Origin of the sequence: Kitasatospora viridis (assembly GCF_007829815.1) — a bacterium.
Taxonomy (GTDB): Bacteria; Actinomycetota; Actinomycetes; order Streptomycetales; family Streptomycetaceae; genus Kitasatospora; species Kitasatospora viridis.
The window spans coordinates 288358-402948 of the sequence record NZ_VIWT01000004.1; the positions used below are offsets into that span (position 1 = coordinate 288358).

Annotated in this window: 92 protein-coding genes and 2 pseudogenes (1 of these 94 only partly in view); 45 read left to right on the forward strand and 49 right to left on the reverse strand. The window is 74.2% G+C overall.

Going from position 1 to position 114591, the window contains the following annotated elements; translation table 11 throughout:
- From FHX73_RS34825 to FHX73_RS34855, 7 genes are all read right to left on the reverse strand, one after another.
- Window positions 1-453 carry the 5' portion of a mycothiol transferase gene (locus tag FHX73_RS34825; protein WP_145910000.1) on the reverse strand. 66 nt of this gene lie to the left of the window's left edge, so 453 of the gene's 519 nt are visible here — the first part of the coding sequence; the start codon lies at window positions 451-453; its stop codon lies off the left edge, out of view.
- A 46-nt stretch (window positions 454-499) separates the two neighbouring features.
- Window positions 500-664 carry a 50S ribosomal protein L32 gene (gene rpmF, locus FHX73_RS34830; protein WP_145910001.1) on the reverse strand — a complete coding sequence of 55 codons (165 nt, stop codon included), beginning with the start codon at window positions 662-664 and terminating at the stop codon, window positions 500-502.
- A gap of 37 nt (window positions 665-701) precedes the next feature.
- On the reverse strand, window positions 702-944 hold the full coding sequence (gene rpsR, locus FHX73_RS34835; protein ID WP_145910002.1) for a 30S ribosomal protein S18: 243 nt from the start codon (window positions 942-944) through the stop codon (window positions 702-704).
- 22 nt (window positions 945-966) lie between these two features.
- Window positions 967-2157 (reverse strand): CobW family GTP-binding protein, encoded by a 1191-nt coding sequence (locus FHX73_RS34840; RefSeq protein ID WP_145910003.1) that lies wholly within the window; start codon window positions 2155-2157, stop codon window positions 967-969.
- A gap of 10 nt (window positions 2158-2167) precedes the next feature.
- Entirely contained in the window at window positions 2168-2473 is a 306-nt protein-coding gene (rpsN, locus tag FHX73_RS34845; protein WP_145910004.1) for a 30S ribosomal protein S14, read from the reverse strand.
- Window positions 2473-2709 (reverse strand): 50S ribosomal protein L28, encoded by a 237-nt coding sequence (rpmB, locus tag FHX73_RS34850; RefSeq protein WP_145910005.1) that lies wholly within the window; start codon window positions 2707-2709, stop codon window positions 2473-2475. The genes rpsN and rpmB overlap by 1 nt, the downstream gene beginning before the upstream one ends.
- Window positions 2710-2824: 115 nt before the next feature.
- Window positions 2825-3667, reverse strand: coding sequence for a helix-turn-helix domain-containing protein (locus tag FHX73_RS34855; protein ID WP_145910006.1), 843 nt, complete (start codon window positions 3665-3667; stop codon window positions 2825-2827).
- 49 nt (window positions 3668-3716) lie between these two features.
- Between FHX73_RS34855 and FHX73_RS34860 the strand changes: the two genes are divergently transcribed.
- The gene (locus tag FHX73_RS34860) at window positions 3717-4190 is read left to right on the forward strand and encodes a DUF2000 domain-containing protein (RefSeq protein WP_246214075.1); all 474 of its coding nucleotides are present in this window, start codon (window positions 3717-3719) and stop codon (window positions 4188-4190) included.
- Between the two features lie 7 nt (window positions 4191-4197).
- Here the strand turns inward: FHX73_RS34860 and efeB are convergent, their stop codons facing one another.
- From efeB to FHX73_RS34885, 5 genes are all read right to left on the reverse strand, one after another.
- Window positions 4198-5499, reverse strand: a complete 1302-nt coding sequence (gene efeB, locus FHX73_RS34865; RefSeq protein WP_145910008.1) for an iron uptake transporter deferrochelatase/peroxidase subunit — start codon at window positions 5497-5499, stop codon at window positions 4198-4200.
- Window positions 5496-6719 (reverse strand): EfeM/EfeO family lipoprotein, encoded by a 1224-nt coding sequence (locus FHX73_RS34870; protein WP_145910009.1) that lies wholly within the window; start codon window positions 6717-6719, stop codon window positions 5496-5498. Before FHX73_RS34870 ends, efeB begins: the two co-directional genes overlap by 4 nt.
- Before the next feature lie 107 nt (window positions 6720-6826).
- Window positions 6827-7693, reverse strand: coding sequence for an alkaline phosphatase family protein (locus FHX73_RS34875; RefSeq protein ID WP_145910010.1), 867 nt, complete (start codon window positions 7691-7693; stop codon window positions 6827-6829).
- A 495-nt stretch (window positions 7694-8188) separates the two neighbouring features.
- The gene (locus FHX73_RS34880; RefSeq protein WP_145910011.1) at window positions 8189-9406 is read right to left on the reverse strand and encodes an RNA polymerase sigma factor; all 1218 of its coding nucleotides are present in this window, start codon (window positions 9404-9406) and stop codon (window positions 8189-8191) included.
- A gap of 44 nt (window positions 9407-9450) precedes the next feature.
- On the reverse strand, window positions 9451-9822 hold the full coding sequence (locus tag FHX73_RS34885) for a YciI family protein (protein WP_145910012.1): 372 nt from the start codon (window positions 9820-9822) through the stop codon (window positions 9451-9453).
- Between the two features lie 590 nt (window positions 9823-10412).
- Here FHX73_RS34885 and FHX73_RS34890 point away from each other — a divergent pair.
- From FHX73_RS34890 to FHX73_RS34920, 7 genes are all read left to right on the forward strand, one after another.
- Window positions 10413-11630, forward strand: coding sequence for a hypothetical protein (locus FHX73_RS34890; protein ID WP_145910013.1), 1218 nt, complete (start codon window positions 10413-10415; stop codon window positions 11628-11630).
- A 39-nt stretch (window positions 11631-11669) separates the two neighbouring features.
- Window positions 11670-13841, forward strand: a complete 2172-nt coding sequence (locus FHX73_RS34895; protein ID WP_145910014.1) for a tetratricopeptide repeat protein — start codon at window positions 11670-11672, stop codon at window positions 13839-13841.
- A gap of 60 nt (window positions 13842-13901) precedes the next feature.
- Complete coding sequence (locus tag FHX73_RS34900; RefSeq protein WP_145910015.1) at window positions 13902-19940, forward strand: tetratricopeptide repeat protein; 6039 nt, start codon at window positions 13902-13904, stop codon at window positions 19938-19940.
- Between the two features lie 6 nt (window positions 19941-19946).
- Window positions 19947-21242 (forward strand): CHAT domain-containing protein, encoded by a 1296-nt coding sequence (locus FHX73_RS34905; RefSeq protein WP_145910016.1) that lies wholly within the window; start codon window positions 19947-19949, stop codon window positions 21240-21242.
- Window positions 21243-21262: 20 nt separating this feature from the next.
- Window positions 21263-22306, forward strand: a complete 1044-nt coding sequence (locus tag FHX73_RS34910; RefSeq protein WP_211786426.1) for an alpha/beta hydrolase — start codon at window positions 21263-21265, stop codon at window positions 22304-22306.
- A gap of 76 nt (window positions 22307-22382) precedes the next feature.
- Entirely contained in the window at window positions 22383-22820 is a 438-nt protein-coding gene (locus FHX73_RS34915; protein WP_145910017.1) for a hypothetical protein, read from the forward strand.
- 113 nt (window positions 22821-22933) lie between these two features.
- Window positions 22934-23326 (forward strand): hypothetical protein, encoded by a 393-nt coding sequence (locus tag FHX73_RS34920; protein WP_145910018.1) that lies wholly within the window; start codon window positions 22934-22936, stop codon window positions 23324-23326.
- Here the strand turns inward: FHX73_RS34920 and FHX73_RS34925 are convergent.
- From FHX73_RS34925 to FHX73_RS34945, 5 genes are all read right to left on the reverse strand, one after another.
- Window positions 23316-24377: a polysaccharide deacetylase family protein gene (locus tag FHX73_RS34925; RefSeq protein WP_145910019.1), complete on the reverse strand. Its 1062-nt coding sequence runs from the start codon at window positions 24375-24377 to the stop codon at window positions 23316-23318. The genes FHX73_RS34920 and FHX73_RS34925 overlap by 11 nt on opposite strands.
- Before the next feature lie 12 nt (window positions 24378-24389).
- Window positions 24390-25190, reverse strand: a complete 801-nt coding sequence (locus FHX73_RS34930; RefSeq protein ID WP_246214076.1) for a TIGR03943 family putative permease subunit — start codon at window positions 25188-25190, stop codon at window positions 24390-24392.
- Window positions 25178-26212: a permease gene (locus FHX73_RS34935; protein ID WP_145910020.1), complete on the reverse strand. Its 1035-nt coding sequence runs from the start codon at window positions 26210-26212 to the stop codon at window positions 25178-25180. The genes FHX73_RS34930 and FHX73_RS34935 overlap by 13 nt, the downstream gene beginning before the upstream one ends.
- A gap of 100 nt (window positions 26213-26312) precedes the next feature.
- Entirely contained in the window at window positions 26313-26726 is a 414-nt protein-coding gene (locus FHX73_RS34940) for a hypothetical protein (protein ID WP_145910021.1), read from the reverse strand.
- 31 nt (window positions 26727-26757) lie between these two features.
- A complete protein-coding gene (locus FHX73_RS34945) occupies window positions 26758-27339 on the reverse strand; it encodes a DinB family protein (protein WP_145910022.1) in 582 nt (193 codons plus the stop codon).
- Between the two features lie 151 nt (window positions 27340-27490).
- On the opposite strand from FHX73_RS34945, the gene FHX73_RS34950 reads away from it, so the two are divergent.
- Window positions 27491-28273, forward strand: coding sequence for a DUF6215 domain-containing protein (locus FHX73_RS34950; RefSeq protein ID WP_145910023.1), 783 nt, complete (start codon window positions 27491-27493; stop codon window positions 28271-28273).
- On the opposite strand, the gene FHX73_RS34955 is transcribed toward FHX73_RS34950, so the two are convergent.
- Together FHX73_RS34955 and FHX73_RS34960 are read right to left on the reverse strand one after the other, a co-directional pair.
- Window positions 28245-28979, reverse strand: a complete 735-nt coding sequence (locus tag FHX73_RS34955) for a class I SAM-dependent methyltransferase (RefSeq protein WP_246214077.1) — start codon at window positions 28977-28979, stop codon at window positions 28245-28247. The genes FHX73_RS34950 and FHX73_RS34955 overlap by 29 nt on opposite strands.
- Before the next feature lie 127 nt (window positions 28980-29106).
- Entirely contained in the window at window positions 29107-29961 is an 855-nt protein-coding gene (locus tag FHX73_RS34960; RefSeq protein ID WP_211786427.1) for an AraC family transcriptional regulator, read from the reverse strand.
- 177 nt (window positions 29962-30138) lie between these two features.
- On the opposite strand from FHX73_RS34960, the gene FHX73_RS34965 reads away from it, so the two are divergent.
- Window positions 30139-31590, forward strand: coding sequence for an amidase (locus tag FHX73_RS34965; protein WP_145910025.1), 1452 nt, complete (start codon window positions 30139-30141; stop codon window positions 31588-31590).
- A gap of 72 nt (window positions 31591-31662) precedes the next feature.
- Here the strand turns inward: FHX73_RS34965 and FHX73_RS34970 are convergent, their stop codons facing one another.
- The gene (locus FHX73_RS34970; RefSeq protein ID WP_145910026.1) at window positions 31663-31917 is read right to left on the reverse strand and encodes a LapA family protein; all 255 of its coding nucleotides are present in this window, start codon (window positions 31915-31917) and stop codon (window positions 31663-31665) included.
- Between the two features lie 198 nt (window positions 31918-32115).
- Here FHX73_RS34970 and FHX73_RS34975 point away from each other — a divergent pair, with 198 nt between their 5' ends.
- From FHX73_RS34975 to FHX73_RS34985, 3 genes are read left to right on the forward strand one after another with little or no spacing between them, the layout of a single operon-like run.
- Window positions 32116-32889: a GNAT family N-acetyltransferase gene (locus tag FHX73_RS34975; protein ID WP_145910027.1), complete on the forward strand. Its 774-nt coding sequence runs from the start codon at window positions 32116-32118 to the stop codon at window positions 32887-32889.
- Window positions 32886-33797, forward strand: a complete 912-nt coding sequence (locus tag FHX73_RS34980; RefSeq protein WP_145910028.1) for a lysophospholipid acyltransferase family protein — start codon at window positions 32886-32888, stop codon at window positions 33795-33797. Before FHX73_RS34975 ends, FHX73_RS34980 begins: the two co-directional genes overlap by 4 nt.
- Before the next feature lie 25 nt (window positions 33798-33822).
- Window positions 33823-34791, forward strand: coding sequence for a D-2-hydroxyacid dehydrogenase family protein (locus FHX73_RS34985; RefSeq protein ID WP_145910029.1), 969 nt, complete (start codon window positions 33823-33825; stop codon window positions 34789-34791).
- Window positions 34792-34818: 27 nt separating this feature from the next.
- Here the strand turns inward: FHX73_RS34985 and FHX73_RS34990 are convergent, their stop codons facing one another.
- From FHX73_RS34990 to FHX73_RS35000, 3 genes are all read right to left on the reverse strand, one after another.
- Window positions 34819-35835 (reverse strand): ketopantoate reductase family protein, encoded by a 1017-nt coding sequence (locus FHX73_RS34990; protein WP_145910030.1) that lies wholly within the window; start codon window positions 35833-35835, stop codon window positions 34819-34821.
- A gap of 115 nt (window positions 35836-35950) precedes the next feature.
- Window positions 35951-36622, reverse strand: a complete 672-nt coding sequence (locus FHX73_RS34995; RefSeq protein ID WP_145910031.1) for a TetR/AcrR family transcriptional regulator — start codon at window positions 36620-36622, stop codon at window positions 35951-35953.
- A complete protein-coding gene (locus FHX73_RS35000) occupies window positions 36619-38091 on the reverse strand; it encodes an MFS transporter (RefSeq protein WP_145910032.1) in 1473 nt (490 codons plus the stop codon). Before FHX73_RS35000 ends, FHX73_RS34995 begins: the two co-directional genes overlap by 4 nt.
- 235 nt (window positions 38092-38326) lie before the next feature.
- Between FHX73_RS35000 and FHX73_RS35005 the strand changes: the two genes are divergently transcribed.
- Window positions 38327-40090, forward strand: a complete 1764-nt coding sequence (locus FHX73_RS35005; protein ID WP_145910033.1) for a glycoside hydrolase family 35 protein — start codon at window positions 38327-38329, stop codon at window positions 40088-40090.
- Window positions 40091-40113: 23 nt separating this feature from the next.
- Here the strand turns inward: FHX73_RS35005 and FHX73_RS46765 are convergent.
- A pseudogene (locus FHX73_RS46765) lies at window positions 40114-40500 on the reverse strand (cupin domain-containing protein); the annotation flags it as partial.
- A gap of 52 nt (window positions 40501-40552) precedes the next feature.
- On the opposite strand from FHX73_RS46765, the pseudogene FHX73_RS35015 reads away from it, so the two are divergent.
- From FHX73_RS35015 to FHX73_RS35035, 5 genes and pseudogenes are all read left to right on the forward strand, one after another.
- Window positions 40553-41535, forward strand: a pseudogene (locus FHX73_RS35015) (GlxA family transcriptional regulator).
- Between the two features lie 130 nt (window positions 41536-41665).
- Entirely contained in the window at window positions 41666-42265 is a 600-nt protein-coding gene (locus FHX73_RS35020) for a DUF4328 domain-containing protein (RefSeq protein ID WP_145910035.1), read from the forward strand.
- A gap of 56 nt (window positions 42266-42321) precedes the next feature.
- On the forward strand, window positions 42322-43401 hold the full coding sequence (locus FHX73_RS35025) for a LacI family DNA-binding transcriptional regulator (RefSeq protein WP_145910036.1): 1080 nt from the start codon (window positions 42322-42324) through the stop codon (window positions 43399-43401).
- Between the two features lie 101 nt (window positions 43402-43502).
- Window positions 43503-46457, forward strand: coding sequence for a polysaccharide lyase family 8 super-sandwich domain-containing protein (locus tag FHX73_RS35030; RefSeq protein ID WP_145910037.1), 2955 nt, complete (start codon window positions 43503-43505; stop codon window positions 46455-46457).
- Window positions 46458-46606: 149 nt separating this feature from the next.
- On the forward strand, window positions 46607-47662 hold the full coding sequence (locus tag FHX73_RS35035; protein WP_170305215.1) for an ABC transporter substrate-binding protein: 1056 nt from the start codon (window positions 46607-46609) through the stop codon (window positions 47660-47662).
- Between the two features lie 92 nt (window positions 47663-47754).
- On the opposite strand, the gene FHX73_RS45135 is transcribed toward FHX73_RS35035, so the two are convergent.
- A complete protein-coding gene (locus FHX73_RS45135) occupies window positions 47755-48768 on the reverse strand; it encodes a helix-turn-helix domain-containing protein (RefSeq protein WP_170305216.1) in 1014 nt (337 codons plus the stop codon).
- 314 nt (window positions 48769-49082) lie between these two features.
- Between FHX73_RS45135 and FHX73_RS45140 the strand changes: the two genes are divergently transcribed.
- The 4 genes from FHX73_RS45140 to FHX73_RS35055 all read left to right on the forward strand — a co-directional run bounded on the left by FHX73_RS45140 (window position 49083) and on the right by FHX73_RS35055 (window position 52345).
- Window positions 49083-49247 carry a hypothetical protein gene (locus FHX73_RS45140; RefSeq protein ID WP_170305217.1) on the forward strand — a complete coding sequence of 55 codons (165 nt, stop codon included), beginning with the start codon at window positions 49083-49085 and terminating at the stop codon, window positions 49245-49247.
- Between the two features lie 11 nt (window positions 49248-49258).
- Window positions 49259-49573 (forward strand): hypothetical protein, encoded by a 315-nt coding sequence (locus FHX73_RS35045; RefSeq protein ID WP_170305218.1) that lies wholly within the window; start codon window positions 49259-49261, stop codon window positions 49571-49573.
- Between the two features lie 75 nt (window positions 49574-49648).
- On the forward strand, window positions 49649-51133 hold the full coding sequence (locus FHX73_RS35050; RefSeq protein ID WP_145910041.1) for a CHAP domain-containing protein: 1485 nt from the start codon (window positions 49649-49651) through the stop codon (window positions 51131-51133).
- A gap of 156 nt (window positions 51134-51289) precedes the next feature.
- Entirely contained in the window at window positions 51290-52345 is a 1056-nt protein-coding gene (locus FHX73_RS35055; RefSeq protein ID WP_145910042.1) for a substrate-binding domain-containing protein, read from the forward strand.
- A 26-nt stretch (window positions 52346-52371) separates the two neighbouring features.
- Here FHX73_RS35055 and FHX73_RS35060 read toward each other — a convergent pair whose 3' ends face one another.
- Genes FHX73_RS35060 through FHX73_RS35075 form a run of 4 tightly spaced genes read right to left on the reverse strand, consistent with a single transcriptional unit; the run spans window position 52372 to window position 55707 of the window.
- The gene (locus tag FHX73_RS35060) at window positions 52372-52623 is read right to left on the reverse strand and encodes a hypothetical protein (RefSeq protein WP_145910043.1); all 252 of its coding nucleotides are present in this window, start codon (window positions 52621-52623) and stop codon (window positions 52372-52374) included.
- Complete coding sequence (locus FHX73_RS35065; RefSeq protein WP_145910044.1) at window positions 52620-52970, reverse strand: hypothetical protein; 351 nt, start codon at window positions 52968-52970, stop codon at window positions 52620-52622. The genes FHX73_RS35060 and FHX73_RS35065 overlap by 4 nt, the downstream gene beginning before the upstream one ends.
- 50 nt (window positions 52971-53020) lie before the next feature.
- A complete protein-coding gene (locus tag FHX73_RS35070; RefSeq protein ID WP_145910045.1) occupies window positions 53021-53797 on the reverse strand; it encodes a sugar phosphate isomerase/epimerase family protein in 777 nt (258 codons plus the stop codon).
- A 5-nt stretch (window positions 53798-53802) separates the two neighbouring features.
- Window positions 53803-55707, reverse strand: coding sequence for a DUF2264 domain-containing protein (locus FHX73_RS35075; RefSeq protein ID WP_211786428.1), 1905 nt, complete (start codon window positions 55705-55707; stop codon window positions 53803-53805).
- Between the two features lie 284 nt (window positions 55708-55991).
- Between FHX73_RS35075 and FHX73_RS35080 the strand changes: the two genes are divergently transcribed.
- The 8 genes from FHX73_RS35080 (at window position 55992) to FHX73_RS35115 (ending at window position 64500) form a co-directional block, all read left to right on the forward strand.
- Window positions 55992-57374, forward strand: a complete 1383-nt coding sequence (locus tag FHX73_RS35080) for an ABC transporter substrate-binding protein (protein WP_145910046.1) — start codon at window positions 55992-55994, stop codon at window positions 57372-57374.
- Window positions 57371-58291: a carbohydrate ABC transporter permease gene (locus FHX73_RS35085; protein ID WP_246214078.1), complete on the forward strand. Its 921-nt coding sequence runs from the start codon at window positions 57371-57373 to the stop codon at window positions 58289-58291. The genes FHX73_RS35080 and FHX73_RS35085 overlap by 4 nt, the downstream gene beginning before the upstream one ends.
- Window positions 58288-59193, forward strand: a complete 906-nt coding sequence (locus tag FHX73_RS35090; protein ID WP_145910047.1) for a carbohydrate ABC transporter permease — start codon at window positions 58288-58290, stop codon at window positions 59191-59193. Before FHX73_RS35085 ends, FHX73_RS35090 begins: the two co-directional genes overlap by 4 nt.
- Window positions 59194-59306: 113 nt before the next feature.
- Complete coding sequence (locus tag FHX73_RS35095; protein ID WP_145910348.1) at window positions 59307-60287, forward strand: hydroxyacid dehydrogenase; 981 nt, start codon at window positions 59307-59309, stop codon at window positions 60285-60287.
- Between the two features lie 49 nt (window positions 60288-60336).
- Window positions 60337-61488: a Gfo/Idh/MocA family protein gene (locus tag FHX73_RS35100; protein ID WP_145910048.1), complete on the forward strand. Its 1152-nt coding sequence runs from the start codon at window positions 60337-60339 to the stop codon at window positions 61486-61488.
- Window positions 61485-62570, forward strand: coding sequence for a dihydrodipicolinate synthase family protein (locus FHX73_RS35105; protein WP_145910049.1), 1086 nt, complete (start codon window positions 61485-61487; stop codon window positions 62568-62570). Before FHX73_RS35100 ends, FHX73_RS35105 begins: the two co-directional genes overlap by 4 nt.
- Window positions 62567-63388: a sugar phosphate isomerase/epimerase family protein gene (locus FHX73_RS35110; RefSeq protein ID WP_145910050.1), complete on the forward strand. Its 822-nt coding sequence runs from the start codon at window positions 62567-62569 to the stop codon at window positions 63386-63388. Before FHX73_RS35105 ends, FHX73_RS35110 begins: the two co-directional genes overlap by 4 nt.
- On the forward strand, window positions 63385-64500 hold the full coding sequence (locus FHX73_RS35115) for a glycerate kinase (RefSeq protein WP_145910051.1): 1116 nt from the start codon (window positions 63385-63387) through the stop codon (window positions 64498-64500). Before FHX73_RS35110 ends, FHX73_RS35115 begins: the two co-directional genes overlap by 4 nt.
- Window positions 64501-64654: 154 nt before the next feature.
- Here FHX73_RS35115 and FHX73_RS35120 read toward each other — a convergent pair whose 3' ends face one another.
- The 5 genes from FHX73_RS35120 to FHX73_RS35140 all read right to left on the reverse strand — a co-directional run bounded on the left by FHX73_RS35120 (window position 64655) and on the right by FHX73_RS35140 (window position 71548).
- Complete coding sequence (locus FHX73_RS35120) at window positions 64655-65743, reverse strand: hypothetical protein (RefSeq protein ID WP_145910052.1); 1089 nt, start codon at window positions 65741-65743, stop codon at window positions 64655-64657.
- Window positions 65744-66073: 330 nt separating this feature from the next.
- Window positions 66074-67063 carry an ABC transporter substrate-binding protein gene (locus tag FHX73_RS35125; protein ID WP_145910053.1) on the reverse strand — a complete coding sequence of 330 codons (990 nt, stop codon included), beginning with the start codon at window positions 67061-67063 and terminating at the stop codon, window positions 66074-66076.
- A 43-nt stretch (window positions 67064-67106) separates the two neighbouring features.
- Window positions 67107-68120: an ABC transporter permease gene (locus tag FHX73_RS35130; protein ID WP_145910054.1), complete on the reverse strand. Its 1014-nt coding sequence runs from the start codon at window positions 68118-68120 to the stop codon at window positions 67107-67109.
- Window positions 68117-68917 (reverse strand): ATP-binding cassette domain-containing protein, encoded by an 801-nt coding sequence (locus FHX73_RS35135; protein ID WP_425461465.1) that lies wholly within the window; start codon window positions 68915-68917, stop codon window positions 68117-68119. Before FHX73_RS35135 ends, FHX73_RS35130 begins: the two co-directional genes overlap by 4 nt.
- Window positions 68918-69022: 105 nt before the next feature.
- Complete coding sequence (locus FHX73_RS35140) at window positions 69023-71548, reverse strand: SpoIIE family protein phosphatase (RefSeq protein WP_246214079.1); 2526 nt, start codon at window positions 71546-71548, stop codon at window positions 69023-69025.
- A gap of 285 nt (window positions 71549-71833) precedes the next feature.
- Between FHX73_RS35140 and FHX73_RS35145 the strand changes: the two genes are divergently transcribed.
- Complete coding sequence (locus FHX73_RS35145; protein WP_145910057.1) at window positions 71834-72856, forward strand: alcohol dehydrogenase catalytic domain-containing protein; 1023 nt, start codon at window positions 71834-71836, stop codon at window positions 72854-72856.
- Window positions 72857-72946: 90 nt separating this feature from the next.
- Window positions 72947-73528 carry a hypothetical protein gene (locus FHX73_RS35150; RefSeq protein WP_145910058.1) on the forward strand — a complete coding sequence of 194 codons (582 nt, stop codon included), beginning with the start codon at window positions 72947-72949 and terminating at the stop codon, window positions 73526-73528.
- Between the two features lie 14 nt (window positions 73529-73542).
- Here the strand turns inward: FHX73_RS35150 and FHX73_RS35155 are convergent, their stop codons facing one another.
- From FHX73_RS35155 to FHX73_RS35165, 3 genes are all read right to left on the reverse strand, one after another.
- The gene (locus FHX73_RS35155; protein ID WP_145910059.1) at window positions 73543-74022 is read right to left on the reverse strand and encodes a DinB family protein; all 480 of its coding nucleotides are present in this window, start codon (window positions 74020-74022) and stop codon (window positions 73543-73545) included.
- Window positions 74023-74132: 110 nt separating this feature from the next.
- Window positions 74133-75185, reverse strand: a complete 1053-nt coding sequence (locus FHX73_RS35160; protein WP_145910060.1) for a uroporphyrinogen decarboxylase/cobalamine-independent methonine synthase family protein — start codon at window positions 75183-75185, stop codon at window positions 74133-74135.
- Between the two features lie 810 nt (window positions 75186-75995).
- Entirely contained in the window at window positions 75996-76424 is a 429-nt protein-coding gene (locus tag FHX73_RS35165) for an ATP-binding protein (protein WP_246214080.1), read from the reverse strand.
- 115 nt (window positions 76425-76539) lie between these two features.
- Between FHX73_RS35165 and FHX73_RS35170 the strand changes: the two genes are divergently transcribed.
- Window positions 76540-77823 (forward strand): helix-turn-helix domain-containing protein, encoded by a 1284-nt coding sequence (locus FHX73_RS35170; RefSeq protein ID WP_170305220.1) that lies wholly within the window; start codon window positions 76540-76542, stop codon window positions 77821-77823.
- Here the strand turns inward: FHX73_RS35170 and FHX73_RS35175 are convergent.
- A complete protein-coding gene (locus tag FHX73_RS35175; protein ID WP_145910063.1) occupies window positions 77809-78441 on the reverse strand; it encodes an HAD family hydrolase in 633 nt (210 codons plus the stop codon). The genes FHX73_RS35170 and FHX73_RS35175 overlap by 15 nt on opposite strands.
- Window positions 78442-78534: 93 nt before the next feature.
- Here FHX73_RS35175 and FHX73_RS35180 point away from each other — a divergent pair, with 93 nt between their 5' ends.
- Together FHX73_RS35180 and FHX73_RS35185 are read left to right on the forward strand one after the other, a co-directional pair.
- Entirely contained in the window at window positions 78535-79749 is a 1215-nt protein-coding gene (locus FHX73_RS35180) for a glycosyltransferase (RefSeq protein WP_145910064.1), read from the forward strand.
- Between the two features lie 73 nt (window positions 79750-79822).
- Window positions 79823-80800: a S16 family serine protease gene (locus FHX73_RS35185; protein ID WP_145910065.1), complete on the forward strand. Its 978-nt coding sequence runs from the start codon at window positions 79823-79825 to the stop codon at window positions 80798-80800.
- 3 nt (window positions 80801-80803) lie between these two features.
- Here the strand turns inward: FHX73_RS35185 and FHX73_RS35190 are convergent, their stop codons facing one another.
- A complete protein-coding gene (locus FHX73_RS35190; protein ID WP_145910066.1) occupies window positions 80804-82276 on the reverse strand; it encodes a UDP-N-acetylmuramoyl-L-alanyl-D-glutamate--2,6-diaminopimelate ligase in 1473 nt (490 codons plus the stop codon).
- A gap of 36 nt (window positions 82277-82312) precedes the next feature.
- On the opposite strand from FHX73_RS35190, the gene FHX73_RS45145 reads away from it, so the two are divergent.
- Both FHX73_RS45145 and FHX73_RS35195 read left to right on the forward strand, forming a co-directional pair.
- A complete protein-coding gene (locus FHX73_RS45145; RefSeq protein WP_170305221.1) occupies window positions 82313-82465 on the forward strand; it encodes a hypothetical protein in 153 nt (50 codons plus the stop codon).
- Entirely contained in the window at window positions 82458-83360 is a 903-nt protein-coding gene (locus tag FHX73_RS35195; protein WP_145910067.1) for a GNAT family N-acetyltransferase, read from the forward strand. The genes FHX73_RS45145 and FHX73_RS35195 overlap by 8 nt, the downstream gene beginning before the upstream one ends.
- Window positions 83361-83380: 20 nt before the next feature.
- Here the strand turns inward: FHX73_RS35195 and FHX73_RS35200 are convergent, their stop codons facing one another.
- The 7 genes from FHX73_RS35200 to FHX73_RS35230 form a co-directional block, all read right to left on the reverse strand.
- A complete protein-coding gene (locus tag FHX73_RS35200; RefSeq protein ID WP_145910068.1) occupies window positions 83381-84181 on the reverse strand; it encodes a G1 family glutamic endopeptidase in 801 nt (266 codons plus the stop codon).
- Between the two features lie 13 nt (window positions 84182-84194).
- Window positions 84195-84938 carry a G1 family glutamic endopeptidase gene (locus tag FHX73_RS35205; protein ID WP_145910069.1) on the reverse strand — a complete coding sequence of 248 codons (744 nt, stop codon included), beginning with the start codon at window positions 84936-84938 and terminating at the stop codon, window positions 84195-84197.
- The gene (locus FHX73_RS35210) at window positions 84938-85663 is read right to left on the reverse strand and encodes a G1 family glutamic endopeptidase (protein WP_145910070.1); all 726 of its coding nucleotides are present in this window, start codon (window positions 85661-85663) and stop codon (window positions 84938-84940) included. The genes FHX73_RS35205 and FHX73_RS35210 overlap by 1 nt, the downstream gene beginning before the upstream one ends.
- 37 nt (window positions 85664-85700) lie before the next feature.
- Window positions 85701-96806: a LysM domain-containing protein gene (locus FHX73_RS35215; RefSeq protein ID WP_145910071.1), complete on the reverse strand. Its 11106-nt coding sequence runs from the start codon at window positions 96804-96806 to the stop codon at window positions 85701-85703.
- A 24-nt stretch (window positions 96807-96830) separates the two neighbouring features.
- Window positions 96831-97892, reverse strand: a complete 1062-nt coding sequence (locus FHX73_RS35220; RefSeq protein WP_145910072.1) for a hypothetical protein — start codon at window positions 97890-97892, stop codon at window positions 96831-96833.
- Complete coding sequence (locus tag FHX73_RS45150; RefSeq protein WP_170305222.1) at window positions 97889-101464, reverse strand: hemagglutinin protein; 3576 nt, start codon at window positions 101462-101464, stop codon at window positions 97889-97891. The genes FHX73_RS35220 and FHX73_RS45150 overlap by 4 nt, the downstream gene beginning before the upstream one ends.
- A 175-nt stretch (window positions 101465-101639) precedes the next feature.
- Entirely contained in the window at window positions 101640-104888 is a 3249-nt protein-coding gene (locus tag FHX73_RS35230; protein WP_145910073.1) for a hypothetical protein, read from the reverse strand.
- A gap of 172 nt (window positions 104889-105060) precedes the next feature.
- Here FHX73_RS35230 and FHX73_RS35235 point away from each other — a divergent pair, with 172 nt between their 5' ends.
- Complete coding sequence (locus FHX73_RS35235; protein ID WP_145910074.1) at window positions 105061-106395, forward strand: M48 family metallopeptidase; 1335 nt, start codon at window positions 105061-105063, stop codon at window positions 106393-106395.
- A gap of 55 nt (window positions 106396-106450) precedes the next feature.
- On the opposite strand, the gene FHX73_RS35240 is transcribed toward FHX73_RS35235, so the two are convergent.
- Entirely contained in the window at window positions 106451-107095 is a 645-nt protein-coding gene (locus FHX73_RS35240; RefSeq protein WP_145910075.1) for a dihydrofolate reductase family protein, read from the reverse strand.
- A gap of 182 nt (window positions 107096-107277) precedes the next feature.
- Here FHX73_RS35240 and FHX73_RS35245 point away from each other — a divergent pair, with 182 nt between their 5' ends.
- The 5 genes from FHX73_RS35245 (at window position 107278) to FHX73_RS35265 (ending at window position 112101) form a co-directional block, all read left to right on the forward strand.
- Entirely contained in the window at window positions 107278-108123 is an 846-nt protein-coding gene (locus FHX73_RS35245; protein ID WP_145910076.1) for a GNAT family N-acetyltransferase, read from the forward strand.
- A 130-nt stretch (window positions 108124-108253) separates the two neighbouring features.
- On the forward strand, window positions 108254-109030 hold the full coding sequence (gene uppS / locus FHX73_RS35250) for a polyprenyl diphosphate synthase (RefSeq protein ID WP_211786449.1): 777 nt from the start codon (window positions 108254-108256) through the stop codon (window positions 109028-109030).
- Between the two features lie 22 nt (window positions 109031-109052).
- Window positions 109053-109595, forward strand: coding sequence for a GNAT family N-acetyltransferase (locus tag FHX73_RS35255; RefSeq protein ID WP_145910077.1), 543 nt, complete (start codon window positions 109053-109055; stop codon window positions 109593-109595).
- Window positions 109596-109744: 149 nt separating this feature from the next.
- Window positions 109745-111472, forward strand: coding sequence for a protein kinase domain-containing protein (locus tag FHX73_RS35260; RefSeq protein ID WP_170305223.1), 1728 nt, complete (start codon window positions 109745-109747; stop codon window positions 111470-111472).
- A 110-nt stretch (window positions 111473-111582) separates the two neighbouring features.
- Window positions 111583-112101 (forward strand): protein-tyrosine phosphatase family protein, encoded by a 519-nt coding sequence (locus tag FHX73_RS35265; RefSeq protein WP_425461466.1) that lies wholly within the window; start codon window positions 111583-111585, stop codon window positions 112099-112101.
- Window positions 112102-112129: 28 nt separating this feature from the next.
- On the opposite strand, the gene FHX73_RS35270 is transcribed toward FHX73_RS35265, so the two are convergent.
- Complete coding sequence (locus FHX73_RS35270) at window positions 112130-113077, reverse strand: quinone oxidoreductase family protein (RefSeq protein WP_145910080.1); 948 nt, start codon at window positions 113075-113077, stop codon at window positions 112130-112132.
- A 109-nt stretch (window positions 113078-113186) separates the two neighbouring features.
- On the opposite strand from FHX73_RS35270, the gene FHX73_RS35275 reads away from it, so the two are divergent.
- Window positions 113187-113636: a MarR family winged helix-turn-helix transcriptional regulator gene (locus tag FHX73_RS35275; RefSeq protein ID WP_246214082.1), complete on the forward strand. Its 450-nt coding sequence runs from the start codon at window positions 113187-113189 to the stop codon at window positions 113634-113636.
- A gap of 38 nt (window positions 113637-113674) precedes the next feature.
- Here the strand turns inward: FHX73_RS35275 and FHX73_RS35280 are convergent, their stop codons facing one another.
- Window positions 113675-114478 (reverse strand): DUF4253 domain-containing protein, encoded by an 804-nt coding sequence (locus FHX73_RS35280; RefSeq protein WP_246214083.1) that lies wholly within the window; start codon window positions 114476-114478, stop codon window positions 113675-113677.
- Between the last annotated feature and the right edge of the window lie 113 nt (window positions 114479-114591).

Sequence of the window (114591 nt, forward strand, 5' to 3'; positions counted from 1 at the left end):
CTCCTGGAGCACGTGGAACAGGATCCAGCTCAGGGTGGGGCGCTCGGTGCCGTCCTCGTCGAAGCGGCCGCCGGCCGCGGCGACGGTGGCCAGCGGCGTGCCCGTCACGATGGCCCGGGTGGACTCGCCGCCCGCGTGCAGCGCCGCGAGCAGCTCGGCCGCCGTCTCCTCGGAGCCGACGGACCAGCTGCCCGTCGGGCCCTGGTCGCCCCAGGGCGCCTGGACCGGCTCGCCCCGGAATCCCCAGCGCAGCCAGCGCCGTTCCATGTGCACGAGGTGCTTCAGCAGTTCGAGCGGGCTCCACCCGGAGGGGAGCCTGCTGCCGCGCAGCTCCTCCTCGGTCAGGCCCGCGAGCTTCGCGCCGATCACGGACCGGTAGTAGTCGAGGTAGTCGAGCAGCAGGTCGGCGGGCTCGGCGAGCCGCCGGTCCGGCTCGGGCAGGGAGATCGTCATGGGCAGAGTCTGCCACTGCCCTCGCCGAGCTCTCCCGGCAGCGGGCTCAGGGCGTGAGCAGCCCGCGCTGGTACGCCTTGACCAGGTTGCGCGGGACCAGGTGCTCGCGCCCCTCGATGGTGAGCGGCACGAGCTGGGGAGCGGCGGCCTTCCACTGGGCCCGGCGGTGCCGGGTGTTGCTGCGGGAGGTCTTGCGCTTGGGGACGGCCATCACAGGTTCCTTGTCAGGTGCTCGGTCAGGTGATCGGTCAGCGGGGGGTCGAGGAGTACGGCAGCAGGGCCATCTCGCGGGAGTTCTTGATCGCCCGGGCCATCGCGCGCTGCTGCTGCACCGTCAGCCTGGTGACGCGGCGGCTCCTGATCTTGCCGCGGTCGGAGACGAACTTCCGCAGCAGGTTGGTGTCCTTGTAGTCGATGTACTCGATGCCCGCCTCGATCAGCGGGTTCGGGCGGTGCTTGGGCGGCCGTCCGGGTGCGCTGCGCTTGACCATCTCGGCCTCCTTCCAGGTGAGTTCAGGTGACGGGGTCGAGCAGTTCCTCGAAGGCGTCCGGCAGGGCCTTCCAGCCGGGCTCGCCGGCCGCGAGCTCGGCGTCGGTGAGCAGGCAGGAGTCCAGCAGGTGGATGATCCCGTCGCTGTCCAGCCCTTCGGCGGTGAAGGCGAGTTGCTGGATCCGGTCGCCGTGCAGCGGGTGCCAGTCGAGGGCGGCGGCGGCCCGGCGCGCGGGCGGGTAGCCGTCCCAGGCGGCGTCGGGCAGCGAGGCGAGCCAGGGCCCGCACTCCTCGACCGCCAGGTTGGCGCCCGCCGCGTCCCAGGCGAGCATCAGGTCGGGGCGGTTGGCGAGCCAGAACCGGCCGCGGCTGCGCTGGGCGGCGGGCACCAGCAGGTCCAACGCCTGGTACAGCCGGGCCGGGTGCAGCGGGCGGCGGCGCTCCCAGAGCAGGGTCGCGGTGCCCGCCTCGTCGCGCTCCTGGGGCAGCAGCGCGAGCGCCGGGTTGACCCGGTCGCGGGCCGCCGCCACGTCGAAGCCGCCCAGCGCGGCCCGCACCAGCTCACCGGTACCGAGACGCACCAGCCGTGCGGTGGAGTGCAGTTGGCGCAGCATCGCGAGCCCGGCGCGCCGCTCGGGGGCATCGCCCGGCCCGTCGGCGCGCGGGACGGCCAGCACGGTGGCGTACTCGATCTGGTGGGCGAGCGCCTCGGCCCGGGTGCGGGTGTCCTGGACGGCGGTGTGCTCGCCGTGCTCGACCAGCTCGTCCGACACGGACAGTTCGCCGATCAGCCGCAGCGGTTCCACCGCCGTGACGACGCCCGCGAGTTCGACGGCCCCGGCCAGGCAGCGGTCCCCGACCTCGCCGCCGGCGATCAGCTCGACCGCCGGGTGCGGGTCGCTGCCGCCCCACAACTCGACGATCGCCAGGCCGTGTTGTCCCTCGTCGGCGATCCGCAGCAGTTCCGGCAGCAGGTCCTCGCGCAGGGCGCAGCAGGCGCAGTCGTTGACCAGCGGCGCCTCGGCCTGCCGGAAGGCGTGCCGCTGGTCGCGCAGGTGGCGGTGGACGACGCCGAAGGAGGCGTCCCGCAGGTCGTGGTGGAGCACCACGGCGTCGACGCAGCCGTCCAGCAGCTCGTCCACGACGCGGCGGCGCTCCTCCTCGTGCAGGCCCGCGACCACCACGACGGGGAGCTTGGGCAGGTCCTCGGTCATCGGCCGGCTCCTACCAGCTGCTCTTGCGGACGCCGGGGAGCTGCCCGGCGTGGGCGAGGGTGCGCAGGTTGATCCGGGACAGCCCGAAGGCGCGCTGGTAGCCGCGCGGGCGGCCGTCCACGGCATCGCGGTTGCGCACCCGGGTGGCGCTGGCGTCGCGCGGCTGGCGGGCCAACTCGGCCTGTGCTGCGGCGCGTTCCGCAGCGGTGCCGGCGGGACTGGCGATGATCCGCTTCAGCTCGGCCCGGCGCTCGGCGTACCGGGCGACGACGGTGCGGCGCTGCTCGTTCTTGGCGATCTTGCTCTGCTTGGCCATCAGACCTTCTCCCCGCGTGCCCGGATCCGCGCCACGGCGGCCTCGACGCCGATCGTGTCGACGGTCTTGATCCCCTTGGCGCTGAGCGTCAGCCGCACGTGGCGCCCCTCACTGGCCAGCCAGTAGCGCTTGGACTGGATGTTGGGGTCGAAGCGGCGCCGGGTGCGCCGGTGCGAGTGCGAGATCGAGTTGCCGAAACCCGGCTTGCGGCCGGTCAGTTGGCAGTGGGCGGACATCCGTCCGCCTCCCTTCGGTGAACGTGCGGGCAGGTGGGCACGACGGATCGGCGCCGCCCAGGGCGGCGCCCCGGCTCCGGGTGCCGTCCCACCATAGCTCAGATGAAAACGAGTTTCATTTCGGATAGACCTCGCCGACCGGGCTGCCCTGACCGACCGAGCCCGGCCGCCCGGCGCGGGCGAAGCGGCCGGGCGTCGTGCCGAGCACGCGCTTGAAGTGCCGGGTGAGGTGCGACTGGTCGTAGAACCCGGCGGCGGTGGCCACCTCCCCGGCCGGGCGGCCGCCGAGCAGCAGCCGGCGGGCGAGGTCGACCCGGCGCGACGTCAGGTACTGGTGCGGGGCGATGCCGTAGGCGGCGCTGAAGGCCCGGATCAGGTGGGTGGGGTGGGCGTGCAGCAGGGCGGCCGCCTGGTCCAGCGTGGTGGGTTCGAGCAGCCGCGCGTCCAGCAGGTCGCGCAGGTCGCCCGCGAGGCCGTGGGCGACCGGTTCCGGCGCGGTGCGCAGCCGGGGGCGCAGGTTCGCCCGCAGCCGCTCGCTGATCAGGGCCAGCCGGCTCTCCGCCTCGAACTCGTCGCCCGGGGCGGCCAGTGTGCCGTGCAGCTGCGCGACCCGGGTGCGCAGCAGGGGGTCGTCGAGGTCCGGGCCGTCGACGGCCGGGCCGATGAACTGCGCGTCCAGCTGCGTCATGTCGAGGTAGAGCACCCGCTTGCGGAAGCCGCCGGCGGTGGCGGGCGAGCCGTTGTGCGGCACCTGCGGCGGCAGCAGGCTCACGGTGCCGTCCGGGGTGCCCCGCTGGTGGCGGTCCAGGTCGTAGCGGACGGCGCCGTCGTCGACGATCAGCACGGTCCAGGCGTCGTGGACGTGCATGGGGTAGGCGTGGTCGGTGAAGTGGGCGTGCAGCACCTCGACCACGCCCGGGACGGCCGGGCGCCAGGCGGACACCTCCTCGGACACCATGCCAGGAACGTACAAGACGCCGACGCCGGGCGACCCGCAGTCTCAAGACATGAACACCGAGCACATGAGCACCGAGCACACGAGCACCGAGCACACCGCCGCACCCACACCCGTCCGCTTCGACACCAAGATCGCCGTCCTGCTGCGCGAGAACCTCGAACCGTGGCAGCGGCTGAACGTGACCGCGTTCCTGGTCAGCGGGATCGGCACGGCCCTGCCGGAGCTGGTCGGCGAGCCGTACCAGGACGGGGACGGCGTCGCCTACCTCCCGATGTTCCGCCAGCCCGTGCTGGTCTTCGAAGGGACGAAGGAGCTGCTGACCGCCGCCCACCGGCGCGCGCTCGACCGCGCCCTGCCCACCGGCGTCTTCACCTCGGACCTGTTCGCCACCGGGAACGACCGGGACAACCGGGCGGCGGTCCGCGCGGTGGGCACCGCCGGGCTCGACCTGGTGGGCCTGGCCGTCCACGGGCCGCGCAACGCGGTGGACAAGGTCCTCAAGGGCGCCCGGATGCACCCGTGAGCCGCCGTCAGGCCAGCAGCGCCGAGCCGAAGGTGTCGTTCGGTCCCTTGACGCCGGGCAGCGCGAAGAAGTAGCCGCCCCCGGTGGGCGAGATGTAGTCGACCAGCGGCTCGCCGGCCAGCCGCTGCTGGACCGCCTGGAACTGCCGCTCCACGTCCTGCTGGTAGCAGCAGAAGACCAGGCCGATGTCCAGGTTGCCGTTCAGGTCCAGCCCCCGCTCGTAGTTGTAACTGCGGCGCAGGATCTGCGAGTCGAAGGAGTCGGGGGTGCGCGGGTTGGCGAGCCGGATGTGCGCGGTCATCGGTATCACCAGGCCCTGCTGGTCCGCCTGGTAGTTGGGCTGGTCGCTCTCGGTGGTGCCGTCCAGCGGGGCGCCGGAGTCGCGGCGCCGGCCGATCATCTGCTCCTGCTCGTGCAGCGAGACCCGGTCCCAGAACTCGACCAGCATCCGGATGATCCGCACCACCTGGTAGGAGCCGCCCTCGGCCCAGGCGGGTTCGCCGTTGGCGCCGCCGTGGGTCCAGATCAGCGCGTCGGCGGTGCGTCCGTCGCCCGCGTTCGGGTTGGCGATGCCGTCCCGGAAGCCCAGCTGGTTGCGCGGGGTGCCGGTCGGCCGGGGGGCGGCCTTGAACCCGTCCACCTTCCAACTCGGCTGCATCAGGCCCCTGGTGTGCCGGGTGATGTCGCGCAGCGCGTGCATCACGGTGTCCCGGGAGTCGGCGCAGATCTGCAGCGAGAGGTCGCCGTGCAGTTCGGTGGAGCCGGTCAGGTCGTCGTCCGGGAAGGCCGGCATGGTGACCAGCTTGGCCGGCTTGCGATCGGCGAGGCCGAAGCGCTGGTCGAACAGCGAGGCGCCGAGGCCGACGGTGACGGTCAGGCCGTCGGACGGCAGCACCGGGCCGAGGGTGGCGCTGTCGGTGGGCGGCGAGGCGAGGTCGGTGGCGGGCACCGGGCCGCCGGCGGTGAGGAACCGGACCCGGTCGGTGAGCACCGACAGGAGCTGCTGGAGCCCGGCCCGGTCGGCGGCGATCACGCTGAACGACACGAAGCTCGCGACGCCCTGCTGCGCCGTGGTGATGCCGGCCTGGTGCGGGCCGTGGAACGGCACGGTGCGGCCGGACGGGCCGGGCTTGGCGCCGTCGTCGGCCATCGCACCGGCGGCGGTGAAGGCGCCGGCCAGCGCGCCGGCGCCGAGCGCGGTGCCCAGGCCCGCGCCGCGCAGGAAGGAGCGGCGCTGCACGCCGTGGTCCGCGACCGGGCAGGCGGCAGGACCTTCGGCGCGGTCGGCGGCGGGGTCGGCGGCGTTCATGCGTGGTTCCTCGGGGTCAGCAGGTTGGGCAGGGCGGCGAGTTGCTCCAGCAGGTCGCCGATCGATCCGTCCAGCCGGCGGCGCTGGTCGGCGGGCAGCTCGGCGACCGGGATCCAGCTGCCGTCGGGCTTCTTGGCGGCCGCCACCTGGGCCTCCAGGGCCGGGAGTTCGGCGTTCAGCCGGGTGAGCAGCGCCGGGTCGCGCGGCTGCACGACGGGCGCGAGCACGCTCAGCACCTCCTCGGTGCCCTGGACGTTGGCGTCCAGGGTGGCCAGGGTGGTGCCGCTGCCGTAGTCGGCGGTGCCGGTGAGCTGCTCCTGGAGGGCGTTCTCCAGGATCTCGTGGGCGCGCAGCGGCAGGGTGCCGGGGTCGGTGTCCTCGCTGGGGAAGTCGTCGATCAGGCCGCTCGCGTCGCTGACCAGTTGCTGGCTGAGCGGGCGCAGCTTGGCGGCGGTGGCGCCGTGCCAGAGGCCGTGCTCCAGCGCGAAGAACCCGGTCCAGGTCGGGGTGTCGACGCCCTGCGGCAGGCCGCCGGCCATGCCGTTCAGCGCGGTGTCGTAGTCGCCGAAGGAGTTGTAGGCGGCGCCGAGCCGCTCGTAGGCGAGGTGCGCGGGCAGCCAGTCGGCGCGGGCCGCGTCGAGGTCGCCGCGGGCGAGGTCGGCGTCCAGGGTCTGGGCGGCGGCGAGCAGCTTGGGCAGGGCGGCGGTGACGTAGGCCCGGTAGGCGGTGACCGGGGCGGTCAACTCCTTGTCGTTCATCGGCTGGTAGCCCCGGACGGCGCCGGCGGCGGTGCCGTCGACCGCGATCGCTCCGGTGGTCTGCACCGGCCCGCTGGAGAAGACGCAGCGCACCGCGTACTGGCCACCGGTGAGGGTGGTGGCCAGGGGCAGGGTCTTGCCGGGGCCGAGCCAGGGGATCTCGGCGTAGGCCAGCGAGGCGTCGGCGGAGACCACGTAGACGGTGGCGTACACCTTCGAGGCGTTGGTGACGCTGAACGAGACGGGTCCGGCGGGGAGCCGGGCGGGCGCCCGGCCGCAGGTGGTGGTGTCCACCCGGAGCGCGCCGCCGGGCACCTGGCGGTCCGCGCCGGCCGGGTCGGCGGCGATCAGGCCGGCCGCGACGCCGAGCACCAGCAGGCCGGCGGCGGCGCTCTGCACGGGTCTGCGGCGCAGGGCGGCGATCGGCCGCGGCAGGGCGCGCGGCGTGGGTTCGGCGGTCATGCCGGACGGGCTCCTTGGGTCGGGGCGGGCCGTCCGGCCCCTGGTGCAGGGGGCCGGACGGCCGGTTGCCGGTCGAGCGGTGCTGAACGGCGGTTGCTGACGGCTGGTCAGCCGAAGATGTCGGTGATCGGCGTGGCGCTCGCGCTGTTGCCGACGGCCGGCAGGCCGTACATCTGCTCCAGGGTGGCGAGCACGTTGTAGTGGTTGACGGTCTCGCTGTACTGACCCTGCGTCACGCCCGCGCCGTAGAAGATGGTCGGGATCTGGTTGCTCTCGGTGTAGTCGTCCTCATCCCAGGTGACGATCAGCAGGCTGTTGTTGGCGGCGGCCCACTGGGCGTAGCCGTCGATGTTGTTCTGCAGCCAGCTGTCGCCGTCCGCGATGGTGCCGTCGTGCATGTCGTCGTTCAGGTTGGGGATGACGAACGAGACGGTGGGCAGCGTGCTGTAGTCGCTGGGGAAGGCGGTGAACGGCTGCTGGTCGGCGGCGGGGACGTTGGAGAAGTTGGCCCACGGCGCGTGCTTGCGGGCGTAGGCGCCCGAGGTGCACTTGGTGGAGCCCACCGAGGGCAGGCCCTCGGAGTAGCCCTTGAAGGTCTTGCCGGCCGCGAGCAGCTCGGAGCCCAGGTTGGCCTTGGTGCCCTCGCTGACCGGGCAGCTGTCGGAGCTCAGGCCGAAGGTGCTGCCGCCGAAGAGCGCCATGTAGTTGGGCTCGCTCGGGTGGCTGACGCCGAACGAGGAGGTCAGCAGCGCGCCGTTGCCGGCCAGCGAGTTGATGTAGGGGGCGTCGGCGGTGTCGCCGATGATGTCGTCGTAGGAGTGGTTCTCCTCCATCACGACGACGACGTGCGAGTAGGCCGGGATGGCCGACGGGGCGGCGGAGGCGGCGGCGCTGCCGGTGCCGGAGAAGGCGGCGGCGGAAGCGGCGGCGGTGGTCAGCGCGGCGGCACAGAGCGCGGCGAGACGCGAACGCATGGTGGACTCCTGGAGACCGGAAAGGGACGGCCGTGCGGGGTCGCAGGGCCGTTGGCGGGCAGGGCACACAGGTGCGGGGCACGAGCGTAAGCCGCTGACCGCGAACGAAGTTGTCCATGGACCGTCAGATTCATGAACAGTGTGCGGACTTCGTCGACCGGCTACCAGGGGAGCGCGCCGACCGGAACACGACACTTGGGGACCGGTCGGGCGAAACCGGCGGCGGAGCCCGTCAAGCCCGGTGGGGCGGGCTCGTCGGACGCGGATCACTTAGGGTGCACGGAACCTGACGTCACGTCAGCAACTTCCGCCCCGCCGCCGGTGGGACGAGCAAACCAGGTATGACGAGTGCAGGTCAATGGGAAACGGCCGTACCGGACTCAGAAAACTTCCAGGAAATAGTTCCGAAATGCCGTGGAAAACGGCCGACCGCCGGCGGGCCGCCGAACAGGCGTTCCGCGCCCCAGCGGTCGACCCCGCGCCCACCGCGCACCCTCACCCCGCCGGCCGCACCCGCCCCGCCCGCCGCTCCAGGTAGCGCTGCTCGGCCAGGCTCGCCGTCGCCCTCGCCGCCCGCCGGTAGTCCTCGTACGCCGCCGCCGGCTCGCCGGCCCGCTCCAGCAGGTGGGCGCGGACCGAGAGCAGCCGGTGGTGGCCGGCCAGCCGCGGATCGGCCGCCAGCCCGGCGAGCAGGTCCAGCCCGGCCCGCGGCCCCGCCGTCTCGGCCAGCGCGACGGCCCGGTTGAGGGTGACCATCGGGTTCGGCGCGATCCGCTCCAGGATCAGGTAGAGCGCCTGCACCTGCCGCCAGTCGGTCTGCGCGGCGGTCGGCGCGTCCGCGTGCGTCGCGGCGATCGCGGCCTGCACCTGGTACGGGCCGAGCTCCGGCGCCCCCAGCGAGGCCTTCGCCAGCCCTGTCCCCTCGTCCAGCATCTCCCGGTCCCACCGCCCGCGGTCCTGCTCGGCCAGCGGCACCAGGTCGCCCTGCGGCGTGGTCCGGGCGGCCCGGCGCGCGTGGGTGAGCAGCATCAGCGCCAGCAGCCCGGTCACCTCGCCGTCCGCGGGCAGTTGCGCGTGCACCGCCCGGGTCAGCCGGATCGCCTCCCGGGCCAGGTCGGGCCGGTGCAACCGGCTGCCGGAGGAGGCGGTGTAGCCCTCGTTGAAGATCAGGTAGAGCACCTGCAGCACCACCCGCAGCCGCTCCGCGCGCTCCGCCCCCGCGGGCGGCGCGAAGGAGCTGCCGGCCGCCCGGATCCGCTGCTTGGCCCGGCTGATCCGGGCCGCCATGGTGGCCTCCGGCACCAGGAAGGCCCGGGCGATCTCGGCGGTGGTCAGCCCGCCGACCGCTCGCAGCGTCAGCGCGGTCTGCGAGGCGGCGGTCAGCGTCGGGTGGCAGCACAGGAAGAGCAGCAGCAGCGTGTCGTCGGTGTCCGGCACCTCCTCGGGGACCACCTCGTGCGCCGTCGCCTCCTCGCGCTCCCGGCGCGCCCGGTCGCTGCGCAGCTGGTCGATCAGCCGCCGGGTCGCCACGGTGAGCAGCCAGCCGCGCGGGTTGCGCGGCACGCCCTCGGCCGGCCACTGGACGGCGGCGGCGAGCACCGCCTCCTGCACGGCGTCCTCGCAGTCGTCGAACTGCCCGTGCCGGCGGACCAGGACGCCGAGGACCTGCGGCGCCAGCTCGCGCAGCAGGTCCTCGATCAGCGGTCCGGTCACGCCGGCACCGGGTGGGTGCGGACCGCTCGTTCCTCGGGCACGGCTCACGCCTCCAATTGTCCGTCGGAGAACATCACCTGCCGCACCTCCACCCCGAGCCCCTGGATCGCGGCGTCCGGGATCCTGGCGGCCAGCTCGATCGCGCGCTCCTTGTCCTCGCAGTCGATCAGGTAGAAGCCGCCGAGGAACTCCTTCGCCTCCAGGAACGGACCGTCGGTCACCACCGGCTGCCCGCCCCGCACCGTGACGACGGCGGCCTGCGAGGGGTCGACCAGCGCCTGGGTGAGGATCAGCTCCCCGGAGGCCTTCAGCTCCTCGATGAAGGCGCCGTGGCCGGCGCCGATCGCCGCCTTCTCCTCGTCGGTCAGCGCGTCGAGCACGGCGGGGTTGATGTGCAGGCTGATCACGAACTTCATCACGCACTCCTGGTTCCGAGCGGGCCCCGGTCGGGCCCGGCACCCATTCGTCGGAGCCGCCGACGCGGTCTTGACATCCCTGGGCGAAAAGATTCCCACGCGAGCTTCCGCACCCTCGCCGTCCCACGCGACACCCTGGCCGGAAGCCACCCGACAGGCCGTCAGGTGACCCCGCGGCAGGTCGACCGGCCGATCGGTCGGTCGTCCGTTACGAACTGAAATGGATGATCGACATCCCTTTATACACATCCGTTGACACCGGCTCCGCTACCTCCCATGCTCATGACCGGTCCACCGCGGAGCCGGCCCCACCGGCCGTCCGCGGGGGCCGCGCCGCACGCGCCCGTGCGTGCCTCCACGTGCCCGCACCCGCGCCCCGCTCCGCCGAGACAGCGAAGGGAGGGATCCACGATGAAGAAGCTCCAGGTGCGCAAGACCGGTCCGGTCCGCCTGACCGGCACCGCCGCTCCGTTCTACGCCGCCAAGCTGGCCTGTGGCGTGCTCGCCTGACCCATCGGGTCCATCCTCTGTGCGCGGTACGGCGCCGTGCCGCGCACAGTCGCCAGAACGCCGAGGGCCCGGGAGGCGCGGTGGACGACGTACCGATCCTGCTCCACGAGTTGACCTTCGTGCCCGAGGGCGAGGACGAGATCGTCATCGGCCGGGCCGACATCGACTCCTTCGCGGTCTTCCCGCTCGACGCCGCCGCCGTGGTGCGCCGGCTGCAGGGCGGACACACGGTGCCCGAGGTGAGCCACTGGTACCTGACGACCTACGGCGAGCCCGCCGACATCCCCGACCTGGTGGAGACGCTGCGCGAGCTGCGGTTCGTCCGCGACCCGGCCGATGAGGACCACGATGCGCCCGACGGCCGCGTCCCGTCCGGCGGGCCGGTGCGCTGGCAGGCGCTCGGGCGGGCGCTCTTCTCCTGGCCGGCCTGGCTGCTGTACGCCGCCCTGGTCGCCGGCGCGGTGCTGCTGGCCGCCGGCACGCCGCAGCTGCGGCCGAGCCCGGGCAAGGTCTTCTTCAGCAGCTCGCTGGTGGTCATCGAGCTGGTGGTCTTCGCGGGCCAACTCCTCGGCGTCGCCTGGCACGAGGGCTTCCACGTGCTGGCCGGGCGGCGGCTCGGCCTGCCCAGCCGGCTGTCGATCGGCCGCCGGCTCTCCTTCGTGGTGTTCGAGACCACCCTGGTCGGCCTGATGGGCGTGCCGCGCGGCAAGCGCGTGCTGCCGTTCTGCGCCGGCCTGGTCGCCGACGCCCTGTTCGCCGCCGGCCTGGTCTGCGCGGCGGCCCTGGACCGGACGGCCGGCGGGGCGGTCGGCCCGTTCGGCCGGGTCGCCTGCGGGCTGGCCTACCTGACGCTGCTGCGGATGGCCTGGCAGTTCCTCGCCTACATGGAGACCGACCTCTACTACGTGGTGGCGACCGTGCTGCGCTGCCCGGACCTGCACCGGCTGGCCCGCGAGCAGCTGCGCAGCCGGTTCTGGCGCGCGGTGGGCCGACCCCAGCGCGCCCCCGACTCCTCCGGCGTCACCGACCGGGACCTGCGGCTGGCCCGGCGGTACGCCCCGGTCGTCGTGCTGGGCGGGGCGTTGACGCTCGGCCTGGTGCTGCTCGGGGTGGTACCGGTGCTGCTGGGCTTCGCCGCCCGCCTGGCGCACGCCCTCGGCACCGGCCGGACCGACGATCCGCACCTGTGGGACTCGGCCTTCGCCGCCTCGGCGATCCTCGCCCAACTCGCGCTGCTGGTGGGCGTGACGGTCCGGGACCGCAGGCGCCGGGCCCGCACCGCACCGACGGCCGCCTGACGCCCCCTCCCCCTCGCCCTTCCCCTTTGGAGCGCCCACATGCCTGCACCCGTCCGCCACCTGTGGCTCACCGGCCCCCGCGCCGCGGCCCTGCCGACCCTCGCGGACCCGGTGGCGGCCGTCGACACCGACCCGCCGACCGTCGTCGACGCGGACCGGCGGCTGCGCGGCCCCTACACCGGCGCCGGTGCGCTGCTGCGCCGCCTGGTGCCCGCCCTGCACCCCCGGGAGCAGGCGCTGTTGGCCCGGCACGCCATCGAGATCCTGGCCGCCGCACCGGAGTTGGAACCCCTGGTCGGACCCGCGCCCGGCACGCTGACCTCGCTGGCCGACGACGAGGAGCGCACCCGCTGGTACTCGCCGCTGCGCACCCGGCGGATCGCCCACGGCCTGGTCGACCTGCTGCGGGCCCGCGCCGAGCTGCCCGGGGCGGCCCCGACGGTACTGGTGCTGCGCAACGCCGACCACGCCGACGCCACCGACCTGGAGTTCCTCGCCCTGGCCCTGCGCCGCCTCGACCCGGCCCGGGTGCGGATCGTGCTGACCGGCGAGGCGGCCGAGCCGCCCGAGGCGCTGCGGGAGGCGGTGGCGCGGTACGCCGAGACCGGACGCCTGACGACGGCGGAACCCGAAGGCGCGGCCACCGCCCGGGAGTTCGTCCGCTCCGACGGCACCCTGGAGCTGCCCGCCGCACACCGGGCCTACCTGGCCCTGCCCGCCGCCGAGCGGGCCCGGCTGCACGACGAACGGGCCGAGGAGCTGGAGGGGTCGGGCGAGTGGAGCACCCGGCTGGGCGCCCTGCCCCACCACCGGGAGCGCGGCAGCGCGCCGCACACCGCCGGCGTGCGGGCCTACGCCCAGGCCGCCGCCTACTGCGTGGGCATGGGCTTCTACCACGCCGGGCTGGAGCTCGCCGAGCGGTTGGCCGCGCTCGCCGAGGAGGCCGGCGACCTGCGGCAGTACGCCGTCGGCCGCAGCTACACCACCCAGTGCCTGGCCCTGCTGGACCGGCCGGCCGAGACCGAGCAGCACTACGTCGACCTGCTCGCGCGCTCCACCAACCCGCAGAGCCACATGTCGATCCACTACGCGCTGAGCATGCTCTACACCCGGCTGTACGGCCCCGAGCACAAGGACCACCGGCGGGCACTCGCCTACGCCAACACCGCCGTGGCCATCGCCGAGCTGCTCCCGGACCCGGTGGAACGCGCCTTCCACGCCGTCTTCTTCAACAACGGCAAGGCGCTGGTGCAGGTCCACCTGAAGAACCTGCCGGCCGCCCTGGAGCTGGTCACCGACGGGATCGCCCGCCTGGAGCGCGAGTTGACGCCCGATCAGCACCGGCTGCACCGCTCGGTGCTGCACCACAACCGCAGCCAGGTGCTGGCCGGCCTCGGGCGCGAGGAGGAGGCGCTCGCCGAGCTGACCCGGGTCATCGAGATGGACCCGCACTACCCCGAGTACCACTTCGACCGCGGCAACCTGCACTTCCAGCTCGGCCTGCACCAGGAGGCGCTCGCCGACTACGAGTCGGCGATCCGGCTCAGCCCGCCGTTCCCCGAGGTGCACTTCAACCGGGGCAGCGTGCTGGGCGAACTGGGCGACGTGGCCGGGGCGTTGGCCGACTTCCAGTACGTGCTCGACCTGGAGCCGGACCACACCGACGCCCGGGTCTCGGCCGCCTCGCTGCTGCTGGACTGCGACCGCCCCCGGGAGGCCGCCGAACAGGCCGCGCTCGGCCTGGAGTTGACGCCCGACCAGGCCCGACTGCACTGCACCCTGGGCCTGGCCCTGCTGGAACTCGACGACCCCGCCGGCGCCGTGCGCGCCTTCGACCGCGCCCTGGAGCTCGACCCCGACCTGGCGCAGGCCCGGGTGAATCGCGCCGTGGTGGCGCACGCCGAGGGCCGGCTGGCGGACGCGCTCGCCGACCTGGGCACCGCGATCGAGCAGACCCCCGAGGACGGCGACATCCGCTACAACCGCGGCTACGCCCTGGAATCGGCCGACCGCTGGCAGGAGGCCGCGGCGGACTACACCGCCGCGCTGGAACTCGGCGCCGACCCGGCCGAGCTGCTCTTCCGCCGCGGCCGCTGCCACGCCCGCCTGGGCGAAACCGCGCGGGCCCGGGCCGACCTGACGGCCCATCTGACCCTGGGCCCCTCCGAGTACGCGCAGGAGGCCGAGCAGCTGCTGGCGGCGCTCGGCTGACCGATTCCGCTGACAGGCCGACTCCCCGGCACTACGGTTGGCGATCGGAACGGTCGGCTGGTGGGAGTACCGAAACTGATGATGCCGCTGACGACATCGGCCCGGCCGGACGGCGGCGCGCCCGAGCACGAGCGGTTCGAGCAGCGCCGCAGCCCGCGCTCCCCCGCCGCCCGGCCGCACGGCGGCCGGCCCGTGGTGATCATCTCCAAGGAGGCCGCGCGGGCGGCCCGGAGCATCGAGCCGACCGGGCCGGTGCACCAGCTGCCGCCCGCCGCCACCGGCGAGCTGGTCGGCCGGGCGGTGGCACTGGAGGAGATCCGCCGGGCCCTCGCGGCGGGCGACGGCACCGGCCTGGTCACCCAGGCCACCGCGCTGCACGGGCTCGGCGGGGTCGGCAAGACCACCCTGGCGCTGCACTACGCCCACGCCAACGCCGAGCGCTACCGGCTGATCTGGTGGATCACCGCGGAGACCGAGGAGCAGGTCGCCGAGGCCTTCGCCGACCTCGCCGTCCAGGTGCACCCGAGCTGGGCGCTGACCGTCCCGGCGAGCCAGCAGGCGGAGTGGGCGCTCAGCTGGCTGCGCGCCCACCACGACTGGCTGCTGGTCTTCGACAACGCCGAGGACCCCGCCCACCTCACCCCCTACCTGGGCCGACTGCTCGGCTGCGGCCACCAGTTGGTCACCAGCCGCAAGGCGAGCGGCTGGCACGAGGGCATCCGGCGGGTGCGGATCGACGTGCTCGACGCCCCCGAGGCCGCCCGGCTGCTCTGCGGCACCGCCTACCCCGGCCAGGCGGTCGGCGCGGCGGAACGCGCCCAGGCCCGGGCGCTGGCGGACGAACTCGGCCACCTGCCGCTGGCGCTCGCCCAGGCCGGCGCCTACGTCCAGCAGACCGGCAGCAGCCTGGCCGACTACCGCGACCGGCTCGGCGCGCCGGGCGGACCGGGCTCGGTCCAGGTGGTCGACCGGCTCTGGCAGACCACGCTGCGCACCGTCCAGGCCACCGCCCCGTTCGCCGTCACCCTGCTGCGCGCCCTGGCCTGGTACGCGCCCGAGGCCCTGCCGCGCGAGGCGCTGCTGCCGTTCGGCAAGCGGCGGCCGCAGGAGGTGGAGTCGGCGCTGCGGCTGCTCGCCGACTACCACCTGATCACCCTGGGCGAGCACACCGTCGCCGTGCACCGGCTGCTGCAGAGCGTGCTGCGCGCGGCGGACGGCGAGCGGCGGTACCGCGACCTGGCGGAGCGTCAGCTCGCCTCGGTGATCGGCCCGTTGCTGGTCGACGACGTGCGGATGCACCGGTCGCTGCTGCCGCACGTCCGGGAGCTGGCCGCCACCGGCCCCGCCGAACGGCCGAGCGCGGCCGTCGTCGAGCTCTACCGCCTGGCGGCCGGGCACTCCTTCGAGAGGGCGCAGCAGGTCTTCGCCGTGCCGCTGGTCAGCGCGATGGTCGACGCGCAGACCCGGCTGCTGGGGGCCGAGCACCCGGACACCCTCGACGGGCGCAGCCGACTCGCCGAGCTGCACGCGCGCACCGGCGACCCGGCCCGGGCGGTCGAGCTCGCCACGCAGGTGGTGGCCGACCGGACCCGCCGGCAGGGCGCCGACCACCCGGCCACCCTGGCGGACCGTGCCGTGCTGGCCTACGCCTACCGCAAGGCCGGCGAACACGCCCGGGCAGTCGAGCAGTTCGCCGCCCTCTCGGCCGACCGGGCCCGGGTGCTGGGCGCCGAGCACCCCGACACCCTGGCCGCCCGTGCCGGATTGGCCTACGCGCTCCAGATGGCGGGCCGGCACAAGGAGTCGGTGCCGGAGTTCGAACGGCTGCTGGCCGACGAGACCCGCCTCCTGGGCGCCGAGCACCCGACCGTGCTGACCCGTCGCAACAACCTCGCCTACGCCCACCTCGACGCCGGCGAGCACCGGTTGGCGCTGACGCTCTACCAGCAGGCGGTCGCCGAGCAGGCCCGGGTGCTCGGCGCCGAGCACCCGGACACGCTGACCAGCAGGGGGTGGCTCGCCTACGCGCACCTCCAGGCGAGCGACTTCCGCACGGCGGTCACCGAGCTGGAGTCGCTGGTGGCCGACCACACCCGGACCCGGGGCGCCGACCACGCCCAGTCCCTGGAGACCCGCGGCTACCTGGCGATAGCCCTCCTCGGGGCGGGCCGGCCGGCCGACGCGGTGGCGGACTGGGTGCGGGTGGTGGCCGACCACACCCGCGTCCTCGGCCCGGACCACCCCAGGACCCTGGATGCCCGCAACGGCCTCGCCGGCACCCTGGCCGAAACCGGCTGCTACGTCGAGGCGGTCGAGGAACACCGTGCCGTGATCCGGGACCGCACCCGCGTCCAGGGCCCCGAGCACCGCGACACCCTGGCCGAGCGCGCGGAGCTGTGCGACGCGCTGCGGTTCGCGCAGCTACCCGAACGCGAACTGCCCCACCGCGAGCGGCTGGTCGACGACCGGATCCGGATCCAGGGGCCGGACCATCCGGACACCCTGGAGGAACGGGCGGGGCTGGCCGAGGCGTTCATCGGCGCAGGCCGCCCGCGCGAGGCGCTGGCCGAGCGCACCCGGCTGGTCGACGACTTCGCGCGGGTCTACGGACCCGTACACGCAAAGGCGTTGAACGCCCGGCTGCGCCTGGCCCGGGCGCACAGCGAGTGCGACGAGCCCGAACGGGCCGTGGAGCTGTGCGAGCCGCTGGTGATCGACCGGGTGCGGATCGAGGGGGCGGACCACCCGTCGGTGCTGAACACCCGCTGGTGGCTCGCCGAGTTCCACGCCGCCGTGGGAGACCACCGCCGGGAGCTGGAGCTGCGCGAGGCCCTGCTCGCCGACCGCTTGCGGCTGCATGGGCCGGACCACCAGCTGACCCTGGACGCCCGCTACTACCTGGCGTTCGCCCACCGCGAAGCGGGCGAGCACCGCCACGCGCTCGGGCTCTGGGAGGAACTGGTCGCCGACTACGCGCGACTGCTCGGCCCGGACCACCCCGAGACACTGACCGCCCGTTCACAGTTGGCGAGGTCCGCAAGGACCGCGCGCGAGCACCGCCGCGCGGTGGCGCTGTACGAGGCGCTGGCCGCCGACCGGACCCGACTCAACGGCCCCACACATCCGTGGACCACCTCGGTCCGGTGGTGGCACGCCTTCGCCTGCCGGGAAGCGGCACAGCACCACCGCGCGGTGGCGCTGTACGAGGCGCTGCTCGCCGACGAGACCGAGGCCCTGGGGCCGGAGCACCCGGAGACCCTCAACACCCGCGGCGGTCTGGCCGGGGCCCTGGTGGCCAAGGGCGACGGGGCCCGCGCGGCCGAGCTCTTCGAAGACCTGGTGGCCGTCCGCGCCCGTGTCCAGGGCCCCGACCATCCCGCCACCCTGGAAACCCGCAGCGACCTCGCCTGGGCCTGTCGCGAGGCCGGCGACCTCGACCGCGCGGTGCGACTCTACGAGGACCTACTGGCCGACCGGATCCGGCTGCTCGGCGCCGATCACCGCGCCACCCTCGGCACCCGCGGCTCCCTCGCCCACACCCAGGTCACCGCCGGCCGGTTCGGGACCGCGCAGGAGCTCTTCGAAGCCCTGCTCGCCGATCAGCTCCGGCTCCTGGGTCCCGACCACCAGAACGTCGTCACCACCCGCTACGCCCTGGCCCGGGTCCACGAGGACGCCGCCGAGTACGGGCCGGCCATCGAGCGGTACCGCGCCCTGGTCGACGACGCGCGGCGGGCGCTCGGCCCGGACCACCCGGACTGCCTGAACGTCCGGCAGGGCCTGGCCCGGACCTTGGTGGCGGCGGGCGAGCACCGCGCCGCCATCGAGCTGTACGCCCGCCTGGTGCCGGACCGCGAACGCGCCCAGGGCCCCGACCACCCCGGCGTCCTCGCCACCCGCTGGCGGCAGGCCCACGCGTTCCACGAATCCGGCGACCACGTCCGCGCCGTGGCACTGTTCGGCGCCGTCGCCGCCGACCGCGCGCGGGTGCTCGGCGCCGACCACCCCGAAGCGCTCAGCACCCGTTGGTGGCAGGCCTGCGCCTGTCGTGCCGGGGACGACCCGCGGCGCGCCGTCGAGCTGAGCCGGGCCCTGCTGGCCGACTGGGTGCGGATCGGCGGCCCGGACGACCTGGAGACGCTGAACACCCGGTCCCTGCTCGCCTGGTCCCACCGGACCGCGGGCGACCACCTGATCAGCACCGAACTCGACGACGCCGTCCTGCGGGACCGGATCCGGCTCCAGGGCGCCGAGCATCCCGACGTCCTCGTCGCCCGCGGCAACCTCGCGTACGACCGGCGGCTCGCCGGGCTGCTCCGGCAGGCCGTCGCGGAGTACGAACTGGTGGCCGCCGACCGGCTCCGGCTCCAGGGCCCGGAACACCCGCTCCTGCACACCCAGCGTGCCAGGCTCGCCTCGGCGCTCGCCGAGTACGGCGAACTCGACCGCGCCGTCGCACTGTTCACCGAGGTGATCGCCGATCAGACCCGGCTGCTGGGCGCGGACGCCCCGGACACCCTCGCCACCCGGGAGCGCCTCGCCCAGGCCCACGGTCTGGCCGGCCGCCTGCACCAGGATCTCGCCGAGCGGGAGCGGCTGGTGGCCGACCACGCGCGCGTCCTGGGCCCGGAACACCGCGACACCTTGGCCGCCCGGCTCGCTCTGGCCGATGCCCGTCGCGCACGCTGGGACCACGACGACGCAGCGACCGAGTACCGCGCCCTCGCGGCCGACAGCGCCGGGCTGCTCGGGGCCGACCACCCCGACACCATCGCCGCACTGCGCAGCCTCGCGCTGAACGAGTTCGACGCCGGGCGGTACGGCGAAGCCGGGGCCCGCTGCCAGGAGGCCCTGGCCACCGCCGAGCCCGCCCTCGGGGCGCACCATCCGGTGGTCCTCCAACTGCGTCTGGTACAGGCCGAGTCGCTGCTGGCGGGCGGTGAACTCCAATCCGCCATCCACCTCCTGACGGCGCTCCTGGCGACCTGCGCCGGCCCGGCCGAGGCACCTGCCGCCACCGCGGACACCGGGCGTACCCTCGCACTCGCCCGGCAGCTCAGCGGCGATCAGGAGGCCGCCGAGAGCGCCGTCGGGTCGGCGCTGCGGATCGCCGAACGGGCCCTCGGCCCCGCCCATGTGCTGACCGTCCTCGCCCGCGCCCTGCACGCCCTGCTGCTCACCGCCGGCCCGCGCCCGCTGCACGCCGTGGTGCTGTTGGAGGAGCTCGCCGAGGAGTGCGCCGCCAACCACGGCCCGGGTGGCTGGAGCACCCTGACGGTCCGTCACTCCCTGGCGCAGGCCCGCTACCGGGCCGGTGACCCGGTCGGCGCGGTCCACACCTACGCCGGGCTCGTCGCGGCCCGGATCCCCGCCGCCACCACCCTCGGCCCGGCCGCCGTGCTCGCCCGGGGCCACCGCGAACTGGACGACCTCAGCCTCGATCTCGGTACCTTGGGCGAGATCTGGCTCCCCCTCCTCCCCACCCTCGCCGTCGGCCTCGCCCAGGCCCTCGCCGCGGCCGGCCACCCCGGCGCCGCCCGCGAGCTGCTGACCGCGGTCTGCGCCGGCCGGGACGCCGCGATGGGCACCGCGCACCGCCTCGCCCTGGAGAGCCGCGCCGCGCTCGCCCGCCTGGACGACAGCCGGCCCGCCGTGCCCGCACCCCGTGCGCTGCCCGCACGGGCCGATGCCGCGCCGGTCCGCCGCTCCCCCGTCCGCCGCGCGCTCCAACCCCCGCGGCCCGCTTGGCACCCCCGCCTCACCCTGCTCGACGAGCCCGCGGTCGGCGCCACCACCCGCATCGAGCTGCGCCTGGCCTCCGCCGACCCCGCCGCCGACCCGGCCGACCTGCCCGAGCTGCACCTGGTCGCCACCGTCGGCGCGGACGCCGTGCTCGAACCCGCCGTCACCGATCACGTCCCGGCCGACGGGCCCGCCGTCTTCGCGCTCACGCCGACCGCGCCGGGGCCGCACCGGATCCGGATCACCGTCTCCGACCGGGGGCACGGCGCCGTGCTCCAGGACCTCTCCACGGTCCTGGAGGTCCCCCAACCTCCCCCAGCAGCCCCACCAGCCCTCTCAGCCCAGGAGCAGGAGTAGCCGCAGGTGCCCCGGGACCTCTTCGTCGAGATCGCGCACAACCCCTCCGCCGACTACACCCGGCTGCCCCGCCCCACCGGTCCGTTCCGGCCCGGGGACGACGGCCGGCCGGACCAGCCGCCCGCCCTCGACCTGGTGGTGACGCTGCGCCGGCCGCCCGGCACCGACCTGCTGCAGATCTCCGCCTACCGCCCGGGCGAGCGCACCCCGCGCACCCGCGGCCACCACGCCGACCTGGCCATCCCGGCCGCCGTCCTGCTGGCCAAGACGGCCCGGCTGCGCACGATCTGGCGCGACCGGCTGGTGCGCTACGCCTCGGTGGACGCCGCCGGGCTGCCGCTGGACCACCCGTTCCTGCGCTCCGTGGACCTGTCCGCGCTGGCCGCCACGACCGACGTGCGGGTGGACGAGCTGGCCCAGGAGGGCCGCTACCTGCTGGACACCATGCTCGCCGGACCGGACCGGGACCTGACGGCCTTCCGCGAGTACCTCACCGGCGCGCTCACCGAGCACGGCCCGCTGCGGGTCAGCTTCGACTCCGACCTCCACCTGCCCTGGCCGATGCTGGCCGTGGGCCCGCTCGGTGACGACCCGTGGGCCGGGTTCCTCGGCTACCGGCACCAGGTGGAGCAGACCGGGGCCGGCTACACCCCGATCCAGCCGCCCTACCCGGCCCGCAGCCGGCCCGTCGCCAGTCTGAACACCGACGACAGCCTGGAGGCGATCGGCCGCGCGCCCGAGGTGCGCAAGCTGCTGGAGGAGCGCGCCGAGCTGAGCGTGCGCACCGAGTCCGAGGACCTGCTGGCCGCGCTCTCCTCCGCGGTGCTGGACGAGGACGTCATGTACTTCTGGTGCCACGGCCAGTTCGTCGACAACGGCACGGCCTTCGAGCAGCTGGCCGTGAGCCTCACCGACGACCGGCAGATCGACGCCGACCTGGTGCGCCGGCACCGCGGGCCGCTGGTCGGCGCGCCGGACGCGATGTTCCGGCCGTTCGTGCTGCTGAACGCCTGCCACACCGGCCAGTCGGCCGCCGCCGAACTGGAGCACCTGGGGCGGGCGCTGATCGAGCTGGGCGCGGAGGGAGTGCTCGGGCCGCAGATCGAGATCCCGACGGTGTTCGCCGCCGAGTACGCCTTCGCCTTCCTGGAGCTGTACCTGACCGGCGAGCTGACGGCCGGTGAGATCACCCGGAGCCTGGTGCACCGGTTCGCCCGCGAGTTCCACAACCCGCTCGCCCTGACCTACTCGCTGCACTGCGGCATCGACAGCATGCTGAGCATCCTGGAGCTGAATCCGTGACCCGGCCCGTGACCCAGCCCATGACCCGTCCTCAGTCCCGGCCCCTGACGCCGCTGCTGCGGCCCGCCACCGTCGACCTCGACGAGCAGGGCCGGCTGCTGGTCCCCGGCACCCGCACCCCGGTGCCCGAGACCCGGGTCGCCGAGCAGCTCGCCCGCGACCTGCGGATCCCGCGCCGGGCCACCGACGTCTACGTCTACGTGCACGGCTGGCAGACCAGCCCGGCGGCCGCCGACCGGGCAGCCGGCCGGCTGATCACCCGCGCCGCCGCACTGCACCGCACCCGCCCCGGCCATTACCCCGGGCTGAGCGCCGGATTCCGGCCGTGGTGCGTGGTGGTGCGCTGGCCCTCCTCCAGCCTGCCCTCGCTCGGCGGCTACCGCCGGATCCGCGACCGGGCGCACGCGATGAGCGCCCGCGGCCAGGCCGGCCGGGTGCTCGGGCACCTGCTCGGCTACCTGGACCAGGAGCGCGGCGACCCGGCGGTGCCCGGCGTGCTCGCCAACCGCAACGGCCAGTACCTGCACCTGGTCGGCCACTCCTTCGGCGGCCGGTTCCTCTGCGAGGCCGTCCAGTACGCGGCCGACCGGCCCGCCGCGCCGCAGGTGCTGGGGTGGAGCCGACCGGCCGACCCCCGCCGGCCGTTCACCGTGGACAGCATGCTGGTCTTCCAGATGGCCGCGCCCCGGAACGCCTTCGAGCACCTCTTCCCCCGGCTCTTCGCCGCCGGCCCGCTCGGCGCCCCGCTGCGCGGGCCGCTGGTGCTCACCCACTCCCGCTTCGACCGGGCCACCGGCTTCTGGCACCTGCGCGCCGAGGGCCGGCCCGGGATCGGGCACTCCGGCGTCGGCGCGGCGCCGATCCGGCAGTTCAGCACCTCGCTGCGCCCGACCGGCAGCCCGTACCCGCACGCGGTGCTCGACCATCCGCTCGTCAACATCAACGCCGACGACGTCTACCGGGGCGGTCGCGCGGCCCGGCTGGCCCCGGCCGGTGCCCACTCCGACTTCCAGCGCCCGGAATCGGCGCACCTGCTGCTCAGCCTGGCGGCCCACTCCCGCTGACGGAGTGACCGGGCGTCAGCCGGACAGTGGATAGAATTCCCCCACTATCCGACCAAAGGATCACGAACCCTCAGCCATGTCCCGCCTGCGCACCGTCCTCGACCGCCACGAGCCGCTCTGGCGCCGCTGGCTGCCCCGCGTGTTCTGCCTGGCCGCCCTGCTGCTGGTGCCGTGGATCGTCACCCTCGGACTGAACGTCAGGGGCCACTTCGGCAAGCGGAACCTCTCCAACTCCTGGGTCTGGCTCGACATCGTCGAGGCCTGCACCCTGCTCCTGCTCGCCGTCCTGGTCCACCGCCGCAACCGCTACACCAGCCCGATCGCCTCCGCCGCGGCGATGCTCCTGGGCGCGGACGCCTTCTTCGACCTCTGGTCCGCCCGGCGCGGCGAACCGTACTTCGTCGCCGAGGTGATGGCCTACTGCGCCGAGCTCCCGAGCGCCCTGCTGCTGGCGGTGCTCTCCTGGTACTCCCTCAACTGGGCGGCGGTGCCGGAGCACCACCGCCCGGGCTGACCGGTCCTCAGCCCCGCTGGGCGAGGGGAAAACCACTGCCGCACCGTCACCACCCCGTGCCAGAATGGCCCGCATGACCACCCTGAGCAGCATGACCAGCGCCCGAAAGGCCCATGGCGCGTAACCGCCCGGCCGCCGTCCGGGCCGGCCTGCCCCGAGCCCACCGGGCCGGCGCAACCAGCCAAGTGATCGACGGGCTCTCCGCGCGGACGCTCGCCGAGATCGCCCGGCTCGAACGCGACCGCAGCTACCTGCACCCGGGCGAGGTCGCGGAGTCGGTGCGCCTGTGGGCCGAGTACGCCCGCCGCCCCGCGCGCCAGTTGTGGCAGGACCACGAGCAGGGCAACACCGACTGGTACTGCTGCGGCGATCCGATCCACGCCCGGGGAGTGCTCACCGTGGTGCTGCGTGCGCTGTCGCGCCAGGGCGCCCGGGAGTTCCGACGGGTCGTCAGCCGCTGCGACGCGCACTGGCCGCTGCCCGAGTGGGCCGACCTCAGCCCGTGACGACGCCCAACCGGGCCAGCACCGCCGGGTCCTGGGCGTCCAGCCAGTCGGCCAGTTCGCGGTAGGAGACGCAGCGCACGCCGTCGCGGTGGCACAGGTCGTGCATCAGCTCCTCGGCCGCCTGCACACTGCCCGGGTCCGTGAGCGGGGTGTCGATCAGCAGCGGCGCGCGGTTGCCCTGCTCGGTGTGCTCGAATGCGGTGAGAGAGGCGTCGCGGCTCGGCGCCGGCTGGGTGGCGAACTGCCAGAGGCCGTCGGCGTTCTTCGAGGGCCAGGCCCCGGCGGTGCCGCTCGCGCTCGCGTCGTAGCGCCAGCCGGCCGCCTGCTCGGCCGGCAGCAGGTTCGCCCGCCCCTGGAGGCAAGGGGTGCGGCCGCCCACCAGCTCGGCGGAGTAGTCGAAGGGCAGCGGGGGCAGGTCGGCGAAGCCGGTGTTGGTCTTCCAGAACCGGACGAACGAGGAGGACAGGTCGAGCTCGCCGGCCCAGTCCTGGGTGCTCCAGGTCGCCGCGCCGCCGGTGCCGCAGAAGCCGGCGTTGAAGCCGTCCGCGATCTCGTCGCCGTCGGTCCAGGCCTGGCCCAGCTGGGCGAGCGTCGCCTTGATCCGGTCGTCGGTGGGGGACGGCCCGCCGACGTCCCCGACCGCGTGGTCCGGCGCCTGGTAGAGCGAGCGCTTCGGGTCGGGCAGCAGGTCGGTGCCACGCAGGAAGAAGGTGGTGCGGGCGCCGTCCGCCTTCGCCGCCGTGCGGACCCCGGAGAACAGGTGCGCGGCGTCCTCGGTTGCACCGTCCCAGGAGAACACCACGAACTGCGGAGGCTGCTGACTTACCGTCAGTTTGGCCACCGTCGGTTGGCCGGGCTGCGGGCCGGTGTCGGCGCCGGAGCCGTCGTCCACCAGGCTCACCGTGCCGTCCCACCCGTCGCCGCCGGGCGAGGGGGCGGCGTTCGCCCGCGCGCTCGGGGGCTTCGCGCCGGTGCCGGCCGGCATGAAGGCGAGCGCGACCAGCACGCCCGCCGCCAGCAGCGCCACGGCGCCGCGCTCACGGTCACTCATGCTCGGTCACGCTCACTCGTAGGGGTCCCCCGGCTCCGTGGTGCGGGTCAGCTTCTGGAGGGTCAGCACCGGGGCGCCACCGCCCTGGCCGGGTGCGCCGGCGGGCTGCCAGACGCCGACCACGGTGACCCAGGAGCCCTGCGGCGGGGCGCCCAGGCCCCGCACCTCCACCTTGCTGACCTGGGCGTCGGCGGCACAGCAGCTGATGGTCAGCCGGGCCAGGTACCAGCCGCCGCCGTCCTTCGGGCTGACGAACCCGGTGAGCGCGACCCGACGGCCCGTCAGGCTGCCGCTGCCGTCCCACAGGGCGCGGGCGTCGAAGTCGGCCAGCCGCATCGGCAGCGGGTCGGTGGTGGGCAGCGCGCCGAAGCCGCCGGTGCCGGCCGGGCGGACCGGGGCGCTGTCCATCCGCTGGGCGGAGAAGGCGCCGAGCGCATCGGGGGCGATCAGGAAGACGGCCAGCACGGGCAGGGTGAGCAGCCAGGCGACCCGCAGGCTGCCGTGCTCGTGCCCGTGGCCGCTCTCGTGACCATGGCCGCTCTCGTGACCGTGGCCGTCCGCGCCGCCGTGCTCGTGGCCATCCGCACTACCGTGCTCCTCGCGGTGCCGCTTGCCCCGCCACAGCTCGCGGGCCGCTGCGGCCGCGCCGAGCAGCCCGATCAGCACCAGCAGCACCCCCGTGGCCACCAGGTACGGCCGCAGCGCCTGGCGCACGAAGCGCAGGTAGAGGTCGCTGAACAGGGTCAGGTGGAGCAGCGCCGCCCCGAGCAGCACGTGCAGGACCGCCCGCGCCTCGCGCCTCACAGCAGCCACCAGCCGACCAGTGCGGCCGTCAGCACCGCGACGGCGAAGGTGGCGGCGGAGAACCGCCAGGCGAAGGCGCGGCCGAAGGTCCCGGCCTGAAGGGCGATCAGCTTGGTGTCCACCATCGGGCCGACCACCATGAACGCCAGCCGGGCCACCGGTGACAGCCCGCTCAGCCCGGCGGCGACGAAGGCGTCCGCCTCGGAGCAGACCGCCAGCAGCACGGCGAGCAGCGCGGGGACCAGCACGGAGAGCACCGGCAGGCCGGTCACCGAGCCGAGGAACCCGCGCGGCAGCGCCACGTTGAGGGTGGCGGCGGTCAGGCCGCCGATCACCAGGAAGCCGCCGGCGTGCAGGAAGTCGTGCTCCAGCGACTCGCGGAACACCGCCCAGCGGCTCCCCCACCCGCTCCCGCCCGCCGCCGGCTCGCGCAGCAGCTTGGGGCGCAGCCACTCGGGCCGGCCGAACCGGGCCCAGAGCAGCCCCATCACCACGGCGGTGGCCAGCGAGGCGATCAACCGGGCCCACACCATCTCGGGGTGGCCGCGGAACGCGACCCCGGTGGCGACCAGCACCACCGGGTTGATCGCGGGCGAGGAGAGCAGGAAGGCGAGCGCCGCGGCCGGTGCCACCCCGCGCGCGATCAGCCGCCCGGCCACCGGGACCGACGCGCACTCACATCCCGGCAGCACCACGCCCGCCACCCCGGCGATCGGCACCGCGAGCACCGGGTTCCTCGGCAGCGCCCGCTCCAGGAAGGTGGTCGGCACGAAGGCGGCCACGGCGGCGGAGAGCAGGGTGCCGAGCAGCAGGAACGGCAGCGCCTGCACGCAGATCGCGATGAACACGGTGGCCCACGCCTGCAGCCAGGCCGGCCCGTGCCGGTCCCCGATCAGCCGGGAGGCGACCAGCACCGCGACCATGCCGACCACCAGCAGGGTCAGCGAGTCCACCCGCCGCCCGCGCGCCCCGACCGGAGCCGGGACCTGGGGAGGGGCTGGGGGCGACTCGATGACCAACTCGTCCGCCATGCCGGTACGCCGCTCCGCCCACTCCGTCAGCAACGGCTCACCGCTGATCGTTGAGCCGCGTGCGAGTGTAGGGCACCGGCACGGACCCGCCGTCCACCGGTCAGTACCGCAGCTCGACGCCGTCGGGCCGCGGGAAGGGCATCATCTCCCAGCCCGTCGGCCACCCCCGGTCCAGCCGCTCCTCGGGTTCGCAGTCGAGCAGCCGGGGGATCCGCCGCATCCACCACTCGCCCCGGTCCGCGACCTGGTCGGGCCACGGGACGGTGACCTCCCGGAAGCGGTCGTCCGACTCGTCGAGTTCGCGCTGCCGAAGCGCCCGCACCCGCGGCGGCAGCAGGGGCCAGACCCGGGCGAGCCCGGTCCGGCACCAGATGTCGTGGGTGAGTTCGGGCGCGGACCACGAGTAGCCGTCCGCCACCGCCGCCACGGCATCGCGCCAGCTCCTGCACAGGGAGTCGAGCGTCCGCGGCCCGCCGGCCCAGTGCCCGGTCACGGCCAGGAGCGCGGCGCGCACCGCTTCGTATTCCTCCGCCGTCAGCACCCGGTCACCGGGCTTCCGGTCGCGCGGCCCGGGCAGCGCGCTCGATCTCCGCGCGCCGGTCCGCCCAGAACGCGGCGTCCCGGTCGGCGTCGGCCCCGTCGTCGCCCACCGCGCCGTCGAGTTGCTCGCGCAGGATGTCGGCGTGGCCGGCGTGCCGGCTGGTCTCGGTGAGGATGTGGACCAGGATGTCGAACAGCGTCACCTCGGGGCGCGGCCACCACGGCACGTGGCCGGGGGCGTCGAGGGCCAGGGCGTCGATCGTCGCATCGCTGTGCTGCCACACCCGCCGGTACCGGTCGACGATCTCGGCGCGGGTCTCGTGCTCGGTCGCCCACATGTCGGCGTCCTGCTGGGCCTCGTCGTCCCACCGGGGCAGCGGCTCGGGGAACGGCCGGTCGAAGACGTCGCCGAAGTACCTGGCCTCCCACAGGGCCAGGTGCTTGACCAGGCCGAGGAGGTTGGTGCCGGTCGCCGTGAGCGGGCGGCGGACGTCGTACTCGCCGAGTCCGTCGAGCTTCGCGAGCACCGCCTCGCGGATCCAGCGCAGGTCGTGGTGCAGTCGGCTCTTCGCGTGGTCGTCGATCATGGGAGGCGAGCCTGCCACTCACCCCTGACAGGGCTCAACCCCGGTGCCCACGGGCCGTCGGTAACTCCCCCTCACCACGGCCCGGCTGACTGTCCGCCACCTCACGTGAAAATCCTGTGCCTTCGAACGAACCATCGGATACTGTCCGCCCGTGACTGATCAACAGGGGACGGCTCCGGACACCGCGCGGAGCGAGCCGGGCGGCGGGCAGGCCGAGGAGGCGGGCATGCGGCCCGCCGCCCAGGTGGTGTCGGCGCTGGCGATGGGCGCGGTGCTGATCGCCGGCTTCCTGGTGCTCCAGCACCAGGAGGACTTGGCGAACCGGCCCGTCGCGGCGGCGAGCTGCCAGGCCGCGAAGGCCGACGACTCCCCCAAGTACCCGGCGCTCTGTGCCGCGTTGAACCGCCCGGACCTGCCGGACCTGGTCGGGGCGCCGCTGGACCAGGTGACGGTCGCGGGCCCCGGCCCCTCGCACTGGACCAACGCGGACGGCAGCAAGCAGGTCGTCGACAGCGCCGAGGTGCAGATCGGCCAGCTCTCCGTGCGCCTGACCCAGGACGACGGCGCGGACGTGACCGACGCCGAGGTGCTGGGCTCCGCGCCGCACCAGCGCGCCCCGGTGCTCGGCCACCTCAGCACCACGTACGAGATGAACACCATCGGCTTCACCCTCCCGCTCGGCGGCGGCCAGTCCTCGCGCGCACCGGGCGGGGTCGCGGAGAACCTGGTGATCGGCAAGCACCCGGACGGGCACGGCGGTTCCTACGAGTTCACCATCTGGCGCCAGGACACCGGCGCGCCGGACCGGGCCAGCCTGTACCGGATCGCCGAGGCCGTCCTGCCGACCCTGCCCGACTGGGACGCGGCCTCCGCCGCCCCGAGCGCCCCCGCCCCGGTCCCGGCCGTCACTTCTTCACCATCCGCAGCATCCTGACCGCCAGCCAGGGCCCGCCGTACCAGTACCCGGGCCCGAGCGGGTGCAGGGTGCCGCGGCCGAGGTGGCGCGCGTAGTCCGCGGCCATCGGCCAGAAGTCCGCGATCAGCAGCTGCCCGCCCGGGCGCAGGACCCGGACCGCCTCGTCGAGCGCGCGGTGGCGCAGCGCGGGCACCGGGATGTTGTGGATCACCAGGGCGCTGGTCACCACGTCGAACGAGGCGTCGGGGAACGGCAGTTCGGTGATGTCGGCGGTGTGCACCGCGACCCGGTCGGCGACCCCGGCCGCCCGCGCGTTGGCCAGCGTCGTCCCGGGCCGGTTGCCGCTCTGGTCCTTGCCGACCCACAGGTCGACCCCGACGGCGCGCCCGGTCGGCAGCCGCTTCGCCGCCGTGATCAGCACCGCGCCGCGCCCGCAGCCCAGGTCCAGCAGCTGCTCGTCCCCGCGCAGGCCGGCGCCGTCCAACTCCCGCTCCCAGGCGTTCAGTTTGCCGCGCAGCGTGGTGTGCAGGTAGATCCCGGTCTGCCCGAGCAGCGCCGCCCCCGCCAGGGCCAGCCCGGTTCGCCCCCGCCGCGCGCCCCGCCACCGGGCCGCGGCGACGGCGGCCGCGGCACCGGCCGCACCGAGGCTCGCCACGAAGCCGGGCGCGTCGACGCCGTACTTCGGCCCCAGCTGCCCGTTCGGACGCTCCGCCAGGTTCTCCACAAGGTTCCCCGCAGGGTTCTTCGCAGGGTTTTCCGCAAGGTTTTCCGTCATGCCGGCAGGGTGCCGCGCCCGACCGGCTCCCGTCTTGGACGAATGTCCGGCAGCCGAACCACCACCGGACGACGCGTCATCTCCCGCTCAGATAGCCAGGATCCGCCCAGGCCACGTGGTCCACCGCGAGCCACGGCGCGGCCGCGACGGCCGACGGGGTGGCCCCGGTGAAGGCCAGCACCTCGCGGTGCAGGTGCGACTGGTCGGCGTAGCCGCTCTGCGCCGCCACGCCGGCCGCGCTCCGGCCGGCCGCCAACAGGTGCGCGGCGTGGTCGAAGCGGATCAGCTGGGCCGCCCGCTTCGGGCCGAGCCCGAGCTGGTCGCGGAAGCGGGACCACAGCCGCTTGCGGCTCCAGCCGACCTCCTCGGCGATCCGCTCCACCCGGGCCGTTCCCCGGCTCGCCGCCAACCGGTGCCACGCGTGGGCCACTTCCGGATCCACCGCCCGCCCGGCCGCCGCCCGCCGGGCGAGCGCCTGCGCCACCAGGGCGAACCGCTCCTCCCACTCCCCCGCCGCCCGCAGCCGCTCCTCGATCCGGCCGGCCTCGCGCCCCCACAGCCCCTCCAGCGGGAGCACCTCCCCGCCGGCCCGCGCCGCGCCGCCGCCCAGCACCGCGTGCGCGAGCACCGGGGAGAGCCGCAGTTGCAGGCACTCGATCCCACGGCCCGATCCGCGCACGCCACTTGAGGCCAGCCCGAGCACCAGCCCGCCGCCCTGCGGCCGACCGGTGCCGTCGCCGACCGCCAACGGCCCGTCACCGAGGTCGAGGACGAGCGTGACGGCCGGGTACGGAACGACCCCGAGGTCGACCAACTCCTGGCTGCGGGCTCGGAATCCGGCCATGCTCAACCCCCGCGGACCAGCAGGCCGCGCGGGCGTGGCGATGTCCCAGAGCGCCGCGGCACTGCGGGCGGAGTCGGCGGAACGCATGCCGCCAGGCTAGGCGACGAGCGTCCGCTGCTCCAGAGCGAGCGGCACCGGCAGGACGACGCCCGTCCGCCCGTCCGCCCGTCCGCCCGCGAAGGTGACATTCGTTCAAGCCAAGTCGCCCCGAAACCCGCGAACCTGACGGATGATGCAAGCCCGCCCGCACCGGAAGGAGCACCCATGCCCTCCCCGCACGACAAGCTCGACCCCACCGACCCGTTCGTCCCCGCCCTCGAACTCGCCGCCGCCGTGCGCCGCAAGGAGGTCAGCCCGGTCGAGCTCGCCGAGGCCTGCCTGGCGCGGATGGACGAACTCGATCCGCAGCTCAACGCCTTCAGCCACCGCGACGACGACACCGTCCGCAAGGCGGCGGCCGAGGCGGCGCAGACCGTGGCGCGGGCCCGTTCCACCGACGAGCTGCCGCCGTTCCTCGGCGTCCCCCTGCCCGTCAAGGACCTGGTGGACGTGGCGGGCTGGCCCACCTCCTACGGCTCGTCAGGAGCCTCCCGTGCCCCGGCCGCCACCTCGAACCCGGTGGTGCAGCGGTTCCTGGCGGCCGGGTTCGTGCCGCTCGGCAAGACCACCACCTCGGAGTTCGGCTCCCTGCCGTACACCGAGAGCGAGGCCCTGGGCATCTCCCGCAACCCGTGGGCGCCGGACCGCACGCCGGGCGGCTCGTCGAGCGGCGCGGGCGTGGCCGTCGCCGCCGGGATGGCGCCGATCGCGCACGGCTCGGACGGCGGCGGCTCGCTGCGGATCCCGGCCTCCTGCAACGGGCTGGTCGGGCTCAAGTCGACCCGCGGGCTGGTGACCAGCACGGCCGTCTCCGTGGAGGGCTGCGCGACGAACGGCGTGCTCACCCGCACGGTGGCCGACACCGCGGCCGCGCTCGACGTGCTGGCGCTGCACGACCCGGGCGCCTGGTGGTCGCCGCCCGCCCCGCGGCGGCGGCTGACGGACGCACTGCGCGAGGAGCCGCCGACGGGGCTGCGGATCGGCGTGCTGCGCGAGTCGCCGCTGGAGGGCATCCCGGTCGACCCGGCGTGCGGGGCGGCGGTCGACAAGGCGCTGCACGCACTGGAGGCGGCGGGCCACCACGTGCTGGACACCCCGCTGCCGCTGCCGCCGAGCGGGGAGCTGATCTCGGTCTTCACCACCCTGTGGCACCTCGGTGGCGCCGGGGTCGAGCTCGCCGACCCGGAGCGGGTGGAGCCGCACAACCGGGCCCTGCGGGAGGCCGCCCGGGCCACCGACTCCTGGACCTACGCGCAGGCGGTGCAGCGGGCCCAGCAGTTCTCCCGGCAGATCGTCGAGGGCTTCCTGGCCGGCTTCGACCTGCTGGTGACCCCCACGATGGCGTGCCTGCCGCCGCTGATCGGCACGCTGTCGGCGGGCGTCGAGCAGGAACCGCTGATGCCGCTGCTGAACAGCTACCCGCTGGCGGTCTTCACCTCGGTGTTCAACGTGACCGGCCAGCCGGCCGTCTCGCTCCCGCTGCACCAGGACGAGGCCACCGGCCTGCCGGTGGGCGTCCAGCTGGTCGCCGCGCCGTGGCGGGAGGACCTGCTGCTCCAGGTCGCGCGCACGCTGGAGCTCGCCCTGCCCTGGGCCGACCGCCGGCCGGCGCTCTGACCCCTGCCGCTGCCCAGCCGAACGGCGACGCGCACGGTGGGTGCCGCCCGCACACGCGGCACCCACCCGGCGTCACCGCCCCTTCGTCCGCCGCCTGCTCGCCAGCCAGCCGAGGGCGGCGCCGACCAGCAGGGTGACGGCCAGCACCAGCCAGAGCGGCAGCGTCACGGTCGGCACCCACAGGTGGATGCTGGTCGAGGCGGTGTTGGCGGCGATGAACCAGATCGCCAGCGCGGCCAGCAGCAGCATCCCGATGGTGCGCAGCCGGATCTGCCGGCCCCGCACGGTGATCGACGACGGTTCCGAATTGAGGCTTTTGTTGCTCATTCACCCATTATCGTCCGCACTGGGGAAACGGGGCGGCTCGACGTGGCCGGTGTGCAATGAGTCGCCCTACCAGGTGATTTCGAACCTCCATTCAGCAAGTACACATTTCCCCTCTGCTGATTGGCCACCTCGAAGCCAGTCGGGGCGGCGAGAAAACAGGGGCCAGGCCTTCTTCCTCCTCCATCCGGAGAGTTCGCCATGACCGTGGCCCCGCTGCGCCCCGTCACCCCCCACCCCGCCCCATCCGCCGCCCCCCGCTACCAGCTCGCCTTCGCCCAGGACGCCGAGGACGTCCGCGCCGCCCAGCTGCTGCGGCACCGGGTCTTCGCCGAGGAGATGGGCGCGGTGCTGCACAGCCCCGTGCCCGGTCTGGACATCGACCCGCTCGACGACTACTGCGACCACCTGCTGGTGCGCGACCTGGAGACCGAGGACGTCGTCGGCACCTACCGGCTGCTCCGCCCCGCCCAGGCCGCCCTGGCCGGCCGGCTCTACTCCGACGGCGAGTTCGACCTCTCCCGGCTCGCCGGTCTGCGCGGCGACCTGGTCGAGGTCGGCCGCTCGTGCATCGCCGCCGAGCACCGGGGCAACGGTGCGGTGATCAACCTGATGTGGGCCGGCATCGCCCGCTACCTCACCGAGAGCGGCCACGAGTGGATCGCCGGCTGCTGCTCGGTGCCGCTGGGCCAGGACGGCACCACGGCGGCCGGGGTCTGGGACGCCGTCGCGGCCAAGCACCTCGCGCCCGAGGAGTACCGGGTGGTGCCGCACCGCCCGTGGGACCCGACCGGCCGGCCGCGCCCGGCCCGCACCGCGGTGCCGCCGCTGCTCCGCGGCTACCTGCGGCTCGGCGCCTGGGTCTGCGGAACGCCCGCGCACGACCCGGAGTTCGGCGTCGCCGACCTCTTCGTGCTGCTCTCGCTGCGGCGCACCGACCCGCGCTACCTGCGGCACTTCCTCGGTGCCGCGTGAGCGCTTGGCTCCCCACCGCGCCGTGCACGCCCGAGGACTGCGTGGAGCGGCCGGCGGCCACCGTCGGCACCGCCCGGCGGGTGCTGCGCGCGGCGGGGTGCGCCGGGGTGCTGCTCGCCGGGATCGGGGTGGGGCCAGTGGTCCGCGCCCTGCCCCGGCGGGTCCGCGAACGGCTGGTGACGGCCTGGGCCCGCACCCTGCTGGCCACCCTCGGGGTCCGGGTGCGGGCGCTGGGCAGCAGCGTCGCCGTGCCCGGCGGGCTGCTGGTGGCCAATCACATCTCCTGGCTGGACATCGCCGTGATCGCCGCGGTCTGCCCCGGGCGCAACCTCGCGAAGACCGAGGTGGGCCGGTGGCCGGTGCTCGGTCCGCTGGTCGCGCGCAGCGGCACCCTGTTCATCGACCGCGACCGGCTGCGCTCGCTGCCCGGCACGGTCGCCCGGATCGCCGCCGACCTGCGGCGGGGCGAGCGGGTGGTGGTCTTCCCGGAGGGCAGCACCTGGTGCGGCCGGGCGGGCGGGCGGTTCCGGCCCGCCCTGTTCCAGGCGGCGATCGACGCCGGCGCGCCGGTGCAGCCGGTGGCCGTGCGCTACCGGTCGGCCGGTGCGCCGACCACCGTGCCCGCCTTCGTCGGCGAGGACGGGCTGGCGTTCTCGCTCTGGCGGGTGCTCTCGCTGCGCGGCCTGGTGGCGGAGGCGGTGGTGCTGCCGCCGATCCCGACCGACCCGCCGACCGGCGACGACCGCCTCGCCCGGCGCGCACCGGCCCGCCGCGCGCTGGCCCGCCGCACGCTGGCCCGGGCCGCGCAGGCGGCCGTGGACCGCGAGCGGGACGGCGCGCGGCACTGCTCCGTTCCCGCACGACCCCCGTCAGTCGTTCCCGAACGGCGGCCTGCGAGGATGATCTGACGGACGATCAACCGGAGGGTGGCTGATGGAACTGTGCTGCGCGGTGCTCGACGACTTCCAGCAGGTGGCGACCGAACTGGCCGACTGGAGCCCGCTGGCGGGCCGGGTCGGCGTCACCCGGTTCGACCGGCACTTCGAGAGCGAGGACGAACTCGCCGAGGCCCTGGCCGGGTTCGAGATCGTGGTGACCCTGCGCGAGCGGGTCGCGTTCCCCGCCACGCTGCTCGACCGGCTGCCGCGGCTGCGCCTGCTGGTCGCCTCCGGCATGCGCAACTCGGTGATCGACTTCGCCGCGGCCGCCCGCAACGGCGTCACCGTCTGCGGCACCGAGAGCTCCGGCACCCCGCCGGTCGAGCTGACCTGGGCGCTGCTGCTCGGCCTGGCCCGCCAGTTGGTGCCCGAGCACACCAACCTGCGGGCGGGCGGCCACTGGCAGACCACCGTCGGCAGCGACCTGGCGGGCCGCCGGCTCGGCCTGATCGGGCTCGGCCGGATCGGCGCCAAGGTCGCCCAGGTCGGGCTGGCCTTCGGCATGGAGGTGGCCGCCTGGAGCCAGAACCTGACGGCGGAGCGGGCCGCGGCGGCCGGCGTGCGGTTCGCGCCGAGCCTGGCCGACCTGCTGGCGGAGTCCGACTACCTCTCCGTCCACGTCAACCTCTCGGAGCGCACCCACCACCTGCTGGGCCCCGCCGAGCTCGCCCTGCTCAAGCCGACCGCCTACCTGGTCAACACCTCGCGCGCCGCGATCGTCGACCAGGACGCCCTGTTCGCCGCCCTGACCGCGGGCCGACTGGCCGGCGCCGCCCTGGACGTCTACGACACCGAGCCGCTCCCCGCCGACCACCCGGCCCGCACCACCCCGCGCCTGCTCACCACCCCGCACCTCGGCTACGTGACCGAGCGCAACTACCGCACCTACTACACCCAGACCGTCGAGAACATCGCCGCCTACCTCGACGGGAAACCGCTGCGGGTGCTCGGCACGACGAGCTGACGCGCCGTCAGACGTCCCGTGGGACCGTCAGAGCCCCACGGCCGCCAGCAGCTGCGCCCCGCTCAGCCCGCCCGGGGCGAGCCGCTCGCGGACGGCGCGGTTGGCCAGCACCTGGAGCGCCTCATTCACCGGGGTCGGCACGCCGTGCAGGCGGCCGAGCAGCACGATCTCGCCGTTCAGGTGGTCGGCCTCGACCGAGCCCGCGCCCCGGGCCAGGCTCTGCCAGGTGGAGCCGCCCTGCGCCTCACCCGGTGCGGGTGCCGGGCGGTTCAGCCGGCCGGCCCGCAGCTCGGCCATCTCGGCCGCGGTGGCCCGGGCGATCCCGGCGGCGTCCAGCGCTGCCTCGGCCTCCGCGCGGACGGCGGCCTGCACCCGCTTGCCGTCCGTCCCGTCCGGGTCGGCGCAGAGCGCCTCCACCGCGTTCTCCAGGTTCGCCATCAGCTTGCCGTACTTCCAGAGCATGACCGTCTCGGAGACCGGGGCCAGGAACCCGGACCCTTCGAGGTCCGCCGCCAGCCGGGCCGCCGCCGGGTCGTCGCCGCTCGGGTAGCGACCCACCGTCAGCACCCCGGTGTACGGGTGGCAGAGCGCGCTGACCTCGCCCGGCGCCAGGTGGCCGGACGGCAGCAGCACGCACATCCCGATCACCCGGCGGAACCGGCGCAACGCCGCCCGCTCGTTCTCCACCCCGTTCTGCGCGCAGACCAACGGGAGCCGCTCGCCCGCCGTGCCGCCGCCGGCCACCGGGCGGTCGGCCCAGTCGGCGAGCGCCGCCTCGGTGTGCTGCGACTTGACGGCGAGCACCAGCACATCGTCCCCGGTGAGCTCCAGCTCCGCCGGGCCCGCCACCACCGGCACCGGGAGCGTGCGGGCGCCCCGGTCGGCTGTGCTCAGCCGCAGCCCGCCGGCCCGCAGGGCGTTCAGGTGCTCGCCGCGCGCGACCAGCACCACCCGGTGGCCGCTCTCGTGCAGCCGGCCGCCGATGGTGCCGCCGATCGCACCGGCCCCGATGATCACGTACCTGGGTTCGTTCCGCTCCGCCATGCCGCCTCTTCCTCCCGTTCGGCCGTCCGACTGCCCGACAGCCTGATCGTGCGTCAGGCAGCACCGTACCGGTCGCACCCGAATGGCCGCCCCCGACGAGTGGCGCGACGGGTGCTCAGCCGGTCCGCTCGGCCGGCGGGGCGATCCGGCGGGCCACCAGCGAGTCGTCGGCCGGGCGGTGGGCCAGCGGCGTGCCGGCCGGGCGGAAGCCGGCCAGCACCACCGCGACGTAGCTGCGCCAGGCGTCCGGGGCCTGGGCGGCGGTCTCGTCGATCACGCCGCGCATGGCGAGCACGCACAGGTAGACGTCGGTCAGCGTCAGGTCGGCCCGGACCGTGCCGGCCGCCTGGGCGCGTTCGAGCAGACGGGCCATCAGCTCCCACAGCTCGGCCCGCTGGGTGTCGACGTCGGGCGGGACGACCTGCCAGAGCCGGGAGAGGCCGCCGTGGTGCGAGGACATCACCGCGCCGATGTGCCAGAGCACGCTCTCCAGGCCCGCGCCGCCGCAGGGTTCGGCCGCGGCGGCCCGGGTGCGGGTGAGGATGTTCTCCAGGATCTCGTCGTACAGCGCGGTGATCAGCGCGTCCTTGGTGGGGAAGCGGCGGTACAGGGTGCCCATGCCGACGCCGGCCCGGCGCGCGATCTCCTCCACCCCGGCGGCCGGCCCCTGCTCCGCGAAGACCTCCCAGGCCGCTCGCAACAGCCGCGTCCGGTTCTGGGCCGCGTCGCGGCGCAGGGTCCTGGTTCCGGGGGCGGTGCTGGGGCGGTCCTGGGAGGCGGGGGTCATGCGGGTGCGGACTCCTTGTCGGCGGTGGCCTTCCGGTCCGGCCCCGGCGTCCCGGTGGACCGGTCGGCGCCGGCACCGCGGACGGCCGGGATGAGCACGGCGGCGGCGGCCGCGAGCAACGCCGACCCGGTCAGGAACCAGAACGTGTCGGTGTAGCCCGAATCCGGGGGGAAGGGGTGCGCGGCCGTGACACCGTTGGCCAGGATACTCGCCGCGACACCGCTGCCGATCGCACCGCCGATGGTGCGGATGTTGGCGTTCATGCCGCTGGCCACGCCGGTCTGTTCGGCGGGCACCGCCTCGACCACGATCGAGGACATCGAGGAGAAGGCCAGGCCCATCCCGACGCCCATCAGGCTGGAGGCCAGGTAGATCTGCCAGCTGTGGTCGTGGCCGAGCGAGAGCACCAGGAACGGCACCATGGTGATCAGGCCGCCGGCGATCAGCACCAGCTTCGAGCCGTAGCGGGCGGCCAGCGGGCCGGTCAGCACGCCGAGCACGAACATGCCGATGGTCATCGGCAGCATGTAGACGCCGGACTGGGTGATGCTGGCGGTGAAGCCGTAGCCGGCGAGCTTCGCCGGGGTCTGCACCAGCTGGGGCAGGAAGGTCATCGCGGTGTACATCACCACGCCGAAGAGCAGCGCGACCAGGTTGGCGGTCCACACGGCGGGGATCCGCATCATCCGCATGTCGATCAGCGGGGCCTGCGACCGGAGTTCGACCAGCACCCAGAGCACGGCGACGACCACGGCGGCGGCGAACAGGCCGAGGATCCGCGCCGATCCCCAGCCCCAGGTCGGCCCCTCACTGACCGCCAGCAGCAGGGCGACCAGCCAGATCGAGAGCAGCGCGGCCGCGCCCCAGCTGATCTTCCCGGGGGTGCGGACCGGCGACTCGGGCACGAAGAGGAAGGTGGCGACGGTGGCGACCGCCGTCATGATCATCGGGAGCCAGAAGAGCCAGTGGTAGTCGAGGTGGTCGACGATCGGGCCGGCCAGGATCAGGCCGAGCCCGCCGCCGACGGCGGTCAGCGCGGCGGTGACGCCCACCGCGCCGCGCACCTTGGCGATCGGGAACTCGTCCCGGATGATCCCGAAGGCCAGCGGGAGCACGCCGCCGCCCAGGCCCTGGATCACCCGGGCGACGATCATCCAGCCGATGCTGTTCGAGACCCCGGCCAGTGCCGAGCCGGCGGTCAGCGCCACCAGCGTGACCAGCAGCATCCGTTCCTTGCCCGCCCGGTCGCCGATCCGGCCGAGGATCGGGGTGGCCACCGAGGCCGACAGCAGGTAGGCGGTCATCAGCCAGGTGACGGTCTCCTGCGTGGTGTGCAGGTGCTCCATCAGCGTGGCGAGCACCGGGACGACCATCGACTGCAGCAGCGAGTAGGCGCCCACGCCGAGCAGCAGCACGGCGAAGGTGACGTTGTAGTGCGGGCGGCCGGCGGTTCTGGGTATCCGAGGCATAGGTGTGCGTCCCTGGGGGCGAAGTAAGCGGAGCTCCTACTCCGCATCGCGCAGGCTAGCAGAAGCGGAGAAACGACTCCGCATGAATGACCCCACACGCCCCGGCGGTGCGCCGCCGGGCGCCGAGCAGCCCTTGACCCTGGGGTGACCGCGTTCGTATCGTACGAACGGCCTTGGTAAGCGCTTTCCAGGGTCTTGACCCCCCGGCCGCCAGCCCCCGAGAAACCGGACCGCCATGTTCCTCAGCACCACCGACACCGGCTTCCTGCGCGACGGCCGCCCGCACCGCATCGTCTCCGCCGCCGTGCACTACTTCCGCATCCACCCGCAGCTCTGGCGCGACCGCCTGGCACGCCTGCGCGCCATGGGCGTCAACACCGTCGAGACCTACGTCGCCTGGAACGCGCACGAACGCGAGCGCGGCACCTTCGACTTCACCGGCTGGCAGGACGTGGCCGGCTTCCTGCGGACCGCCGGGGAGCTGGGCCTGGACGTGATCGTCCGCCCCGGCCCCTACATCTGCGCCGAGTGGGAGGCCGGCGGCCTGCCCGCCTGGCTGCTCGCCGAGCCGGGCGTCCGGCTGCGCCGCGGCGACCCGGTCTACCTGGCCGCCGTGGACGCCTGGTTCGACGCCCTGCTCCCGCAGTTGACGCCGCTGCAGGCCGAGGCCGGCGGCCCGATCGTGGCGATGGCCGTGGAGAACGAGTACGGCAGCTACGGCAACGACACCGACTACCTGCGCCACCTGCACGACGGCCTGCGCGCCCGCGGCGCCACCGGCCTGCTCTTCACCGCCGACGGCGCCGAGGACTGGTTCCAGCTCGGCGGCAGGCTGCCCGGCCTGCTGACCACCGGCACCTTCGGCTCCCGCCCCGCCGAGGCGCTCGCCTGCCTGCGCCGCCACCAGCCCACCGGCCCGCTGGTCGCCATGGAGTACTGGCACGCCTGGTTCGACAGCTGGGGCGAGCCGCACCAGGTGCGGGACCCCGCGGAGGCCGCCGAGGTGCTCGACGCCCTGCTCGCCGCCGGCGCCTCCGTCAACCTCTACATGGGCCACGGCGGCACCAACTTCGGCTGGTGGAACGGCGCCAACGTCTACGACGGCCGCTACCTGCCGATCACCACCAGCTACGACTACGACGCCCCGATCGGCGAGGACGGCACCCCCGGCCCCAAGTTCCACGCCTTCCGCGAGGTGATCGAGCGCCACCTCGGCCCGGCCACCGCCCCGCTGCCCGACCCCGCCCCGCGCCTGGCACCCCAGCGCGTCACGCCCACCGGCGCCGCCGCCCTGCTCGACTGCCTCGACCTGCTCGGCAAGCCCGCCGAGCGCCTCGAACCCGAACCGATGGAGCAGCACGGCCAGTCCCTCGGCCTGATCCACTACCGCACCCGCCTGCGCGGCCCGCTCGCCGCCACCGAACTGCGGATCGACGGCCTCGCCGACCGCGCCCAGGCCTTCCTGGACGGCCGCGAACTCGGCACCCTGCACCGCAACGAGCCCGACCGGTGCCTGCCCCTCGCCGTGCCCGCCGAGGGCGCCGACCTCGACCTGCTGGTGGAGAACCAGGGCCGGGTCAACTACGGCCCCGGGCTCGCCGACCGCAAGGGCATCACCGGCGGCGTCCGGCTGGACCGGCAGTACCAGTTCGGCTGGCAGGTCCGCCCGCTCCCGCTCGACCCGCTGCCGGAACTCCCCTACCGGGCGGGCCCGGTGACCGGCCCGTCGTTCCACCGCTTCGAACTCGACCTCCCCGCCCCCGCCGACGGCTTCCTCGCCCTGCCCGGCTGGACCAAGGGCGTGGTCTGGCTCAACGGCTTCACCCTCGGCCGCTACTGGGAGATCGGCCCCCAGCACACCCTCTACGCGCCCGCCCCGCTCTGGCGCCCCGGCCGCAACGAGGTCGTGGTGCTGGAACTGCACACCCCGGGCGAGGCACTGGAGTTGCGCGACGAACCGGACCTCGGGCCCAGCGCGGCAGCGCACGAGGGATTCTGACGGTCAGTCAACTCAGCGTTCCAGAGGACGTGTCCGGTCGTCGCGTCCACGTGGGCGGGGACGTCCTCGTGGCGATCGCCCACGGTCGGCGTGCCGGTCGGCTCGAACATCAGGATCGCGGCGCCGGCCGGCGCGTGCGGCCGGTGCTCCGTCCCGGCGGGGACGGTGAAGACCTCGCCCCGCCGGAGCAGGACCGTGCGCTCGCCCTCGGGCTCGCGCAGGCAGATGTGCAGCTCGCCCTCGATCACCAGGAAGAACTCGTCGGTGGAGTCGTGGGCGTGCCAGACGTGCTCGCCCGCCACCTTGGCGATCCGCACGTCGTAGTCGTTGACGCGGGTGACGATGCGCGGGCTCCACAGTGCGTCGAAGGAGGCCAGGGCCCGCTGGAGGGAGATCGGTCGGTCGCTCATGGCCCCATCCTCGACCACCCGGCCCGGGCCGCGGCAGTGCTAGGAATTGCACATGGCGAAAGAATCCTCGCACCGCGCGCACGCGGCGGGCGTCCACCGGGTGGTCGTGATCGTGGACGAGAACTCGAACCCGTTCGAACTCGGCTGCGCGACCGAGGTCTTCGGCCTGCGCAGGCCGGAGCTCGGCCGCGACCTCTACGACTTCCGGCTCTGCTCCCCGAGCCCGCCACCCCGATGCGGGACGGGTTCTTCACGCTCACCGGCGTCGCCGACCTGGCGCTGGCCGACACGGCGGACACCTTGATCGTCCCCAACCGCCCCGACACCGAGGTGCCCCGCCGACCCTCCGTGCTCGACGCCGTCCGCCGGGCACACGCCCGCGGTGCGCGCCTGATCGGCTTCTGCAGCGGCGCGTTCACGCTGGCCGAGGCCGGCGTGCTCGACGGGCGCCGGGCCGCGGCCCACTGGCAGTGGGCCGGCTCCTTCCGCGCCCACTTCCCCGCCGTCCGGCTCGAAGCGGACGTGCTGTTCGTCGACGACGGTGACATCCTCACCGCCGCGGGCAGCGCGGCCGCCCTCGACCTCGGGCTGCACGTGGTCCGCCGCGACCACGGCGCCGAGGTCGCCAACTCGGTGAGCCGGCGCCTGGTCTTCGCCGCCCACCGCGACGGCGGGCAGCGGCAGTTCGTCGAACGCCCGATGCCCGACCTGCCCGACGAGTCCCTGGCGCCCGTGCTGGCCTGGGCACAGGAGCGGCTCGACGCACCGCTCACAGTCGCCGACCTCGCGGCGCGTGCGGCGGTCAGCCCGGCGACGCTGCACCGCCGCTTCCGGGCACAGCTGGGCACGACGCCGCTGGCCTGGCTCACCGGCGAACGGCTCGCCCTGGCCTGCCGCCTGATCGAGCGGGGCGAGTCGCGCTTCGAGGTGGTCGCGCGGCGCAGCGGGCTGGGCACCGCCACCAACCTGCGCGCGCTGATGCGTCGCGAGACGGGCATCACCCCGTCCGCGTACAAGCGGCGGTTCGGGAGCTGACCACCGCTCACCGACCCGATGCCGTCGCACCGCCCGCACGGGATGGACACGGCCTTCACGATCCCCCTATTCTCCAGGCGATCATCGCGGTGACCTGCACCGCCGTCAGTTCCGGGGGGGCCGTCCGTCCATGCCATCACCATCCGTCGGCGCAGCACAGCGCCGGAGGCCGAGCACCGCTGTTCACCGGCTGGAGTTCGCCGATCCCCGAGTGCTGGCGACGGCGACGCAGTCGCTGCTCGCCCTCTACGTCGCCCTGGCGACGGCCGATGCGCTCAGCCCGGCCTTCTTCCATACCACCGCCCGGTTCACGATCACGCCGTTCCTGGCCGTCGTCGTGGTCTTCCTCTGCTGGTTCCGGCGGTGCCGGCGCAATGCCGAGGTCCAGGCTCCCGGCCGGCACCGGTACTCGCCGAACAGCGCGGTCGGGCTGTGGTTCGTCCCAGTGGTGATGTGGTGGGCGCCGCGGCGGATCGCGCTGGACATCTGGCGGGCGAGCGACGCCCCCGGCCGGCCCTGGGCGATCAACGCGTGGTGGTGGGCCTGGCTCGCGAAGTCCGTCGGAGTCACGGCCTACGTGGTGATCGACCTGGACGGCAATGCGAACTCCCCCTTCTTCGCACTGGTCGACGTTCTCGCCTCGGCACTCGCGGTCCTGATGATCCAGCAGGTGACCACCGCTCAGCGCCGCAAGGCGGCGGCCGCCGCCACCGCTGGAGGAGCGGTGTAGCGGGTCGGCGCCGACCGGCACCCGCCCCGCGCGGCCGTTCCGATAAATTGGCCGCCATGGCGAACGATCCCGGCCCGCGGCGGCACTCCGACCGCTCCTCCGGCGCGGTGACCCTCCAGCAGGTGGCGACGCGCGCCGGGGTGTCGATCGCCACGGCCTCCCGGGCGCTGCACGGCGGCCACGGGCGGGTGGTGAACGAGGAGCTGCGGACCCGGGTGCTGGCGGCGGCCGCCGAGCTGAACTACGTGTCGAACGCGCCCGCGCAGGCGCTGGCCCGGGCCCGCACCTCGGTGGTGGGGCTGATGGTGCACGACGTGGCCGACCCGTACTTCGGGGCGATCGCCACCGGGGTGATGCGGGCGGCGGCCGAGTACGACCTGATGGTGATGCTGACCGCCTCCTTCCGCGAGCAGCAGCTGGAGCTCGACTACCTGGTGCGGCTGCGCAACCAGCGGGCCCGGGCGATCGTGCTGGCCGGCAGCGGTTTCACCGACGGGGAGTTCACCGAGCGGCTGGCCGAGCGGCTGGCCGGGTTCGTGGAGGACGGCGGGCGGGTGGCCTGCGTCGGGGACCACGGGGTGGCGACGGACACCGTGGCGCTGGACAACCGGGGCGGCGCCGAGCAGGCGGTGGCCCACCTGTGGGAGCTGGGGCACCGGCGGATCGGGGTGATCGCGGGGCCGCTCGGGCTGGTGACGGTGCGGGACCGGCTGGACGGGGTGCGGCGGGCGCTGGAGCGGCGCGGCGCGCCGCTGCCCGCCGAGCGGGTGGTGGAGGCGGACTTCACCCGGGCCGGCGGGCGGGCGGCCGCGCTCGCGCTGCTGGCCCGGCAGCCGGAGCTGACGGCGGTGTTCGCGCTGAACGACGGCATGGCGGCGGGCGCGCTGGCCGCGCTGCGCGACGAGCTGGGGCTGGCGGTGCCGGGGCGGGTCTCGGTGGTGGGCTTCGACGACCTGCCGTACGCGGCCGACCTGCACCCGGCCCTGACCACGGTGCGGCTGCCGCTGGAGAAGGCCGGGGTGCGCGCGCTGGAGCTGATCGTGGACGACCGGGACGCGCGCGGCACCCGCCGCATCGTGGAGCTGGAGTCGGAGCTGACGGTCCGGTCCAGCACGGGGCCCGCGCCAGCCCCCTGAGGGGCACTGACTCCCGTGTCGGACCCGTTGACGCCTCGTTGGGAAACCGCTTACCCTCCTGCCCATCCGCTCGGGGGGTTCACCAAGGAGGACGGTCCACCGTGGACGAGACACAGCCCGGCCCCGCCACCACCAGATCGCTTGGCCGCCGCCGCCTGCTCCAACTCGGCGGCGCCGGCGCCGCGCTGACCCTCGCCGGGCAGTGGCTCGGCACCGCCCCGGCCTGGGCCGACGGCTACGGCTCGATGCGCACCGTCTGGTCCGCCCTGCTCACCGGCACCGGCTTCGACCCGACCGCGGCCCCGTTCGCCGCCGCGCTCGCCACCCTCGGCAGCCAGGCCGGTGCCAACCGGTCCGCGATGGCACCGGGCACCTCCTCGCTCTGGCCGGACCTGCCGATCGGCACCGTCTCGGCCAACGTCACCAACAGCTACGCCCGGCTGCGGACCATGGCGCTGGCCTACGTCCAGCCCGGCACCGGACTGACCGGCGACGCCACGCTCGCCAACGCCGTCACCACCGGCCTGGACTGGCTGGCCGCCAACGCCTACACCCCGAGCACCGCCACCTACAACAACTGGTGGGACTGGCAGATCGGCGCCCCGCAGCGCCTGCTCGACACCTGCGTGCTGATTTACAGTCAGCTGACGAGCGGTCAGATCAGCAGCTACTGCGCCGCCGTGGACCACTTCGTGCCCGCCTCCGCCGTCGCCTCCTACACCGGCACCAGCACCGGCGCCAACCGGGTCGACCTGTGCCGGGTGCTGGCGCTGCGCGGCGTGGTCGGCAGCAGCCCGACGGCGCTGACCGCCGCTCAGAAAGCGCTGTCCCCGGTCTTCCCGACCGTGCTCACCGGTGACGGCCTGTACGCCGACGGCAGCTTCCTGCAGCACACCTGCGTGCCCTACACCGGCACCTACGGCGAGGTCCTGCTCAGCGGCCTGAGCAAGCTCTTCACCCTGTTCGCCGGCACCGCCTGGGCCGTCACCGACCCCAACGCGCAGACCATCGCCACCGCCGTGACCAGCGCCTTCGCCCCGTTCCTCTACAACGGCCTGGTGATGGACGGGGTCAGCGGCCGGGCGATCAGCCGGGGAGTCCAGACCAGCGACCCGCTCGGCATCCAGCAGGACGACCACACCCGCGGCCACACCCTGGTCTCCGACATCCTGCGCCTGGCCGGCTCCGGCCTGCCCACCGCCGCGCAGGCCGCCGCCTGGAGGTCGATGGCCAAGGGCTGGCTGCAGCGCGACGGTTACGAGCCGCTGCTCGCCGACCCCGGCGTCGACATCCCCGAACTCGCCCGCGCCCAGGCCCTGCTGAACGACGGCACGGTCACCGCCAGTGCCGAGCCGGTGAACAGCCAGGTCTTCGGCATGGACCGCACCGTGCACCGCCGCCCCGGCTGGGCGGCGCAGTTGAGCACCTGCTCGGCCCGCACCAGCTTCTACGAGACCGGCAACGGCGAGAACCTGCACGGCTGGCACACCAACAGCGGCATGCTCTACTGGTACGGCGCGGACTACGGCAACGGCCAGTACTCGGACGCCTTCTGGCCCACCGTCGACCCCTACCAGCTGCCCGGCACCACCGTCTCCACCCTCGCGCTCGCCGATGCGGCGGGCGGCCAGTGGAGCGCGACCCGCCCCACCAACACCTGGGCGGGCGGCGCGAGCGACGGCACCTTCTCGGTCGCCGGCCAGGACCTGCGCGGACTGCAGTCCACCCTGACCGGCCGCAAGTCCTGGTTCTTCCTGGACGATTCGGTGCACTGCCTCGGCGCCGGCATCAGCTGCACCGACGGCACCGACGTGCAGACCACCATCGACAACCGCAACCTGGGCAGCGGCGGCAACCAGGTGTTCACGGTGGACGGCACGGTCCAGCCCAGCACCCTCGGCTGGACCCGGATCTTCCCGAGCAGCAGCTCCATGGCGATCGACGGCATGGGCGCCTGGGTCTTCCCCGGCGGCGCGAGCGTCAACACCAAGCGGGTGGCGCGCACCGGCGCCTGGTCCGCCGTCAACACCGGCGCGGCGACCACCCCGATCACCCGCGACTACCTCTCGCTCTGGTTCGACCACGGCACCGACCCGAGCGGCGCCGGCTACGAGTACCAGCTGATGCCGGGCGCCTCGGCCGCCGCCGCGGCCGCCCGGGCAGCCGCCCCCAACGTCACCGTGCTCGCCAACACGGCCGCCGTGCAGGCGATCAGCTGTCCCTCGCTCGGGCTCACCATGGCCAACTTCTTCGCCGCCGGCACCGCCGGGCCGCTCACCGTCTCGGCGCCCTGCTCGGTGCTGGTGCGGGAGCAGAGCGGCAGCATGACCGTGGTCGTCGCCGATCCCACCAGGGCCGCGGCGACCGTTCAGGTCACCGTCGCCCGTGCCGGGTACGCCGCGGTCAGCTCCGCGAACGGGGTCAGCGTGCTCGGCACCGCCGGCCAGGTCACCCTGCTCGCCGAGACCGGCGGCACCCAGGGCGCCGGCCGGACCGTCACGCTGAGCACCTCCGGCAGCGCGCCCGCACCGCTCACCGCCACCCAACTCCCGGCCACCGCCAGCACCTACGTGCGCGACGGCTCCTACGGGAACACCAACTTCGGCAACGCCACCACCATGGTGGTGAAGAACGCCGACAACACCGGCAGCGGCTACAACCGGGAGGCGCTGCTCAAGTTCGACCTGTCCGGCGTGCCCGGCACGGTCTCCCGCGCGGTGCTCTGGCTGTCCGGCAGCGTGCAGGACTCCGGCGGCACCCGGACCACCCTGCAGGCCTTCGCCACCACCACCGACACCTGGACCGAGACCGGCGCGACCTGGAACACCGCGCCCGGCCGCGGCAGTTCGCTCGGCACCGGCGCGCTCTCCACCGCGACCGACTGGGTCGGCCTCGACGTGACCGCCGCGGTCGCCGCCGCTCAGTCCGCCGCCGGCGGCGACGGCACCGCCTCGCTCGCCGTCTTCGAACCGCTCGGCGCCGCCGGCCTCGCCGTGGTGCTCGGCACCCGGCTGAACCCCGGCAACCCTTCGCAACTGGAGGTGCTCAGCGGCTGAGCCGCCCCCTGCGGACGGCTCGGCGGCAGGCGGGAGGCGGTGGCCGGTTGCCTCCTTCCACCCACCCGATCGGGCGGATAGCGTGAACGCGTCCTGAGTGGGTCGATCCGTCGGGCGTCCCGTCGGCGGTGTTCCCGAATGGAGTCGCAGTGCCTGACACGATCAAGATCGCCGCGATCGGCCCGAGCAGCGGCCCGCTCTCCACCTACGGCGAGATGCTGGCCAACGGCGTCGACGCGGCCGTGCGTCGGATCAACGCCGACGGCGGCGCCGCCGGCCGCCGCCTGGAGTGCGTGCGCTACGACGACGGCGGCGAGCCGGAGCGAGCAGTCGAGGCGGCGCGCCGAGCGGCCCGGGACGGCGTGCGGTTCGTGGTCGGGCACACCATCTCGGACTGTGCCCTGGCCGCCTCGGACGCCTACGAGGCGGCGGGCGTCCTGCTGGTCACTCCCGGCGCCACGCTCCCCGAACTCACCAACCGTGGCCTCCGGTTGGTCTTCCGCACGATCGGCGTGAACAGCGCCCAGGGCGGGGCGGCCGGGCAGTTCATCGCCGACCGCGCGCCGCGGGCGGTGGCCCTCGTCCACGACGGCCGGGCCTACGGCAGGAGCCTGGTCGAGGCCGTCGACGCGACGCTCCGCAGCCGGGGCATCACACCCGTCCGCACCGAGACCGTCCGCACCGGCACCACCGACTTCGCCCCGCTCATCCACGAACTCACGCTCGACAAGGCCGACTTCGTCTTCTTCGGCGGCTACCCGCCGGAGCTCGGCCGACTCATCCGCCAGGCCGCGCAGCAGGGCCTGACCGCCCGCTTCGTGGCCGGCGCGGCCTGCGACACCGACGAGGTCGCCACCTGGGCCGGCGACCCCGCGACCCCCGAGGGCCTGCTGCTGTCCACCCCCACCGCCTTCGACCAGGACCCCGCCAACGCCCCGGTCGTCCAGGCCGTCCGGGACCGGGGCGGCGACCCGGCCAACCCCTACACCCTGCCCGCCTACGCGGCGGTCCAGGTGATCGCCCGGGCCATCGAGCAGGCCGGGAGCGCCGACGACACCGCCCGGGTCGCCGCCGCCTTCCGCGCCGGGGCGTTCCCCACCGCGATCGGCGACCTCGGCTACCAGGCGAACGGCGACCTCACCCGGTTCCCGTTCCAGGTGTACCGATGGCAGTACGGCCGGCCCAAGACCCCGGCCGGAGACTGAAGCACGAGAGGCGCGACAGCTTCGAGCGAGCGCTTGAGCGGCGCTCCTACGGCTGGGAGGAGTGTCGATCCGTCACCCCGCCGCGGGCGCCGCTACAGCCAGCCGTTCTTGGCGGCCTTGATCCCGGCCTCGAAGCGGCTGTCGGCGTCCAGCCGGGCCATCAGGTCGGCCATGATGCGCCGCACGGTGCGGGTGGAGATGCCGAGCTGCCTGGCGGTAACCTCGTCGGTGGCACCCGCGGCGAGGAGTTGCAGCAGCGAGCGCTCGACGTTGGTCAGACCGGTGCCGCGCTCCAGGGGTCGGGCGGGCTCCAGGGGCGCGGCACCGGCCCACACGTTCTCGAACAGGGCGACCAGTTGGTGGACGATGCCCGGATCGTCGGTGTGGACGCGGCCGGCCCACGGCTTGTCCGGGTCGATCGGCACGACGGCGGCCCGCCGGTCGGCGATCAGCAGGCGCTGCGGCAGCACGGCGGTGATCCGCACCTGAGCGCCCTGCTCGGCGAGCCACCGGCCGTAGGCCAGGGTGGGCGGATGGTTGCGGATCGCGTCCTGGTAGACGATCCGGCAGATCACCCCGCGGCCCAGGGTCACGGTGTCGGCGGCCTTGGCGGCCCGCAGGGCGTCCTCGGGCACGGCGTTGCCCGGTACCAGGGAGAGCACCTCGGTGGTGGCGCCGGCGACCAGCTGGTCGAGGCGGTCCTGGACGGCGTCCGCACCGACCAGGTGCTCGGTGGTGGCCGTCGCACCGGCTCCGCGCCCGCCGGCCGGACCGGGCCCGACCTGCTGGACGACCTGCTGGGCGATCAGCCGGGTCGCGGCGGCGCGCCCGGCGGCGACCGCGCGCTCCCGCGCGGCCAGCTCCTCCTCCTGACGCCGCACCAGCCCCGGCAGCGCGACGGCCATCGGGACGGGCACCCAGGCGCCGGAGCGCTCGCGCGAGCGGCGCAGCAACTCCAGGCCGACCAGCTCGTCCAGGGCCGCGCGCACCTGCTCCTCGTCGAGCCCGGTCAGCACGGCCAGTTCGTCGACTCCGGCGTCCGGATGCTCCTGCATCGCCCCGTACACGGCCTGCGCGGCCGTGCCGACCCCGAGCATCTCCAGCATGAGGCCCCCCAGCCCGTACTTGCGATGTCGGGACAGACCTTCGCACACGCGTCCGCCGGTGACAAGAACCGGAGCGGGGCCCGACCGGTCCGCATGCGGCCGGTCGGGGCACGGCCGTGACCGGCGGGATCGCTGTCCGCTGGCGGCCAGGCCGCCCGAGGCCAGCCGGAACCCCTGGTCCGACCGGCCGGCCCGGGACGAGATTCTGAGCAGTCGAACCGGGGAGCCCCGGACGACGCGAGCGGAGCGGGGTCGATCCCGGTCGGAACCGCTCGATCCGCCCACGTCCGGACCGCATCGATTGGACCGATCCCATGCCGAACGCCCTGCGCACCCTCGTCCTCGCCGCACTCCTGATCCTCGGCGGCGCCGGCACTGCCGCGGCCGCCGACGCCGGCACCGCGCCGGGGACGACGGCGACGGCACAGGCGGGCGCGCCGGACACTGCCCCGCAGGCCCTTCCCTGCATGGCCTGCTAGCCCGGCCCGCGATGGAACTGGTCATCGTCACCCTGACCGCCCCGACACCTCGCGGCCGGACCGGGATCGGCGCGCCAGTGCTCACCGACCTCCTCTGGGTCCACGCCACCGCGGCGGACCGCGTCGAGCACATCACCGTCCGCGAAGCGCCGGACGGGACCTCGTACGCCGCCGGACTCTTCCTGCGCCCCGCCGACAGCACCGCCGGCCAGGAGAGCCACGAACTGACGGCGTTGCACCTGTGCCGCACCGCGATCGACAACTCGCCCGCGCTGACCGGCTGGCGCGCCGACCTCGACCCGCCGGTCCACCAGCGCCGCTGCTGACGGCCGGCCCCGCACCGCGGCTTCCGAACGATCAACTCACCACCATCAGCTCACACTTCAACGGGGGAATCCACCATGCCCGGAAAGCGCACTCGTAGCCTCAGCCTGGCCTTCGCCGCCGTCCTCGCCGGCCCGGCGCTGGTCGCCACCACGGCCGGCACCGCCCAGGCGAGCACCGGCGCCTCGATCGCGGGCATCGCCGCCGGCCAGGTCGGCCAGGGCCCGTGCGGCAACAACGGCAACGGGTACGCCGCGGCGGGCACCGCGCAGAGCAGCAGTTGCGCCAACGGCACGGTGGCGCACGGCTGGTGCGCCGACTTCGCCGGCTGGGTGTGGCAGCAGGCCGGCGTCACGGACCTCAGCACCGATCTGACCTACGACGGCAACTACACCGTCGACAACGGTGCTTCGAGCTTCTACAACTACGGCACCAAGCACGGCACCCTGCACCTCCCCGGCTCCGGCTACACGCCGCAGCCCGGCGACGCGGTGGTGTACAACTACGGCACCGCCGGCAACCCCGCCAACTGGGCGAGCCACGTCGCGCTCGTCACCGGCCTGGAGGCGAACGGCAACGTCGACACCGTCGGCGGCAACACCGGCGGTGGTGACGGATCGGTCGGCACCGACACCAACGAGCCGGTCTGGGGCTCCGTCAGCTGGGGCGACGGCATCAGCGCCTACATCACGCCGGCCACCGGGCAGCCCCAGCCGACCCCCAACCCCGTGACCCAGCGCCACATCTACGCCCTGGCGCCCAACAAGAGCGCCGTCTCCGTCTACAACAACAGCGGTTCCGGCCCGGGCGCCTGGACCGTGATCGGCGGGGCCGCGGTCGACCTCTACGCCGGCGACGCGGGCCTGTTCGCGACCAACCCGAACGACGGCAGCATCAACGAGTACAACGGCGCCGGTACCGGCCCGGCCGCCTGGACGAAGATCGGCGGCCCGGGCGCCCAGTTCGCGGTCGGCGGCGGCCACCTCTACGGCCTGACCCCCGACAAGTCCGCGGTCATGATGTGGGACGGCTCGCCGGGCGCCTGGCACCAGGTCGGCGGCGCGGCCACCGCGATCTACGCCGGCGGCTTCGGGCTCTTCGCCACCAACCCCAACGACGGCAGCATCAACAGGTACAGCGGCACGGGCAGCGGCCCGGCCGCCTGGACCAAGATCGGCGGCCCGGGCGCCCAGTTCGCGGTCGGCGCCAACGCCCTCTACGGCCTGGGCCCGGACAAGAGCTACGTGGCCAAGTGGGACGGCACGGGCTGGTCGACCATCGGCGGCGCCGCCACCGCGATCTACGCCGGTGGGCTCGGCCTCTTCGCGACCAACCCGAACGACGGCAGCATCAACGAGTACAGCGGCACGGGCAGCGGCCCGGGCGCCTGGACGAAGATCGGCGGCCCGGGCGCGGCCTACGCGGTCGGCAGCAGCACCCTGCTCGGCCTGGCCACCGGCGACACCGCGGTCTCCGTCTGGAAGGGCCCGGGCACGGGCAGCGGCCCGGACGCCTGGAACCCGATCGGCAACAACGCCAGCGAGATCGCGGTCTCCGGCTGACCCCCTCCACCGGCGGCGGCAGCGGGCCGGGTCCTCGGGACCCGGCCCGCTCCGTCGCGTTCCGGCCCCGAACTCGATCAACTGGGCGATCGAATGATAGAAATTGATCCGGGACGCGAGCGCGCCCCCGCACTCCACCCAGAGGGACGGAACCCCATGACGATCACGGCCGAGCAGCGCCGGGCCCGGATCCTGGACGTGGTCCGCGAGCTCGGGACGGTCCGCGTCGTGGACCTCGCCGAGCGGATCGGGCTCGCCGCGGTCACCGTGCGCCGGGACGTCGCGGCGCTGGCCGACGACGGGCTGCTGCGCCGCACCCACGGCGCGGTCTCGCTGCCGCTGGCGGAGAGCGGCCCGGCCGACCGGTCCGAGCTGACGCTCGGCATGCTGGTGCCGGCCGTCGGCTCGTACTTCGACGAGATCATCGACGGCGCCCGCTCGGCCGTGAACGCGGCGGGGGTGCGGCTGGTGCTGGGCATCGCGCCGTACGACTCCGACTCCGACCGGGCGCAGGTCGAGCAGTTGCTCGCCTCCGACGTGGACGGGCTGCTGCTCACCCCGAACTGGAAGCCGGGCGGCCCAGCCGCCGGGGCGAGCGGCTGGATCCGCGACCTGGCGGTGCCGGTGGTGCTGGTCGAGCGCCAGGCGCCGGCCGACAGCCCGGTCGCGGGACTGGACTCGGTCGGCTCGCAGCACCGGCACGGCGTGCTGCTGGCGCTGCGTCACCTGGCCGCGCTCGGGCACGAGTCGGTGCTGCTGGCGGCCCGGCAGGACTCCTGGACGGCCTACCAGGTCCGCGAGGGCTACGCGGAGGCGGTCCGGCTGCTCGGGCTGACCCCGCAGCCGGTGATCGACATCCGCCGGCCCGGCCGCGAGTCGGAGGCGATCGCCGAGCAGATCACCGCGGCCGTGGCGCGCGGGGTGCGGGCGGTGCTGGTCCACAACGACCAGGAGGCGATCCAGCTCAACCCGCTGCTGCGGGCCCGCGGCCTGCACGTGCCGGACGACGTCGCGCTGATCTCCTACGACGACGTCTTCGCCGCCCTCGCCGCTCCCCCACTGACCGCCGTCGCACCCCCCAAGCGCGCGGTCGGCGTAGCCGCCGTCGACCTCCTGCTGCGCCGCCTGCGCCACGACGCCGACCTCCCGGTCCACCACATCGCCCTGCTCCCGGAACTCAAGGTCCGCACCTCCTGCGGCGGCACGGCCTGACGCACCGTCGGCGCCGCCGATCCGTTCTAGAGGGCCTGGGCGCGCAGGACGTACACGCGCTCGTCGCGCGGGATGACCATGTACCAGAAGATGCCGTCCTCGACGTTGGCGGTCCGCATCCGCTCACCGGGCCCTTGGTAGGTGGTGCCGTCCAGATAGAGCGCCTCGGCGGCACGCACGATCTCGTCGGCCTTCTTCTCGACCTGGGCCACGAAGGCCAGTGGCGCGCCGGCGACAACGTCCGCCTCGTCGGGGTGGTACTCCCAGCGCCAGGTCATCCGCGCACCGCCTCGACGGCGGCGCTCACGATGGCCCCCGCCAGGGCAGCCTGGCGGCGGCGCTCGTCGAGGGTCAGCGCGTGCTGGGCCAGGTATTCAGCACGGTGCAGTTCGGCGAGCGTCTCGGGGTGGCGTGCGATCTCGATGTCCACGGCCCACTTCAGGGTGAAGCGCAGCAAGGGCTTGAGGCTGTTCTTCTCCACCGCCTCGGTCATGGCGCGGGTCTGGTCCGCCGTCAGCTCGGGCAGCCGGTGCGGGAGGATGGCCGCGACCGCCTCGTACAGCCCCGTGGGCGTCTGGGCCGGCCGCGGGATCAGCTCCGGGCCGTGGATCGGTTGAGCGCTCATTCGTTCCTCCTCCGTCTGACCAGGACACCGTACGACACCCGCCCACCCGCTCACCCCAGCCCGCGCAGCACCTCGCCGCCCGCCTCCAGCAGGGGTGCCAGCGGTGCCGCCGTCGGGTGCCAGGGTGCCTCGTACTCCCAGGAGACCCAGGTGTCGGCGGGCAGCAGCGCCACGCACTCGGCGAGCGGGAGCACTCCGCGGCCCAGGGGCAGCGGCGTCAGGTCGGCGGGCCCGGCGACGTCCTTCACCTGCACGTAGCCGAGGTGGGCGCGCAGCGCGGCGTAGCTGTCGGCGACCGTGTCACCGGCGAGCCAGGTGTGCAGCAGGTCCCAGAGGGCGCCGACCGAGGGGTGGCCGACCAGGTCGAGCAGGCGGGCGAGGGTGTGGCCGGAGCGGTGGGAGTCGTGGGTCTCGACCAGGATCCGCACGCCCAGCGCCCCGGCCTCGTCGGCGATCGCGCCCAGGCGGCGGGCGGCGGTCCGGTCGGCCTGCTCGGCCGGCGCGTCGCCGCCGCGCGGGAAGACCCGCAGGTGGGGCGCGCCGAGGTCGGCGGCCAATCGCAGGTGGGCCCGCAGGTCGGCGAGGACCGGCTGGTCCGCCCCCGCCCCGGCCACGCCGAGGTAGCTCGCGACGCAGAGCGGGGTGATCGCGGCCGCGTCGAGCGCACGGGCGACGGCCCGCCGTTCGGCGGCGGTCAGCCCGAGGTGCACCGGCTCGCCGGGCGCGCAGCGCAGTTCCAGCCCGGCCCAGCCGTGGGCTACGGCCAGCCGGAGCACCTCGGCGAGCGGCGTGCCGGGCAGCCCGAGGGTGGCGAGGGCCGGCCGCATCCCGCTCACTCCCCCGCCGCGGTGACGGTCACGTGCCCGGGTTCGAGCAGCGCCCGCTGTTCGCCGCCGTCCGGCCAGCGGACCAGCACCGCGGTCCCCTCGCACACCACCTCGGGCACCGCGCCGGGCTCCGCCCCGCTGAGGCTCGCCACGCTCACGAACAGCGCGCCGTCCCCCGTCGCCCCGGTCAGCACCGGGTACGCGGCCCGCTCGCCGAACGCCGTGCCGCCGTCGACGTGGTGCACCGCCGCGCCCGTGTACCCGTGCACGCCCCGCAGCACCGACGCCAACCCCGGCCCCGCGCTCACCACCCGCGCCCGGGTGCCGTCCGCCGTCGCCTCGATGCCGGTCCCGGCCACCGCCCATCCGCTGTGCCGCACCCCGGTGCCCGCACCGGCCCCGGCCACCAGGTGCGCGTGCACCTCCTGGGCGCCGCGGGCGAGCAGCACCGAGGTCACCGTGACCCCGTCGAGCGGCCGGTGCGCGGAGGCGGCCCAGCCGGGCCCGGCACCGAGCGGCGTGATCCGTCCACGCTCCGTCAGCTCACCGCTCGTCAGCTGACCATTCGTCAGTAGCCCGAAGTGCCCGTCCGCCGTCCCGTCGAAGGACGGGCCGGTCACCGTCGAGTAGCCGAGCCGGGCGTAGAGCGGGCTGTCGGGCTGCACGCGGTCGGCGGGCTGGTCGTCACTGCCGTGGTTGTGCAGCCGCACGATGCCGTCGGCCGCCGTGGACTGGATCAGCCAGCCGGGCTGCGGCAGGGCGTGCACGGCGTCGGCGCGCTCGACCGGTGCCGGCTCCTCCCGCGCCGTCCAGACCGGGTGGTCGGCGGGCAGCAGCAGCCCGACGAAGCCCTTGCTCGCCCAGTACGGCGAAGCCGGTCCCGAGTAGTCCTGCACCAGCGACAGCCGTTCGCCGTACCAGCCGAGCGGGAGCAGCCCGTCGGCCCCGACGGCGCCGTGGTCCACGAAGTGGCGCAGCGCGCCGGAGGCGAGGCGGCGGGTGGCGCCGGGGGTGAGCGGGGTGCGGCCGGTGAGCGCGCCAGCCCACAGCGGTGCGGCGGCGGCGAACCGGTAGATCAGCGAGCGGCCCTGGTGCACGGGGGCGCCGTCGCCGCCGAAGGTGCGGGCGTAGCCCTCCAGGTGGGCGGCGAGCCGGCCGCCGTAGCGGGCGAGCAGCTCCTGGTCGCCCGTCAGGTGGGCGTGCAGCACGGGGTAGAGGTGCAGGGCCCAGCCGTTGTAGTGGTCGAAGGCGCGGGGGCGGCCGTCGGTGTACCAGCCGTCGCCGAGGTACCACTGGTCGATCTTCGCCAGCCCGCGGTCGACGGCGGCCTGTGCGGCGCCGTCCTCGTCCAGCCCGGCTTCGACCAGGAAGCCGCCGACGGTGAACGGGAAGAGCCACCAGTTGTTGTCGCAGGGCTCGTGGTGCAGCGCCCCGGCCAGCCAGGCCCGGGCGGTGGCCCGGACCTGCTCGTCCAGCCGGTCCCAGAGCCAGGGCCGGGTCAGCCGCAGGGCGAGGGCGACGGAGGCGGCCTCGACCATCGCCTGGCCGCGGTCCTGGATCACCGGCCAGGAGACCGGGTCACGGTCGGTCAGCTCCCGCTCGGTGGTGGGGTTGCGGGTGCCGGCGGCGAGTCCGGCGGCGTAGCGGGGCAGTCGGCCGTGCGGGTCGGCGCCGCCCGCCCCGGCGATCCGGAAGGCGGCGAGCAGGAAGGTCCTGGCGTAGCCCTCCAGTCCGTCGGAGCGGGTGCCGGCCAGGCTGGGGCGGGGGCCGGGCAGGTTGATCAGCGCGTGTTCGGGGCCGGCGTGGCGGGCGACCGCGTTCAGCAGCCCGTCGGCCACGGCCTCCCAGTGCGCCCGGGTCCATCCGGTGTGCGGGCTGAGGGTGAAGTCTTCCGGGGGCAGCTGCTGCACGAGACGCTCCTCGATCGAGTCCGGGGACAGGCTGATCAATCGTTCCGCGTCACCGAGCAAATGATCCACCCATCGGTCGGGCCAATCTTGCCTGACCACCCCTTCCTTGGGAAATACCCGACATCTGACGAGCCTTTATCGGATCGTGTTGGATCATTCGATCGGAAAGTCTTGACTCTGATCTCACCCGGTCGTCAGGATGGGCCCACCTCCGCGCCGGCCACCCCGGAACGACCCGGTGCGGAGCCTCCTCAGGCACTGACCCCCTCCCCAGGAGCCGCGCCATGACCAGCCCCACCACCCACCGTGACCGCCCTGCCCGCCCCGGCCGCCGCAGCCACCGCAACCGCGGGGTCCTCCGCCACGCCGCCGCCCTCGGCGCCGGCACCCTCGCCGTCACCCTGCTCGCCGCCTGCGGCAGCGGCGGATCGAGCGGCGACACCACCAGCAGCGGCCCGGTCACCATCACCTTCTGGGGCTGGGCCAAGGGCACCCAGGACGTGGTCAACGCGTTCAACGCCTCGCACAAGGACGTCCAGGTCAGCTACCAGCAGATCCCCTCCGGCGTGGCCGGCGGCTACGCCAAGATCTCCGACGCCACCAAGGCCGGCAACGCCCCCGACCTGTTCAACGTCGAGTACGGCGAGCTGCCCGACTTCGTCAGCCAGGGCGCCGTGCAGGACATCACCAAGCTGGTCTCCGCCGACCTCAAGGGCAAGTACCTGCCGCAGTCGGTCGAGCAGACCACGCTCGGCGGCAGCGTCTGGGCCCTCCCGCTGGACGCCGCCCCGCAGGCGCTCTTCTACCGCAAGGACCTGTTCGCGCAGGCCGGCATCACCGCCCCGCCGACCACCTGGGACGAGTACAAGGCCGACGCCCAGAAGCTCAAGGCGGCCGAGCCGAACACCCGGATCGGCACCTTCTTCCCCGACGACCCCAGCACCTTCGAGGCGCTGGCCTGGCAGAACCAGGCCCACTGGTTCACCGGCGTCGGCGACACCTGGAACGTGGCGATCAGCAGCGACCCGACCAAGCGGGTCACCGACTACTGGCAGCAGCTGATCACGGACGACCTGGTCCGGGTGCAGCCCTCGTTCAGCCAGCAGTGGACCGCCTCGCTGCAGAAGGGCGAGACCGCCGCCTACCTCGGCGCGGCCTGGGGCGGCGGGGTGCTCCAGTCCACCCTGGCCAGCACGCCCGACGCGGCCGGCAAGTGGGCCGTGGCGCCGATCCCGAGCTGGGACGGCAAGGCGGCCGGCGGCATGCTCGGCGGCTCCACCTTCGCCGTCTCCAAGGGCAGCAAGAAGGCCAAGGCCGCGCTGGAGTTCGCCACTTGGGCGACCACCACCCCCGAGGGCATCCAGGCCCGGATCACCTCCGGCGCCTCCTCGATGTTCCCGGCCGACCCGGAGCTGCTGCCGACCGCCAAGGCGGCCTTCAAGACCGACTTCTACGGCGGCCAGGACATCTACTCGGTCTTTACCGACGCCTCCAAGGCGATCAACCCCGGCTGGCAGTGGGGCCCGGTGATGGGCGTCACCAACAACGCGATGAAGGACGCCTTCGGCAAGCTCGGCTCCGGCGGCACCATCCAGTCGGCCGTCGACGCCGCCCAGCAGGCCACCGTCTCCGAGCTGAAGAACCGCGGCCTCAAGGTCTCGCAGTGAGCGAGCACCTGACCCGCCGTTCACCCAGGGGGAGGATCGGGGCGCCGGCGCTGCTGCTCGCCCCGTTCTTCCTGCTCTTCACCGCGGCGATGCTCGTCCCGATCGGCTACGCGGTCTACCTGAGCCTGTTCACCGAGCACCGCTCGGGCCTGGGCTTCGGCGGCAGCCAGACGGTCTTCACCGGGCTGGGCAACTACAGCCGGGCGCTGGGCGACGCGGCCTACCGGGCCGGGTTCGTCACCATCGGCGAGTACTGCCTGCTCTACATCCCGGTCATGCTCGGCCTGTCGCTGCTGGTCGCGCTGCTGCTCGACTCGGCGCTCGCCCGGGCCCGGCGGTTCTTCCAGCTCGCGCTCTTCCTGCCGCACGCCGTGCCCGGCATCATCGCCGCCCTGGTCTGGACGTACCTGTACAGCCCGGGCATCAGCCCGGTGCTCGGCGCGCTCAACTCCGGTGGCCTGCACCCCGATCTGCTCGGCCACCCGCTGCCCGCCGTGGTCAACATGGCGGTCTGGGAGTGGACCGGCTACAACATGGTGATCTTCTACGCCGCCCTGCAGGCCATCCCCCGCGAGGTGTTGGAGGCGGCGGTGGTGGACGGCGCGAGCCCGCTGCGCACCGCGCTGGACATCAAGCTCCCGCTGATCCGCGCCTCGATCACCATGGTCGGGCTGTTCACCGTGATCGGCTCGCTCCAGCTGTTCACCGAACCGATGATCCTGCACGGCAACGCGTCCGCCGCCGTCAGCACCTGGACACCCAACATGTACGCCTACACCGCCGCCTTCGACCGCAACGACTACGGCCTGGCCGCCGCCTCCTCGGTGCTGCTGGCACTGGTCGCGGCCGCGCTCTCCTTCATCGTCACCCGGGCCACCCGGGGCCGCTCCGAACGACGGACGGAGGCCACCGCATGACCGCGCTCGCCACCCCCGGGCAGCGCCGGCGCGCCGCCGCCCGCGCCAACGGCGGTGCCACCAGGCGCCCGTGGACGCTGTCCGCGGCCGCCGTGAACGGCTCGCTGCTGCTGGTCACCGCCTACACCCTGCTGCCGCTGGTCTGGCTGGTCACCGCGGCCGCCAAGAACACCCCGGACCTGCTCGGCGGCAACGCGCTGGGCCTGTCCAACTTCCACCTCGGGCAGAACCTGCACGACCTGGCCACCGCGGACGGCGGGATCTACTTCCGCTGGTACCTCAACTCCCTGCTGTACGCCGGGATCGGGGCCGCGCTCTGCGCCTTCCTGTGCGTCTGCGCCGGCTACGCCTTCGAGGTGTACGCCTTCCGCGGCAAGGAGAAGCTCTTCGGCCTGGTGCTGCTGGGCGTGCTGGTGCCCACCACCGCGCTCGCGCTGCCGATGTACCTGGTGGCCTCCGAAGTCGGGCTGGTGAACACCTTCTGGGCGGTCTTCCTGCCCAGCCTGGTCAACCCGTTCGGGGTCTACCTGGCCCGGGTGTTCTGCGCCGGGTACGTGCCCGGCGAGGTGCTGGAGGCGGCCCGGATGGACGGCGCCGGCGAGCTGCGGACGTTCTGGTCGATCGGCCTGCGGATGGTGACGCCCGGGTTCGTGACCATCTTCCTGTTCCAGTTCACCGCGATCTGGAACAACTTCTTCCTGCCGCTGGTGATGCTCTCCGACAGCAAGCTCTACCCGGTCAGCCTCGGGCTGTACGCGTGGAACACCCAGACCCGTTCCGAGCCGACCTTCTACCCGATGGTCGTGACCGGATCCCTGCTCGCCGTCCTGCCTCTTGTGGTCGCCTTCGTCGCGCTGCAACGGCACTGGAAGGCCGGCCTGACCGCCGGGAGCGTCAAATGACGACCACTCAGATCACTTGCGCGGCGGCACCGGAGACCCGGGTGACCGACCCCGCCACCGCCGTCGCCCCTGCCCCCGGCGCCGCGCCGCGCCGCCCGCGCGCCCTGCTCGCCATGCAGGCCGGGCTCGCCGAGCGCCTGATCGACCCGCCCACCCTCACCAGGCTGACCGAACTCGCCGACCTCGACCCGCGGTTCGTGCTCCACGAGTTCGACACCGCCGAGGCCAGGGCCGCGCTGGCGGACGCCGAGGTGATCGTCAGCAGCTGGGGCTGCCCGCCGATCGACGAGGCCGTGCTGGCGGCCGCACCCCGGCTGCGCGCCGTGCTGCACGCGGCCGGCTCGGTCAAGCACCACATCACCGAGGCCTGTTGGGAGCGCGGCATCCAGGTGACCTCGGCCGCCTGGGCCAACGCGCTGCCGGTCGCCGAATACACCGTGGCCGCGGTGCTGGCCGGCAACAAGCAGCTCCTGCGGATCGGCACCGACTACCGCACCCGCCGGGCCCGCTTCGACTGGGACGCCGAGTACGCCGGGATCGGCAACTACCGGCGCACCGTCGGCATCGTCGGCGCCTCCCGGATCGGCCGCCGGGTGGTCGAACTGCTGAGCCCTTACGACCTCGAACTCCTCCTGCACGACCCGTACCTGACGGAGCACCAGGCCACCGAGCTGGGCGCCCGCCTGGTGCCGCTGGACGAACTGTGCCGACTCAGCGACGTGGTGAGCGTGCACGCACCCCAACTGCCGGAGACCGAGCACCTGATCGACCGTCGACGGCTCGCCCTGATGCGCGACGGCGCCACCCTGGTCAACACCGCCCGGGGCTCCCTGGTCGACCAGGCCGCGCTCACCGAGGAGTTGGTGGCCGGGCGGCTGGACGCCGTGCTGGACGTCACCACCCCCGAGGTGCTGCCCGCCGACTCGCCGCTCTACGACCTGCCCAACGTCCTGCTCACCCCGCACATGGCCGGCTCGCTCGGCAACGAGCTGCACCGGATGGCCGCCGCCGCGGCCGACGAACTGGCCCGCTACGCCGCCGGGTTGCCGTTCGCCCACCCGGTGCTTCCGCAGGAGATCGGCCGGATCGCCTGAGCCCGCGCCACCGCGCCGCCCCGCACCACCTAGAGGAGAGAAGCACCGTATGTCCCGCAAGGTGATCGGCATCGTGATGAACGGTGTCACCGGACGCATGGGCTACCGCCAGCACCTGGTCCGCTCCATCCTGGCCATCCGCGAACAAGGCGGACTGCCGCTCGCCGACGGCCGCACCCTGTGGCCCGAACCCATCCTCGTCGGCCGCAACGCCCACAAGCTCAAGGAGATCGCCGAGCAGCACGGCCTGGAGCACTGGACCACCTCGCTGGACGAGGCGCTGGCCCACCCCCTCGCCGAGATCTACTTCGACGCCCAGGTCACCACCGCCCGCGAGCAGGCCATCCGCGCCGCCATCGCCGCCGGCAAGCACGTCTACACCGAGAAGCCCACCGCCGAAACCCTGGACTCGGCCCTGGAGTTGGCGCGGCTGGCGCGCGATGCCGGGGTGTGCAACGGCGCGGTGCAGGACAAGCTGTTCCTGCCCGGCCTGCTCAAGCTCAAGCGCCTGGTCGACAGCGGCTTCTTCGGCCGGATCCTGTCCGTGCGCGGCGAGTTCGGCTACTGGGTCTTCGAAGGCGACTGGCAGGCCGCCCAGCGCCCCTCCTGGAACTACCGCGCCCAGGACGGCGGCGGCATGATCCTGGACATGTTCCCGCACTGGCGCTACGTGCTGGACAACCTCATCGCCCCCGTCCGCTCCGTCTACGCCCACACCGCCACCCACATCCCCGAACGCGTCGACGAACACGGCCGCACCTACCCCGCCACCGCCGACGACGCCGCCTACGGCATCTTCGAGCTGGCGGGCGGTGTCACCGCGCAGATCAACTCGTCCTGGGCCGTGCGCGTGGACCGCGACGAACTCGTCGAGTTCCAGATCGACGGCACCCACGGCAGCGCGGTGGCGGGCCTGCGCAACTGCCGCTTCCAACACCGCGCCGCCACCCCCAAACCCGTTTGGAACCCCGACCTGCCCGCCACCGAGTCGTTCCGCTCGCAGTGGCAGCAGGTCCCCGACAACGGCGACTTCGACAACGGCTTCAAGGTGCAATGGGAACTCTTCCTCCACCACGTCGCCAGTGGCACCGCCTACCACTGGGACCTGCTCGAAGGCGCCAAGGGCGTCCAACTCGCCGAACTCGGCCTGCGCTCCGCCGCCGAAGGCCGCCGCCTCGACGTCCCGGAGCTGACCCTGTGACCACCCCAACCAGCCGTACGGTCTTCGCCGCAGCCCACGTCGTCGCCGACCCCCGGCGCGACAACACCCCCGGCACACCCGCCGCCCTCGACTGGGACACCACCCTCGCCTTCCGCCACCACCTGTGGTCCCTGGGCCTCGGCGTCGCCGACGCCATGGACACCGCCCAACGCGGCATGGGCCTGGACTGGCCCACCACCCGCGAACTCATCACCCGCACCGGCACCGAAGCCAAAGCCACAGGCGGACGCCTCGCCTGCGGCACCGGAACCGACCAACTCACCTCCACTGCTGTCTCACTGACTGACATTCAGAACGCCTACGAGGAGCAGCTGGAGGTGGTCGAGGAGGCCGGTGCGCAGCCGATCCTGATGGCCAGCCGCGCGCTCGCCGCCACCGCCCAGAGCCCCGAGGACTACCTGCACGTCTACGGGGAGCTGATCCGCCAGGCCCGACGGCCCGTCATCCTGCACTGGCTCGGCGAGATGTTCGACCCCGCGCTGGCCGGCTACTGGGGCTCCACGGACTTGGACCAGGCCACCGCCACCGTGCTCGCCCTCATCCGCGAGCACGGCCCCGACCGGATCGACGGCATCAAGATCTCCCTGCTAGACGCCGACCGCGAGATCGCCCTGCGCCGCGCCCTGCCCGAAGGCGTCAAGCTCTACACCGGCGACGACTACCACTACCCCGAGCTCATCCGCGGCGACGAACACGGCCACAGCCACGCCCTGTTGGGCATCTTCGACCCCATCGCCGCAACCGCCGCCGCAGCCCTGCACGCACTCGACGCCGGCGACCCGGACCGCTACAACGCGCTCCTCGCCCCCACCGTCCCCCTGGCCCGCCACCTCTTCGCCGCGCCGACCTACCACTACAAGACCGGCATCGTCTTCCTCGCCTACCTCGCCGGCCACCAAAACCACTTCACCATGGTCAACGGCGCCCAAAGCGCCCGCTCCGTGCCCCACCTGGTAGAGCTGTTCCGCCTCGCCGAACAAGCCGGAGCACTGCCCGACCCCGACCTCGCCGCCCACCGCATGCGCCACTACCTCACCGTCGCAGCAGGGGTGACGCCATGAACCGCCTGTCCCTCAACCAGATCACCACCAAACACTGGACCCTCCCCCAGGCCGTCCAAGGCTGCGTGAACGCCGGGATCCCGGCCATCGGCCTGTGGCGCGACAAGGTCGCCGAAACCGGCCTCGCCGAATCGGCCCGCCTCGTCCGCGACGCCGGACTGACCGTCAGCAGCCTGTGCCGCGGCGGGTTCCTCACCGCCACCGGGGCCGGGAGCCGCCAGGCCGCGTTGGCCGAAAACCTGCGTGCCCTCGAAGAAGCCGCCGAACTCGGCACCGACACCCTCGTCATGGTCGTCGGCGGCCTCCCGGACGGCAGCCGCGACCTGACCGGCACGCGCGCCCGGGTCGCCGAGCTGCTCGCCGAACTCGCGCCCCACGCCGGGGACTTCGGCGTCCGCTTGGCGATCGAGCCGCTCCACCCGATGTTCTGCGCCGACCGGGCAGTGGTCTCCACCCTCGCCCAAGCCCTCGACCTCGCCGAACAGTTCCCCACCGAACAGGTCGGCGTGGTCGTGGACAGCTACCACACCTGGTGGGACCCCCAATTGGCACAGCAGATCGCCCGCGCCGCCGACCGCATCGCCGCCTACCAGGTCTGCGACTGGACCCTCCCCCTCCCCCCGGACACCCTCCTCGGCCGAGGCCACGTCGGCGACGGCCACATCGACTTCCGCACCCTCACCCACCACGTCACCGCCGCCGGCTACACCGGCTGGATCGAAGTCGAGATCTTCAACGAGCAGATCTGGAACACCCCCGGCGACCAAACCCTCCGCACCATGATCGAACGCCACCACACCCACGTGGTGGCCCCGTGAGGGTCGTCGTCGCGCCCGACTCGTTCAAGGGCACCGTGACCGCCGACGACGCGGCCCGGGCGCTGGCGGACGGTTGGCGCTCGGTCAGGCCGGACGACCACCTGATGCTCCGTCCGATGGCCGACGGCGGCGAGGGCACCCTGGCCGCCGTCCGCTCCGCCAACCCGGCCGCCGAGTTGCACACCGTCCCCGGCTGCACCGGCCCGGACGGCCGGCCCGTCGACGGCCTGTTCGCCCTGCTTCCGGACGGCACCGCAGTGGTCGAACTCGCCGTCGCCAGCGGGCTGCCGCTGCTGGGCGACGAGCTCGCCCCGCTCACCGCGACCACCCGGGGCACCGGCGAGACCATCGCCGCCGCGCTGGACCGGGGCGCGACCCGACTGCTGGTCGCGCTGGGCGGCTCCGCCTCCACCGACGGCGCCACCGGCCTGCTCGGCGCCCTCGGGCTGCGCCTGCTGGACCCCGAGGGGCGGCCGCTGCCGGACGGCGGCGGTGCGCTCGGCCGGGCCTGCCGGGTGGACATCACCCGGTTGCGCCCGGCCCCGGCGGGCGGTGTCCGGCTGCTCACCGACGTGACCAACCCACTGCTCGGCCGGGACGGCGCGGCGGCGGTCTACGGCCCGCAGAAGGGCGCCACCAGCGAACAGGTCGAGCGCTTGGACCGGGGTCTGGCCCGGCTCGCCGAGGTGTTCGGCGGCCGACCCGAGCAGCCGGGCGCGGGCGCGGCCGGCGGCACCGCCTACGGTCTCGTGGCGGCCTGGGGCGCGACCATCACGCCGGGCGCCGCCGCGGTCGCCGAGTTGCTCCGCCTCGACCAGGCCTTCGTCCACGCCGACTTGGTGATCACCGGCGAGGGCCGGTTCGACGCGACCAGCCTGCGCGGCAAGGCCGTCGGCGAGGTGATCGCCCGGGCCCAGCGGGCCGAGGTGCCGGTGCGAGTGGTGGCCGGCGAGTCCGCCGTCCCGCGCACGCTCACCCTCACCGACCTCGCCGGCGACCCGCTGGCGGCCCGTCAGGAGCCGGCCCACTGGCTGCGCGAGGCGGGTGCCCGGCTGGCCCGTTCGTCCGGGCTGGGCGCCCACCGGCCGCGCGTCCAGGCGGCCCGCGCCTGACGCCCACGGCCACGGCCACGGCCACGGCCGGGACCGCTGCCCGGCGGCCCCGACCCGTGAACCGGCACCGCTGCCCGGCGGCCCCGACGCGTGGGTCGGTGCCGCCGGGCAGCGGTTCAGCCCGTGCTGATCAGTGCGGTGATCGGCGTGGTGATCAGTGCAGGATCGCGTGGCTGATCGCGCAGGAGTTGGTGTCGTTCGACCAGCTGGCCTGCTCGGTGAAGGTGCCGGTGCCCATCGCGACGTTGGCCGCGCCGCCCGACTGGCCGGCCGGGATCCAGGCGCACTCGTCCGAGTTCTCCTCGCCGGTGGACGGGTTCGTCCAACCGCCGGCCGGGAACTGGTCCGACATCATCTCGTGCCACTCGTGGCCCAGGGTCATCGTCCAGCCGTCCAGGGTTCCGGGCGAGTTGACGAAGCCGACGCCGCAGCCCGCGCCCGAGTCCATGTTGTAGGGCTGGTTGCTGAAGGCCAGCGGGCCGTAGGGCGAGCTGACCGCGCCGCCGGTCAGCGTGCTGTCACCGGTGTAGTCGTGCCAGGCACAGTACTGGCCCTGGTAGCTGTCCGGGTTGGTGCCGTGGGGCGACATGATCACGTAGTAGGTGTGCCGGTTGGAGGCGGCCGTGGTGTTGCCGAAGTGCGCGGCGGCCTTGACGGCCTCCTGGCCGAGCTGGTGGCCGGACGCGGTCTGCGGCGAGGCACCGGAGTTGTCGTACCAGACGCCGGAGAGCACGCCGCCGGTCTGGTACGGCACGAAGCTGGCGTTGGACGGGCAGCTGCTCGCGCCGGCGGCCACGTTCGGGCCGTCGCACCACTGGGTCAGGTCGGCGGACCACTTCTCGCCGCCGGTGCCGATGCCCTTGAACATCTGCTGGGTGACCGGCGCGGCGCCGTAGCTGTCCTTGGAGAAGGTGTAGTTGCCGGCGCTGTTGGTGCTCTGGGTACCCCACTGGGTACCGTAGAAGACCAGGTAGACCTTGGAGTGCGCGTCGTTCACGCCGACGCCGCCGATGCCGCCGCCGTAGGTGAGGGCGTTCGCGTTCAGCCGGCCGGCGCGATCGGTCCGGTCGGCGGCGGCCTGACCGACCGTCGACATCACGCCGTGCCGCGCGGCAGCGGTCCCGGCGGTGGCCTGCTGGGCCGAGGCGGGACTGGCGGCGAGGAAGGCGCCCGCGGCGAGCGACAGCGCGGCGACGCCGGTCATGGCGACGCGGGTCGTACCGCGGAAGGTGGGGTTACCCATTGTGGGGGAGGTCCTCTCTGGAAGGAGCCGCGCCGCTGGGGTGGGCGGCGCGGTCGTTCGGTGGTACCGGTGCGACGAGGGGCGCCGGGCAGCACCGTGCTCGGGCACGGCGCAACCCGTGGCCAGGACCGTGGATCGCGACGTCCGGCCGCGCCGACCGCCCTTGCCGGCCCGGGTTCACGGGCTTGGGCGAGGGTCGGATGGGGGCTCGTCGTGCATCGAGGAAAGCAGAGTTGTCGGCAGGCAGTCAATGCACCTGTGGGAGCGTTTCAGTTTCACTGATCGGCAAGTTTGCCGAGCCGCGGTTCGGCGCAGAACTCCTTGTGGGAATCAGGAGTTGCAGTCGGTCCGGTAGCGGAACCGGGCGATGGCCGGGTCGTTCAGGTTGTCCCGGGTGATGCTCGCCAGGTCGGTCTTGAGGGTGACGGTGACCGGCTTGCCGGTGAGCGCGTCGTTCAGCTGGTCCACCGCCTGCTGGCCGATTCCGTACGGGTCCTGGGAGATGAGCGCGTCCACCTCGCCGTTCTGCAGCGCCTGCACCTGCTGCGGGCCGGCGTCGAAGGAGACCACCTTCACCTTGCCCTGCCTGCCCGCGTCCTTCAGTCCCGTCCCCACGCCCTCCCCCGTCTGCGAGTTGGCGGTGAAGACGCCGACCAGGCCCGGGTGCGCGGCGAGTTCGTCGCCGACCGCGCTGGCCGCGCCCTGCGCGGTGTCGCCGACCTGGCGCACGTCGTCGATCCGGATGCCGGGGTACTTGGCCGCCAACTCCGTCTTGAAACCGGCGATCCGGGCATTGGTGGTCGTGGTCGTCAGGTCCGGGGTGAGCACCACCACCTCGCCCTGACCGTCGATCAGCTGACCCATGGTGTCGGCGGCCTGCTGCCCGCCCTGCTGGTTGTCGGAGGAGATGTGGGTGACGCCGATCGAGCCGTCCGTCAGCGTGGTGTCCACGATCGCCACCTTGGCGCCGTTGTGCTCCATGGTCTTGATCGGCGCGGCCAGCGAGTTGGGGTCCACCGGCGCGATCAGCACGCCCCCGGGGTGGTTCGCGGTCACGCTGTCCACCGAACTCACCTGCTCCGGCACGCTCCAGTCCGCCGACCCGGTCGCGCTGAACGAGTACCCGAGCTTCTTCGCCTCCGCCCCGGCCCCGCACTTCATGGTGATGTAGAACGGGTCACCGGTCTTCCCCGCGATGAAGCTGATGCTCTTCGCGCCGGACCCGCCCCCCGACCCGCACCCGGCCACGGCCGCCAGTACGGCAACCGCCACGACGGCCAGCGCGCCCGTCCGACGAACAGTCGACTTCCTCGTGGTCATGGAGTCTCACACTCTTCTCTGCGGTGGCTGGAGGGGTGAGGGTTCAGGAACTGGCGCGCCGGCGCCGGCGCAGCTGGTCCAGGTAGACGGCGGCGATCAGCACCGCGCCGACCGCCACGGTCTGCCAGAAGGACTGCACCTGCAGGATGGTGAACCCGCTCTGCAGCACCGCGGGGATGAAGACGCCGATCACCGTGCCGACCACGGTGCCGGTGCCGCCGAACAGGCTGGTGCCGCCGAGCACCACGGCGGCGATCGCGTTCAGGTTGTCCTGGGTGCCGCTGGTCAGCGTCGTGCTGGAGAAGTGCGCCAGGTTGAGCACCCCGGCGAAGCCGGCCAGCAGCCCGGAGAGCGCGTACACCTTGACCAGGTGCAGGTCGCCGCGGATGCCGACCCGGCTGACGCTCTCCGCGTTGGAGCCGATCGCCAGGGTGTAGCGCCCGAACCTGGTGGCGTGCAGCACGTAGGCGGCGATCGCGGCGACCACGGCGGCGATGACGATCAGCCAGGGGATGCCGAGCAGGGTGCCGCTGCCGACGCTGTCGGTCAGCCGGTCGGGCAGGTTGCCGGCGTCCACCCCGTGGGTGGCCACCTGGGCGAGCCCGAGCGCCATGCCGAGGGTGCCCAGGGTGACGATCAGCGGCGGCACCTTCGCCTTGGCGATCAGCAGGCCGTTGAGCGCGCCCCAGGCGAGTCCCGCGCCGAGCCCGGCGAGCGTGCCGAGCGCGACCACGTCCCAGCCGGCCCGTGGGCTGCCGTCCAGCCCGTTCATCACCTTGACCGCCACGACGCCGGAGAAGATCAGCACCGAGCCGACCGACAGGTCGATCCCGGCGGTCACGATCACGAAGGTCTGACCGACCGCCAGCAGCACCAGGATCGAGGACTCGGTGGCGATGCTCCTCGCCTCGAAGACGGTCGCGAAGGCGGCCGGGCGCAGCGCCGAGAAGACCACCACCAGGGCGACCAGCACCAGGAAGGTCCAGAGGGTGTTCTGCGCCCGCATGCGTCGCCACAACGTCGTTGCCCGCAGTGTGAGTTCACTCGGCTCGCTCATTCGATGGCTCCGTCCTCCGGCGCCGCCGCGCCGGTCATCGCCGCGACCAGTTCCTCCAGCGAGCTGTGCGCCGCGGTGAAGCGGGCCACCCGCCGGCCGAGCCGCAGCACCTCGACCCGGTCGGCGACGGCCAGCACCTCGGGCATGTTGTGGCTGATCAGCACGACCGAGACACCCCGGTCGCGGACCCGCCGGATCAGCTCCAGCACCCGGCCGCGCTGCACCACGCCGAGGGCGGCGGTCGGCTCGTCCATGAACACCACCCGGGAGGCCCAGGCCACCGAGCGGGCGATCGCCACGCTCTGCCGCTGGCCGCCGGAGAGCGCCGCGACCGGCGCGTCCACGTCCTTGAGGGTGACGCCGAGTTCGCCGAAGGCCTCGACGGCGCGGGCCCGCATGGCCTTCTTGTCGAGCACGCCGAGCGCGCCGAGCAGTCCGGGGCGCAGGCGTTCGCGGCCGAGGAAGAGGTTGGCGGGCGCGTCCAGGTCCATCGCCAGGGCGAGGTCCTGGTAGACCGCCTCGATGCCCACGGCCTGCGCGGCGCGCGGGCCGGAGAACTCCACCGGCCTTCCGTCCAGCAGGAGTTGGCCGCGGTCCGGGGCGAGCGCGCCGACCAGCGCCTTCACCAGGGTGGACTTGCCGGCGCCGTTGTCGCCGATCAGCGCGACCACCTCGCCGGGCAGCACGGTGAAGTCGGCGCCGCGCAGCGCCTGGACCTGGCCGTAGGTCTTCACCAACCCGCGTGCTTCCAGCAGTGGTTGTGGCACCGCGCCTCCCCGAGCACAGCCCTGCCCCATTGACAACGTTGTCCAACTTGGGCTGAATAAAACCCACTTGAAGCAGTACTGTCAAGGCATTGAACACCAACATCCGCCAGCCGCAACGCTTTTGATATCAGCGCCTCACTCCGGCAGCAGCTGCTCGCACCAGATGACCTTGCCCTGGGCGGTGTACCGGGTGCCCCAGCGGTGCGCGAGCTGGGCGACCAGGAAGAGCCCGCGCCCGCCCTCGTCGGTGGTCTTGGCCCAGCGCAGGTGCGGCGCGGTGCTGCTGCCGTCCGAGACCTCGCAGACCAGGCTGGTGTCGTGCAGCAGCCGCACCCGCACCGGCGACGTGCCGTAGCGGATGGCGTTGGTGACCAGCTCACTGAGGATCAGCTCGGTGGCGAAACCCAGCTCCGCCAGGCCCCACTCGGCCAGCCGCTCGGCGGCCTCGGCCCGCACCGGGGCGACGGCCGCCGGGTCGGAGGCCACCTGCCACTCGGCCACCCGGTCCGCGGCCAGCACGGTGGTGCGGGCCACCAGCAGCGCCACGTCGTCGGCCGGGCGCTCGACCAGCGCCGACCGGGTGACCGCCTCGCACAGCTCCTCCGGCCCCCGCCCCGCCTGCTCGGCCAGCACCGTGCGCAGCCGCTCCAGCCCCACGTCGATGTCCTCGCTGCGGTTCTCCACCAGTCCGTCGGTGAAGAGCACCAGCGAGGAGCCGGGGGTGAGCCGCAGCACCGTGCTCTCGAACGGGTGCCCGCCGATGCCGAGCGGCGGCGAGACCCCCACGACGGGGAAGCTCACCTCGCCGTCGGGGGCCAGCAGGGCGGGGCGCGGGTGCCCGGCCAGGGAGACCACGCAGTCCCCCGAGACCGGGTCGTAGACCGCGTAGACGCAGGTCGAACCGGAGATCTCCGGGCCCGCGCCCTCCTCGTCGAGCTGGGCGACCAGCTCGTCCAACCGGCCGAGCACCTCGTCGGGCGGCAGGTCCAGGGCCGCGAAGTTGCGGATGCTGGTGCGCAGCCGCCCCATCGCGACGGCGGCGCTGATGCCGTGGCCGACCACGTCGCCGACCACCAGCGCGGTGCGCAGGCCGGGCAGCGGGATCGCGTCGAACCAGTCGCCGCCCACCCCGGCGTGCGCGGGCAGGTAGCGGTAGGCGAGCTCCAGCGCGGTGCGCTCGGGCAGCAGGCGGGGCAGCAGGCTGTGCTGCAGGGCCACCGCCAGGCCGTGCTCGCGGGTGTAGCGGCGGGCGTTGTCGATCGAGACGGCGGCCCGGGCGGCCAGCTCCTCGGCCAGCACCCGGTCGTCCGGCTCGAACTCCGCCCGGCCCGGCGCCCGCCGGAACTCCACCACCCCGAGCGCCGTGCCGCGCACGCGCAGCGGCACGCCGATCTCCGAACCGCCGATCTCCGAGCCACCGATCTCCGAGCCACCGATCTCCGAGCCGCCGTCAGCGGGCGTGCCGCGCGCGGCCATCCGGCGCAGCTGCCAGTCGGCGCCGGACGGCTCCTCGCCCCGGGCCACCTCGTCCAGCAGGTCGACCGTCACCCCGTCGGCGAAGCCGGGCACCACCAGCTCGGCCAGCTCCTCGCAGGTGCGGGTCATGTCGAGGGTGCGGCCGATCCGCATGCCGGCCTCGTGCAGCAGCCGGCTGCGCCGGTCGGCCGCCTCCACCCGGCCCGCCAGCTCGTGCAGCTCGGTCGAGTCACGCAGGGTGACCACGTTGCTGGGCAGGCCGCCGTACGGGGCGGTGGGCCGCCGGTTCACCGCGAGCAGCCGGTCCCCGGCGGGGTGGATCGCGTCGGTCACCTCGTCGTCGGAGCCGAGCAGCAGGGCCACCGTGCCCGCGTCCAGGCCGAGCTCGGCGACGCTGCGCTGCTCGGCGTCGGCCGGCAGGTCCAGCAGGCGGCGCGCCTCGTCGTTGGCCAGCAGCAGCCGCCCGTCCTCGCTGATGATCAGCACGCCCTCGCGGACGGCGTGCAGCACGGCGCTGTGGTGGTCGTACATCCGGGCGAGCTCGGTGGGCCCCAGCCCCCTGGTCTCGCGGGCCAGCCGCCGGGCCGCGAAGGCGGTGCCGAAGGCCGCCAGCAGGAGCGCGGCGGCGGCCGAACCGAGCACCGCCGGCAGGTTCGAGCCGACCACCGAGTTGACCTTGGCGACCCCGATGTTGACGGCCACCACGCCCTCGGGCGTGCCGTTCGCCGCGAAGATCGGCACGGCGGTGGCGATCGACTGGTAGCCGGGCTCGCTGACGGTGAAGGTGACCGTCTTGCCCGCCCGCAGCTGCGGCACCACCTTGTCCTTCACATTGGCCGGCGGCGCGTACGGCTTGCCGACGTAGCCGGGGTAGGGCGAGGTGAGCTGGATGAAGTCGGTGTTGAAGACCACCACCGAGTCCACCCCGGTGGCCAGCTCCACGGCGGTGGCCTGCGGCTGGAGCACCGCGGTCGGGTTCGGCCCCTGGAGGGCCTGCGCGACGCCGGAGGTGTTGGCGAAGGTCGCGGCGACGCTCTGGGTGACCCGGCGCGCGTCGTTCTCCGCGCTGGAGCGGGCCTGCACGACCAGGGTGGCCACCGCGCTGGCGACCAGTACCAGCACGATCAGCAGCTCGATCAGGAAGATCCGCCCGGCCAGGCTGCGGACGGAGAGCAGCGAACGCACTCCACCGACCGCACGGGTCGGGGTCGCACCGCGGGACCGGTGCCGATGTCTCGCCACATCCCATGATTTGCGGCGTGCGGAGCGCCCCGCAACCGTTCGCCCCTCGCCCGGGCGGGCTACTCGACGGTAACCCGGGCGCTCGGCTGACCGACCGTCAGGGACTCCCCCGGCCGGACGGCCCCGGACGGCCCGTTGGCATGCAGCGCCGCCCCCGACGCCCCAAGCTGAGGTGGTCAGCACGCGGCCCCCCGTCCGCGCCGCAGCCCCAGAGCGAGGGACTCCCCCATGACCAACCAGCTCCGCGCCGTCCAGGTCGCCGCCCCGAACACCCCGCCCGAACTGGTCGAGGTGCCCGTCCGGGAGCCCGGGCCCGGTAGCGTGCGGATCACCGTCGAGGCGTGCGGCGTCTGCCACTCCGACCTGCTGATCACGGCCGGCATGCTCCCCGGCACCAGCTTCCCGGTCACCCCCGGGCACGAGATCGCCGGCCGGATCGACGCCCTCGGTGACGGTGTGTCGGGCTGGCGGGTCGGCGACCGGGTGGCCGTCGGCTGGTTCGGCGGCAGCTGCGGCCACTGCGACGCCTGCCGCGCCGGCGACGCCATCCACTGCCGCCGGATGCAGATCCCCGGCGTCGCCTACCCCGGCGGCTACGCCGACTCGGTGATCGTGCCGGCCGAAGCCCTGGCCGCCGTCCCGGACGCCCTCTCCGCCGCCGAGGCCGCCCCGCTCGCCTGCGCCGGCGTCACCGTCTTCAACGCCCTGCGCCACACCACCGCCGGCCCCGGCGACACCGTCGCCGTGCTGGGCCTCGGCGGGCTCGGCCACCTGGGCGTGCAGTTCGCCCACGCGATGGGCTTCCGGACCGTGGCGATCGCCCGCGGCGCCGAGAAGGAGCCGCTCGCCCACCAGCTCGGCGCCGACCACTACATCGACAGCACCGCCGACGACGTGGCCAAGGCCCTGCAGGCCCTCGGCGGCGCCAAGGTGGTGCTGGCCACCATCACCCAGTCCGACGCCATGTCAGCCACCATCGACGGCCTCGGCCGCCGCGGCGAACTCGTCATCGTCGGCGTCTCCCCCGACTCCCTCACCGTCAACCCGCTGCAACTCCTCAACGGCGACCGCACCGTCCGCGCCCACTCCTCCGGCACCGCCGTCGACACCCAGGACACCCTGCGCTTCGCCGCCCTCTCCGGCGTCCGCGCCTGGATCGAGGAAGTCCCGCTCACCGACGCCGCCGCGGCGGTGGAGCGGATGGCCAGCGGCAAGGCGCGCTTCCGCATGGTGCTGACCACGGGCCGCTGACCCCTGGCGGTCGGGTCACCACCGGAGCGGCGGCCGCGCACGGACGGCCGCCGCCTGCGCCTGTCGGTGGGGTGCGGCAGACTGCGGCCCGTGCTGATCGAGGGATACGACGGCGGGCCGTTGGTCCCCAGCGAACCGCTGTTGGAGCGTGCCGGGTTCTGGCCCCACCACCTACTGACCATGTGTCGCTTCACCCCGGACGGGCCCCGGCCCGTGCCCGAGTGGTTCGGTGCCGACGGGGCGGACACCGACGCCCTCTCCGAGGTCATCCTGGACGAGCGGGCGTGGCCGACGCTTCGCCTCCCGATCCGGGACGGCCACTGCGCCGTCGTCGTCTACCGGAACCTCGTCGGCGACTACGGGATCGACTACCTGCTCACCCACCCGGACCGGCCGCGCTCTCAGGAGTTGGCCACCTACGACGGGGACTGGCGCGGTGCGGGCCTGCCGTGGCGCGAGCTGCTCCTTATCGCCGAGGCACCCGATCCGGCCGCACCGGGCGTGCACGACCCCGCCGCCAGGCTCCTGCTCCTGCTCCCCCTGCTCGCCGACGACGAGCTGCCGCCGCAGGCGCCGGAGCGCGTGCGCGCCGCTCTGGTCGCGATCGGGGCACCCGAGGACTCCGCCGAGCACACGGCCGCCCATCTCCTCCGGAACCGGCGCGAGGCCTGACCCGGTCTCAGTGCTCAGCCGGCGAGCAGCTGTTCGCGCAGGATGTCGGCGTGGCCGCAGTGCTGGGCCAGCTCGCGCAGGACTTGCAGGTACACCCAGCGCAGCGTGCGCGGCCCGGTCCGGTGGCCGGTCACGACGGTGTCTAGCGGCAGGCCGGCGATCGCCGCGCGGGCCGTGGCGCAGGCTTGCCGGTGGGCGGCCGTGACGGAGGCGATGGTGTCGCCCTCGGCGAGCTGGAAGGACTCGTCCGGCCCCTGCGCCAGGCCGAGCTCCTGACGGGACGCGCCGCCCACGCACTCCTCGAACCAGACCCGCTGCATCCACGTGACGTGCTTGACCAGCCCGAGCAGGGTCGTCGCCGACGGCACGAGCCGACGGCGGACCTCCTCCTCGGTGAGCCGGTCCAGGGTCAACTCGATGGCGCTGCGGTAGTCCTCGATGAAGGCGTCGAGCTGGGTGCGCTCGTCGTCCAGCGGTACATCGAAGGAACCCATCGAACTCTCCCGTCTCCCGCCAAACATGGTGTCGGCGCGCAGCCGTAGCGTAGCGCCGGAGGTCGGTACTCCCGACTTCCGGCGCCAGCCCTCCCCCTTCGCCCCGGCGGCTACCCGAGCCCGAGCGCCTCGGCGGCCATCGCCGTGCCCGCGATCCGGGCCGCGATCTTGGCGAACGCCGTGTCGCGGGAGGTGGAGGTGTCGTCGGCGAACTCGGCGAAACCGGCGTCGTCGCAGGTGCCCAGCCGGTCGGGCGGGAGGTGGCGAGCTGCGGTGAGGACCCGGTCACGGACCTGCTCGGCGGTCTCCACCATCGGGTCGATCGGGTCGGTGACGCCGATGAAGATCCGGGCGGTCGGCGGCAGGTTGTCCGCGATGACGGCCAGGACCCGGTCCGGGTCGGGCTCACTGGCCAGCGCCACGTAGAACGCGCCCGCCTGGAGGCGGAACAGCTCCGGCAGCAGCTCCGCGTAGTCGACGTCGAGGCTGTGGGTGGAGTCCTGGTCCGCACCCGGGTTGGTGTGCACGCCGATCCTGGCCCGCTCGGCCTCGGTGAAGCGCTCCAGCAGACGGTTGTTCAGCTCGACGAACTCCCGCAACAGCCCGCCGCTCGGGTCGAGCTTGAGGGCCAACCGGGCCTCCGGGAAGTCCAGCTGAACGCTCGCTGCGCCCGCATCGAGGCAGGCTCGGATCTCGCCCTCCGACTCGTTCAGCAGGTCGTCGAGGAACGCCTCCCGCGAGTACCCGGCGATCCCGTCCGCCGGGTAGAGCAGGCTCAACGTCGAGGGGGCGGCGACGGCCTGCTTCACCGGCACCGTCGCGTACTTCTGCGCGGCCCGCAGGTACTGGTCGGCGCGGACCCGGTAGCGCAGCGGCCCGGCGGTCAGCCGGGGCAACTGCCGGGTGTGGCCGTCGGCGTAGGGAATGACGACACCGTCGGCGGCCAGGTTGTCGGCCCCGGCGACGGGATAGGTCCAGGAGTTCGGCTCACCCTGCGCGCCGTCGGTGACGACCGGCGAGCCGAGCTGCTGCAGGCGCTCGACGGTCTCCCGGACGGCCACGTCCACGGCCTTGGCGAGGGCCGTACTGTCGCTGCCGTTCAGGGCGTTGAGCACATCGGGGGTGCGCGGGAGGCTGCCGATCAATTCGGAAGGAATGGTCATACCGGGGACCTTAGGAGGGATCAGTTCCGCTGCCCGGCCGGTCCACCACTCATTCATTCGTTCGAGTGAGCACCGTGCCAAGGGAGTTGACTCGACGGCGCACCGCTCACCGCATTGGTCCGGCAACCGACTCGATCGTGAGGTGGGCCGCCGGGCGAGGTGCCAGCCTGTGAGCTGGTCCTTTTCCCAGCGGCCTCCTCCCGAACCCGCCGTGCGACGTTAATCGCAGCGGGCTCTCCAGTGACTTGCCGTGAGGTCAGGCCGCGCAGCCGGCCTCGTTCACGGAGGACACCAAGCACCGTCTCGGCGCTCTGCATTTCGCATACCTCTCGGCTCGTTGATGCCCTGTCACCTGTGTCCCTTTGCCCTGTGGACGGCTTTCCCGTCCTCCCTGGCAGGTCGTTACTCCTGCGACTACTACGGACACTCCGTCACCATGGGGCTTGCACCCTTTAGGTGATCCTCTGTTCGTCCTGGCTGTACGTACTAGCGCGACTTAGGTGCCCCACTCATCTCCTTGAATGTCCTCACTGGACATCGCTCCACACCTCGGAGTTGCATCGGCGGGCAGAAATCACCAGTGCACGGGGTGGCGCCGGTTTCGGGTATCTTTCCGGCGGATCCGTCTTTAAATCAACTGGAGATTGGGGTTCAGGCAGTCCAGCTTTCACCTTATCGCGCGGGTCGCTCGACGCACCGTCCCTGATACCTGGACCCGGTCGCCGATTTTCTGGCATGCTACGGTCCCCTTTGTCTTTCGACTCCAGGTAAGCCATTCGACCCAGGAATATCCTCCGAATTCCTCCCGACTCAGCCGGGGATACAGTCAGGCGCTTTCAGAGCGCACTCGGCCCAGACGACCTTCCCGAAGGGCAGCCGGTCAACGCCCCAGCGGGCGGCGACCTCCTGCACCAGCCCCATCCCCCTGCCGCCCTCCCCCTCGACGGTGGCCGGCAGGACGACGGGCAAAGCCGCGGAGGCGTCCCGCACCCCGACCCGCACACCGCAACGCAGCCGCTCGACCGAGACAGTGATCCTCACGCAGCCCGTGTGCTTCACCGCGTTTCCGACCAGCTCGCTGACGACCAGTCGGGAGTCTGCGGAGATGCGATCCAGCCCCCACGCATCGAGTGCCTCCGCCACCAACGCGCGGGCAACCCTCGCGGCCTCGGGACGGCAGCTCATCGTCCTCGACAGCCGCACGGTCGACGGCCAGCCGTTGAGCGTCGCAGTGGGCATCGCCAACTCCTTGCATAGTGTCGCGTTCTGTGCCGAACCGATCACACACCGCCAACAGCCGGGGAACAATGGTGTCCGCCGATCCACGGGCGATCCCAACCCCAGGAGCGTTCTGATGTACGACCAGCTGCGCAGTGACCTGCGGGAGGCACGCCGAGCATCCGGCATGGTGTGGGCGAGGTTCGCCCGCGAAGCCGGCTACGGGGAGGCCTACTTGCGCAACGTGGAGAACGGGAACCGATCGGTGACCGCCGACGTGGTGACGGCCTACGACAGGGCTCTGAAGACTGGCGGGAGGTTCGCCCGCGCGCTGGCGGCCGCCCCACCGGTGATCGCCGGGGACGTTCCGTGGAACCGTGACGGCGTTCTGGCGGTTCTCGGTGAACTGGTGGATGGTGGCGGGGTGGATCGCAGGGGGTTCATCACGGCAGGCGCGGCGCTGTCGACTTCCGCGAGAAGCTGGTCCAGGGTCCTCGGAGCACGTCTCCCCGGCCACCCCGCCTCGTTCGTCGGCCCCGCCCTGCTGGACCACATGGAGGACCGGCTGGACCACCTGCGCCGCGTCGACGACGAACTCGGCAGCGGCGAAGTCCACAAACTCGCGCGCAGTGAGCTGTCCTTGGCGGTCAAGCTGCTCAAGTCACTGCGCTACCGGGGACCAGCTGCCGACCGCCTGTACGCCATCGCGGCCGAAGCCGCCCGCCAGGCCGCTTGGAGCGCCTTCGACCAGAACCGGCCCGGGATCGCCCAACGTTACTTCGACGCCTCCCTGCGTGGCTCCGCAGAGGTCGGTGACCGGATCGGCGGCGCCTACGCGCTCTCCTTCGCCGCCATCCAGTGCTACTCCTCCCCCGGCCAGGCCGGACGGGCGGTGTCCCTCCTGGACACCGCCCGGACCCACGTGAAGGGGTGCGGCACCCCGCGGATGGAGGCGATGCTGGCCGCCCGCACCGCTCGTGCGCTCTCCAAGACCGGCGCGAAGAAGGGCACCGCACACCAACTGCACCTGGCTCGAACGGCACTGGACAAGGGCCGCCGGGAGCACGACCCCAAGATCCTCTACTGGGTGGACTACGGCGAGATCGAGATGATCGCCGGCTCCTCCGCCCTGGAACTCGGTGACCCCGCCGAGGCGGTGCGCTGCTTCGAGGCCGGTCTGCACGCCCGTCCCGGCGCCGAGGAGTTCCCTCGCAGTCATGCCATCTACCTCGCCCGCGCTGCGGAGGCGCACCTCGCCCTGCACGACCTGGACGCCGCGGTGGCCCACGCCAACCGCGCCGCGCTCTGCCTGGGTGTGGTCGACTCCGCCCGTTCGGCTTCGCAACTGCAGGGCCTGCGTGCACTATTGGCTCCGCACGATGCCCACACGGGTGTCCGCGAATTCCTACAGACCGGGTAGCCGGAGCAGCTCGCGCAGGCGCCTGGCGATCACCTTCTCGTCCAGCCCGAGCAGCGGGGTGATGCCGAGCTCGGCGGCGGCGGCCAGGTTCTGCTCACTGTCGTCGACGAACAGGCACTCCTCAGCTGGTACGCCGAGCCGGTCCAACACCAGGCGGAAGATCGCCGGGTCGGGCTTGCGCACTCCGTGCTCGGCCGACAGCACCACCTCGTCGAAGGTGCCCGACAGGTCGAACCCGGCGTACGGGTCGTAGGGTTGCCGCCCGAGGCTGTTCGACAGGACCGCCGTCCGGATGCCGGCGGCCCGCGCCTGCCGGGCCACCTCCATGACGGGGTAGGCCGGAAAGGCGTCGTGCAGGTAGCGGGCCATCAGATCGTCCGGGGCCACGCCCAGCAAGGCCGCGAACTCGCTGTTCCAGTCCGTCTGGGAGATCCGGTCGAGTTCGAGCGCCCGGAAGAGCTCCTGGCCCCGCGGGTCGGCCCAGGCACGGAGGAAGGTTCCCCGGGTGATCCGTTCCCGGTCCTCGAAGGAGGAGATGACCTCGACCATGTTGAACGTCAGGACGCCGAAGAAGTCGAGGATCAGGCCCCGGTACGGAACCTCTTCAGTTCTCACCATCTCCGAATCGTACGGTGCGGCGCTCCCCCGGACTCAGCCTTCACCTCACTTCCTCCGCGTGAGCGCCTCGCCCTCGTCGAAGAGAATCACTCCATGCGCATCCTGATCATCACCGCCGGCTCCCAGGGCGACGTCGCGCCCTTCACCGGCCTCGGGCAACGGCTGCTGACGGCCGGTCACCAGGTGACCGTGGCCGCGCATCCGGGGTTCGCGGCGCTCGTCGGCGGGTGCGGGCTCGGGTTCCGGGTGGTGCCGGGGGATCCGGCGGGGCTGATCAGGGAGCGGGCGCGGGCGGGGTCGGCGGCGCGGGGGCGGGCGGTGCTGGAGGAGTACGTGGGCGGGCTCGCGGACGGGGTGGCGGGGGCCGTGGCGGGCGGGGCCGACGTGGTGCTCACGGCGTTCGGGCCGGCGGCGTTGAGTCGGGCGGCGGGTGAGGCGTTCGGTGGGCCCGTCGTCGGGGCGTACCTCGCGCCGTCCTTCGCCACCAGGGAGTTCGCGCTGCCCAATGCGCGGGGCGCCGAGGAGCTGGGGCCGGCGGGCAACCTGGCGGCGGGTCAGGAGGTGCTGGCGCGCGCGGAGGGGGTGTTCGCGGGCGCGGTGGGCCGGTTGCGGGCGCGGCTCGGGCTGCCTGCCGAAGGCTCCTCGAACAGGAGCGTGCGGCCGGTGTTCCACGGGTTCAGCCCGCTGGTGGTGCCGCGCCCCGCCGACTGGCCGGCCGGGGTGGAGGTGACGGGGTACTGGTGGCCCGCTCGGCCGGACGGCTGGCGGCCGCCGGCCGAACTGGTGGACTTCCTCCAGGCCGGTCCGCCACCCGTGTTCATCGGGTTCGGCAGCATGGCGGTCGGCGAGGGCGAACGGCTCGGTGAGCTGGTGGCCGCAGCGGTGGCCCGGGCCGGCGTGCGTGCGGTGGTGCAGGCGGGGTGGGCCGGGCTGAGCAGTGGACGCGGCGACGAGGTGCTGGCCATCGGTGACGTCCCGCACGACTGGCTGTTCCCGCGCGTCGCCGCCGTCGTGCACCACGCCGGGGCGGGCACCACGGCGGCCGGGCTGCGGGCCGGGGTGCCCGCCGTGGCCGTGCCGGTGATGGCCGATCAGCCGTTCTGGGCCTCCCGGCTGCACCGGCTGGGCGTCGCGCCCCGGCCCGTGCCGTTCCACGACCTCACCGCCGAGGCCCTCGGCGACGCGATCACCGCCTGCCTCGCCGAGCCGGCCCACCGCCACCGCGCGGCCGAACTCGCCCGCGGGATCGCCGCGGAGGACGGCGCCGCCGCGCTGCTCGCGCACCTCGGCCCGCCGGGCGCCGGGTGACCCAGCGTCCTCTCATGACCTGCTCGTATGCTGGCGCGGCCGTCCGCCGGGGACGGTCCGCGAGGGGGCGTCGATGCTCTTCAAACACCAGCACCTGTTGCACGAGTTGCGGCGCACGGGCGTCCAGGCAACCGCCGACATCCTGTCGGTCACGACCCTGGGCGGCGGCGGCAGCCTGCGCGCGCTCTGGGCCTCCGACGAGGACCTGAGCTCCCGTTGGCTGGACGTGCGGCTGAAGTTGCGGGTGGTCCCGCCGAACACGATGAACCTGCCGTTCGAAGCCACCGTGCTGACCCGGGTGCACACGCTCAAGCTCCAGGGCGGCAAGGTCCTGGTCTGGTACGACCCCACCGACACCTCCCGGCTGGTCGTCGACTACGAGGCCGACCTGGAGCGGCACCAGCACTTCCAGGCGGAGGCCGACCACTACCGGGCCGAGTCCGAGATGCTCTCCCACCGCTACGAGCAGCGGCCCGGCCTGGCCTGGACCCCGGTCGCCGGGCGGCTGCTGCCGGTGCAGGCGGCGCTCGGCCCGGGCCACGGCCGGATCCTCACCGGCGGCCCGCTGGGCGAGCTGCTGGCCGCACCGGCGCAGGCCGCCGTCGCCGCCGTCCGCGACCGGGCCGGCGAGTTGCTGCCGCAGCTGGCCGCCGACTGGTTCGCCCGCCACGACCTGCGGTTCGACCAGCCCTACGGCAACCTGCCGGACGGCGCGGGCCCCGCGGACGCGGCCGGCACGACGGTGGCGGCCGCCCTCGCGCTGGTCTCGCTGCTCAGCGGTCGGATCGTCCGGACCGAGACGGCGGTGACCGGGGCGCTGGGGCCGGACGGCGCGCTGGTGGCGGTCGCCGGCCTGAAGCGGGCGGCCGCCGGGGCCGGGCGCGGCCACGCCACCCGCCTGCTGCTCCCGGCCGCCAACGAGGCCGACGGCCAGCGGCTCGCCGACAAGCAGCGCCAGGGCCTCGACCTGGTGTTCGCCGCCACGCTCGCCGAGGCCGTCCGCAGCGCGCTGGCCAAGCACCCGGTCAAGGGCCACACCCCGCCGGTCTGAGGGTCAGGCTCCGGCGGCGTCCAGCTCCCGGACGACCGCCATGTCCGCGAACGGCAGCCGCCGGTCGCCGACCAGCTGGTAGGTCTCCGCCCCCTTGCCCGCCACCAGCACCACGTCCTCCGGGCCCGCCGCGGCGAGGGCGTAGGCGATGGCCGCGCGGCGGTCGGCGATCCGGCGGTGCGGGGTGGGCGTGCCGGTGAGGCCGGCCTCGATCTGGTCGAGGATGGCCTCGGGGTCCTCGGTGCGCGGGTTGTCGGTGGTGATGACCACCGAGTCGCTGTGCTCGGCGGCCACTCGGGCCATGGGGGCGCGCTTGGTGGTGTCCCGGTCGCCGCCGCAGCCGAAGACGGTGGTGACCCGGCCGGTGGCGAAGCCCCGGATGGTGGTGAGGACCTGCTCCAGCGAGTCGGTGGAGTGCGCGTAGTCGACGACCACCACGGCGCCGCCGCGGGTGCGGTGGGTCTCGAATCGGCCGGGGATCGGCGCGAGGGCGGCGAGCGCGGCGGCGGTCTCCGGCAGCCCGTGGCCGGCTGCGCCGAGGGCGGCGGTGGCGGCGAGCGCGTTGGCGACGGCGAAGCGGCCGGGCAGCGGCAGGCGGAACGGGTGCGCGCGGCCGGCGTGGTGGACGGTGAAGGTGCTGCCGGTCGCGGTGGTCTCGATGTCGGTGGCGGTGAAGTCGGCCGCGTTGCCCTCGGTGGAGAAGGTGAGCGTGGCGTGCGGCATCAGCTGCCGGATGCGGGCGCTGACCGGGTCGTCGGCGTTGGCGACCGCGAGGGCGCACTGGCCGTCGAAGAGCCGCATCTTGGCGTCCTGGTAGGCGGCCATCGAGCCGTGGTCCTCCAGGTGGTCCGGGGTGAGGTTGGTGAAGACGCCGATGTCGATGGCGCAGTCGTCGGTGCGGTGCTGGAGCAGCGCGGTGGAGGAGGCCTCCAGGACGACGGTGTCGGTGCCCCGGTCGGCGAGGTGGCGCAGGATCTCCTGGAGTTCGGGGGCCTGCGGAGTGGTGACGGTGCTGGTCGCCACCGGGACCGGTCGGCCGTCCAGGCGCGGCCCGCCGGTGCCGATCACGCCGACCCGCTGCCCGAGCGAGCGCAGCACGGCCTCCAGCATGTACGCCACCGAGGTCTTGCCGTTGGTGCCCGTCACCGCGATCACGGCCAGTCGCGATCCCGGATCGCCGAAGTAGCGGGCGGCGGCGCGGGCGGCGGCCCGGCGGACGTCGGCGACCCGCACCAGGCACAGGCCGGCTGGAGCGGGCACGTCGTCCCGCTCGACCAGCGCGGCGACCGCGCCCTGCCGGGCGGCCTGCGCCAGGTACGCGTGGCCGTCGGCGGTCCGCCCGGCGACGGCGGCGAAGAGCGCGCCCGGGCGGACGGCACGGGAGTCGAGCACCACCCCCGCGCTGACGTCGACCGTGTCCGGGTCGCCCTGGAGGGTGCGGCGGTCGAGGCCGTCGAGCAGGTCGGTCAGCTTCACGTGCGGTTCCCGGTGGTGGTGAGGTCGTGGGCGGGCATGGACCGCATGGTGGCACAGCCGAAAACCAGCACGGCCGAAACCAGCACAGCCGAAACCAGCACAGCCGAAACCAGCACGGCCGAGAGCCAGCACGGCCGAAAACCATTGGACGACGAAGCAGTTGATCTTCGATCATCTTCTGATGACTGACTTCGCGCTGCTCAGCACCCCGTCGGACTGGCTGCCCGAGCTCCGCCGGCGCCTCGTCGAGGCCTACCGCGCCAACGGGCTGCCGGCCGGGGCCGCCGAGGCGTTCGTCGACCAGCGCGCCGAGAAGGCCGACGGCTGGACGGCGGCGGCGGTGCTGGACGCGGACGGGCGGCGGGTCGGCCAGGTCGTGCTGAGCACCGGCGACGAGCAGGGCCGGCTGCTCGGCCGGATCCGCGAGCTGTGGACCGATCCGGCGCTGGACCCGGACGGCGCGCACCGCCGGGCCGCGCTCGCCTGGGCCCGCGGCTGGTGCGCCGAGCAGGGCGCCTACCGGATCTCCGTGGGGCTGACGGCTCCTGACGAGCTGTTCGCCGACTACCCGGTGCGCGGGCAGGCCCGGCTCAAGGACCTGACCGACCCGGCCGAGGTGCCCGCCGGGGCGAGCCACCGGCCGCTGACCGAGGCCGAGTACGAGGAGTGGGTCGCCGAGGGGATGGAGCGCTACGCGGGCGACATCCTGCGGGCCGGCTCCGGCACCCCCGAGCAGGCGCGCCGGAAGGCCGAGGAGGACTACCGGCAGCTGCTGCCGCAGGGCCGGGAGACCGAGCAGACGGCGCTGGTGGTGCTGGAGGCCGACGGCGAGGCCATCGGCCACGCCTGGCTGAAGCACCAGCACCTGCCGGGCGTCAGCTACGGCTACTCGCTGGACGTCGCCCCGCGGTTCCGCGGCCGGGGCCACGGCCGGGCGGCGATGGCGCTGGGCGAGCAGGCGGTGCGGGCGGCCGGCGACCGGGCGCTGATGTTCACCGTCTGGGGCGGCAACGAGGTCGCGATGAACCTCTACACGGCGACCGGCTACCGGGTGCTGGAGGAGACCCGCTCGCAGGACCTGTGAACCGGGCGGCCGACGCCGCGTCAGTTCGACCGCCAGGTCACCGTGAAGTCCCTGCCGTCGGCGCTCAGCACGGAGGGCTGCGCCCGGACGGTCCGGGGCTTCTCGGTGGCCATGGTGACCGCCCGCCGGTCCAGTTCCCCGATCGGGCGGCCGTTGGCCAGGCTGTCGGTGAACCGGACCCGGCCGAAGTCGGCCAGCCGGGTGCTGCTGGGCCCGGGCGCCTCGGCGATCACCTCGGCGCAGTTCAGCAGGGCCTCGTCCCGGGGGCGGACCGTGGCGTAGGTGATCTCGTTCCACTTCTGGGTGAAGTCGCGCAGGACCAGCTCGAAGCGCTCGTGGCTGAGGGCCCGCACCTCGGCCTGGAGGTCGTCGCCGGGCCGGATCGGATCGTTGTACTCGATCAGGTCCTGCGGCCACATCTCGTACCAGGCGTAGTACTCCGTCCTGCCGGTGGGCCCGCACCAGGCCCCGGTGCCGGTCTGCTCGACGGTGTTGTCGCCCTCCTCCTTGCGGGCGCCGTCCAGGCCGACCCAGAAGGCCGCGTAGGTGGCGATGCCGGGGGTGCACTCCACGGCGGGCTGGCGCCACCTCGCCTCCACGTGCTTGAACTCGTCGGTCTTGCCGAGCGCCTCGTAGCCGGCCCAGTTCTGCTTGTCGGTGTCGGGGGCGTGTCGCCGGGGGTGCCACGGGTGCACCGGTGCGGCGACCGCTGGCGGCGCGGCGCCGAGCACGGCCAGCAGGGCGGCCGCGGTGGTCAGCGCGAGGGCGCGCGGCGCAGGGGTGCCGGTCGACTGACGCCGAGTCAGTTGGCGTCCCGTCATGTCCGCTCCCACGTCAGTGGGCCTTCCAGGTCACGGTGAAGTTCCTGCCGCCGCCGGTCAGCGGCGAGGGCAGTGCCCGGACGGTGTCGCTGCCGGGGCTGTACATGATGCTCGCCTTCGGGGCCCGCTCCCCGATCGGCCGCCCGTTGACCAGGCTGTCGGTGAACCGGACCCGGCCGAAGTCGGCCAGTCGGTGTCCCGCCGGACCCGGCACCTCGGCGAGCACCTCGGCCGAGGTGCGCACGGCCCTCGTGCCGTTCCGGGGCCGCGCGTAGGTGAAATGGTTCCACTTCTGCGTGAAGTCGCGCAGGACCAGCTCGAACCGCCCGTCGTCGAGCGCCCGCACCTCGGCCTGGAGGTCGTCACCGGGCCGGATCGGATCGTTGTACAGGACCGGGTCCTCCGGGAACATCTCGTACCAGACGTAGTAGTCCTCGCTCCCGTCGGTCTCGCAGTGCGCCCCGGAGCCGGTCTGCTCGACGTTGGTGTCCCCCTCTTGGGCGCCGTCGAGGCCGACCCAGAAGATCGCCCAGTTCTCGTCGCCGGGGGTGCAGTCCACCGAGGGCTGCGTCCACCGCGCCTCGACGTGGTCGAAGGTGCCGGGCGGACCGGTCGTGTCGTAGCCGGCCCAGTTGATGTTGCGGACGGCGGCGCGCTGCCCCGGCGCGGCCTGTGCGGGCGGGGCGGCGGCGAGCAGGGCCAGCAGGGCCGCCGCCGTGGTGAGGGACCGTGGCGCGGAGCGGGGTGGGGTCGGCATCAGGAGTGCTCCCAGTTCACTTGGAAGGCGCGGCCGGAGTCGAACAGCCGGGTGGGGCGGGCCCGGTTGACCTGGTCGCGGCGCATGGTGAGGACCAGCGGGTCGGGCAGGTCGCCGATCGGGGAGCCGTTCACCTGGCAGTTGCGGAAGTCGATCCTGCTGAACCGGGTCATCGGCCACCAGGCGTTCTGGGCGCGCTTGGGGTCCTCCACGACCACCTCGGCCGTCCGGCGCAGGGCGGTGTGTCCCTCGGGCACCCGCTGGAAGGTGCTCTCCGCCCACCGCCGCGTCCAGTCCCACATGTCGAGTTCGAACTCGTCCTCGTCGGGCAAGTAGCTGACCTGGGCCATGAGCCGGTCGCCGGGCTGCACCGGGTCGGCGTACCGGACGGGTGGGTCCGGGTACATCTGGTACCAGGCGAAGTAGGAGATCTGGCCGTCCTCCGAGCACCGCGCCGTCGTCCCGGTCTGCTCGACCGTGGTCCCGCGGTAGCCGTCCAGGCCGACCCAGGAGGCCGCGTACATCCGGGTGTCCGGCTCCGGGCACTCGCCGGACGGCTGCACCCATTCCGCGAGCACCCGGCTGAAGGAGCCGGTGGTGCCTTCGAAGGCGTAACCGGCCCAGTTGGGGTCGTTGCGGTTGTCGGCGGCGGCGGGCGTCGCGCTGCCGAGCAGGGTCAGCAGGGCGACCGCGCCGGTCAGCGCGGAGCGGAACGGCAGCGGCATTTGTGCTCCCGGTGGTGGGTGGTGGGCTGACACCGGCTCAGGCCTCCCCGAGCGCGGCGGACAGGTGCCGCAGTTGCAGCACCGGCCGCTGGAGTGACGGGTCGACGGAGGAGTAGAGGCTGAGCCGGAAGGCCCAGGCGCCGCCGGCCGTCTGCGGCCGTTCGAGCTCGGTCCAGTCGTTCAGGGTCCGGGTCAGCGCCGGCACGGTGGTGGCCGGGGTGTAGGCGCCGACGGTGGACTGGACGACCGGGAGCAGGGCGGTGACCGGCGGGTCGGCGGCGACCAGGGTGTAGGCGTAGCGCGCGCCGATCGCGATGGTGCGCCCGGACTCGTCGCCGTCGAACACCGCGCGGAACAGCGGCTCCAGCGGGTTCTCGGCGGGTGGCGGCGCCCAGGGGCCGATCGGGAGGGTGTGGGTGACGTCGATGAACGGCACCACCGGCTGCGCGGCGGCGGCCTCGGGCGTGCGGTAGACGAAGGCCTCCGCGGTGCGCGGCCAGCCCTCGCCGAGCAGCCGGGCGTTGCGGGTCACCCGGGTGGCGGCGGAGGCGTTCTGGTGGGTGGCGATGTGCACGGGCGGGAAGGTCAGTTCGAAGGTGAGCAGGCTGAAGGCCTCGACGTCCGGGTCGGTGGGGAACCGGTAGCTGCGGGAGTCGGCGCCGGGTTCGGCCCCCTCTGCGGTGAGCCGGCGGCGCTCGCCGCTCGCCGTGATGCAGAAGACGCTCTCCGGCCAGCCCACCCGGTCCGGCCCGCGCTCCACCGCGCGGGTCAGGGTGAGCGTGCGGTAGCGGTCCCGCTCCACGGTCAGGCGGAGCTGGTACCGGTAGGCCTCGATCTCGGGCGCACCGGCCGTGCGCTCGGCGGCGACGGCGGGCGCGGGGACCGGCCCGGTCCAGTGCCGCCGCCAGGCCTCGGCGACCTCGGCGGCCAGCTGCTGGTAGGTGGTCAGGGCGTTGGCCAGCGCCTCGCGCCGCCGCTGGTCGGCCCGCTCCCAGTCGGGCAGCGCGGCGAGCAGGCCGAGCAGCGGGGTGGCGACGGCGGTGTACTGGGCCATCGCGGCGAACAGGTCGTCGAGGGCGGCGGCCGTGGGCTGGGCGGCCGGTTCGTTGAAGCTGACGCGCAGTTCGATGGTGTCCTGCTCGGCCGACTGGTGCTGCACGGCGCACCGGTAGCGCCAGCGCAGCGCCCGGTCGAGCTCGGTGGCGGTGCTGTCCACCAGGGCCTGCTGGTCGAGCAGGATCGGCATCGGCGGGTAGGCGCGCAGCGGGATCGGGATGCGCGGCGCGCCGAGGTCGAAGTCCAGCTCCTCCGGGGAGCCCGAGGCGAGCTGGGTGACGAAGGTGAGCCAGTCGGAGCGCTCGTAGCCCTCGATCTCCCGCACGATGTCGAACTCCAGCTCGACGCCCCGGTAGGCGAGGCCGAGGTCGTGCGAGGCGTGCGCGGCGACGTCGGGCACGGTCAGCAGGAAGGTGAGGTGTGACGGGTCGTCGGTGAGGGCGATCTTGCCGTTCGACAGCGTCGCGGTGCGCCGGTCGACGGGGGCGCCGGCGTAGTCGGCGACCGGGTTGCCGGAGAGCCGGGCGCGGCGTCCGGGCGGGACGGTGGCGCTGGTGTCGTACTGGATGACGGCCGAGGTCGCGTAGCCCCGGGTGAGCGAGACCAGCAGCTCCTGGCGCAGCCGTTCGACGGCCGCCGCCCGCCCGAGGCCGTTGGGGTCGTCGGGGTTCTCGGGGTTCTCGGGGTCGTCGGGGTCCGCCAGGACGTGGTCCAGGCCCTCGGCGACGGCCCCGGCGAGCGTCTTCTTGACGTCGATGACGGCGTCGAGCACCTGCGGCGCCAGCGCGTAGGCGCCCTGCACGTAGCCGGCCGTGAGCAGAAGTTCGAGGTCCGCGAGGAAGCCCTGGGCCCACACCTCCAGGTCGATGCCCTGGTAGTCGCGGATCTGCTCGCCCTCCAGCAGGCCGGTCTCCTGGTTGAAGCCGTGGGTGGTGACGTTCTGGCGGGCCGTCAGGGTGGTGCTCAGCGGGCGGATCGCGAAGGTGCGCGGCTGGTCGGTGCCGGCGATCTCCAGCGGGGGCTCGACGGTGACCTCCGCGATGCCGGCGGCGTCGAAGACCACCGCCCACAGGTCCGTGTCGCCGCCGCGGCCCGGCGCGGTGGCGAGCCGCAGTGCGGGAACGGCCTCCTGGACGCGTTCGGCGAAGGCCGTCAGGGTGAGCGCGCCGTCCTGCTGCGGGTCGCTGCCCCGGTCGGCGGGCACGGCGGTGGCCGCCCGGGTGGCGGTCCCGGCGAGCGCGGGGTCGACCAGTTCGGGTGCGCGGGAGAGCTCCAGGGCGACGGTGAGCGGGAACACCCAGTCGGGGAACGTCCAGTCGCCGTCCGGCTCGGGCGGGCCGAGGCGGGCGGTGAGCCGGGCGCCGGCGGGCGGGACGAGCACCCGGGCGCCGGCCCGCAGGAAGGCGGTGCCGGCGTTGGCCTCGACCACGGCGGTCACACCGGTCGCCGCGCCGCGCAGGCGCAGCCGTTCGACCAGCGCGGTGAGCGTGTCGCGGGGGGCGGTGGTCTCGGTCGCCACCGTGCCGCCCCGGCCCGCCGGTCCGGCCTTGAGCACCTGACCGGGCATCAGCAGCCCGGGCGTGCCGGCGTTGGCGGCGAGCAGGGCGGCCGCGCCGACGCCGAAGGCGGCGGCGGCCTGATCCGGCGTCACCCCCTCGCCGGGCCGGCCGGGCAGCACGCCCGGCGGGCAGAGCAGCAGCGCACCGGGCGCCAGCACGTCGGTGCGCGGGCCGAGCGCGGCGGCGAGCGCGGAGAGCGGCACGGCGGGGTCGAAGAGCGCGCAGGCCTGGTCGAAGGAGACCGGCTCGGTCGTCGTCACCTCCCGGTCGCCGACCGTGATCCGGACCCCGGCGGCGATCGTCGCCGGCATCTCCGCGTTGACCTCGGCCAGGTCGGCGCCGGGGAAGTGCGCGGTGACGGCGTCGAGCGAGTCGCCCGCGCGGACGGTGTACGGCACCCGCAGGGCGTCGGGGTCGGCGGGCCAGGCCCAGGTGCCGGGCAGCAGCGGCGGCGTGCCGGCGGCCGGCCGCACCGTGCCGTTGTGCCGCAGCAGCGTGCCGGGGGTGGTCGCGTGGTCGGCGGCGAAGGCCGCGAGGGTCCGCCCGACCGGCACGGGGGTCAGGGGGGCGGTGAGGAAGAGCGGGGTGCCCGGGGTGAAGAGGTCCACGGTGGTGGTGTTCGGGCGGGCCAGCTCCTCGGGGGGCAGCCCGGTCCCGTTGTCGAGCAGGGTGTCGCCGCCGCGCACCAGGTAGCCGGTGACCTGGAGCACCGCGCCGCCGCGGAACAGCCCGGGCAGCTGCGCGTTGAGCGAGACCACCTGCACGGCCGGGTACGGCACCAGGCGCCGCTGGTACTCGGCCGCCACCTCGGCCAGGCTGGCGTCCGCCGGGACGTCCCGCCCCACCTCGACCTGGACGCCGTTGCAGGTGAAGACGAACCCGCTCGCCAGCAGCGCCCCGGTCTGCTGATTGCCCGTCACCAGGCTGGTGACGGAGCAGTGCAGCGCGGCCGCCAGCTCCGCGACGGGCGGGCAGTCGGCCGGCACCGGAGCCGGGCGCGGCGGGGTGGCCAGCTCGACGGCCGGGTTCAACGGCAGGGCGGCGTTGTCCCGGTGCAGCAGCACCTCCACCGGGTCGGCGCCGCTGCCCTCGCAGAGCCCGACGACGGTGTCCTGGTTGCGGAAGGCGGCGATCACCGGCACTGCGACCCGGTCGGTGTCGAGGATCGCGGTGAGCGGCGCGTCCGCGTTGGCGGCGCCGAGCCCCTGGTAGCCGACGCCGTAGCCGGTGCAGATCTCGTCCAGGCTCGCGGCGCCCTCGGCGGGGGCGGAGCCGATCGCCGCGAGCGAGCCGAGCAGCGCGTGGGCGCCGAGCAGGTAGCGGCGCAGCTCGCCGACGTCGACGGGCAGCGGGGTGGGCGGCGAGCCCGGTTGCTGGTGCAGCGAGCTGAGCAGCGCCGCACCCACGTCGGGCCGGTTGACCTGGTAGTACACCGGGGCCAGCCGGGCCCGGTCGCGGGCGGCCGCGGCGGCGGCCGCCAGGCCGGGGGCGTCGGCGCCGGGCTGGTAGGCGATGGTCTGCAGGTCGACGGCCACCGTCAGGTCGGCCTGGCCGCCGGCCGGTTCGACGGTGTAGCGCAAGGTGGTGGAGGGCCAGCCGCCGACGCCGATCAGCGGGTCGGTGTAGCGGACCGGCAGCGGGATCCGCGCCGGGCTGCCGGACCGGTTGCCGAACACGTCCTGGAAGCGGACCGCGACCTGGCTGTGCGCGCCGGCGGCGATGCCCGCGTAGGGGTCGCGGTCGGCGGGCGGGGCGGTGGGCAGGGCCGGGGGCCGCACCAGGGCGAACCGGCTGATGTCGACGACCCGGGTGAGGTCCCAGACCGCCTCGTCCTGCTGGGCCACCGTCAGCAGCCCGAGCTCGTCGGTGCCGTCGGCGGGGCGCGGCGAGACCGCCCGGCCCTCCACGCTCCCGCGGAACGCGGTGGTGGGCTCCAGTTGGAAGCCGAGCAGGCCGTAGAGCCGGCGCAGCACGCCCTGCTTGCTGGCGTCGTCACCGGGGTTGACCAGGCAGCCGGTGAAGCCGAGCTGTCCGGGGTCGACCGAGGCGACCGGGCGCAGTTCGGGCGGGTCGACGGCGCGGGCGGTGAGCGCGACGGAGGCCGGGTCCACGCCGTCGCCGACCACGGCGAGGTTGGTGAAGGCGTAGAGGTGCCGGTCGGGGTCGGGGCCGCACTGCGAGGAGAGCTGGATCAGCAGGGAGAACCGGGCGAGCCCGTCCTGGTCGAAGATCGCCTCGGGCACCTCGCCCTGGTAGCGCAGCCAGTAGCCGCCCCCGCCGACCACGCTGCACTCCCAGAGCAGGGTGAGGAAGCGCTGGGTGTCGGCGAGGGCCGCGAAGTGCCGTCCGACGGTGCTGCTCGCCCGCGCGCCCGAGGGGCCGCTGCTGGTCTCGGTGGTCAGGTTGGTCTGGACGAGGAACGTCGCCCGGGTGTCCAGCTGAGTGGAGGTCAGGCCCTGGCCGAGGCCGCCGGGTGCGGGCGGCAGCTGCCAGAGCAGGGTGAGCAGGGCCCGTTCGCCGGGAGGCGGGGTCGGCCAGTCGCCGGTGGCGGCCTTGCCGGGGACGCTGCGCAGGTAGTCCAGCAGGTCGGCGATCCGCTGCCGGTCGGCGGTGTCGGCGCCGAGCACCTCGACGCTGCCGGCCGGGCCGGGGATCCGCCGGACGGCGAAGGAGACCAGGGTGGCCCAGGCGTAGCTGCCGAGTTCGGTGTGGCTCGCGCCGGTTCCGGCCTGCGGGGCGGTCTGCTCCAGCCGGAAGCCGCTGGTGCTGCGGTCGGCGCCGGCCCGGGCGGTCAGTTCGGCGGGCAGCGGCCAGAGCGAGGGCGGGCCGGCGGGGTCGCCGGGCAGGTGGAGGGTGGTGGTGGTCCGCCACGGGATCACCTGGGTGACGGCGTACCGGGTGCCGACGGGGTGGGCGAGCGGCAGCGGCGCGAGCGGGGTCCGCACGACGGGCAGCAGCACGGTGTCGGGGTAGTTCCTCCGCAGGTCGTCCCCGGTGATCGTGAGGACGGCGGCGGCGGCCGTCGGCGCCTCGACCCGGATCCGGCCGTCCACCACCGCCGCGTCGGCGAAGCCCAGCCAGTCGGCGGTGCCGGACTTGACCACGGTGAAGGTCACCAGCGGCTCGGGGTCGGCGGCCGGGGGCGGCGGCGGGCCGACGACCTGTTGGCCGATCAGCTGGTAGCCGCCGGTCATCGGGCCGCGGGCGCGGTAGACCCTGCCGTCGTGCACGGGTGCGGGCAGCCGCAGCCCGCCGAGCATGAACCGGGCGACCTGGCCGCTCGCGCTCACCGTCCCCGGGCCGTCGTGCAGCGCGGCGCACAGCGTGTCGAGGTCCGCGGCGGGCACCTCGGGCACGGTGAACGGCGGGTCGTCGGGCGCGTCGCGCTCGGCCAGCACGCCGGGGTCGGCGGCGATCCGCCGGGCCAGGTCCGCGAGGCCGAGGCCGTACTGCTGGGCCAGGGTCAGCAGGGTGAGCCCCGGCCCGGTGGTGGCGCGCGCGCCCGGCACCTCGACGGTGAGCAGCGGCACGAGGGCGTCGGCCGCCGCCGCGTAGCGGTCGAAGGCGGGCCGGTCGGAGTCCAGCAGCAGCCGGTGCTGGAGGCGGCGCAGCGTGTCGTTGGGCAGCACCACGGCGGCGGCGCCGGCGGGCAGCCGGACCCCCGCCGGGTCGGGCGGGGTGTTGGCCGCCCGCACGGCGTCGAGCCAACTCGCGTACGGGGTGCCGGGGGTGGGGTTCTGCAGCAGGGCGAGGTAGGCGGCGACGTCGAGCACGGTGTCGCCGGGCAGCGGGGTCCAGTCGAGGGTCCCGGTGCTCAGGTAGCCGGCGGGCACCCGCAGCGGGTTCGGCAGTTCGGGGCCGGTGCCGGGGTTGAGGCGGTCGATCGCCGTCTGGTACCAGTCGGCGAGCGGCACCTCGGTCGGCGTGGTGAGACCGAGCCGGACGTAGAGGACGGCGGCGGCGGTGTCCACCGGGAGTCCGGTGTGGACGAAGCCGGGCAGCGGGACGGCGGCGCCGGTGCGCAGCAGCGGGGTGGTGTCGCGCAGGTGGTCGAGCAGGGCGGCCGGGGCGGCCTGGTGGAGCCGCGCCAGCGCGTCGAGGCTCTGACCGGCGGTCAGCCGGACGGGCAGCGTGCCGAGGCGGATCGGGACGTCCGCGGCCACCGGCCAGTCGGGGTTGGCGAGGGCGACCGACTCCGGGGTGACGCCGTGGGCCTGGGCGATCGAGCCGAGCGAGTCGGTCCGGCTCACCCGGTGGGGGTAGGCGGTGAGCAGGTTCACGGCCTCCTGCGCCATCGCCCGGGCGACCATCCGGAAGTAGTCGCGCAGCACGGAGGTGGCCATGGACGCGCTGGGCTCCTCGGCCGCCGCCGGGAAGCCCAACGTGGGCCGGTCCTGCGGCGGAGCGGGGTCGAGCTCGGCGAAGTGGGCGGCGGCCTCCCGCTCGTAGGTCGCGTCGATCTGCTGGTGCTCGGCGAAGTCGCGGGTCCGCTCGGTCGGGTCGGGCAGCCCGGTGGCGGTCCACTTGAGCACCGGGGGCATCGGGAACGGGGTGCCCGGGTGGTCCGTCGGCTCGGGGCCGGTGGCGGTGCCGCTGACCACCAGGTGCAGGTTGTTGGTCAGGAAGCCCTCGATGTTCGACCAGCTGAAGCCCTGGTCTCCGGCCTCCGGCATGGCCAGTTGCTCGACCAGGTCCAGGAGTTGACCGAGCGTCACGGTCCTGGAGGTGACGCCGAGCGCGTTCAGTGACCAGCGCAGCAGGCCCTCGGCGAGCTGGTCGAAGGAGGTGTCGGCGGGGGTGGCGGCACGCGGGTGGCCGGACACCTCGGGGCGCAGGCTCGCGGCGATGTCGGCGGCCTCGAACGGCACGGCGTTGTCGGTGACCAGCATGACGACCAGCCGGTGCTGCGGCTCCTCCTCGGCAGGCGGCCGCTCGCCGGTCCAGGAGACCGGCACCTCGGCGTTGGTGTAGCCGGGGACCAGGCTCAGGTAGGCGGTCCTCACCTCCCCGTGGGGGAAGACGTGCGCCTTCGGGTCGAAGTGCAGCCGGTAGCCGGCGAGTTCCGGCCCGCTGACCGCCGGGACCAGGGCGCCGGGCAGCGCGGTGCCGGGGACGATCCGCCAGGGCGGCGTGCTGGTGGAGCCGATCTCGAAGGAGGTCTGCAGTGTGAGCGAGAAGTTGAACTTGATCCTGAAGAAGGCGATCTTCACGCTGGCGCTGGCCCGCACCGACAGGTTCAGCGAGATCACGGTGGCCTGGTGGGCGGCGAGTTCGACGGTCGCCATGGCGGAGATCTGCAGGTTGACGTCGACCCGGACCACCTTGAAGTCGACCGTGCCGTAGAGCCGCCCGACGATGCCGACGGTGCCCCGGCACCAGTAGTAGAGCGCGGTGCCCCGGCCCTCCTGGTCGGGGTGGAACCAGGCCAGCGCCCCTTCGAAGATCACCTCCAGGTTCAGGTACACCCCGGCGCTCAGCGGCCCGCGCTGGAAGGTGCGGCCGACGCCGACGGACAGGCCGACGCCGAGCTCCAGCACCGGGCTGAAGGTGCCGTTGCTGATCCTCGGGACCCGCTTGGAGGTGGCGCCGTTGAGCACGCCGAAGTAGAGGCCGCCCCGCCCGTTGTAGTAACCGGCTTCGAGGCCGAAGGAGTTGGTGAAGTCGCCGCCGGCCGGGAAGCCGAGGTCGATCCGGAAGTTGCCGTTGGTGAAGATGTCGACGGTGATCACGCCGAGCGTCACCGAGACCGCGCCGAACTGCAACTTCCGGTAGGCGTCGGGGATCTGCAGCCGGGCGTGGAACACCCCGATGTCGTCGGTGACCTTCTTGTAGAGCAGCTCGACGTTCAGACCGGCCAGCGATCCCGCCTGCGGCCCGTTCAGCGCCAGCAGGATGCCGTAGAGGTCGGGGTCGTGCATGACCAGCTTGACCGCGACGGTGTCCATGACGGTGGCGTCGATGCCGAACAGCCACTGGCTGGCGGGGTCGAAGACCATGGTGGCCGGGTTGATCGGCGCCTTGCCGGTGGCGGGGTCGGCCGGGCGCATCGCGGCGACCATCGCGTCCACCACCTCGGCGATGCCGGGGTGTGCGGTGAGGCCCACCGGCGAGACGTGCTGACCCAGGCCCAGGTAGCGCAGCGCGAACAACTTCCGCCCCAGGCCCGGCGGCTGCGGCGGCGCCTGGGTGACCGGGTCCCAGCTCAGCGGCTTGGGCGCGTCGTCGCCGAGCAGTTGGGCGTCCAGCACGATCTCCACCACCGGCGTCCCGGTGGAGCGGGTGTAGCGCAGGCCGACCTTGGTGATCTTGACGAAGCCGAGGTCGAGGGTCAGGCCGTACTCGACGGCGACGGACTGTTCGGTCGGGTCGATGGTGAGCGACAGCCCGCTCAGGTCGATGCCGCCGAGGAAGTTCCACGGCGGGTCGAGCCGGAAGGTGGCGTTCGGGTTGGCCAGCGCCACCAGCGTGCTGAGCAGTTCGCCGAGCGTGCCGGTCAGCCGGACGGTGAGGATCTGGTGGCGCTGCTCCCCCTCGCCGGTCCAGCCGGTGGCCGCGCGCAACGAGAGTGCGCCGTAGGCGACTTCGAAGGTGTAGTCCTTGCCCTGGTCGGCCACCGAGACCGAGGCTGCGACCTTGAGCCGGTTGACCGCGAAGCTGCCGGCCAGGCTGCCGGTCAGCGCGCCCTGCGCGCTGCGCTCGATCCGCGCGGTCAGCATCAGCTCCAGGGCGATGCCGATCAGGGTCTCCGCCACCGCCGCGCGCAGCGCCCCGGAGGCCGCGTACGGCCTGCCCTCGGCGGTGCTGAACCGCAGTTGCAGGTCGGTGAGGTCGATCTCCAGCTCGTTCAGCCACTGCGGCAGCTGACGTGCCATCAGGGCCTGGGCCAGGCGCGGCAGTTTCACGGTGCCGACCATGGCGGCGGTGAACTCCCAGGCGTCCTCGCCCGGGTAGCGCGCCTGGGCGCTCAGCTCGATCGGCGGGTACGCCACTTCGGTGGGGTCGGCCGACCGGATCTCGCCCTTGCCGGCGATCAGCCCGGAGACCGCGTTCGGCGCGGCCTTGACCTGGAGTTGCAACCCTGTCAGGGCGAACTCGACCTTGCCGGCCGTGACCGCCCAGTCGCCGCTCAACGTCAGCTCGGCGGCGAAGGTCTGCTGGGTCGGCGAGGCCTGCATGCTCAGCGTCTCGCAGCGCAGCCGGGCGTCGATCGGGGCGTCGCCGCCGAAGAACACCCGGAACGCCTGCTCGATCGGCAGGTCGAAGGGCCGCTCGGTGAAGGCCCTGAACTCCAGCTCCGGCAGCGACACCTGGACCGTCACCAGGATGTCGGTGCGGGCGTCGAGAGGCGCCCGGCCCCCGGTGGGGGCGGCGGCCTTCGCGCCGAACCGCATGGTGCCGAAGACCGTGCCGAAGTAGTCCGTCGGCTTGCCCGCCTCGAAGGCGAACTGCCACCGGGTGCCGACCTGATCGATCATCAGGAAGGGCACCGGCGGGTCCCAGGGCTGGTCCGAGAGGATCGAGACGGCGGAGTAGGACAGCCCGGGCCCGCCGAGGGCGAGCGGCACGACGCCGAAGCCGAGGTCCTGGAGCCGGAACCGGTCGAGCGGCGCGATGCCCGGGGGCAGCGCGAAGTCCCCGGCCGGGGCGCCGGTCATCTGGATCAGCGCCTGGACCGCCCCGCGCAGCCCGAGCGGGGGGTCGAGCGCGACCAGCAGTGGCCAGACGTAGTCGCCGCAGAGCAGGGCGCAGCCGACGGTGGCCGTCCGCACCGGCTCGGTGGGCAGCGTCACCTCGGCGAACAGCAGCACCGCCGAGCGGTGCGCGCCCAGTTGGGGGATCGGGTACGGGTCGGGGTACTCGGTGGTGAGCAGCACGCCGACCGCCGAGACGACCAGGTCGCCCAGCCGCAGCGGCAGGCGCGAGGTGGCGGCCCGCAGCTCGATCACCGGCAGCTTGCCGGTCGGGAAGGCCAACGGGCCCTCCACCGGCAGGCGTTCACCGAGGAAGTCGGCGTAGCGGGCCAGCAGGTCGCTGCCGGGCTTGACCGGGTCGCCGAGCACCAGCAGCGTGCCGGAGAGCCTGGGCCCGGCCTCGGGCGGGGTGTTGCCGGCGGTGAGGACGGGCCGCTCCAGGATCAGCGGGCCGAGCACGCTCGGCCCGAGGAGCAGCCCGCCGAGCCCGCCCTCGGGCGGGCGCCGGCTCTGCGGCAGCTCGCCGAAGGCGCCCGCGAAGGTCCACGGTTCGGACGCAGCGACCCGGGTCAGCTCCAGCAGCAGCACGGCCCGCTCGCCGTCGGCCTGCGGGGTGCCGGTGAGCCGCATGGTCCAGTCGGTGTCGAGGTAGCGGGTGCGGCCGGTGAGCCGCGCGCTGCGCGGCGGTTCCTCGGTGGCGGCGCCCTCGGTGACCGGCAGGCCGGTCACCGCGAGCGGGGTCAGCAGCTCGGCGAGCCCGGGCAGCGACAGGTCGGCGGAGAGCTCGCCGCTCGCCACGGCCGCCTGGAACGCGCGGAGGATCTCTCCGACTGTCACGGGTTCGACTGTCACGTGGTCCGCCTACGGTTCGGTGTCGATCGGCAGGGGGCGCAGGGTGCAGCTCAGCTCGATGTCGCCGTACGTGGTCGAGTCGTGCGCCCCGTAGGTCTTGACGGTGGTTCGGATCCGCTTGGTGGTGTTGACGGTCCGCCAGCTCCCGAAGATGTCGCCGCTGCGCCACAGGTCGAAGCAGACGAAGTCGTGTGCGGCGTCCGCCGTCAGGGTGGGCCGGAACAGGTCGATCACCCCGGCGGCCGGAATGCCTGCGACGTTGTCCACCCCGGCGCTCACGCAGATCTCCTGCGGGCGGACGGTCGCCGCGAAGTCCTCGATGACCGCCCACTCGTCCGCGTCCCAGTCGTCCGGGTTCGCCCGGCGCGCGCTGACCGCCGTCTCCAGCACGCTGCGGTTCGGCAGCACCAGGGCCCGGTCCGCCGGGATCCGGGTGGCCAGGTTGGGGATCCGGTTGATCGTCCGCATCAGCGGGAGGGTCAACTGGCCGGGCAGCACGACGGCGAGCCGCCCGTTCTCGATGACCAGCGCGGTGGCCCGCACCGAGGCGCGGTTGTCGGTGGCCAGGATCCGGACGTAGGTGCCGTTGTGCTCGGCGATCCAGGTCGGCTCGCCCGTCAGGTAGTCGCTCTGGTTGGGGCCGGCGAACTCGACGTCGCCCAGCGGGAATCCGAGGAGTTCCAGCAGGTCCTGGACGGCCTCGGGCCCGCTGCCCGTCCACCTGCTGCCCGGCACCAGGACCGACAGCACGGTGGCGCCGACGGCCTTCAGCCGTGACCCGAGCGCGCCGAGCAGGTTGGTGCTCTGCTCGTCCAGGCTGGTGAAGGCGATCAGGTTGAGCAGTTTGCGGTGCCGGTGGCCGACCTTGGCCTGGACGTAGTCCAGCGCCGCCTGGGCGTACCGCTTCTCGCCGCCGCAGTTGATCAGCGCCAGGAAGTCGGCCTCGTCCCGGCGCGTGCCGTCGTTGTAGATCTCCACCAGGACCAGCTGGCCCTGGCCGCACCACAGCACCTTGACCACCGTGAGCGGGTTCTGCTTCCCGTCGTCCCCTGTCGTTCCCGGCTCCGTCATTCCCGGCTCCCGTCGCCCGGCGCCGCCGGCAGGGGCTGCGGGGTCTTGCGGTCGGCCGCCGCGAGGTAGGCGAGGTACCAGCCGACCTTGGAGGCACTGCCCTGGTCGGGGTTGCCGAACAACACCACGTCGTTGTTGCCCGGTGGGAAGGCCAGGCCGAGCATCCGCAGCGCGAAGTCCCGCAGCCGCAGCGTGTAGCTGCGCGGCTGCCCGTCCGGCCGCGCGGTCAGGAACTCCACCGACCGGAAACCCATGGTCACCACCCCTTGCAGCGGCAGGTTGACGCCCAACACCCCGTTGGCGCCCGGGAGTCTGACGCCCAGGTAGACCACCGGGTCGCCGCCGGCCGCGCCCGGGCTCCAGGCCACCAGGACTTGGAGGGCCAGCGCCTTGCTGCCGGCCAGCGCGCCCAGCGAACCGAGGTCCACGGTGTAGTCCAGCCCGTACCAGGGCTGGGCGAGCACCGACTGCTGGAGCGGCGAGGTGACCGTCACGTAGCCGAGGTCGGCGGGCGTCTGCGGCAGCGGCGCCGGGCCCGCCGCCAGGGCCGGGTCCGGCATCGCCAGCAGCCCGTTCAGCCGGATCGGGAACCGCTCGACCAGCGAGTTCTCCCGCGCCTTGCTGTTGGCCGCGTCGAAGGAGAGGTTGCCGTCCTTCAGGGCGAACCGGGTGGTCCCGGCGGGGTCGCCGAGTTCGAAGCCCATCGCGACGGCGAGGCCGCCGAAGCGCAGGTGGCCGTCCGCCCCGGCGGCGTCGGCGCCCCAGCAGAACGGGTCGAAGCCGTCCGGCTCGTAGAACCGCAGGTTGCCCGCGAGTTGGAAGAGCGCGTCGACGCTCGCGCGGCCGGCGGCCGGGTCGGCGGCCCTGGCGGTGACCAGTTGGGTGGAGAGCAGTTCGACGCCGAGCAGGACGGATCCGCCGAGCTCGAAGGTGTTCTGCCCGGCCATCGAGAACACGTAGGTGTCGTGCCGGGCGGGGTCGCCGGGCACCTGCTGGCGCTGCAGGGCACCGTCCAGGACGATGTTGTTCCCGTGCTCGGTCGGCTGCAGCCGGGTCGGCGCGCCGAACAGCCGGTTCACCAGCAGCTCGGCCCGGCTGGTGAAGGTGGTGACCACCGAGTTGCGCAGGCCGACGGTGAGTTGCAGCACCCGGAAGGCGAAGGCGGTGTCCTCGCTGAAGTACTGGTCCTCGGGGTTCTGGTAGTCGATCAGCCCGAACAGCGCCGAGCGGTCGAAGACCAGGTGACCACCCGTCAGGCGGTACGGCGTGAGCGAGAGTCCGACGTGGTGCGCGACGAACCGGGCCGGGTCGATGCCGGCCGCCAGCACCTGGAGCTCGGCCGGGAGCTGGTCCAGCGGGACGTCCGCCGACAGCGCGAGCACGCCGGTCCAGTCCGGGTCGTCCACCACCGCGAGGAACGGCGCGTAGGGCCCGCCGCGCTGCGGGTGCTCCGCCACCGCCTTGCGGGCGGCGGCGATCACGGCCCCGATGGCCCGCTGGGCGTCGGCCGGGTCCCCGCTGCGGGCGGCCGCGCGCGGCCAGGCCCAGGTGGAGACGTCGCCGACCAGCTCCGAGATGCTGCGGCCGAGCACGAACTTGACGATCAGGTGGGTGTCGGCCCGCCAGTTGTCCGGGGAGAGGCGGAACGGCCAGCCGCCGGCCACCGGCGTGAGCAGGCCGGCGTAGCGCAGGAAGACCCGCTGCTGGTCCTCGGTGATCCCGCGCGAGGCGGCCCGCAGCGCGGCGACGAACGCGTCCCGGGTGTCGTACCCGATCCCCCGCATGTGCTGCTCGACGGCCGCCAGCACGGCGGCCGGCACGCCGCCGCGGTCCTCGGGGATGCTCGCGATGATGCCCAGGGCCGCCGCGGTCAGCCGGTAGCCGACGGAGCCGTGGCGGTTGAACTCCACCGGGTCGCCCAGCACCAGGAACAGGTTGTTGGTCTGCATCGCCTGCCGGAACGGCCCGTCGACGGTGGTGAACCGCAGGTCGGGCACGGCCGCCGGGGCGCCGTTGTGGCCGATGCCGAGCCAGTTCCAGTCGGCGTCCGGGGAGAGCCCGACCGCCAGGCCCTGCGGGGTCACGGCCACCGTCTCCGGGGCGTCGGCGCGCTGCCCGCCGCCCGCGGCGGGCAGCAGCACGGCCCGCCGGGTGGGCGCGATCGCCAGCTGCTCGATCGCCACCGCGTCCGCCACCGCCTGCCCGGCGAGGCCGTGGAACGGGGCCATCGGGAAGGGGGTGCGGCTCGCGGCGGCGGCCGGCACCTCGCGGTAGCCGAGCAGGTCGACGCCGGCGACGGCGCTCGCGGCTCCGACTGCGGCTGCGGCTGCTGCGGCTCCGGCTGCGGCTGCGGCTCCGGCGGCGTAGAGCGGCGCGTCCTCGGGCTGGCTGTAGTAGGTGACCGTGCTGGCCGGCTCGGCCGGTTCGATCCGCACCCAGGCGGTGGTCCCGTGGTCGGTGAGCGAGTCGCCGCCGGTGCGGTCCGGGCCGAGCGGGGCGAAGGCGGGCTGGCCGGCCAGGAAGGAGATGGTGCCGCCGGCCGCCGGCAGTCCGAGGTACTCCAGGCCGGAGGTGCCGCAGATCACCCGCGAGCCCGCGACCGCCGTCTCGACGGCGAACGGCCCGTCCGGGACCAGGTAGTAGACGGCGCTGCCGGTCTCCTGGCTGAGGTAGGGCGCGAGGCCGAAGACCAGGCGGGCCGGGTGCGCGGTGCCCGGCAGCGCGGCCAGCGGGCGCAGCGCCACCCCGTGGCCGAGCACGGTGGCGTAGCCGGACGGCAGCGCCGGCGCCTCCCCCGCCGGCGTCTGCCCCTCGGCGGCGGGTGGGAAGAAGCCGAGCGCGGTGCGCTCGCCGTCGAGCGGGCGCAGCGGGTCGATCCGGGCGTGGAACTCCAGTGCAGCGTCGGCGGGTTGGCGCAGCACGGCGAACCGCAGCGGGTTGACCGAGCCGTCCGGCCCGGGGGTGAAGAAGCGCAGGTCGGCGCCGAGCCCCGCGAAGGCGTCGCGCCCGGCCGGCACGTCGATGACGAACTGCCAGGCGCCGGTGTGCCCGGGGTCGAGGCTGAGCAGCGTGCTGCCGGGGCGGGCGGGGTAGCGGCTCGCCGGGGTGTAGAGCGTGGCGCCGGGCCGGTCGGCCGGGTCGGCGAGGGCGAAGCCCCAGCCGGTCGCCGACTGCGCCGGGGCGATCAACGTCCCGTCGTTCAGCTGGAGCTGGTAGACCGTCAGTTCGAAGCCGGTCGTGTTCACCGCCCACCCGCCGGGGGCCGCCCGCACGGTCAGCTCCTCGGTGAGCCAGCGGGCCGGTTCCAGGGCCGGGTCGGCCACCCAGAGGAAGCGCGGCGGGCCCTTCGCCCCGCGTGCGGCCACCCAGGAAGCCAGCGCCGCCGGGAAGTCCGGTGGCTCGGCGGTCCCGAGGAAGACGTAGGCGCCGCCGTCGTCCCGCCAGGTCTCGTCGAGGGTGGGCCGGTCGCCGAGCGCCGCGCCGGCGGAGGCGTAGAACGCGGCCTCCTCCGGCGCCTGGTCCGCCCGGTAGAGCCGGGTCCCGGGGACCCGGGTGAAGGTGGGCCCGGTCATCGCCCGGCCCCGGGCGTCGGTCGGGGGCCGGCCACCGGTCGGGGTCCGGTCATCGGTCGCGGTCCGGTCATCGCTCGCGCTTCGGTGATCGCCCGGGGTCCGGTCATCGGTCGGGGTTCGGTCATCGCTCGGGCTTCGGTGATCGGTCGCGTTGCGGGCATCGGTCGCGTCCCCGTCATCGCTCGGCGTCCGTCGCGAGGTCGAGGCGGTCGCCGTGCAGCAGCGGCAGGTCGAGCGCCGCCGGGTCGCGCGGGCGCCAGCCCGGCAGCACCGGCCAGTCGCCGTCCGGGCCGTCGGCGAGCGCCGCCGCCGCACGCGCCCGGTGCAGGGTCACGCCGTCCAGCGGCAGCGGCACGGCGGCCGGGCGCCGGCCCGCGCCGGCCAGCAGGTTGCCGAGCGTGGTGCCGAGCGGCACCAGCCGGGGCGCGCCGTTGACGCTGACCCGCACCATCGCCCGCAGCACCGCCCGCCCGCGCGGGTAGGCCGCGGCGGCGTCGCCGAACGCGGTCGCCCTCCCCCGCAGGTGGTCGGTGGCCTGCGCCAGCCCCGCGAGCCCGGCGGCGGCCACCAGCACGGCGTTGTCCTTCGGCCAGGGCGAGCCCTTGGAGGAGGAGAGCGCCGAGGGCTGGTTGACCGGCAGGACCAGGCGCGCGAAGGGCCGCTCGCGCAGCGGCGCCGCGAACAGGTCGAGCGCGCCGCCGGCGCCGGAGAGCTGTCCCTCCCGGGTCCACACCGGGGCAGGCACCGCGGTGCCGCCCCACAGCGTCAGTTGGGCGAGGAAGGCGTCCAGGCCGGTGGTCCAGGTGCCGCCGTTGTCGTAGGAGGCCACCTCGTAGTCGGCGACCCCGCCGGTGACGAAGCCGGACACGGCGGTGTCGGCCTGGATGGTCTGGTAGCTCTCGTACTCGACCCGCAGCACCAGCCCCGGGCGCAGGTCGAAGTGGCCCTGGTCGAAGCGCAGCCCGTAGGCGAAGTAGAGGGTCTCGGCGAAGGTCTGCGGCACCGCCCGGGAGAGTGCCTCGCCCAGCGCCGCGTACCCGTACGGGGTGAGGCCGAGCGCGCCGAGCCCGGGGAACGCCGCCGCCCACGCGGCGATCACGTCCGGCCGCTCGGTGAAGTCCCACATCCGGCTGTCCGCCGGTACGTGCAGCAGGTACGGGTAGGGCCCGTCGGCGGCCGGGGTCAGCCGGCAGCCGAACGGCAGCGGGACGGGTTCGCGGCGCGGGGGCGCGAAGAGTTCCGGCAGACCGAGCGTCAGCTGATGTGGCGTCAGTTCCGGTCCCCACTGCGGGGCGAGGTGGCCGCCGCCGACCACCAGCGTCCCGGTGTAGACGGGGACGGGCGGCGTGGCCGCGCCGAGGGCCGGGCCGGCGGTCCCCCGGACGGTGACGGTGGCGGCGGGGTCCGCGATCTCCACCGGCCAACTGCCCTCGGGGGCGTGGGTGTCGCCGAGCACGGTCTCGGTGCCGTCGGCGGTCAGGCTGACCCGGTAGCCGTCGACCAGCGGCGAGGCGAGCGCCGTCCAGCGCACCCGCAGCGTGCTGCCGTCGTAGGCCACCCGCAGGCCGCCCGGGGCGGCGGTGAGCAGCACGGCGGCCGGCCCGGGCGGGCCGGCGGCGGCGCCCGCGACACCGCGCAGCGCGAGCGTGGCGGTGTTCGGGACGCCGTCGGGCAGGGTCAGGGTGAGTTCCCCCGGGCCGGCCGGCTGGTCGGCCGCCTCGAACTCGGTGCCGTCCCAGCGCAGCACCGGCCGCACCGCGGTGAGCGGCGGCGCCGGGGGCGGGGCGTACCGCACGGTCACGGCCCGGTCGCCGCCGATCGCGACCTCGGTGAGCCGCGGGCCGCTGGTGACCAGGTCGAGGGCGGTCACCGGGCCCCGGGCCGGGCCGGCCACCTGGGCGACCGTCATCCGGTCAGCGGTGAGCGGCAGTCGGGCGCTCTGACCCTGGATCAGCCGCGCGGTGTCGCCGACGGCGACCCGGTAGCCGCCGTCCGCCGGCCCGCTCCAGGCCAGCGCGACCTGCCCGCCGTCGGCCCGCGCGAGGGTCACCGCGACCGGCGCGGACGGTGCCGGGACGGGCGCGGACCACGGCCCGGTCGCCACGCCGTCCACCCCGCGCACCGCGACGGCGAGCCGGCCCGGCCGCACGGTGAAGACGGCGGTGCCGTCCGGGCCGACCCGCTCGGGGGTTCCCGGCACGCCGTCGGCGAGCAGCACCGCCTCGATCGGCACGCCGGCGGCCAGGTGGCCGGCGCCCGCCGTCACCACCAGGTCGGTGTCGCAGACGACCGCGCCGACGGCGGCCGTGGCCGGCACGGCGGGCGCGCTGGCCGCCGGACCGACGGCGCGCCCGAGCTGCGCCCGGACCGCCACCGTGTACGCCGCGCCGCGCGGGCGCGGTTCGGGCACGGCGAGCGAGAGCGTGCCGGCCGGGCCGAGGCTCTCCCGGACCACCGGCACGCCGTCGCGCAGCAGCACGGCGGCGTAGCCGGTGGGGGCGGTGGGGGCGGTGGGGGCGGCGTAGCCGGTGGGGGCGGTGGGGGCGGAGTCCGGTGGCCGCAGGTCGATCGACACGGTCGACCCGTTGGAGGTGACGCCGGTGATCGTCGGCGCCGTGAGCGGGATGCCGAGCGGCGCCGAGGTCGGGCCGGTGCCGGCCTCGCCGACGGCCTGGACGACCACCAGGTAGCGGCCGGGGTCGGTGATCGCGGGCTCCAGCTCCGCCGTGGTGGCGGGCGCGGCCACCTCCACCGGGGTACCGAGGACGCCGCGCTCGGTCAGCACGCTGACCCGGTAGCCGTCAGCGCCGGGCACCGCGTGCCAGGCCACCGAGAGCCGCCCGGCCTCGTACCCGACGGCGAGCAGTTCGGGCTCGGCGGTCGGCACCGCGAACGCGGGGCCGTACGGGCCGATGACCACCAGGCCCGGGGACTCGCGGACCCGGGCGAGGGCCGCCGCGACGGTCGAACCGGCGGGCGGCGGCTGGTCGATGCGCAGCGACCCGCCGGCGACCGGCGGGCTCTCCGGGTCCGGTGCGCCGCCGTTGACCACCAGCCGGACCATGCACCGGTCGGGGCCCGCCGCCGGCCAGGAGAGCGTCAGGGCGCCGGTGGCGGCGGCCGTTTCGGCCAGCTCGATCGCGGCGGTGGCGGTGAGGATCGCCACCTTGGCGGAGGCCCTGCCCGACGCGCCGACCTGGACCTCGTAGGTCTCGCCGGGCGGCACCTCCACCAGCAGCCGGGCGCTGTTCGCCGTCCCCACGGACGCGTCGACGACCTTGGTCGACCCGTTCCAGACCATCACCAGGAACCCGATGCCCAGCCCGGTGCTGCCGGTCCAGGAGACGGTCAGGACACCGTCCTGGTACCGGACCCGTGTGATGACCGGCTCGGCCTTCTCCGGCTCGGCGACCTCTGCGGCCACGTCCCGTCTCCGTCCGCTCGCGGCAAGCCCCTCGGACCAGTCAGACGTAGTCGAACCATCGTGGCGCCGCGCCACGCCACACGGCCCGCACCGGCCTCACCCGGTCGGAGCACTCGGATTTCCGTGCGGAACCATGGAAAATCCTGAATCGAAAGTGACATGATCCGATGCTGTGATTGGCTCACTTTCATCGCGGACCTGCCCCAATTGCGGTGCCGCGCACGACCACGACCAGCGGTTCACCGAGTGGTGCCCGACCTGCGAGTGGAACCTCGGCGGCGAGCCGCCGCAGGACGGCCGCGCCGCCCGCCGGTTCGCCCACGAACAGGAGCGGGCCGAGCGGCTGTTCGCCCAGCTCGCGCAGAGCCCGACCGGCCGGCCGTGGACCGCCGACCGGATCGCCGCCGGCCTGCTCGCCACCCTGGTCCACCTGGTCACCCTGGCCATCGCGGTCGGCTCCGTCCTGCTGGTGCTCCAGGGCAGTGCGTTCGCGATCCTGGTCGGCGCCGTCGGCCTCGGCCTGACCGTCCTGCTGCGCCCCCGGCTCGGCCGCCGCTCGACCGACCCCTTCGCGCTCACCCGCGAGGAGACGCCCCGGCTCTACGCGCTCGCCGACCGGGTGGCCGGCGAACTCGGCGTGCGCCCGCCCGACCTGATCCGGATCGAGCCCGGCTTCCGCAGCGGCTACGCCCGCCTGGGCCTGCGTCAGGACGCCGAGCTGACCATCGGCCTGGCCCTGTGGACCGCGCTCGGCCCGCAGGAGCGGATCGCCCTGCTCGGGCGCGAACTCGGCCACGGCGCGGCCCGCTCCCCGCGCTCCGGACTCTGGCTGCGGCTCGCCCTGGCCACCCTGGACTCCTGGTCCCACCTGCTGCTGCCGGGCCGGGGCGACCGGCTGATGGCCAAGCAGTTCGGCAACACCGACCGGCTCGACGAGGTGACCGCCTCGTTCGCCCTCGTCCAACTGCGCGGCCGCTCCCAGCGCAACGCGCTCGACGGGCTGGCCAACCTCCTGCTCGGCCTGCTCTCGCTGCCGGTCCGCCTGGCCCGCGGCTGCCTGCACCGCCTGCTCGGCTCCGCCAGCCGCCAGGCCGAGTACCGCGCCGACGACTTCGCCGCCCGGGCCGGCTCCACCCGCGCGGCCACCGGCCTGCTGGACACCCTCTTCCTGGAGGAGAGCGCGGCGGCCCACCTGCGCAAGGAGCGCACCCTGGTCACCCACGGCGGGACCCGCGACAAGGACATCGCCCAGGCGCTCTGGGAGAGCCTGGCGGACTACCTCGACTCGGTGCCCGACGTCGAACGCGAACGCCGCCGCCGGATCGGCGCCCGCCTCGGCTCGTCCGTGGACGACTGGCACCCGCCCACCCACCTGCGGGTCCGCCGCCAGGCCGACCGCCCGGCCCAGCCCGCCGCCGTACCCGCCGACTCGGTGGACTGGCCGGCCCTGCACGCCGAGCTGGAGGACTCCCGCTGGCGCACGGCCATCCTGGTGCTGGGCCTGTGACGCACAGCCGCTGACGGACGGCCGCTGACGGACGACCAGGGGCGCCGACGGTCCGTCAGCGGCTGAACGTCACATGGGTCACGCCCGCGGGCGAGGTCACCGACTCCACCAGGTCGAAGCGCCCCTCCAGCTCCTCCAGCCCGTCCCAGAGCCGCTCGCCGCGGCCGAGGAGGATCGGCACCACGGCCACGTGCAGGTGGTCCACCAGGTCGCCGGCCAGGAACTCCCGGACGGTCTGCGGGCCGCCGCCGATCCGCACGTCCAGCCCGCCGGCCGCCTCGCGGGCCTGCTCCAACGCCTTCTCCGGGGAGGTGTCGAGGAAGTGGAAGGTGGTGCCGCCCGCCATCTCCACGCTCGGGCGCGGGTGGTGGGTCAGCACGAAGACCGGCGTGTGGAACGGCGGGTTCGGCCCCCACCAGCCCTTCCACTCGTGGTCCTGCCAAGGGCCGCGCTGCGGGCCGAACTTGTTGCGGCCCATGATCTCCGCGCCGATGCCGTCCGCCCAGGTGCGGGCGACCGCGTCGTCCACCCCGGTCTCGCCGCCGCTCTGGCCGAGCATCGCCCGGAAGGTGCGGGTCCGGAAGAACCACTCGTGCAGCCGGGAGCCGGCGTGCCCGAACGGCGCCTCCTCGGTCTGTCCCTCGCCGGTGGCGAAGCCGTCGAGCGAGACGGAGAAGTTGTGCACCCTGACCCGGGACATGGTCCACCCTCACTACATTGCCGATGCCTGACGGAGCTGTCTGACGGAAAGGTCTACCGGAGAGGTCTGACAGCCCGTCACAGTACGGTCGCCACCGACCGGTAACAATCAGCCACGCCCATCCGCCATTTCCGCGTGCCCACCCCTGTCACCGAGCAGAGTCGCTGACTTACCGTCGGCTCATGGACGATCAGTTGCGCGATGCAGAGCACTGCGCCCACCTGGCCGCCGAGCGCAGCGGGGTCAGGGTGACGGCGCTGGCGGGAGTGGCCGCGGCGCGGGCCGGGGCGGAGTTGTTGAACCGGGTGTGGGCGGCCGAGGAGGCGGAGCCGGTGGCGACCACGGCGCTGCTGCGGGCCTACGAGTACTCGGGCAATTACGTGTCGGGGGCGTTCCGGGGCGGGCGCCTGGTGGCCGCGGCGGTCGGGTTCCTCGGGGTCAGCGGGTTCCTGCACTCCGACGTGGTGGGCGTGGCGCCGCAGGAGCGCGGCACGGGGGTGGGCTTCGCGCTCAAGCTGGACCAGCGGGCCTGGGCGCTGCGCCACGGCCTGGCCGAGGTGCGCTGGACCTTCGACCCGCTGCTGCGCCGCAACGCGCACTTCAACCTGCGCCGGCTCGGCGCCCGGGCGGTGCGCTACCTGCCGGACTTCTACGGGCCGATGAGCGACGGGCTGAACGCCTTCGAGGAGACCGACCGGCTGGCCGTGCACTGGCGGCTGGGCACCGGGCGGGTCCGCGCGGCGGCCCGCCGCGAACCGCCCGCCGCGACGGCCGCTTCGCTGACCGAGGCGGCGGCCGGGGCGGCGGTGGTCGTCGCGGACGACGGCGCGGTGCGGGTGCCGCCGCCGCACGCGCGGGCCCGTTTGGTGGCCGTGCCGGCGGACGTCGAGCAGTTGCGCGGGCGGGACCGGCGGGCCGCGGCGCGGTGGCGGCTGGTGGTGCGCGAGGCGCTGACCGGGGCGGCGGCGGAGGGGTTCCGGATCGCCGATTTCACACCCGCTGGGTCATATCTGCTGATTCGCGACTGACGGCCCGTCAAGCCGGCGCCCGGCCGACCCGGCAAATAGCACGCGTCGCGTGCCATCGGCCGCTAGCATTTCGCGCAATGGCGGGCCTGCCGGGCCCGCCGCTCCGTCGTGCTCGCGAGAGGCCGTGCCGTTGCGCTTCACCGACCCGCTCCACGCCCTGTACACCCGCTGGCTGCGCCGTGAGCTGCGCGGCGCTCAACTGCCCCGGCACGTCGGGCTGATCATGGACGGCAACCGCCGCTGGGCCCGGCAGCGCGGGCTGGCCAACCCGAGCATCGGCCACCGGGTGGGCGGGGAGCACGTGGCGGAGGTGCTCTCCTGGTGCGAGGCGCTCGGGATCCGGCACGTCACCGTCTTCGTCTGCTCGGCGGAGAACCTGCACCGGCGCGGGGACGAGGAGGTGGCGTTCCTGATGCGGGTGATCGAGGAGGTGCTGGCCCGCGGGCTGGCCCGCGGACGGCCGCGCTGGCAGGTGCACGTCGCCGGCGACCTGGACACCCTGCCGGACTCCACCGCCTGGGCGCTGAAGGACGCGGTCGAGGCGACCCGGGAGTGCGCGACCGGCGCGCAGGTGACCCTGGCGGTGGGCTACGGCGGCCGCCAGGAACTCGTCGACGCGGTGCGGGAGCTGCTGCTGGAGCAGGCCGCCGCCGGCCGCAGCACCGCCGACCTGGCCGCGCAGTTGAGCGCCGAGGACATCGCCCGCCACCTCTACACCGCCGGCCGGCCCGACCCGGACCTGGTGATCCGCACCAGCGGCGAGCAGCGGATGTCCAACTTCCTGCTCTGGCAGAGCGCCTACGCCGAGCTGTACTTCTGCGACGCGTACTGGCCGGCCTTCCGTCAGCTCGACTTCCTGCGCGCGCTGCGCACCTACGCGGCACGGCAGCGGCGGTACGGCGCCTGAGCCCCTCTGCGAGGATCCGTCCATGACCCACCGCTGGCAGGACCTCGACGTCACCTTCCACCGCGCCGACGCCGCCCGCACCCACGAGGTGCTGAGCGTCCTCGACGAGGCCGCCGGGTGGCTCGCCGCGAAGGGCGTCGCGCAGTGGCCGGACCGGTTCCGGCCGGAGTGGGTGGCCGAGGGCATCGCCCGGGGCGAGACCTGGCTGGCCTCGGTCGGCGGCGAGAGCGCCGCCACCCTCACCCTGGACTGGTCCGACCCCAAGTGGGAGGACACCGCCACCGTCCGCGCCGGCTACCTGCACCGGCTGGCGATCCGCCGCCGGGCGGCCGGCCTCGGCGCGGTGCTGCTCGACTGGGCGGCCGGCGCGGCCGCCGAGCGGGGCGCCGGGTCGCTGCGCCTGGACTGCGTCTCGGACAACCCCCGGCTGCGCGCCTACTACGAGTCGCGCGGCTTCGTGCACCACGGCGACGTGGCCGTGGGCGGCGCGCCGGGCGAGCCGGTCGACACAGCGGGCCCGCGGACCTGGCTGAGCCGCTACCAGCTGGCCCTGCCCCGCGGCTGACAGTGCAGTTCATCAACGCTATCCTCGCCGCGGGGCGGCCGTACCCGGCCTGCCGTGCACGAGCGGACCCGACCGGACACCGGCCGATCGGCCGCACCCGACGCCGGCCCGGCGGGCCGGCCGCGACTCGCGGGTTCATGGGGGAACAGATGCAGGAGCTGGGCGAGGCCGATCCGCGGCGCGTCGGGCGGTTCGAGATCCTCGCCGTGCTGGGCACCGGGGGCATGGGGACGGTCTACCTCGGCCGGCCGACCCCGAGCGGGGACGAGGAGGATTCCGGCCCCGGCCTGGTGGCCGTCAAGGTGGTGCACCCCGACCTGGCGCGCACCGAGGACTTCCGCGCCCGGTTCCGCCGCGAGGTGGCCGCCACCCGCGCGGTGGCCGGCCCGCACCTGGCCGGCGTGCTGGACTTCGGCGAGGACGACGAACTGCCCTGGCTGGCCACCGAGTACGTGCCAGGCCCGTCGCTGCGCGCGGTGCTGGTCCAGCACGGCGCGCTGCCGGTGGACCGGGTGCGCGCGCTCGGCGCGGGCCTCGCCGAGGCGCTGACCGCGATCCACGCCGCCAACCTGGTGCACCGCGACGTCAAACCGGCCAACATCCTGATGGCCGAGACCGGCCCGACCCTGATCGACTTCGGGATAGCCCGCAGCGCCGACGACGAGGACGTCACCCGCACCGGCGTGCTGATGGGCACCGCCCAGTACATCTCCCCCGAGCAGCTGCGCGGCCGGGGTGCCCCGGTGGGCCCGGCGGCCGACGTCTTCGCGCTGTCCTGCGTGCTCGCGTACGCGGCGAGCGGGCGCCATCCGTTCGGCGTGGGCGTGGCCGAGGAGCTGCTCTACCGGATCGTGCACGAGGAGCCGGACCTGGCGGGCATCGACGCCCGGCTGGTGCCGGTGCTGCGGCGCGGCCTGGCCAAGCAGCCCGAGGAGCGGCCGACGGCGGCCGAACTGCACGAGCTGCTGACCGCCGAGCTGCCCGCCGCCGAGCCACTGGCCATCGAGCCGCCGGCGGCCGGGACACCGCTGCCGCCGGTGCCCCCGCTGCCGCCGACCGCCGCCGACCCGGACGGCACGCCGACCACGCTGCTGCCGCCGCTGCCGGTCGGACCGCCGATGGCGCCTCCGACGGCGCCGCCGCAGCCCGCCCACCTGCCGTACCTGGAGGACGAGGAGCCGCCCGAGCTGCCGCCCGTCGGGCCGGCCGCCTGGCAGTCCTCGGTGCGCTGGCTGGTGCTGGTCGGCGCGGTGGCGGTCGGCGTGGTGCTGGCCCTGATCGTGGCGCTGCCGGGCAGTTCGCCGAGCGCGCCGAGCCGGCCGGCGGACCCCGTCCCGCCCGTGTCCAGCGCCTCGGTACCGGTCGGCGCCTCCGTGACCCCCGACAGTCCGTCGGCTTCGGCCGCCCCCAGCACCAGTGCGCCGGCCAGTTCGGCGCCGCCGAGCTCGGCCCCGCCCTCCGCCTCGGCCTCGCCGTCGCCGGCGCCGACCAGCAGCGCGCCGACGCCGAGCCCGTCGGCGACGAGCACGCCCTCGCCGACGGCCACCGGGACGCCGTCGCCGACCGGGTCGGCCTCCGGCTCGCCGTCGCCCTCGGGATCCGCGAGCGGGCCGGTGCCGCAGCCGGTGACCGGGATCACCACCTCCCTGCAGGCCGCCGACACCAAGGTCGTGGTCAGCTGGGCCGCCCAGTCGGACGCCACCGGCTACGACCTCTCCTACAAGGTGAACAAGGTCCCGGGCACCCACCAGCAGAGCACGACCGGCACCACCGTCAGCTTCGACTCGGTGCCGGGCGACACCGTCTGCATCCAGCTGCGCGCGGTGAACCAGTACGGCAGCTCGGCGTGGTCGGCCCCGAAGTGCATCCGCGGCTGACCGGCCACGCCCCGACCGCACCCGTGTTCGCAGTGCCGTACCATCGTCAGGGCCCAACCCCCGGCATGCTGCTGATCGGTGGTGGGTGGCGGTTCGGGGAGGGGAGTGCGGTGAAAGCACGTCACGGCATCGGGCACACGGAGCGCCACTGGCCGGTCGAGCCGTGGAACAGGATCGAACCGGGCCTGTGGATGGGCGGCCACCTCTGGGCGGACGGCACCGGCACGGTCCACCGGGCGGTCGTCACCGAGGAGTTCGACCTGGTGATCAGCCTGCACAGCAGCTCCTGCCACGGCCCCGCCCCCAGCGTCGAGCACCTGGTGCACCCGATACCCGACGGCCCCCTGACGGCGCCCCAGCTCGGCCGGGTCATCGAACTCGCCGCCGTGGCGGCCGACTCCGTCCGGGACGGCCGCTCGGTGCTGGTGCGCTGCCTGAACGGCTACAACCGCTCGGGCCTGGTGGTCGCCCAGTGCCTGATCGAGCTCGGGCTCGACTCGGCGGCGGCGGTCGACCTGATCCGCGCGCGCCGCTCCCCCAGGGCGCTGTCCAACGACGTCTTCCTGCAGTACCTCACCACGGGGCTGGACATCGCCAAGGTGCTGAGCTCGCTCGACACTTGGGCCTGAGCCCCGCTCCCCCGGCAGCGCCACGGGATCAGCCCAGGCGCAGCACCGCCTTGCCCAGCACCGCGCCGGCCCGCAGCTGCTCGACGGCCCGGGCGAGGTCCTCGACCGGGTACTCGGCCGTGACGTCGATCCGGACGTGGCCCGCAGTGACCTCGGCCAGGGCGGCGCGGGCGGAGGCGGCGAAGCGGTCCGGGCGGGTGCGGTACAGCAGGTCGCTGCTGTAGCCGAGGACCGACTGACCGGCCATCAGCAGCGCGGTGGTGTCGGCGGCGACGGGTTCGGCGGCGTCCAGCACGCCGTAGAGCGCGAGGCGCCCGTGCGGGGCGAGCAGTTCCAGGCTGCGGCTGCGGGTGCGGCCGCCGACCGGGTCGAGCACGACGTCGAAGCGCTGCTCCCCCAGCGCGGCCGGGAAGTCGGCCCGCAGCACCACCTGGTCGTACCCGAACTCGGCCGCGTAGGCGGCCCGTTCGGGGCTGCCGACGACGCCGACCAGCCGCCCGGCACCGGCCCGGCGGGCGAACTGCGCCGCCATGGTGCCGACTCCGCCGGCCGCCGCGTGCACCAGCACGGTGTCGCCGGGCTGCACGCGGGCGACGTGGTGCACCAGGTCGTAGGCGGTCGGTGTGGACCAGCCGAAGCCGGCGGCGGTGGCGAGCGGCAACTCGCCCACGGGCAGCGCGAACTCGGCGGGCACGACGAGCGTCTGCGCGAAGGCGCCGCCGGTGGCGAGCACGGTGACCGCCTCGCCGATCCGTTCCGCCGGCACCCCCGCGCCGACGGCGCCGATCCGCCCGGCCGCCTCGAAGCCGGGCACGAACGGGCGCGGCACCGGGAAGAACCCGTCCTTGAGTAGCACGTCGCCCCACTGCAGCCCCGCGTGGGTGACCTGGACGGCCACCTCGCCGGGCCCGGGCTCGGGCCGGTCGAGGCCGGTGAGCCGGAGTTCGGAGTCGTGGTCGAGCACGATGGCACGCATGAGATACAGCCCCCTGTGTTGAATCAGTATCCTGTGACTCGATGGCCCGACGATATTGAGTCACAGGTTCCTGTGTCAACGCATGAGCCTGACTGAGGAGACGAGAGCGATGACCGAGATCCCGGTCGAGGAGTACCTGTGCAGCCGGATCCGCCAGACCGAACAGGTCCTGATGGCCCATCACGAGGCGGCCCTGCGCGGCTACGGGCTCACCATGACCCAGTACACCGTGCTGCTCGCACTGTCCCGCGAGGACGGCCTCTCGGCCGCGCAACTCGCCCGCTCCCTCGGCGTCACCCAGCAGAGCATGGCCGGCGTGCTCAACACCCTCGACACCAAGGGCCTGATCGGGCGCACCCCGTCGCCCTCGCACGCCAAGGTCCAGCTGACCTCGCTCACCGCGGCCGGACACGCGCTGCTGGACCAGGCCTACCAGGAGGTGATCGCGCTGGAGCGGGCCCTGATGGCCGCGTTCACCCCGGACGAGTACCGCGAGCTCTCCGCGCTGCTGGAGCGCGCCGCCCGGGTGCTGGTGGAGCAGACACCGGGGCGGCGCTGACCTGACACCCCCGCCGGATATGACGAGGTGTCAGGGCATCAGTCCCACCAGAACTCCCACTCCCCCGCCCCGACCAGCTGCTCCGCGTACTCGGCGAGGGTGCCCGCGCCCTGCCAGACGTTGTCCGGGCAGAACGCGAAGTGCTCCACCGCGATCGGCAGCGCCTCGGCCAGCGACTTCGGCACCACCGCCACGCTCAGGTGCAGGGTGGCGAAGCCGACGCCCACCACGACGGCGCCGAAGCGCTGCTCCCAGCTCCGCAGCACCGCCGAAACCTCGGGATTGTCAAGGTGGTTGGCCGGACCCTCCCAGCCGATCGCGGCCAGCGCCGCGGCCCCGGACGCGGCCCGGACCAGCCCCAGCCGGGCCGCCGGCTCGTCCGCCACCAGGTCCTCGGCGTACTCCGCGGCCTCCGGCTCCTCGAACCGCAGGCCCGCCGTCGAGGCCAGCCCGAGCCAGTCGCGGCCGAACGGCGCGAGCTCCGCCACCGACTCCTCGTCGTCGGCGCAGCGGGCCCAGGCCTCCGCCAGCACCTCCTCGGGCTCCAGCACCTCGGCGATGCCGGGGAACAACTCGCCGGACAGCCACGGGCGGAAGTCCTCGTCGCGCGAGGACTCCAGCGGCAGCAGGACCAGCGGCCAGAGCCCCGAGCGGTCGTGCGCCTCGTGCAGCCGCGCCCACTCCTCGGGCCCGGCCGGCCCCGGACCCACCCAGAGCACCGGCACGCCCCCGCCCTCGTCGGCGCGGACCACCACCCCGCCCGGCGGCAGGTCGAGCCAGGCCAGCTCCTCGGCGGCACCGGCTCCGAACAGTTCATCCAGTGCATCTCGATCAGGGTTCACGGGGTGAACGGTAGGCCACCACGGTGACATCCTCCGCACCGCTCCCCGCCCCGCAGCCTCACCGGGCCCACGGCCCCCACCACTTCGGCGCGAGCGGCTCGGCCGCCGCCGAG

Bases quoted from the DNA above. Each gene is read 5' to 3' on its own strand.
- rpmB (WP_145910005.1), bottom strand. From the start codon at position 2,709: ATGTCCGCCCACTGCCAACTGACCGGCCGCAAGCCGGGTTTCGGCAAC.
- FHX73_RS35185 (WP_145910065.1), top strand. From the start codon at position 79,823: ATGCTCTTCAAACACCAGCACCTGTTGCACGAGTTGCGGCGCACGGGC.
- rpsN (WP_145910004.1), bottom strand. From the start codon at position 2,473: ATGGCCAAGCAGAGCAAGATCGCCAAGAACGAGCAGCGCCGCACCGTC.
- rpmF (WP_145910001.1), bottom strand. From the start codon at position 664: ATGGCCGTCCCCAAGCGCAAGACCTCCCGCAGCAACACCCGGCACCGC.
- FHX73_RS35180 (WP_145910064.1), top strand. From the start codon at position 78,535: ATGCGCATCCTGATCATCACCGCCGGCTCCCAGGGCGACGTCGCGCCC.
- FHX73_RS35135 (WP_425461465.1), bottom strand. From the start codon at position 68,917: ATGGGGCAGGGCTGTGCTCGGGGAGGCGCGGTGCCACAACCACTGCTG.
- FHX73_RS35045 (WP_170305218.1), top strand. From the start codon at position 49,259: ATGGAACTGGTCATCGTCACCCTGACCGCCCCGACACCTCGCGGCCGG.
- FHX73_RS45145 (WP_170305221.1), top strand. From the start codon at position 82,313: ATGGACCGCATGGTGGCACAGCCGAAAACCAGCACGGCCGAAACCAGC.
- FHX73_RS45140 (WP_170305217.1), top strand. From the start codon at position 49,083: ATGCCGAACGCCCTGCGCACCCTCGTCCTCGCCGCACTCCTGATCCTC.
- FHX73_RS34970 (WP_145910026.1), bottom strand. From the start codon at position 31,917: ATGAGCAACAAAAGCCTCAATTCGGAACCGTCGTCGATCACCGTGCGG.
- FHX73_RS35240 (WP_145910075.1), bottom strand. From the start codon at position 107,095: ATGTCCCGGGTCAGGGTGCACAACTTCTCCGTCTCGCTCGACGGCTTC.
- FHX73_RS34870 (WP_145910009.1), bottom strand. From the start codon at position 6,719: ATGACCGCCGAACCCACGCCGCGCGCCCTGCCGCGGCCGATCGCCGCC.
- FHX73_RS34935 (WP_145910020.1), bottom strand. From the start codon at position 26,212: ATGGCGGACGAGTTGGTCATCGAGTCGCCCCCAGCCCCTCCCCAGGTC.
- FHX73_RS35120 (WP_145910052.1), bottom strand. From the start codon at position 65,743: ATGGGTAACCCCACCTTCCGCGGTACGACCCGCGTCGCCATGACCGGC.
- FHX73_RS34965 (WP_145910025.1), top strand. From the start codon at position 30,139: ATGCCCTCCCCGCACGACAAGCTCGACCCCACCGACCCGTTCGTCCCC.
- FHX73_RS35200 (WP_145910068.1), bottom strand. From the start codon at position 84,181: ATGACGGGACGCCAACTGACTCGGCGTCAGTCGACCGGCACCCCTGCG.
- FHX73_RS34910 (WP_211786426.1), top strand. From the start codon at position 21,263: ATGACCCGTCCTCAGTCCCGGCCCCTGACGCCGCTGCTGCGGCCCGCC.
- rpsR (WP_145910002.1), bottom strand. From the start codon at position 944: ATGGTCAAGCGCAGCGCACCCGGACGGCCGCCCAAGCACCGCCCGAAC.
- FHX73_RS35080 (WP_145910046.1), top strand. From the start codon at position 55,992: ATGACCAGCCCCACCACCCACCGTGACCGCCCTGCCCGCCCCGGCCGC.
- FHX73_RS35210 (WP_145910070.1), bottom strand. From the start codon at position 85,663: ATGCCGCTGCCGTTCCGCTCCGCGCTGACCGGCGCGGTCGCCCTGCTG.
- FHX73_RS35175 (WP_145910063.1), bottom strand. From the start codon at position 78,441: ATGGTGAGAACTGAAGAGGTTCCGTACCGGGGCCTGATCCTCGACTTC.
- FHX73_RS45150 (WP_170305222.1), bottom strand. From the start codon at position 101,464: ATGACCGGGCCCACCTTCACCCGGGTCCCCGGGACCCGGCTCTACCGG.
- FHX73_RS34995 (WP_145910031.1), bottom strand. From the start codon at position 36,622: ATGACCCCCGCCTCCCAGGACCGCCCCAGCACCGCCCCCGGAACCAGG.
- FHX73_RS34895 (WP_145910014.1), top strand. From the start codon at position 11,670: ATGCCTGCACCCGTCCGCCACCTGTGGCTCACCGGCCCCCGCGCCGCG.
- FHX73_RS34945 (WP_145910022.1), bottom strand. From the start codon at position 27,339: ATGATCGACGACCACGCGAAGAGCCGACTGCACCACGACCTGCGCTGG.
- FHX73_RS35245 (WP_145910076.1), top strand. From the start codon at position 107,278: ATGGACGATCAGTTGCGCGATGCAGAGCACTGCGCCCACCTGGCCGCC.
- FHX73_RS35160 (WP_145910060.1), bottom strand. From the start codon at position 75,185: ATGACCATTCCTTCCGAATTGATCGGCAGCCTCCCGCGCACCCCCGAT.
- FHX73_RS34920 (WP_145910018.1), top strand. From the start codon at position 22,934: ATGGCGCGTAACCGCCCGGCCGCCGTCCGGGCCGGCCTGCCCCGAGCC.
- FHX73_RS34855 (WP_145910006.1), bottom strand. From the start codon at position 3,667: ATGGTGTCCGAGGAGGTGTCCGCCTGGCGCCCGGCCGTCCCGGGCGTG.
- FHX73_RS34990 (WP_145910030.1), bottom strand. From the start codon at position 35,835: ATGGCGGAGCGGAACGAACCCAGGTACGTGATCATCGGGGCCGGTGCG.
- FHX73_RS34975 (WP_145910027.1), top strand. From the start codon at position 32,116: ATGACCGTGGCCCCGCTGCGCCCCGTCACCCCCCACCCCGCCCCATCC.
- FHX73_RS35090 (WP_145910047.1), top strand. From the start codon at position 58,288: ATGACCGCGCTCGCCACCCCCGGGCAGCGCCGGCGCGCCGCCGCCCGC.
- FHX73_RS35005 (WP_145910033.1), top strand. From the start codon at position 38,327: ATGTTCCTCAGCACCACCGACACCGGCTTCCTGCGCGACGGCCGCCCG.
- FHX73_RS35110 (WP_145910050.1), top strand. From the start codon at position 62,567: ATGAACCGCCTGTCCCTCAACCAGATCACCACCAAACACTGGACCCTC.
- FHX73_RS35065 (WP_145910044.1), bottom strand. From the start codon at position 52,970: ATGAGCGCTCAACCGATCCACGGCCCGGAGCTGATCCCGCGGCCGGCC.
- FHX73_RS34860 (WP_246214075.1), top strand. From the start codon at position 3,717: ATGAACACCGAGCACATGAGCACCGAGCACACGAGCACCGAGCACACC.
- FHX73_RS35145 (WP_145910057.1), top strand. From the start codon at position 71,834: ATGACCAACCAGCTCCGCGCCGTCCAGGTCGCCGCCCCGAACACCCCG.
- FHX73_RS35125 (WP_145910053.1), bottom strand. From the start codon at position 67,063: ATGACCACGAGGAAGTCGACTGTTCGTCGGACGGGCGCGCTGGCCGTC.
- FHX73_RS35255 (WP_145910077.1), top strand. From the start codon at position 109,053: ATGACCCACCGCTGGCAGGACCTCGACGTCACCTTCCACCGCGCCGAC.
- FHX73_RS34875 (WP_145910010.1), bottom strand. From the start codon at position 7,693: ATGCGTTCGCGTCTCGCCGCGCTCTGTGCCGCCGCGCTGACCACCGCC.
- FHX73_RS34840 (WP_145910003.1), bottom strand. From the start codon at position 2,157: ATGACCGAGGACCTGCCCAAGCTCCCCGTCGTGGTGGTCGCGGGCCTG.
- FHX73_RS34960 (WP_211786427.1), bottom strand. From the start codon at position 29,961: ATGCGTTCCGCCGACTCCGCCCGCAGTGCCGCGGCGCTCTGGGACATC.
- FHX73_RS35260 (WP_170305223.1), top strand. From the start codon at position 109,745: ATGCAGGAGCTGGGCGAGGCCGATCCGCGGCGCGTCGGGCGGTTCGAG.
- FHX73_RS35270 (WP_145910080.1), bottom strand. From the start codon at position 113,077: ATGCGTGCCATCGTGCTCGACCACGACTCCGAACTCCGGCTCACCGGC.
- FHX73_RS35205 (WP_145910069.1), bottom strand. From the start codon at position 84,938: ATGCCGACCCCACCCCGCTCCGCGCCACGGTCCCTCACCACGGCGGCG.
- FHX73_RS35020 (WP_145910035.1), top strand. From the start codon at position 41,666: ATGCCATCACCATCCGTCGGCGCAGCACAGCGCCGGAGGCCGAGCACC.
- FHX73_RS34985 (WP_145910029.1), top strand. From the start codon at position 33,823: ATGGAACTGTGCTGCGCGGTGCTCGACGACTTCCAGCAGGTGGCGACC.
- FHX73_RS34925 (WP_145910019.1), bottom strand. From the start codon at position 24,377: ATGAGTGACCGTGAGCGCGGCGCCGTGGCGCTGCTGGCGGCGGGCGTG.
- FHX73_RS35100 (WP_145910048.1), top strand. From the start codon at position 60,337: ATGTCCCGCAAGGTGATCGGCATCGTGATGAACGGTGTCACCGGACGC.
- efeB (WP_145910008.1), bottom strand. From the start codon at position 5,499: ATGAACGCCGCCGACCCCGCCGCCGACCGCGCCGAAGGTCCTGCCGCC.
- FHX73_RS35025 (WP_145910036.1), top strand. From the start codon at position 42,322: ATGGCGAACGATCCCGGCCCGCGGCGGCACTCCGACCGCTCCTCCGGC.
- FHX73_RS35000 (WP_145910032.1), bottom strand. From the start codon at position 38,091: ATGCCTCGGATACCCAGAACCGCCGGCCGCCCGCACTACAACGTCACC.
- FHX73_RS35095 (WP_145910348.1), top strand. From the start codon at position 59,307: ATGCAGGCCGGGCTCGCCGAGCGCCTGATCGACCCGCCCACCCTCACC.
- FHX73_RS35060 (WP_145910043.1), bottom strand. From the start codon at position 52,623: ATGACCTGGCGCTGGGAGTACCACCCCGACGAGGCGGACGTTGTCGCC.
- FHX73_RS35070 (WP_145910045.1), bottom strand. From the start codon at position 53,797: ATGCGGCCGGCCCTCGCCACCCTCGGGCTGCCCGGCACGCCGCTCGCC.
- FHX73_RS35050 (WP_145910041.1), top strand. From the start codon at position 49,649: ATGCCCGGAAAGCGCACTCGTAGCCTCAGCCTGGCCTTCGCCGCCGTC.
- FHX73_RS35165 (WP_246214080.1), bottom strand. From the start codon at position 76,424: ATGCCCACTGCGACGCTCAACGGCTGGCCGTCGACCGTGCGGCTGTCG.
- FHX73_RS45135 (WP_170305216.1), bottom strand. From the start codon at position 48,768: ATGCTGGAGATGCTCGGGGTCGGCACGGCCGCGCAGGCCGTGTACGGG.
- FHX73_RS35170 (WP_170305220.1), top strand. From the start codon at position 76,540: ATGTACGACCAGCTGCGCAGTGACCTGCGGGAGGCACGCCGAGCATCC.
- FHX73_RS35195 (WP_145910067.1), top strand. From the start codon at position 82,458: ATGACTGACTTCGCGCTGCTCAGCACCCCGTCGGACTGGCTGCCCGAG.
- FHX73_RS35275 (WP_246214082.1), top strand. From the start codon at position 113,187: ATGACCGAGATCCCGGTCGAGGAGTACCTGTGCAGCCGGATCCGCCAG.
- FHX73_RS34915 (WP_145910017.1), top strand. From the start codon at position 22,383: ATGTCCCGCCTGCGCACCGTCCTCGACCGCCACGAGCCGCTCTGGCGC.
- FHX73_RS35055 (WP_145910042.1), top strand. From the start codon at position 51,290: ATGACGATCACGGCCGAGCAGCGCCGGGCCCGGATCCTGGACGTGGTC.
- FHX73_RS35220 (WP_145910072.1), bottom strand. From the start codon at position 97,892: ATGACGGAGCCGGGAACGACAGGGGACGACGGGAAGCAGAACCCGCTC.
- FHX73_RS35130 (WP_145910054.1), bottom strand. From the start codon at position 68,120: ATGAGCGAGCCGAGTGAACTCACACTGCGGGCAACGACGTTGTGGCGA.
- FHX73_RS35155 (WP_145910059.1), bottom strand. From the start codon at position 74,022: ATGGGTTCCTTCGATGTACCGCTGGACGACGAGCGCACCCAGCTCGAC.
- FHX73_RS34885 (WP_145910012.1), bottom strand. From the start codon at position 9,822: ATGAAGTTCGTGATCAGCCTGCACATCAACCCCGCCGTGCTCGACGCG.